The sequence below is a fragment of the Pseudomonas sp. rhizo66 genome, assembly GCF_031931925.1.
Taxonomy (GTDB): Bacteria; Pseudomonadota; Gammaproteobacteria; order Pseudomonadales; family Pseudomonadaceae; genus Aquipseudomonas.
Map to the genome: position 1 here is coordinate 115,344 of NZ_JAUJWZ010000006.1, position 115,343 is coordinate 230,686.

The 115,343-nt window shown below is 59.2% G+C and carries 98 protein-coding genes, 1 tRNA gene and 1 pseudogene (2 of these 100 cut by a window edge); 54 read left to right on the forward strand and 46 right to left on the reverse strand.

The features are described 5' to 3' along the window. The 3 genes from pnp to QZR14_RS09385 form a co-directional block, all read left to right on the forward strand. Positions 1-730: the end of a polyribonucleotide nucleotidyltransferase gene (gene pnp, locus QZR14_RS09375; RefSeq protein ID WP_007915263.1), read on the forward strand. Its footprint begins 1,376 nt before the window's first position; 730 of the gene's 2,106 nt are visible here — the last part of the coding sequence; the start codon falls outside the window, past its left edge; its stop codon occupies positions 728-730. Positions 731-859: 129 nt separating this feature from the next. After that, positions 860-935, forward strand: a tRNA-Thr gene (locus tag QZR14_RS09380). 240 nt (positions 936-1,175) lie between these two features. Then, on the forward strand, positions 1,176-1,475 hold the full coding sequence (locus QZR14_RS09385) for a DUF6388 family protein (RefSeq protein WP_250607077.1): 300 nt from the start codon (positions 1,176-1,178) through the stop codon (positions 1,473-1,475). Positions 1,476-1,556: 81 nt separating this feature from the next. Here QZR14_RS09385 and nadC read toward each other — a convergent pair whose 3' ends face one another. Beyond that, the gene (gene nadC, locus QZR14_RS09390) at positions 1,557-2,405 is read right to left on the reverse strand and encodes a carboxylating nicotinate-nucleotide diphosphorylase (RefSeq protein ID WP_311996405.1); all 849 of its coding nucleotides are present in this window, start codon (positions 2,403-2,405) and stop codon (positions 1,557-1,559) included. A 369-nt stretch (positions 2,406-2,774) separates the two neighbouring features. On the opposite strand from nadC, the gene QZR14_RS09395 reads away from it, so the two are divergent. The 5 genes from QZR14_RS09395 (at position 2,775) to QZR14_RS09415 (ending at position 9,278) form a co-directional block, all read left to right on the forward strand. Next, the gene (locus tag QZR14_RS09395) at positions 2,775-4,955 is read left to right on the forward strand and encodes a DUF1631 domain-containing protein (protein ID WP_311996406.1); all 2,181 of its coding nucleotides are present in this window, start codon (positions 2,775-2,777) and stop codon (positions 4,953-4,955) included. Between the two features lie 64 nt (positions 4,956-5,019). Then, positions 5,020-5,580 carry a 1,6-anhydro-N-acetylmuramyl-L-alanine amidase AmpD gene (gene ampD / locus QZR14_RS09400; protein WP_250607080.1) on the forward strand — a complete coding sequence of 187 codons (561 nt, stop codon included), beginning with the start codon at positions 5,020-5,022 and terminating at the stop codon, positions 5,578-5,580. Then, entirely contained in the window at positions 5,577-6,416 is an 840-nt protein-coding gene (gene ampE / locus QZR14_RS09405) for a regulatory signaling modulator protein AmpE (RefSeq protein ID WP_311996407.1), read from the forward strand. The genes ampD and ampE overlap by 4 nt, the downstream gene beginning before the upstream one ends. A 1,524-nt stretch (positions 6,417-7,940) precedes the next feature. Continuing rightward, a complete protein-coding gene (locus QZR14_RS28040; protein WP_371857645.1) occupies positions 7,941-8,645 on the forward strand; it encodes a methyl-accepting chemotaxis protein in 705 nt (234 codons plus the stop codon). A gap of 243 nt (positions 8,646-8,888) precedes the next feature. Next, the gene (locus tag QZR14_RS09415) at positions 8,889-9,278 is read left to right on the forward strand and encodes a hypothetical protein (RefSeq protein ID WP_311996409.1); all 390 of its coding nucleotides are present in this window, start codon (positions 8,889-8,891) and stop codon (positions 9,276-9,278) included. Here QZR14_RS09415 and QZR14_RS09420 read toward each other — a convergent pair whose 3' ends face one another. Continuing rightward, positions 9,279-10,055: a TatD family hydrolase gene (locus QZR14_RS09420; protein WP_311996410.1), complete on the reverse strand. Its 777-nt coding sequence runs from the start codon at positions 10,053-10,055 to the stop codon at positions 9,279-9,281. It lies immediately after the preceding gene. 3 nt (positions 10,056-10,058) lie between these two features. Continuing rightward, positions 10,059-11,054 carry a catabolite repressor/activator gene (gene cra, locus QZR14_RS09425; RefSeq protein ID WP_250607084.1) on the reverse strand — a complete coding sequence of 332 codons (996 nt, stop codon included), beginning with the start codon at positions 11,052-11,054 and terminating at the stop codon, positions 10,059-10,061. Positions 11,055-11,362: 308 nt separating this feature from the next. Here cra and ptsP point away from each other — a divergent pair, with 308 nt between their 5' ends. The 4 genes from ptsP (at position 11,363) to QZR14_RS09445 (ending at position 18,627) form a co-directional block, all read left to right on the forward strand. After that, the gene (gene ptsP, locus QZR14_RS09430; RefSeq protein ID WP_311996411.1) at positions 11,363-14,224 is read left to right on the forward strand and encodes a phosphoenolpyruvate--protein phosphotransferase; all 2,862 of its coding nucleotides are present in this window, start codon (positions 11,363-11,365) and stop codon (positions 14,222-14,224) included. Then, positions 14,224-15,165 (forward strand): 1-phosphofructokinase, encoded by a 942-nt coding sequence (pfkB, locus tag QZR14_RS09435; RefSeq protein ID WP_311996412.1) that lies wholly within the window; start codon positions 14,224-14,226, stop codon positions 15,163-15,165. The genes ptsP and pfkB overlap by 1 nt, the downstream gene beginning before the upstream one ends. Positions 15,166-15,176: 11 nt before the next feature. Next, positions 15,177-16,910, forward strand: coding sequence for a PTS fructose-like transporter subunit IIB (locus tag QZR14_RS09440; protein ID WP_311996413.1), 1,734 nt, complete (start codon positions 15,177-15,179; stop codon positions 16,908-16,910). 175 nt (positions 16,911-17,085) lie between these two features. Beyond that, positions 17,086-18,627, forward strand: coding sequence for an alkaline phosphatase D family protein (locus QZR14_RS09445; RefSeq protein WP_311996414.1), 1,542 nt, complete (start codon positions 17,086-17,088; stop codon positions 18,625-18,627). 226 nt (positions 18,628-18,853) lie between these two features. Here QZR14_RS09445 and QZR14_RS09450 read toward each other — a convergent pair whose 3' ends face one another. Both QZR14_RS09450 and QZR14_RS09455 read right to left on the reverse strand, forming a co-directional pair. Then, positions 18,854-21,382: a sulfite reductase flavoprotein subunit alpha gene (locus tag QZR14_RS09450; protein ID WP_311996476.1), complete on the reverse strand. Its 2,529-nt coding sequence runs from the start codon at positions 21,380-21,382 to the stop codon at positions 18,854-18,856. Between the two features lie 235 nt (positions 21,383-21,617). Further along, positions 21,618-23,936 (reverse strand): TonB-dependent receptor, encoded by a 2,319-nt coding sequence (locus tag QZR14_RS09455; protein WP_311996415.1) that lies wholly within the window; start codon positions 23,934-23,936, stop codon positions 21,618-21,620. A gap of 207 nt (positions 23,937-24,143) precedes the next feature. On the opposite strand from QZR14_RS09455, the gene QZR14_RS09460 reads away from it, so the two are divergent. Beyond that, on the forward strand, positions 24,144-24,824 hold the full coding sequence (locus tag QZR14_RS09460) for a Fe2+-dependent dioxygenase (RefSeq protein WP_257357006.1): 681 nt from the start codon (positions 24,144-24,146) through the stop codon (positions 24,822-24,824). Next, positions 24,821-25,561 (forward strand): tetratricopeptide repeat protein, encoded by a 741-nt coding sequence (locus QZR14_RS09465; protein WP_311996416.1) that lies wholly within the window; start codon positions 24,821-24,823, stop codon positions 25,559-25,561. Before QZR14_RS09460 ends, QZR14_RS09465 begins: the two co-directional genes overlap by 4 nt. 273 nt (positions 25,562-25,834) lie before the next feature. On the opposite strand, the gene QZR14_RS09470 is transcribed toward QZR14_RS09465, so the two are convergent. The 5 genes from QZR14_RS09470 to QZR14_RS09490 all read right to left on the reverse strand — a co-directional run bounded on the left by QZR14_RS09470 (position 25,835) and on the right by QZR14_RS09490 (position 31,061). Then, on the reverse strand, positions 25,835-26,998 hold the full coding sequence (locus tag QZR14_RS09470) for a type III PLP-dependent enzyme (protein WP_007915304.1): 1,164 nt from the start codon (positions 26,996-26,998) through the stop codon (positions 25,835-25,837). Between the two features lie 639 nt (positions 26,999-27,637). After that, complete coding sequence (locus QZR14_RS09475) at positions 27,638-28,795, reverse strand: osmoprotectant ABC transporter ATP-binding protein OsmV (protein ID WP_016986352.1); 1,158 nt, start codon at positions 28,793-28,795, stop codon at positions 27,638-27,640. Then, entirely contained in the window at positions 28,792-29,445 is a 654-nt protein-coding gene (locus QZR14_RS09480; RefSeq protein ID WP_007915307.1) for an ABC transporter permease, read from the reverse strand. The genes QZR14_RS09475 and QZR14_RS09480 overlap by 4 nt, the downstream gene beginning before the upstream one ends. A gap of 12 nt (positions 29,446-29,457) precedes the next feature. Further along, positions 29,458-30,351, reverse strand: coding sequence for a glycine betaine ABC transporter substrate-binding protein (locus QZR14_RS09485; RefSeq protein WP_311996417.1), 894 nt, complete (start codon positions 30,349-30,351; stop codon positions 29,458-29,460). Positions 30,352-30,371: 20 nt separating this feature from the next. Continuing rightward, positions 30,372-31,061 carry an ABC transporter permease gene (locus tag QZR14_RS09490; protein WP_169844036.1) on the reverse strand — a complete coding sequence of 230 codons (690 nt, stop codon included), beginning with the start codon at positions 31,059-31,061 and terminating at the stop codon, positions 30,372-30,374. A 449-nt stretch (positions 31,062-31,510) separates the two neighbouring features. Between QZR14_RS09490 and QZR14_RS09495 the strand changes: the two genes are divergently transcribed. Beyond that, positions 31,511-33,094 (forward strand): peptide chain release factor 3, encoded by a 1,584-nt coding sequence (locus QZR14_RS09495; RefSeq protein WP_311996418.1) that lies wholly within the window; start codon positions 31,511-31,513, stop codon positions 33,092-33,094. 35 nt (positions 33,095-33,129) lie between these two features. On the opposite strand, the gene QZR14_RS09500 is transcribed toward QZR14_RS09495, so the two are convergent. After that, on the reverse strand, positions 33,130-35,697 hold the full coding sequence (locus tag QZR14_RS09500; protein WP_311996419.1) for a nucleotide-binding protein: 2,568 nt from the start codon (positions 35,695-35,697) through the stop codon (positions 33,130-33,132). 831 nt (positions 35,698-36,528) lie between these two features. Next, positions 36,529-36,906 carry a DUF6124 family protein gene (locus QZR14_RS09505; RefSeq protein WP_311996420.1) on the reverse strand — a complete coding sequence of 126 codons (378 nt, stop codon included), beginning with the start codon at positions 36,904-36,906 and terminating at the stop codon, positions 36,529-36,531. A gap of 220 nt (positions 36,907-37,126) precedes the next feature. Here QZR14_RS09505 and QZR14_RS09510 point away from each other — a divergent pair, with 220 nt between their 5' ends. Continuing rightward, positions 37,127-38,320: an MFS transporter gene (locus QZR14_RS09510; RefSeq protein WP_311996421.1), complete on the forward strand. Its 1,194-nt coding sequence runs from the start codon at positions 37,127-37,129 to the stop codon at positions 38,318-38,320. A gap of 156 nt (positions 38,321-38,476) precedes the next feature. After that, complete coding sequence (locus tag QZR14_RS09515) at positions 38,477-38,734, forward strand: hypothetical protein (RefSeq protein ID WP_250607095.1); 258 nt, start codon at positions 38,477-38,479, stop codon at positions 38,732-38,734. 209 nt (positions 38,735-38,943) lie between these two features. Here the strand turns inward: QZR14_RS09515 and QZR14_RS09520 are convergent, their stop codons facing one another. The 9 genes from QZR14_RS09520 to QZR14_RS09560 form a co-directional block, all read right to left on the reverse strand. Beyond that, positions 38,944-39,924 (reverse strand): peptide ABC transporter ATP-binding protein, encoded by a 981-nt coding sequence (locus tag QZR14_RS09520; RefSeq protein WP_007917625.1) that lies wholly within the window; start codon positions 39,922-39,924, stop codon positions 38,944-38,946. After that, positions 39,924-40,892, reverse strand: coding sequence for an ABC transporter ATP-binding protein (locus tag QZR14_RS09525; protein ID WP_095125386.1), 969 nt, complete (start codon positions 40,890-40,892; stop codon positions 39,924-39,926). Before QZR14_RS09525 ends, QZR14_RS09520 begins: the two co-directional genes overlap by 1 nt. A gap of 10 nt (positions 40,893-40,902) precedes the next feature. Continuing rightward, positions 40,903-41,829 (reverse strand): ABC transporter permease subunit, encoded by a 927-nt coding sequence (locus QZR14_RS09530; protein ID WP_311996422.1) that lies wholly within the window; start codon positions 41,827-41,829, stop codon positions 40,903-40,905. Positions 41,830-41,840: 11 nt separating this feature from the next. Further along, positions 41,841-42,851 (reverse strand): ABC transporter permease subunit, encoded by a 1,011-nt coding sequence (locus tag QZR14_RS09535; protein ID WP_007917620.1) that lies wholly within the window; start codon positions 42,849-42,851, stop codon positions 41,841-41,843. 73 nt (positions 42,852-42,924) lie between these two features. Continuing rightward, positions 42,925-44,520, reverse strand: a complete 1,596-nt coding sequence (locus QZR14_RS09540) for an ABC transporter substrate-binding protein (protein ID WP_311996423.1) — start codon at positions 44,518-44,520, stop codon at positions 42,925-42,927. Positions 44,521-44,598: 78 nt separating this feature from the next. After that, positions 44,599-46,020: an OprD family porin gene (locus QZR14_RS09545; RefSeq protein WP_250607098.1), complete on the reverse strand. Its 1,422-nt coding sequence runs from the start codon at positions 46,018-46,020 to the stop codon at positions 44,599-44,601. Positions 46,021-46,195: 175 nt separating this feature from the next. Then, positions 46,196-47,794, reverse strand: a complete 1,599-nt coding sequence (locus QZR14_RS09550) for an ABC transporter substrate-binding protein (protein ID WP_311996424.1) — start codon at positions 47,792-47,794, stop codon at positions 46,196-46,198. Positions 47,795-48,094: 300 nt separating this feature from the next. After that, positions 48,095-49,720, reverse strand: coding sequence for an ABC transporter substrate-binding protein (locus QZR14_RS09555; RefSeq protein ID WP_311996425.1), 1,626 nt, complete (start codon positions 49,718-49,720; stop codon positions 48,095-48,097). A 260-nt stretch (positions 49,721-49,980) separates the two neighbouring features. Beyond that, the gene (locus tag QZR14_RS09560; protein WP_311996426.1) at positions 49,981-51,582 is read right to left on the reverse strand and encodes an ABC transporter substrate-binding protein; all 1,602 of its coding nucleotides are present in this window, start codon (positions 51,580-51,582) and stop codon (positions 49,981-49,983) included. Between the two features lie 1,080 nt (positions 51,583-52,662). Between QZR14_RS09560 and QZR14_RS09565 the strand changes: the two genes are divergently transcribed. Beyond that, on the forward strand, positions 52,663-53,019 hold the full coding sequence (locus QZR14_RS09565; protein WP_311996427.1) for a DUF6124 family protein: 357 nt from the start codon (positions 52,663-52,665) through the stop codon (positions 53,017-53,019). 188 nt (positions 53,020-53,207) lie between these two features. Here the strand turns inward: QZR14_RS09565 and QZR14_RS09570 are convergent, their stop codons facing one another. Then, positions 53,208-53,924: an SIMPL domain-containing protein gene (locus QZR14_RS09570; RefSeq protein WP_064119337.1), complete on the reverse strand. Its 717-nt coding sequence runs from the start codon at positions 53,922-53,924 to the stop codon at positions 53,208-53,210. A 315-nt stretch (positions 53,925-54,239) separates the two neighbouring features. Between QZR14_RS09570 and QZR14_RS09575 the strand changes: the two genes are divergently transcribed. The 4 genes from QZR14_RS09575 to QZR14_RS09590 all read left to right on the forward strand — a co-directional run bounded on the left by QZR14_RS09575 (position 54,240) and on the right by QZR14_RS09590 (position 58,820). After that, the gene (locus QZR14_RS09575) at positions 54,240-55,502 is read left to right on the forward strand and encodes an ATP-binding protein (RefSeq protein ID WP_134174566.1); all 1,263 of its coding nucleotides are present in this window, start codon (positions 54,240-54,242) and stop codon (positions 55,500-55,502) included. Then, positions 55,495-56,055: a response regulator transcription factor gene (locus QZR14_RS09580; protein WP_003221630.1), complete on the forward strand. Its 561-nt coding sequence runs from the start codon at positions 55,495-55,497 to the stop codon at positions 56,053-56,055. Before QZR14_RS09575 ends, QZR14_RS09580 begins: the two co-directional genes overlap by 8 nt. A gap of 96 nt (positions 56,056-56,151) precedes the next feature. Beyond that, entirely contained in the window at positions 56,152-57,879 is a 1,728-nt protein-coding gene (locus tag QZR14_RS09585; protein ID WP_311996428.1) for an ABC transporter ATP-binding protein/permease, read from the forward strand. A 191-nt stretch (positions 57,880-58,070) separates the two neighbouring features. Further along, positions 58,071-58,820: a FadR/GntR family transcriptional regulator gene (locus QZR14_RS09590; RefSeq protein WP_250608352.1), complete on the forward strand. Its 750-nt coding sequence runs from the start codon at positions 58,071-58,073 to the stop codon at positions 58,818-58,820. Positions 58,821-58,823: 3 nt separating this feature from the next. On the opposite strand, the gene QZR14_RS09595 is transcribed toward QZR14_RS09590, so the two are convergent. Continuing rightward, positions 58,824-59,180: a hypothetical protein gene (locus tag QZR14_RS09595; protein WP_150691850.1), complete on the reverse strand. Its 357-nt coding sequence runs from the start codon at positions 59,178-59,180 to the stop codon at positions 58,824-58,826. A 152-nt stretch (positions 59,181-59,332) separates the two neighbouring features. Continuing rightward, positions 59,333-59,713 carry a hypothetical protein gene (locus tag QZR14_RS09600; protein ID WP_134174574.1) on the reverse strand — a complete coding sequence of 127 codons (381 nt, stop codon included), beginning with the start codon at positions 59,711-59,713 and terminating at the stop codon, positions 59,333-59,335. A gap of 297 nt (positions 59,714-60,010) precedes the next feature. On the opposite strand from QZR14_RS09600, the gene kdgD reads away from it, so the two are divergent. The 5 genes and pseudogenes from kdgD (at position 60,011) to QZR14_RS09625 (ending at position 67,006) form a co-directional block, all read left to right on the forward strand. Beyond that, complete coding sequence (kdgD, locus tag QZR14_RS09605; RefSeq protein ID WP_007915340.1) at positions 60,011-60,922, forward strand: 5-dehydro-4-deoxyglucarate dehydratase; 912 nt, start codon at positions 60,011-60,013, stop codon at positions 60,920-60,922. Positions 60,923-60,997: 75 nt separating this feature from the next. Further along, entirely contained in the window at positions 60,998-62,443 is a 1,446-nt protein-coding gene (locus QZR14_RS09610) for an aldehyde dehydrogenase family protein (RefSeq protein WP_311996429.1), read from the forward strand. A 117-nt stretch (positions 62,444-62,560) separates the two neighbouring features. Further along, positions 62,561-63,952 (forward strand): annotated as a pseudogene (locus tag QZR14_RS09615) (MFS transporter); the annotation flags it as partial. An 11-nt stretch (positions 63,953-63,963) separates the two neighbouring features. Further along, a complete protein-coding gene (garD, locus tag QZR14_RS09620) occupies positions 63,964-65,517 on the forward strand; it encodes a galactarate dehydratase (RefSeq protein ID WP_311996431.1) in 1,554 nt (517 codons plus the stop codon). Positions 65,518-66,064: 547 nt separating this feature from the next. Further along, positions 66,065-67,006, forward strand: a complete 942-nt coding sequence (locus tag QZR14_RS09625; RefSeq protein WP_311996432.1) for an AEC family transporter — start codon at positions 66,065-66,067, stop codon at positions 67,004-67,006. 85 nt (positions 67,007-67,091) lie between these two features. Here QZR14_RS09625 and QZR14_RS09630 read toward each other — a convergent pair whose 3' ends face one another. From QZR14_RS09630 to gatC, 6 genes are all read right to left on the reverse strand, one after another. After that, complete coding sequence (locus QZR14_RS09630) at positions 67,092-67,469, reverse strand: carboxymuconolactone decarboxylase family protein (RefSeq protein ID WP_123451658.1); 378 nt, start codon at positions 67,467-67,469, stop codon at positions 67,092-67,094. After that, on the reverse strand, positions 67,466-68,527 hold the full coding sequence (locus QZR14_RS09635; protein ID WP_311996433.1) for a calcium/sodium antiporter: 1,062 nt from the start codon (positions 68,525-68,527) through the stop codon (positions 67,466-67,468). Before QZR14_RS09635 ends, QZR14_RS09630 begins: the two co-directional genes overlap by 4 nt. 46 nt (positions 68,528-68,573) lie before the next feature. Then, entirely contained in the window at positions 68,574-68,948 is a 375-nt protein-coding gene (locus QZR14_RS09640; RefSeq protein ID WP_311996434.1) for a septal ring lytic transglycosylase RlpA family protein, read from the reverse strand. A 149-nt stretch (positions 68,949-69,097) separates the two neighbouring features. After that, a complete protein-coding gene (gene gatB, locus QZR14_RS09645; protein WP_123451664.1) occupies positions 69,098-70,543 on the reverse strand; it encodes an Asp-tRNA(Asn)/Glu-tRNA(Gln) amidotransferase subunit GatB in 1,446 nt (481 codons plus the stop codon). A 10-nt stretch (positions 70,544-70,553) separates the two neighbouring features. Next, a complete protein-coding gene (gatA, locus tag QZR14_RS09650) occupies positions 70,554-72,005 on the reverse strand; it encodes an Asp-tRNA(Asn)/Glu-tRNA(Gln) amidotransferase subunit GatA (protein WP_311996435.1) in 1,452 nt (483 codons plus the stop codon). 16 nt (positions 72,006-72,021) lie between these two features. Further along, on the reverse strand, positions 72,022-72,309 hold the full coding sequence (gene gatC, locus QZR14_RS09655) for an Asp-tRNA(Asn)/Glu-tRNA(Gln) amidotransferase subunit GatC (protein WP_007901429.1): 288 nt from the start codon (positions 72,307-72,309) through the stop codon (positions 72,022-72,024). A 211-nt stretch (positions 72,310-72,520) separates the two neighbouring features. On the opposite strand from gatC, the gene mreB reads away from it, so the two are divergent. From mreB to tldD, 8 genes are all read left to right on the forward strand, one after another. After that, a complete protein-coding gene (gene mreB / locus QZR14_RS09660; protein ID WP_002555108.1) occupies positions 72,521-73,558 on the forward strand; it encodes a rod shape-determining protein MreB in 1,038 nt (345 codons plus the stop codon). 141 nt (positions 73,559-73,699) lie between these two features. Further along, complete coding sequence (mreC, locus tag QZR14_RS09665; RefSeq protein ID WP_311996477.1) at positions 73,700-74,842, forward strand: rod shape-determining protein MreC; 1,143 nt, start codon at positions 73,700-73,702, stop codon at positions 74,840-74,842. Beyond that, positions 74,842-75,333 carry a rod shape-determining protein MreD gene (mreD, locus tag QZR14_RS09670; protein WP_250607603.1) on the forward strand — a complete coding sequence of 164 codons (492 nt, stop codon included), beginning with the start codon at positions 74,842-74,844 and terminating at the stop codon, positions 75,331-75,333. The genes mreC and mreD overlap by 1 nt, the downstream gene beginning before the upstream one ends. A 37-nt stretch (positions 75,334-75,370) precedes the next feature. Continuing rightward, positions 75,371-75,967, forward strand: coding sequence for a Maf family protein (locus QZR14_RS09675; protein ID WP_250607605.1), 597 nt, complete (start codon positions 75,371-75,373; stop codon positions 75,965-75,967). A 58-nt stretch (positions 75,968-76,025) separates the two neighbouring features. Further along, positions 76,026-77,483, forward strand: a complete 1,458-nt coding sequence (rng, locus tag QZR14_RS09680) for a ribonuclease G (RefSeq protein ID WP_007915369.1) — start codon at positions 76,026-76,028, stop codon at positions 77,481-77,483. A 75-nt stretch (positions 77,484-77,558) separates the two neighbouring features. After that, positions 77,559-81,365 (forward strand): YhdP family protein, encoded by a 3,807-nt coding sequence (locus tag QZR14_RS09685; protein WP_311996436.1) that lies wholly within the window; start codon positions 77,559-77,561, stop codon positions 81,363-81,365. 58 nt (positions 81,366-81,423) lie between these two features. Continuing rightward, the gene (locus QZR14_RS09690; protein WP_311996437.1) at positions 81,424-82,284 is read left to right on the forward strand and encodes a carbon-nitrogen hydrolase family protein; all 861 of its coding nucleotides are present in this window, start codon (positions 81,424-81,426) and stop codon (positions 82,282-82,284) included. Between the two features lie 4 nt (positions 82,285-82,288). Further along, on the forward strand, positions 82,289-83,731 hold the full coding sequence (gene tldD, locus QZR14_RS09695) for a metalloprotease TldD (protein ID WP_007915374.1): 1,443 nt from the start codon (positions 82,289-82,291) through the stop codon (positions 83,729-83,731). Between the two features lie 104 nt (positions 83,732-83,835). Here the strand turns inward: tldD and yjgA are convergent, their stop codons facing one another. Next, complete coding sequence (yjgA, locus tag QZR14_RS09700; protein ID WP_007915377.1) at positions 83,836-84,360, reverse strand: ribosome biogenesis factor YjgA; 525 nt, start codon at positions 84,358-84,360, stop codon at positions 83,836-83,838. Between the two features lie 108 nt (positions 84,361-84,468). Between yjgA and pmbA the strand changes: the two genes are divergently transcribed. The 6 genes from pmbA (at position 84,469) to QZR14_RS09730 (ending at position 89,834) form a co-directional block, all read left to right on the forward strand. Further along, positions 84,469-85,815, forward strand: a complete 1,347-nt coding sequence (gene pmbA, locus QZR14_RS09705) for a metalloprotease PmbA (RefSeq protein WP_123451674.1) — start codon at positions 84,469-84,471, stop codon at positions 85,813-85,815. 249 nt (positions 85,816-86,064) lie between these two features. Then, a complete protein-coding gene (locus QZR14_RS09710) occupies positions 86,065-86,472 on the forward strand; it encodes a FagA protein (RefSeq protein ID WP_095049750.1) in 408 nt (135 codons plus the stop codon). Further along, on the forward strand, positions 86,453-87,829 hold the full coding sequence (locus QZR14_RS09715; RefSeq protein WP_311996438.1) for a class II fumarate hydratase: 1,377 nt from the start codon (positions 86,453-86,455) through the stop codon (positions 87,827-87,829). Before QZR14_RS09710 ends, QZR14_RS09715 begins: the two co-directional genes overlap by 20 nt. Before the next feature lie 27 nt (positions 87,830-87,856). Further along, positions 87,857-88,297 (forward strand): hypothetical protein, encoded by a 441-nt coding sequence (locus QZR14_RS09720; RefSeq protein ID WP_311996439.1) that lies wholly within the window; start codon positions 87,857-87,859, stop codon positions 88,295-88,297. A gap of 1 nt (position 88,298) precedes the next feature. After that, on the forward strand, positions 88,299-88,910 hold the full coding sequence (locus QZR14_RS09725) for a superoxide dismutase (RefSeq protein WP_250607619.1): 612 nt from the start codon (positions 88,299-88,301) through the stop codon (positions 88,908-88,910). 30 nt (positions 88,911-88,940) lie between these two features. Continuing rightward, positions 88,941-89,834 (forward strand): ZIP family metal transporter, encoded by an 894-nt coding sequence (locus tag QZR14_RS09730; protein WP_250607621.1) that lies wholly within the window; start codon positions 88,941-88,943, stop codon positions 89,832-89,834. Positions 89,835-89,872: 38 nt separating this feature from the next. On the opposite strand, the gene QZR14_RS09735 is transcribed toward QZR14_RS09730, so the two are convergent. The 10 genes from QZR14_RS09735 to QZR14_RS09780 form a co-directional block, all read right to left on the reverse strand. Next, positions 89,873-90,148 (reverse strand): HPr family phosphocarrier protein, encoded by a 276-nt coding sequence (locus QZR14_RS09735; protein WP_250607623.1) that lies wholly within the window; start codon positions 90,146-90,148, stop codon positions 89,873-89,875. 15 nt (positions 90,149-90,163) lie between these two features. After that, entirely contained in the window at positions 90,164-91,021 is an 858-nt protein-coding gene (gene rapZ / locus QZR14_RS09740; protein ID WP_250607625.1) for an RNase adapter RapZ, read from the reverse strand. Between the two features lie 2 nt (positions 91,022-91,023). Then, the gene (gene ptsN, locus QZR14_RS09745) at positions 91,024-91,488 is read right to left on the reverse strand and encodes a PTS IIA-like nitrogen regulatory protein PtsN (protein ID WP_123451686.1); all 465 of its coding nucleotides are present in this window, start codon (positions 91,486-91,488) and stop codon (positions 91,024-91,026) included. A gap of 11 nt (positions 91,489-91,499) precedes the next feature. Beyond that, a complete protein-coding gene (gene hpf / locus QZR14_RS09750; protein WP_250607627.1) occupies positions 91,500-91,808 on the reverse strand; it encodes a ribosome hibernation-promoting factor, HPF/YfiA family in 309 nt (102 codons plus the stop codon). Positions 91,809-91,881: 73 nt separating this feature from the next. Continuing rightward, positions 91,882-93,375, reverse strand: coding sequence for an RNA polymerase factor sigma-54 (locus QZR14_RS09755; protein ID WP_186624822.1), 1,494 nt, complete (start codon positions 93,373-93,375; stop codon positions 91,882-91,884). Positions 93,376-93,562: 187 nt separating this feature from the next. Next, positions 93,563-94,288 (reverse strand): LPS export ABC transporter ATP-binding protein, encoded by a 726-nt coding sequence (lptB, locus tag QZR14_RS09760; RefSeq protein ID WP_008085069.1) that lies wholly within the window; start codon positions 94,286-94,288, stop codon positions 93,563-93,565. Beyond that, positions 94,288-94,833 (reverse strand): lipopolysaccharide transport periplasmic protein LptA, encoded by a 546-nt coding sequence (gene lptA, locus QZR14_RS09765; RefSeq protein ID WP_007912414.1) that lies wholly within the window; start codon positions 94,831-94,833, stop codon positions 94,288-94,290. Before lptA ends, lptB begins: the two co-directional genes overlap by 1 nt. After that, a complete protein-coding gene (lptC, locus tag QZR14_RS09770) occupies positions 94,820-95,392 on the reverse strand; it encodes an LPS export ABC transporter periplasmic protein LptC (protein WP_250607631.1) in 573 nt (190 codons plus the stop codon). The genes lptA and lptC overlap by 14 nt, the downstream gene beginning before the upstream one ends. 8 nt (positions 95,393-95,400) lie before the next feature. Then, on the reverse strand, positions 95,401-95,925 hold the full coding sequence (locus QZR14_RS09775) for a KdsC family phosphatase (protein WP_141127747.1): 525 nt from the start codon (positions 95,923-95,925) through the stop codon (positions 95,401-95,403). Continuing rightward, positions 95,925-96,899 carry a KpsF/GutQ family sugar-phosphate isomerase gene (locus QZR14_RS09780; protein WP_007912405.1) on the reverse strand — a complete coding sequence of 325 codons (975 nt, stop codon included), beginning with the start codon at positions 96,897-96,899 and terminating at the stop codon, positions 95,925-95,927. Before QZR14_RS09780 ends, QZR14_RS09775 begins: the two co-directional genes overlap by 1 nt. Positions 96,900-97,174: 275 nt before the next feature. Between QZR14_RS09780 and QZR14_RS09785 the strand changes: the two genes are divergently transcribed. From QZR14_RS09785 to hisC, 10 genes are all read left to right on the forward strand, one after another. Further along, a complete protein-coding gene (locus QZR14_RS09785) occupies positions 97,175-97,984 on the forward strand; it encodes an ATP-binding cassette domain-containing protein (RefSeq protein WP_311996440.1) in 810 nt (269 codons plus the stop codon). After that, positions 97,984-98,781: a lipid asymmetry maintenance ABC transporter permease subunit MlaE gene (gene mlaE, locus QZR14_RS09790; RefSeq protein WP_003221704.1), complete on the forward strand. Its 798-nt coding sequence runs from the start codon at positions 97,984-97,986 to the stop codon at positions 98,779-98,781. Before QZR14_RS09785 ends, mlaE begins: the two co-directional genes overlap by 1 nt. Continuing rightward, positions 98,781-99,248 (forward strand): outer membrane lipid asymmetry maintenance protein MlaD, encoded by a 468-nt coding sequence (mlaD, locus tag QZR14_RS09795; protein ID WP_007912400.1) that lies wholly within the window; start codon positions 98,781-98,783, stop codon positions 99,246-99,248. Before mlaE ends, mlaD begins: the two co-directional genes overlap by 1 nt. Positions 99,249-99,259: 11 nt before the next feature. Then, positions 99,260-99,913 carry an MlaC/ttg2D family ABC transporter substrate-binding protein gene (locus QZR14_RS09800; RefSeq protein WP_311996441.1) on the forward strand — a complete coding sequence of 218 codons (654 nt, stop codon included), beginning with the start codon at positions 99,260-99,262 and terminating at the stop codon, positions 99,911-99,913. Further along, a complete protein-coding gene (locus QZR14_RS09805) occupies positions 99,910-100,215 on the forward strand; it encodes an STAS domain-containing protein (protein WP_250607637.1) in 306 nt (101 codons plus the stop codon). Before QZR14_RS09800 ends, QZR14_RS09805 begins: the two co-directional genes overlap by 4 nt. A 116-nt stretch (positions 100,216-100,331) precedes the next feature. Then, complete coding sequence (locus QZR14_RS09810) at positions 100,332-100,571, forward strand: BolA family protein (protein ID WP_007912386.1); 240 nt, start codon at positions 100,332-100,334, stop codon at positions 100,569-100,571. Positions 100,572-100,593: 22 nt separating this feature from the next. Then, on the forward strand, positions 100,594-101,859 hold the full coding sequence (murA, locus tag QZR14_RS09815) for a UDP-N-acetylglucosamine 1-carboxyvinyltransferase (RefSeq protein WP_007912385.1): 1,266 nt from the start codon (positions 100,594-100,596) through the stop codon (positions 101,857-101,859). A 127-nt stretch (positions 101,860-101,986) separates the two neighbouring features. Next, on the forward strand, positions 101,987-102,622 hold the full coding sequence (hisG, locus tag QZR14_RS09820; RefSeq protein WP_007912384.1) for an ATP phosphoribosyltransferase: 636 nt from the start codon (positions 101,987-101,989) through the stop codon (positions 102,620-102,622). 125 nt (positions 102,623-102,747) lie between these two features. After that, complete coding sequence (gene hisD, locus QZR14_RS09825) at positions 102,748-104,085, forward strand: histidinol dehydrogenase (protein ID WP_250607639.1); 1,338 nt, start codon at positions 102,748-102,750, stop codon at positions 104,083-104,085. Positions 104,086-104,088: 3 nt separating this feature from the next. Further along, complete coding sequence (gene hisC, locus QZR14_RS09830) at positions 104,089-105,141, forward strand: histidinol-phosphate transaminase (protein ID WP_250607641.1); 1,053 nt, start codon at positions 104,089-104,091, stop codon at positions 105,139-105,141. A gap of 453 nt (positions 105,142-105,594) precedes the next feature. On the opposite strand, the gene QZR14_RS09835 is transcribed toward hisC, so the two are convergent. From QZR14_RS09835 to algW, 3 genes are all read right to left on the reverse strand, one after another. Beyond that, positions 105,595-106,314 carry a DUF4198 domain-containing protein gene (locus QZR14_RS09835; RefSeq protein ID WP_311996442.1) on the reverse strand — a complete coding sequence of 240 codons (720 nt, stop codon included), beginning with the start codon at positions 106,312-106,314 and terminating at the stop codon, positions 105,595-105,597. Between the two features lie 12 nt (positions 106,315-106,326). Then, positions 106,327-108,432 (reverse strand): TonB-dependent siderophore receptor, encoded by a 2,106-nt coding sequence (locus QZR14_RS09840; RefSeq protein WP_311996443.1) that lies wholly within the window; start codon positions 108,430-108,432, stop codon positions 106,327-106,329. Positions 108,433-108,520: 88 nt separating this feature from the next. Next, entirely contained in the window at positions 108,521-109,678 is a 1,158-nt protein-coding gene (gene algW, locus QZR14_RS09845) for a Do family serine endopeptidase AlgW (protein ID WP_250607647.1), read from the reverse strand. Between the two features lie 103 nt (positions 109,679-109,781). Between algW and QZR14_RS09850 the strand changes: the two genes are divergently transcribed. The 3 genes from QZR14_RS09850 (at position 109,782) to cysN (ending at position 113,612) form a co-directional block, all read left to right on the forward strand. Continuing rightward, positions 109,782-110,540, forward strand: a complete 759-nt coding sequence (locus QZR14_RS09850) for a Nif3-like dinuclear metal center hexameric protein (protein ID WP_311996444.1) — start codon at positions 109,782-109,784, stop codon at positions 110,538-110,540. 246 nt (positions 110,541-110,786) lie between these two features. Further along, positions 110,787-111,704 carry a sulfate adenylyltransferase subunit CysD gene (gene cysD, locus QZR14_RS09855; protein ID WP_007912374.1) on the forward strand — a complete coding sequence of 306 codons (918 nt, stop codon included), beginning with the start codon at positions 110,787-110,789 and terminating at the stop codon, positions 111,702-111,704. A gap of 9 nt (positions 111,705-111,713) precedes the next feature. Next, a complete protein-coding gene (gene cysN / locus QZR14_RS09860) occupies positions 111,714-113,612 on the forward strand; it encodes a sulfate adenylyltransferase subunit CysN (protein ID WP_311996445.1) in 1,899 nt (632 codons plus the stop codon). 178 nt (positions 113,613-113,790) lie between these two features. Here cysN and QZR14_RS09865 read toward each other — a convergent pair whose 3' ends face one another. Together QZR14_RS09865 and pta are read right to left on the reverse strand one after the other, a co-directional pair. Then, complete coding sequence (locus tag QZR14_RS09865) at positions 113,791-114,693, reverse strand: acyltransferase (protein WP_250607653.1); 903 nt, start codon at positions 114,691-114,693, stop codon at positions 113,791-113,793. Further along, positions 114,694-115,343 carry the 3' portion of a phosphate acetyltransferase gene (pta, locus tag QZR14_RS09870; protein ID WP_250607656.1) on the reverse strand. It continues 1,450 nt past the right edge of the window, so 650 of the gene's 2,100 nt are visible here — the last part of the coding sequence; its start codon lies beyond the right edge, outside the window; it ends in the stop codon at positions 114,694-114,696. It lies immediately after the preceding gene.

Here is a 115,343-nt window from a genome sequence, read left to right on the forward strand (position 1 = left end):
GGCGCCGGTTGCCGGTATCGCCATGGGTCTGGTTAAAGAAGGCGAGAAATTCGCCGTCCTGACCGACATCCTCGGTGACGAAGACCACCTGGGCGACATGGACTTCAAAGTAGCCGGTACCGCCAAAGGCGTTACTGCGCTGCAGATGGACATCAAGATCAAGGGCATCACCGAAGAAATCATGGAAATCGCCCTGGGCCAAGCCCTGGAAGCGCGCCTGAACATCCTCGGTCAGATGAACCAGATCATCGGCCAGTCGCGTACCGAACTGTCGGCCAACGCTCCGACCATGATCGCGATGAAGATCGACACCGACAAGATTCGTGACGTTATCGGTAAAGGTGGCGCGACCATCCGTGCGATCTGCGAAGAAACCAAGGCTTCGATCGACATCGAAGACGACGGTTCGATCAAGATCTTCGGCGAAACCAAGGAAGCGGCTGAAGCAGCACGTCAGCGCGTTCTGGGCATCACTGCTGAGGCCGAGATCGGCAAGATCTACGTCGGCAAGGTTGAGCGCATCGTCGACTTCGGCGCATTCGTCAACATCCTGCCGGGCAAGGACGGTCTGGTGCACATCTCGATGCTGAGCGACGCTCGCGTAGAGAAAGTCACCGACATCCTGAAAGAAGGCCAGGAAGTGGAAGTGCTGGTACTGGACGTGGACAACCGCGGCCGTATCAAGCTGTCCATCAAAGACGTGGCAGCAGCCAAGGCTTCGGGCGTTTAATCACCCCATAGCTTTAGCGCAATAAAAATGCCCCGCCGTGAAAACGGCGGGGCATTTTTTTGTCTGCGAAATATCGCGACATTCTGCGAAGTTGCCGGACTTCAAGAGCGGTGCTAGGTTTAGCCCACCGCCCGTGTAGCTCAGCCGGTAGAGCAGCGCACTCGTAACGCGAAGGTCGCAGGTTCGATTCCTGTCTCGGGCACCAGCTTCTTCATCTCCCCACTTCTTGTCATGCGGATTTATGTTCCGCAGGTCAGCTTTTTGTGCGAGAGATGTAAAGAGCCGTGTAATTCGTCATGCAAACGTCCTATATTCGGTGCCTGCATGAGCATCGCTTAGCAGTTTTCAGATGATCCCGAATGGTTCCGAAGGCCGGTCAATCCGCGTCAGAGAGATCCTTGATGATCCAGATCCATCCTCCATTCCTAAGATCAGCGAGAACGCCATGACCGAATTAACTCAAGAGCAACGTCACGAACAAGCACTGGAAAAGTACATTCTGGACGTACCGGACCTCAAAGAAGAGATCAAGGACCTGAGTCCTGACGATCAGAAAGACCAGATCAAGTGGGCCTTCGAAGACGAGGCCGAGGCTCAGGGCCTGCAACCGTGGGAACTCGCGCTCAAGTACACGAGCACGCCGGAGGAGTACGAAACCCAACGCCTCGAAATGCACAAAGAGGCGGCCGAAGTGCTGGGTGTCGAATGGGACGAGTACTGCGAGATGAATAATCTCGTCGTATAAAAGCAGCTACGAGTTTCCAGCGGCAAGCTGCAAGTCACAGCAAAAGCGCTGTGGCTTGTAGCTCGAAACTTGCCGCTGCTGTTAAAGGCTGAGGCGCATCGACAGATCCACCGCTTTCACATCCTTGGTCATCGCGCCGATCGAGATGTAATCCACCCCGGTTTCGGCGATCGGCAGCAGCGTGCTTTCGTTGATGCCGCCGCTGGCTTCCAGCTTCGCCTTACCGCCGTTCAGGTGCACGGCTTCGCGCATGTCGTCCAGGCTCAGTTCGTCGAGCATGATGATGTCGGCGCCGGCGGCCAAGGCTTCCTTCAGCTCCTGCAGACTTTCCACTTCGACTTCCACCGGTTTGCCCGGCGCGATCTTGTGCGCGGCGGCAATGGCCTGGGGGATGCCACCGCTGGCGGCGATGTGGTTTTCCTTGATCAGGAACGCGTCGTACAGGCCGATACGGTGGTTGTGGCAGCCACCGCAGGTTACCGCGTATTTCTGCGCCAGACGCAGGCCAGGCAGGGTTTTGCGGGTGTCGAGCAGTTTGACCTGAGTCTCGGCAACGAAGTCGGCCAAATATTGCGCACGGGTTGCAACACCGGATAGCAACTGCAGGAAGTTCAGCGCGCTGCGTTCACCGGTCAACAGTGAACGGGCCGGCCCTTCCAGATGAAACAACGGCTGATTGGGGTTAACCCGCTGGCCATCAACCACTTGCCAATGCACCGCGACCCGCGGATCGAGCTGACGAAACACGGCATCAACCCACGCGGTGCCGCAGATGACGGCGGCATCGCGCGTGATGATGGTGGCTTTGGCCAGGCGTTCGGCCGGGATCAATTGCGCGGTGATGTCGCCGCTGCCGATGTCTTCGAGCAACGCACGGCGCACGTTGGCTTCGATTTCGGCGGTCAAATCGGCGAGACGTAGATTCGGCATAACGGGCTCCACAAACAAAGTGGTTCGATTATAGGGGCATGGCGCGAGCCAACCCAAGGCGAGAACGTGCGGGCTTGCCTGCATCCGGTCGATTTTCTTTGAGCAAACGGCGCCCGGACAGGGTCACTGAGAGGGCATAGGGGAAACCCTGACGACTATGGCGCCGTGGGCAAGTTATGAAAGATAATCCGCCTTGCATTTGACGTCATGGCTTTGACGTCCTGATTGAACTTGTGGGAGTGAGCCTGCTCGCGAATGCATTCTTTCAGTGACATTGCTGCGGCTGACACACCGCTATCGCGAGCAGGCTCGCTCCCACAGGGATCCGGGTTGGCTTGACCGAACGAATCACCGTTTCAGGAGGCCTGGATGCACAACGACGGGAAAGTGGTGCCTTTGCACAAGGGCGCTACCGATCAGGCGAATCACTCGCCGCTCGCCCGCCTGCCTGTGATTCTGCTTCAGGTTCGCGACAAGGCTGCTCAGCAACTGCGCCAAGGTTTGCAGGAGCTGTTCGATAACGCCGATGACACGCTGTTTGAAATGGCCGACCGGGCGCGCAACGACGTCGAGCAGAATATTTTTTTCGAAGCCATGCGTGACCTGCGCCTCAAGCGCAAAAACATCGAGCGCGGCTTTCTTGAGCAATTTTTCGAAGCGTTCGTCGGCCTGACGCAATACGACCCCACGCACAACACCCTGCCGCACGCCCTGGTGTACGACGAACAGGCACCGCGCAGCGACGACATGGAGCGCAGCGTGGCAGTCGAGACCATGGTCGGTCGCGTACTCAAGCGCGACGGCTTTGCCCTCGATCAACTGACCGCGCGCCTTAACGCGCTGCTCGGCAACACTCTCGACGATCAGCACAACCCGCTCGGTCCGGCGCTGCTCTGCGAGTTCTTCCTGCAGGCCGGGCGTAATCTGGGCGTGGAGATCAAGGTCAAGCTGATCCTGCTCAAACTGTTCGAGCGCTACGTCCTGGCCGACACCGAACAGCTTTACGCCGAAGCCAATCAATTGCTGCTCGCTACCGGCGTGTTGCCCGAACTGAAGGCCGCCCCGGCGCGGCGTGCGATTGATCGTGCGCTCGCCAATGTGCACAGCGAGGAAAACGACGACACTCCGGCCGTCGACGAAGGCGTGCAGGAGGTTTTCGCCGCGTTGCAGCAATTGCTCGCGCAGGTGCGCGGCAGGGTCGCGCCGACGCTGGAGCCCAGCATTGCGGCGCAACCGATCTCCACCCGCGACCTGCTGCGCCTGCTCTCGCACTTGCAACAATACGTGCCGGCGTTGGCGGCACAGGATGATTTCGATCTGCGCAATCAGCTCGAACAGCTGCTGACCCGGGTCAGCGTCAGAAGCGGCAAATCGCGGATCGTCGGCGATGCGGACGAGGACGTGATCAACCTGATCGCCATGGTCTTCGATTGCATTCTTGACGACCGTAATGTGCCGGATTCGCTCAAGGCCTTGATCGCGCGGTTGCAGATCCCGATGCTCAAGGTCGCGGTGCTCGACAAGAGCGTCTTCAGCCGCAGCACCCATCCGGCGCGGCGCCTGCTCAACGAAATCGCTGAGGCGGCGATGGGCTGGGGCGACTGCGACGGCGAGGCGCGCGACAGCCTGTACCTGCGTATCGAACAAGTGGTGCAGCGCCTGCTGACCGATTTTGTTGACGATCCGGCAATCTTCTCCGAATTGCTGGCTGATTTTCTCGCCTTCACCAGTGATGAACGCCGCCGCAGCGAGCTGCTTGAACAGCGCCTGCGTGACGCCGAAGAGGGGCGAGCGAAAACCGAACTGGCGCGGCGTCGGGTCGAACGTGCGCTGAATCAAGCGTTGCTGGGCAAGATCCTGCCGCCGTCCGTGGTCACCTTCGTCCAGGACGCGTGGAGCAAAGTATTGCTGCTGACCTGTCTCAAGCATGGCGATCAGTCCGCTGAGTGGCAGGCCGATGTGCAAACCATGGAGCAATTGATCTGGAGCGTGCAGCGTCATGACGACGCTGAATCCAGCCTGCGCTTGCTGGCGCTGGTGCCAGGGTTACTCAAGTCGCTGCGCGATGGCCTGAGCAGTTCGGCGTTCGATCCATTTGCCACCAGTGAGTTTTTCAGCGAGCTGGAAGGCCTGCATGTGCGGGTTCTGGAGCGCTCCGATCAAACTGATCAGGCTTTGCCAATGGTCGAGGTGTCGCAGCAGATCATCCTGCAAACCGCTGATGAAGGCAGCGCGGCGTTGACCTCGGTACGTTTGCCCCACGATGCCGCCGGTCTGCGCCAGGTCGAGCAACTGCGCCTGGGCAGTTGGGTGGCGTTTGAGGAAGACGATGAACACAGCCTGCGCTGCAAACTGGCGGCCATCATCGAAGCCACCGGCAAGTACGTGTTTGTCGATCGCACCGGGATGAAGGTGCTGGAGCGCAGCCGCATCGCGCTGGCCTTTGAGTTTCAGCGTGGGACGGTGCGTGCGCTGGACGATACTTTGCTGTTCGACCGCGCACTCGAATCGGTGCTGGGCAATCTGCGGCGACTCAATCGCGCCAAGTGATCGCGCGCCGGGGGCCGATCACGGCATACTGGGCGCCAACACAGTCGGCGTTGAAGGAATCGGTATGCAGTTGGATCCCGCTAGCGGGTGGTGTCACGGGGTGCAGGTGTGCCCATCGCCCAACTTCAATGAACGCCCGGCGGGCGAAGTTTCCCTGTTGGTCATCCACAACATCAGCCTGCCACCGGCGCAGTTCGCCACGGGCAAGGTGCAGGAATTTTTCCAGAATCGTCTGGATGTCACCGAGCATCCCTATTTTGCAGGGATTGCCGACCTGCGCGTCTCGGCGCATTTTCTGATTGAACGTGACGGCAAGGTCACCCAGTTTGTCTCCTGTCTTGAGCGGGCGTGGCATGCCGGTGTGTCGGTCTTCGAAGGACGGGAAACCTGTAACGATTTTTCCGTGGGCATCGAACTGGAAGGCACCGATGATCTGCCGTTCACCGATGCGCAGTATCAGGCGTTGACGGCGTTGACCCGCCAGTTGCAAAGCGCATTTCCGGCCATCACCGGCGCCCGCATCTGTGGGCACAGCGACATAGCACCCGGGCGTAAGACCGATCCTGGCCCGGCATTCGACTGGGCGCGTTACCGCGCGGCCCTGGCACAAGAGGAAGGACAATGAGTTTTCTGGTGTTACTGCTGGCGCTGTGGATCGAGAAGTTTTCGGCCCTGCGTCATCGGGTTCAACGCGATGGCGGATGGATCCGCGAACTGAACAAACTCGAAACCAGCACGCGCCTGGCCAGACAGCCCTGGCTGGTGCTGACGATTCTGGTGCTGTTTCCGGTGGCGCTGCTGGCGTTGCTGCTATTGGTGCTGGAGCCGGTGGCCTACGGCTTGCTGGCATTGCCGGTGCATCTGCTGGTGGTGATTTACAGCTTGGGTCGCGGCGATTTGCTTGGCGGTCTCGGGCCGTTCCGTGATGCCTGGCGGCGTGAGGACTTGCAAGCCGCAGCGCACGTGGCCAAGCGCGATCTGGATATCTGCGCCGACAGCGGCGAGCAGTTGCTTGAAAGCGTGCAGGGGCATCTGCTGTGGCAGGCCTATCAGAGCTTTTTTGCGGTGATCTTCTGGTATTTCGTGCTCGGCCCGGTGGCAGCATTGGCGTATCGCCTGTTGGCGCTGGCGCAAGAACACGGGCAGAACCCGGCACTGGTCGAGCGCGCCGCGCAACTGCGGCATGCCTTCGACTGGCTGCCGGTACGCTTGTTGGCGGCGAGTCTGGCGCTGGTCGGCAACTTTGTCGCGGTCAGTCGGGTGATGCTGCATGAGTTGCTGAATTGGAACATCAGCGCTGCGCAACTGATCAATCGGGTCGGTCTCGCGGCGGGAGAGATTCCGGCTCCGGTGGTCGGGCCGGAGGGCATCAACACCCTCGATTGCCTGTGGGAACTGCTGCTGCGTGCGGCGGTGTTGTGGTATGCCGGGTTTGCCTTGTGGACGGTTCTGGCGCACTGATTCAAAGAAAGATCAAAAGATCGCAGCCTGCGGCAGCTCCTACGAGGAGATCTGTGTGTCCCGGGCTGCGATGTCGTTAACCTTAAGTTACAAAACCTCCCTCCGATTTGAGCTATACAGAGATGGCGTTCGATAGTGGCTATCTGCTGTCGCCCCGCGCCTGCCAATAAAAACAAGAAAAACCAAGGGAGACTTCCAGTGAAGAGCTTGCTCTATCCCGCCGTCTCGCTGATGAACCGTCTGAGCTTCGGCATGAAGTTCAGCCTGATCAGCGTGCTGTTTCTGGTGCCGATGCTGGTGACCAATTTCTATCTGGTGCGCGATTCCTATCGTGAATTCCAGGGCACCCGCGTCGAACTGCAAAGCCTCGATCTGCTGGGCAGCAGCCTGGCACTGCGCCGGGATCTGGAAACCCTCAACAACCTGGTACAGATCAACGTCACCCTCGGCCAGTCCGGCAAGGCCGGCAACGTCGAGGCGCAGATCACCACCCTTGAGCAAGCAGTGTTGGCACGCCTGCAAGGGCTGACGGCGATGACCGACGATCCTGAACAGACTCAGCTGTTCGACGGCAAACGCGATGAAATGATCGCCGCATTCAAGGCCCAGCAAGCGGAAAATTCGTTGCAGAGCAAAAGCGCGTTGATCGGCAAATTGCTCGCCAGTTCGCAGATTTTCAGCCAGATCATCACCAGTCAGGCCGGCCTGAGTCGCGATAACCAGAGTGACATCCGCCAGCTCAGCGAACTGGTCACGCTGATCACACCGACCGTCACGCAAACCCTCGGCGAAGGCCGGGCGATGGGCTCGTATTCATTGGGCCAGGGTTTTCTCAACAGTTCGTCGAGCACCCGTTTTGATGAGTTGCTGGTGCAGATCGAAAAACTGCAGGCCGAGTACGCGCTGAAACTGCAGGACGCCCTTGGCTCCAGCAAAGCCGCGCGGGATACCCTCAGCGCGGCGGCTGACAGCAGCAAGGCCTCGCTGAAACAGGCCAGCGAATTGTTCGAAGAACAAGTGGTGATGGCCGACACCCTCGATGCGCCGTGGCAGGCGTTTTACAATGAGGTCACCGGGCTGATCGACCGGACTTACCAGCTCAACGAAGCCACGCTGAAATTCCTCGACACGCAATTGCAGCAGCGTCTTGCGCAGAACCGCACGCACATGGTGTTGCAAGCGGTGGCGCTGTCGGTAGTGTTCGTGCTGATTTTCTATCTCTACGGTGGTTTCTACGCCTCGACCCGCACCACGCTGAAACGCTTGGGCGCGATGATGGACAAGGTCGCGGCCGGCGATATGACTGTCAACTTCAAGGCCAGCAGTCGCGATGAACTGGGTGAGTTGGGCGAGGTGTTCAATGGCACGGTGAGGAAGATTCACGACTTGATCGAGCGCGTAGGTCAGACCGTCGCCGAGGTCGAACGTCAGGCCGGGCAGGTCGAGAACGTCTCCGCACAGAGCAATCAGGCGGTGGCGGGGCAACGCACGCAGATCGAGCAAGTGGCAACGGCGATGAACCAGATGTCGGCCACCTCGCTGGAAGTGGCGCGCAGTGCAGCGGCAGCGGTGAGCAGTGCCCACAGCGTCAATGACGAGACCATTAATGGTCGTGGCCTGGTCGAGTCACAGCAGGGCAGCATTGCCGCACTGGCCAGCGAGATCGACCAGTCGGTGTTGGTGATCAACCAGTTGGCCAGCGACAGTCAGTCGATCAGCCGCGTACTGGAAGTGATCAAAAGCATCGCCGAACAAACCAACCTGCTGGCGCTCAACGCTGCGATCGAAGCGGCGCGTGCTGGCGAGCAGGGACGCGGTTTTGCCGTGGTCGCCGACGAAGTGCGCACGCTGGCCAAACGCACTCAGCAATCAACTGAAGAAATCGAACAGATGATCGCCAAGCTGCACGGCGGCGTCGGCGCTGCGGTGAAAGCCATGGGCGTCAGCCATCAGATGGCCAATGGCACGGTCGGGCAGTCGGAAAAGGTCCAGCAGGCGCTGGAAAACATCCTCGGTGCGGTCGGCATGATCGTTGATCAGAACCAGCAGATCGCTGCGGCGGTTGAACAGCAAACGGCGGTGGCCCACGACATCGATCAGAACATCGTCGAGATCAACCGCGCTGGCGAGCGCACGGCGCAAGGTGCGCACCAGACCGAAGATGCCAGCCGGGCGCTGTCAGCCCAAGTGGTTGAGCTTAAACAGCTGATCAGCGCCTTCCGCGTCTGAGTCGTCACACACCTGTGGGAGCGAGCTTGCTCGCGAATGCAATCTGTCAGTGACGTCGCTGTCACCTGACACCCCGCTTTCGCAAGCAGGCTCGCTCCCACCGGGTTCAGGGTTTTGTCAGAATCTTTTGTAGTACTTTTTCACTTCAGACCGTAAGCCCAATCCTGTTTCTCGCCGTGTTCTGGCGTTTACCCAGCAATGAGCCAGTATCCATGCTCAACGTTAGCGTAGAGGAGGCCGCTCATGTCTGTCGCGACTCTTGGAGTCCAGGGGCGCTGTGCTCATTGCCAGACCACGCAGCTGCTCAAACCGTGGCAACTCAATGCCATCTCGATCAATGAACCGTTCACCTGCGAGCATTGCCAGAAAGCGCTGGAGCTGCGTTGCCCGCAACAGATCAAGCGCTTCAAGTCCCTCGACTCGCTGGCGCTGCTGCGCTTCAGTGCTTCGCTGACGGTGTGCACCGCGCTGCTGGTGGCGTTGGTGATGGAATGGCTGGGACTGCTTAGCGTCACCGAGCAACTGAACGCGTCACTGATCACGATTTTCTTGTACTTCGTGGTCGTCCGTTACGCGCGCCAGCGTCAGCATGTGACGCTGATTCTGGAGGCCGCCAAGGCTTACGCCGATTGATTACCAGCCGAACACTTCGCAGCTGTTGGCGGTACTGGCCGTGGCCAGTTGCTGCGGGGTGATCTTCATCAGCTCGGCCAGCGCCGCGCAGATCGCCGGCAAGTGCGCCGGGCTGTTGCGCTGGCCGGGAAACATGACAGGTGCCATGTCCGGTGAATCGGTTTCCAGCACGATCGAATCCAGCGGCAGTTCCGCCAGCACCCGATGCATGCGCAACGCTTGCGGCCAGGTCGGTGCGCCGCCGAGGCCCAGTTTGAAACCGAGTTTGATGTACTCCCGCGCTTCTTCATGGCTACCGGCGAAGGCATGGATGATCCCTGCGCGTTTGAGCTTGAAGCGCTTGAGCGTCGCGATCACTGCCGCGTGGCTGCGGCGCACATGGATCAGCGCTGGCAAATGGAAGTCTGCGGCCAGTTGCAGTTGCGCCTCGAACAGCGCCTGTTGCCGCTCGCGGTCGAGGGTTTCGATGAAGTAATCCAGACCAATCTCGCCCACCGCACACAATTGCCGATGACCGCGCAATCGCGTCAGCCAATCACCGAGTGCCAATAAATCTTCAGGACGATGCTGATCGAGATAGACCGGATGCAATCCAAGCGCCGCGTACAAATCGGCATCGCTCTGCACCAGATCCCAGACCCGTTGCCAGTTACCCTCATAGACGCCCAACACCACCATCCGCCGCACCCCGAGGGCGCGGCTTTCGGCGAGCAACGCCGAGCGATCGGCGTCGAAGTCGGGGAAGTCGAGGTGGGTGTGGCTGTCGATCAGCTCCACGGCTCAGTCCCGGTGAATACGCTGCTTGAAGGTCCGCGCGATGGCCTGCACGCCGGGCTTGTACTCCGACTGCTCGACCGCCGCCAAGGCCAGTTCCAGCGCCTTGTCGGCGATCAACTGGTGTTGCTGGGCCATGGCGTTGACCGGCAGCGGCAGGAAATCCAATAACTGCGTATCACCGAAGGTGCCGAGGCGCAGCGGGCGGGACTTCAGCGGGAAGTCATGCAGCGCATCGAACACGCCTTGCAGCAGCACGTAGGAAGTGGTCACCAGCGCATCGGGCAAATGCCCCAGACGCTGCAGGAGTTCTTCCATCAATTGCTTGCCGCATTCGCGGCTGAAGGATTCGGCGTGTTCGACCAGCACTTCGCCCTTGAAGTCGACCAGCGCCTGTTTGAAACCGGCGGCACGCTCCTGACTGATGCTCAGTTCCGGGCGCGCACCGAGCAGGACGATCTGCTTCGGTTGCGGGTCGAGCAGGCTTTGGGTCAGGTGCAGGCTGGCTTCGCGGTCGTCACTGATCACCGAGCAGAAGTGCTCGGGTTCCATGACCCGGTCGATAGCGATGATCGGCAGGCCCTTGGCCTGCAACTGGCGGTAACTGTCATCCCCAGTCGGCAGGCAACTGGCGACGATCAGCGCATCGCAGCGGCGCGCCTTGAACAGTTGCAGCAACTGCCGCTCGCTGTCCGGCGCATCGTCGGAGCTGGCGATCAGCAATTGATAGCCGCGCGCCCGCGCACCTTGCTCAAGCAGTTTGGCGATCCGCGCGTAACTGGGGTTTTCCAGATCCGGCAGAATAAAGCCCAGCGTGCGCGTGTGCCGACTGCGCAGTCCGGCCGCTTGAGGGTTTGGCGTGAAGCCGTGCAGATCGACCACCGCCCGCACCCGCTCGACGGTGGCGTTGCTGATGCGTTGCTGTTCGGCCTTGCCGTTGATGACGTAGCTGGCGGTGGTCACGGACACTCCGGCCAACCGCGCGATATCACTGAGTTTCAACCCGGGATTTCCTTGTTTTTTCGAGCTTGCCGCCACATTTTCGCCAATCCTAACCGATTAGGGCAGGCGACTATTGTCGCAGCGCATCCGACAAGTTGGACTTCAAGGATGGGACATTATCGAGTAACGTGCCGATCAATCTAGATTAAACGTTTCAGCAAGCGTATTTTCTACGTTTTAGACGTCTTTGGCCGGTTCTGCCGTGAAACCGCCAAAACTGCCGCTGAAAAGCAAAGCGGTAAAACGCCTAAGCTGCAAACTATCCAAAACAATACCTGGCACTCATAAAGCGCCAAAAAGGAGATCGCATGCTCGAGCTCACTATAGAGCAGATATCCATGGGCCAATCGGCTGTGGATAAACCCGCTGCCCTGCAACTGCTCGCCAATCACCTGGTGGCCGATGGTCTGGTTGCCGACGGTTACCTCGCTGGATTGCAGGCACGGGAAGCCCAGGGCTCGACCTTTCTCGGTCAAGGTATTGCCATTCCCCACGGCACCCCGGAAACCCGCGATCAGGTATTCGCCACCGGCGTGCGCCTGATGCAGTTCCCGGAAGGCGTGGATTGGGGCGATGGCCAGATCGTTTATCTGGCGATTGGCATCGCCGCCAAATCCGACGAACACCTGCGCCTGCTGCAACTGCTGACCCGCGCCCTCGGCGAGACCGATCTGGGCCAGGCTCTGCGTCGTGCCAGTTCTCCCGAAGCGCTGCTGAAGTTGCTGCAAGGCGCGCCACAGGAACTGGCGCTGGATGCGCAGATGATCGGCCTCGGCGTGTCGGCCGATGATTTCGAAGAGTTGGTCTGGCGTGGCGCACGTCTGCTGCGGCAGGCCGATTGTGTGAGCAACGGTTTTGCCGGTGTATTGCAACAGGTCGAAGCGCTGCCGCTGGGCGATGGTTTGTGGTGGCTGCACAGCGAGCAAACCGTGAAGCGCCCGGGCCTGGCGTTCGTGACGCCGGACAAACCGATGCGCTACCTCGGTCAGCCGCTCAGTGGTCTGTTCTGCCTGGCCAGCCTTGGCGAGGCGCATCAGGCGCTGCTTGAGCGCCTGTGTGCGTTGCTCATCGAAGGTCGCGGCCATGAATTGGGCCGCGCCACCAGCAGCCGTAAAGTCCTTGAAGTGCTCGGCGGTGAATTGCCCGCCGACTGGCCGAACGCACGCATTGCCCTGGCCAACGCCCATGGTTTGCACGCACGCCCGGCGAAGATCCTCGCGCAACTGGCGAAGAGTTTTGACGGTGAGATTCGTGTGCGCATCGTCGACGGTCAGGACAGCGCCGTGTCAGTGAAGAGCCTGAGCAAGCTGCTCAGCCTCGGTGCCCGACGCGGTCAGGTGCTGGAGTTGATCGCCGAACCGAGCATCGCCGCGGATGCCTTGCCGGCACTCTTGGCTGCGATCGAAGAAGGGCTTGGCGAAGAAGTCGAGCCGCTGCCAGCCGTAAGCCAGCAGCGCGAGGTCATTGCCGACATCGCCGAAGTGCTGATCGCCCCGGCGTCCGGTGCTCAATTGCAGGCGATCCCGGCAGCCCCCGGCATTGCCATCGGCCCGGCGCATATTCAGGTTCAGCAAACCATTGATTACCCGCTGCGCGGCGAGTCCGCCGCCGTTGAGCGCGAACGTCTCAAGCAAGCGCTCAGCGACGTGCGCAGTGACATTCAGGGCCTGATCGAGCGCAGCAAAGCCAAAGCCATTCGCGAGATTTTCATCACCCATCAGGAAATGCTCGACGACCCGGAACTCACCGACGAAGTCGACACCCGCCTCAAGCAGGGCGAAAGCGCCGAAGCGGCGTGGATGGCGGTGATCGAAGCGGCGGCCAAACAACAGGAATCGCTGCAAGATGCCTTGCTCGCCGAACGGGCGGCGGATCTGCGCGACATCGGTCGCCGCGTACTGGCGCAACTGTGTGGCGTGCAAACGGCGAGCGAGCCTGAGCAACCTTACATTCTGGTGATGGACGAGGTCGGCCCGTCCGATGTCGCGCGGCTGGACCCGGCGCGCGTGGCGGGGATTCTTACCGCACGTGGCGGGGCCACCGCGCACAGTGCAATCGTCGCCCGAGCCCTCGGGATTCCGGCGCTGGTCGGTGCTGGCGCGGCAGTGTTGCTGCTGCAACCGGGCACGCCGTTGCTGCTTGATGGTCAACGCGGTCGCCTGCATGTCGACGCCGATGCCGCGACCCTGCAACGTGCCGCCGAAGAGCGCGACACCCGTGAGCAACGCCTGAAGATTGCCGCCGAACAGCGTCATCAACCGGCACACACCACCGACGGCCACGCCGTTGAAGTGTTCGCCAACATCGGCGAAAGCGCCGGGGTCACCGCAGCGGTAGAGCAGGGCGCCGAAGGCATCGGTCTGTTGCGTACCGAACTGATTTTCATGGCTCATCCGCAAGCGCCGGATGAGGCGACGCAAGAAGCTGAATACCGCCGGGTCCTCGATGGCCTCGCCGGTCGACCGCTGGTGGTGCGCACGCTGGATGTCGGCGGCGACAAACCGCTGCCGTATTGGCCGATCGCCAAGGAAGAAAATCCGTTCCTCGGTGTGCGCGGTATTCGCCTGACCTTGCAGCGTCCGCAGATCATGGAAGCGCAATTGCGCGCCTTGCTGCGTTCGGCGGACAACCGTCCGTTGCGCATCATGTTCCCGATGGTCGGCAGCGTCGAAGAGTGGCGTCAGGCCCGCGACATGACCGAGCGGCTGCGCCTGGAAATCCCGGTCGCCGATCTGCAACTGGGGATCATGATCGAAGTGCCGTCCGCCGCTTTGCTCGCGCCGGTACTCGCGAAGGAAGTCGACTTCTTCAGCGTCGGCACCAACGACCTCACCCAATACACCCTGGCCATCGACCGTGGTCACCCGACCCTGTCGGCGCAGGCGGATGGCTTGCACCCGGCGGTGCTGCAACTGATCGACATCACCGTGCGCGCGGCCCACGCCCACGGCAAATGGGTTGGCGTCTGCGGCGAACTGGCGGCGGACCCGCTGGCGGTGCCGGTGCTGGTCGGCCTCGGGGTCGATGAACTCAGCGTCTCCGGGCGCAGCATTGCCGAGGTGAAGGCACGCATCCGCGAACTCAGCCTGACCCAGGCGCAAACCCTTGCTCAACAAGCCCTGGCCGTGGGCAGCGCGAACGAAGTGCGCGCATTAGTGGAGGCCCTGTAATGGCCAAGATTCTTACCCTGACCCTCAACCCGGCGCTCGACCTCACCGTCGAACTGCCACGGCTGGAGGCCGGTCAGGTCAATCGCAGCGACGAGATGCACACCCACGCCGCCGGCAAAGGCGTGAACGTCGCCCAGGTGCTGGCTGATCTGGGACACCAAGTGACGGTCAGTGGTTTTCTCGGTGAAGACAACCTGCAAGCGTTCGAGACCCTGTTCGCCAAGCGTGGTTTTGTCGACGCGTTTATCCGCGTGCCGGGCGAGACGCGCAGCAACATCAAGGTCGCCGAACAGGACGGCCGCATCACCGACATCAACGGTCCGGGGCCGATGGTCGACGCTGCGGCGCAGCAGGCGTTGCTCGAGCGTCTGCTGCAGATTGCACCAGGTCACGATGCCGTCGTGGTCGCCGGCAGTTTGCCGCGCGGCGTGACTGCGCAGTGGTTGCGTGAGTTGATCGAACGGCTCAACCAGCTCGGTCTGAAAGTCGCCCTCGACAGCAGCGGCGAAGCCTTGCGCGCAGCTTTGCAGGCCGGTCCGTGGCTGATCAAACCGAACACTGAAGAACTCGCCGATGCACTCGGTTGCGAGGTGGTTTCTCACGCGGCCGAAGCTCAGGCAGCGGCGGGTTTACATGCCCAAGGTATCGAGCACGTGGTCATCTCTCACGGTGCTGACGGCGTGAACTGGTTCAGCATCGGTTCGGCACTGCACGCCACACCGCCGAAAGTCAGTGTTGCCAGCACGGTCGGTGCCGGCGATTCGTTGCTGGCCGGCATGCTCCACGGTCTGCTCAGCGCCGATACGCCCGAGCAAACCCTGCGCACGGCCACCGCAATTGCGGCGATGGCGGTGACTCAGATCGGTTTCGGCATCAACGATGCTGCGCAACTGGCGCAGCTCGAACAGGGCGTGCGCGTGCGTCCCCTGACAGAACAATAAGAGGGTTTGTCATGAAATTAGCCATTGTTACGGCTTGCCCGAACGGCATGGTCACCAGTGTGCTGTGCGCGCGTTTGCTCGATGCCGCCGCGCAGCGTCAGGGCTGGAGCACCAGCGTGGAAGTGGTCGATGCAGCGCACCCGGAACGTGAATTGTCGGCGGCGACGATTGCAGCGGCGGAGTGGGTGTTGCTGGTCACCACCGGCGCGGTGGACATGAGCCGCTTTGTCGGCAAACGGGTGTTCCAGATCGCCCCGGCGCAGGCGTTGCAGGATGTCGAAGCGGTGCTGCGTCGTGGTGCTGAAGAGGCAGAAGTTTACGTCGCCAGCGAGGCTGCACCAGCGACTGATGCGCCGCGTGCCCCACGCATCGTCGCCATCACTGCCTGCCCGACCGGTGTCGCCCACACCTTCATGGCCGCCGAAGCCTTGCAGCAGACCGCCAAGCGTCTGGGTTACGAACTGCAGGTCGAAACCCAAGGCTCGGTGGGCGCGAAAACCCCGTTGAGCGCCGCGGCGATTGCCGACGCGGACGTGGTGTTGCTGGCGGCGGATATCGAAGTCGCCACCGAGCGTTTCGCCGGCAAGAGAATCTATCGCTGCGGCACCGGGATTGCCTTGAAGCAGTCCGAAGCTACACTGAAAAAAGCCTTGGCCGAAGGCGCGGTGGAAAGCGCGGCGGCTGACGGCAAGGCACCGGCCAGGCAAGAGAAAACCGGCATCTATAAACACCTGCTGACCGGCGTGTCGTACATGCTGCCGATGGTGGTGGCCGGCGGTTTGATGATCGCGCTGTCGTTCGTCTTCGGCATCACCGCGTTCAAGGAGGAAGGCACGCTGGCGGCGGCGTTGATGCAGATCGGTGGCGAGACCGCGTTCAAGTTGATGGTGCCGCTGCTGGCCGGTTACATCGCGTATTCGATCGCCGACCGTCCTGGTCTGGCGCCGGGGATGATTGGTGGTTTGCTCGCCAGTACGCTGGGCGCGGGGTTTATCGGCGGTATCGTCGCTGGTTTTATCGCTGGTTATGCGGCGAAAGCGATCAGCCGTTATGTCGCCTTGCCGCAGAGCCTCGAAGCGCTGAAACCGATCCTGATCATCCCGTTGTTCGCCAGTCTGTTTACCGGTCTGGTGATGATCTACGTGGTGGGCAAACCGGTCGCCGGGATGCTGTTGGCGCTGACGAGTTTTCTCGACAGCATGGGCACCACCAACGCGATTCTGCTCGGTGTAGTGCTCGGCGGCATGATGTGCGTTGACCTCGGCGGGCCGATCAACAAAGCCGCCTATGCATTTTCGGTGGGGCTGCTGGCGTCGCAGAGTTATGCGCCAATGGCCGCGACCATGGCGGCCGGTATGGTGCCGCCGATTGGCCTCGGTATCGCTACGTTTATTGCGCGGAGAAAGTTCGCCCAGACTGAACGCGAGGCCGGCAAGGCTGCCTTCGTGCTGGGGCTGTGCTTCATCTCCGAAGGGGCGATTCCGTTTGCCGCGAAAGATCCGTTGCGGGTGATCCCGGCGAGCATCGCCGGCGGTGCATTGACCGGTGCGTTGTCGATGTATTTCGGCTGCAAACTGATGGCTCCGCACGGTGGCTTGTTTGTGCTGGCGATTCCGAATGCGATCAACCATGCGTTGTTGTATTTGCTGGCGATTGTCGCGGGGAGTTTGTTGACCGCCGTGGTCTATGCGACGGTCAAACGCCCGGAAGCCGTCGAGCTGGCGCTGGAACCCGCCAAGGCCTGACTGACGACACAAATCCCCTGTGGGAGCGAGCCTGCTCGCGAATGCAATCTGCCAGCGACATGTATGTTGACTGGCACACCGCTTTCGCGAGCAGGCTCGCTCCCACAATGGTTAGTGGTGTCATGGCGAGTTCATATAGGCGTGCTTAAGTTTTCCTTTTTTCAGGGAGAACACCATGAGCGATTTCAACCCGGGTCGCCGGCGTGTCGTGCAAGGTATCGGTGCCGGTCTGCTGATGCCGGGTCTGGCGCCGGCGGTGATTGCGTCGGTCAAGGATCGGCCGCAACTGACCGATGGCGTGCAGTCCGGCGACCTGCAAGGCGACCGCGCGATGATCTGGAGCCGCAGCGATCGCCCGGCGTGGATGGTGGTCGAGTGGGACACCCGCAGCCAGTTTCGCCATCCGCGCCGGGTGGTCTCGGCGCTGGCCGATGCGCGCACGGATTTCACCGCCCGGGTTGAACTGACCGGGCTGCCCGCCGATCAGGCGATTTTCTATCGGGTGTATTTCAAGGACGCGCAAACCGGCGTCGCCAGCGAGCCGTGGCTCGGCCATCTGCGCAGCGCGCCGATGGCGCGGCGCAATATTCGTTTCGTCTGGAGCGGTGACACCGTCGGCCAGGGTTTCGGCATCAACCCGGACATCGGCGGCATGCGCATCTACGAATCCATGCGCCTGCGCCTGCCGGACTTCTTTATCCACAGCGGCGACACCATCTACGCCGACGGCCCGGTACCCGCGCAGCTCACCACCGAAAACGGCCGCATCTGGCGCAACATCACCACCGAAGCCAAGAGCAAAGTCGCGCAGACCCTCGCCGACTATCGCGGCAACTACCGCTACAACCTGATGGACGAAAACATCCGCCGCTTCAACGCCGAAGTGCCGCAGATCTGGCAGTGGGACGACCATGAAGTGGTCAACAACTGGTCGCCGGGCAAGCAGCTCGACGAGCGCTATCAGGAGAAAGATATCCACACCCTGGTCGGCCGTGCGCGTCAGGCCTGGCTGGAATATTCACCGATGCGTTTGCAGGCCGCCGACGGCGGCGGGCGGATTTATCGCAAGATCAATTACGGGCCGATGCTCGATGTGTTCGTGCTCGACATGCGCAGTTATCGCGGCGCCAATGACGACAACCTCGGCGCGGCGAAACCGTTTCTGGGACGTGAGCAGCTGGATTGGCTCAAGCGCGGTTTGAAGAAGTCGAAGGCCCAATGGAAGGTCATCGCCGCTGACATGCCGATTGGCCTCGGTGTACCGGATGGTGAGGTCAGCCCGGGTGTCGCGCGTTGGGAAGCGGTGGCTAACGGTGACCCGGGACCGGCCCAGGGGCGCGAGGTGGAAATCGCCGAATTGCTCGGTTATCTGCGTGCGCAGCAGGTGCGCAATTTTGTCTTCCTGACGGCGGATGTGCATTACTGCGCGGCGCATCACTATCACCCCGATCGCGCGGCGTTTCAGGATTTCGAACCGTTCTGGGAGTTTGTCGCCGGGCCGTTGAATGCCGGGAGTTTCGGGCCCAATCCTCTGGACAAGACCTTTGGCCCGGAAGTGGTGTTCGAGAAGGCGCCGCCGGCGCAGAACACTTCGCCGTTTGCCGGGTTTCAGTTTTTTGGCGAGGTGAATATTGAAGGGCAGAGCGGGGAGATGAGTGTGGTGTTGCGGGATTTGAATGGGGTGGCGGTGTTTGAGCAGAAGTTGCAGCCAGTTTGAAGATCAAAAGCTAACCCTCACCCCAGCCCTCTCCCGGAGGGAGAGGGGGCCGACCGAGTTGTCTGAAGAGGTACGTCGACCTGAAAGACCGTGTCGATTGTTAGATTGGACGCAAAGCCTTTCTCTCGATTATGGATTCGGTAAAGCAGTCGCAGGTCGGCGTACATCTCAAGCATCCCCCAATCAGTCCCCTCTCCCTTTGGGAGAGGGTTAGGGTGAGGGGCTTTTAATAGACGTCGCGACGATAGCGGCCCTGCTCAATCAGGCGTTCGACTTCAGCGCTGCCGAGAATGTCGTTAAGCACTTGATCAACGCCTGACGCCATCCCCTGCAAACTGCCGCAGATGTAAATCACCGCACCGTCCGCCAGCCATTTCTTCAGCTCGTCGGCCGACTCACGCAAGCGATCCTGCACATAAATCTTCTCGGCCTGATCCCGCGAGAACGCCAGATCCAGCCGCGCCAGATCTCCATTGATCAACCACTCTTCCAGTTCCGCGCGGCAGAGGAAATCGTGCTGACGATTGCGCTCACCAAACAGCAACCACTGGCGCTGTTGACCGTCGGCAATCCGCGCCTTGAGCAAGCTGCGCAACCCGGCCAGGCCGGTGCCGTTGCCCAGCAGAATCATCGGCACGGGTTCGTTGGGCAGATGGAAGCCACTGTTGCGACGCACGCGCAAACTGATGCTGCCGCCCACGGACGCGTGCTCGGTCAGCCAGCCGGAACCGATGCCAAGGGTGCCATCGGTATGTCGTTCCTGACGCACGATCAACTCCAGCACGCCGTCGGCGGCAATCGAGGCGATCGAGTATTCGCGCATGGCCAGCGGCACCATCGCGTCGACCAGTGACTGCGCGTGCAGACCGACCAGATGTGCGCGGTGTTCGGGCAATTGCCGCGACGCCAGCGCGACGTCCAGCGGCTCGTCGAGGCCGTTGATTTTTACGTTGGTCTCGCCACGAATGCCGAGGCCGTCGAGGAAATGTTCGATGGCCCACGGGCAATTGCGCGGCAGGACTTCGACCAGATCACCGGCCAGCCAACTGCTGGTGTTCGGTGCGCTCAGGCCCAACAAGTAAACCGGCGCACCGCTGCTGTCCGGGTTCATCAGTTCGCGGCGTGTCAGCGTCCAGTTGTCGTAGCTCGGCGCTTGCCAGGTGTCGACCGGGGCTTGGCCGGTGAGCAGGCCGAGTTGGGTTTGCCAGTGACGCAGGGCGTAGGGATCGCCGCTGTCGACTTCCACTGGCGCGAACAGGGTCTTGCCGCCGTGCTCGCTCAGCCACTGATGCAGGCGCTTGGCGAAGCCGCAGAAGTGCTGATACTGACGATCGCCAAGGCCGAGCACCGAGTAATTCAGGCTGTCGAGGGTTGCAGCCCTGGACAGCACTTTGCGTTCGAACCCACGCGCGCTGTCCGGCGCTTCGCCGTCGCCAAACGTGCTGACCACAAACAGTGCGTTGTTCGATTCACGCAGATCCTGTTCGCTGACATTCGCCAGCGGCTGCACTTTCACCGGCAGACCGGCGGCCTGCAATTGCCCGGCGGTCTGCCACGCCAATTGCTCGGCAAACCCGCTCTGGCTGGCGAAACCGATCAGCCATGCCGAGGCATCGCCGCCCGGTTGTGCGAGGCCTTGGCGCGCATCCTTGATCTGCTTTTTCTTGCGCCGACGATCGAGGTACAGCAGCCAGCCGGTGATGAAAAACAGCGGCATGCACACCGCCGCGACGGTGATGATGATCCGCCCGACCAGACCGAAATAGCTGCCGACATGCAGCGCATAAATGCTGGTCAGCAGTTGCGCCTTGAAGCTCTTGTCGGCGTAACGGTCGACACGTTTGACGATGCCGGTGGCCGGGTCGAGGGTGATCTGGTTCAGCGCGCGATCATGCGGCGAGCTGTCGAGCAGGTAGAACACGGTCGCCGGTTGGCCCGCGACGGCCGGCATACGGATGTTGTAGGCGGCCAGACCCGGGCCGGCGGCGCTGTAGATGCTGCTCCACATCGCTGCGTAATCGGCGGTCGGTGCCGGGCCTTCCGGCGCCGGCCCGCGACCACCGCGCACGCGCTCGTTTTGCGGTGCGTCGGAGAGCAATTTGGTCAGGCCTTTGTTGTACCACTCGTACGACCACGACAATCCGGTCAGTGCCAGCAACAGATAGACCAGCAGGCACCAGGTGCCCGCCACCGAGTGCAGATCCCAGTTGAAGGCGCGGCCCTTTTTCCTCCAGTCCAGGGTCAGCCACACGCGCCAGCTGTGCCACTGACGTGGCCAGCGCAGGTACAGACCGGAGAGGCAGAAGAACAGCAGGATCAGCGTACAGGCACCGGTGATGTTGCGGCCGGTGTCGCCCATGGCGAGGAAACGGTGCAGTTGCAGCATCAAGCCAAAGAAATCCTGACCGACCGCATCGCCCATGAACTCGGCGGTGTAAGGATCGAAGTAGCGCATCTCTCCGCGCCGCTCACCTTTTGGCGGGGTGAAGAACACCTTGGCCGCGTGGCCGCTGTCGGTTTCGACCCAGAGCATCGAGACTTTTTTCCCCGACGCGGCTTCGATGCGCTCAACCAGCTCGACGGGCGGCAGCGCGCCGGCCACCTGCTTCTCCACTTGCAGGACGGAGGGATTCAGCGCTCGCAGGATCTCGTCCTGAAACGAATAGGCCGCGCCGGTGATGCCCATCAACGCCAGCACCAGGCCTGCGGTGATGCCAAAAAACCAGTGCAACTGGAACAGGGTTTTCTTCAACACGTCACTCGCCGTCCGTTCGGAAATTGTCATCACGGCGCGCATTATGCCGTGGGTTATCGAGAAGCGTTCTTTCTTACGCACAAAAGCCCCGTTCAACTGAATGAACGGGGCCAGGCCTTGCGGCGTATTCCTTGTGGGAGCGAGCCTGCTCGCGAAGGCGTCGTGTCAGTCAGCCTCTACTTAACTGACCCAGCGCTTTCGCGAGCAGGCTCGCTCCCACAGGTTTCCACATCGCTTAGAAGTGGAAATTGGTGCTCAACAGTGCCGTACGGCCCGCCGCCTGGTTGGCGAAGTGGGTCGAAAAGGCTTTGTCGTAGTAGGTTTCGTTGGTCAGGTTCTGCACGTTGAGTTGCAGGTCGACGTTCTTGGTCAGCTTGTACGCGGCCATCGCGTCGTAGCGAACATAGGAATCGACCATGGTGGTGTTGGCCACGCTGCCGTACACGTCGTCGACGTAGAACGCGCCGCCACCTATGGTCAGCTTCGGCGTGACTTGGTAAGTGGTCCACAGGCTGGCGCTGTTTTTCGGCGTGTTAGGCAGTTCGTTGCCATCGTTGGCCCTGCCCATCGGACCGCCGTCGACTTGTTCGCTGTCCATGAAGGCGTAACCGGCGAACACTTGCCACTTGTCGGTGATCTTGCCGCTGGCCGACAACTCGACACCTTGCACGCGGGTCTTGCCGGCGTTTTCGTACGACGAGGTGTCGATTTGCACACGAGCGTTTTCTTTCTCGGTGCGGAAGATGTCAGCGGTCAGCGACAGGCGGTCGTTGAGCAGGTCCCACTTGGTGCCGATTTCATAGTTCTTGGTGGTTTCCGGCTCCATGTCGCTGCTCAGCAGGTTGCCGCTGCGATCCGGGGTGCCGCCCAACGGGTTGCCTTCCTGACCTTCGCCCAGGGTGTTGCCCGGTGGCGTGGCGGAGGTGGCATAGGAGGCGTAGATGCTGCCGTTTTCCGCAGGCTTGTAGACGACGCCGAACTGACCGGTGACGAATTCGCTGGTGTCATCGCCCTTGGACGTGGTGCGGCCAGCGGCGTTGTAGGTTTTGTAGTCAGTGTCGAAGTGGTCGTAGCGCAGGCCCATGTTCACCAGCCACTGCTCGGACAGCTCCAGGGTATCGAACACATACAGCGCGTAGGTGTTGGCCTGGGTGTCGGTGCCGGCGTAGTTGCGCGAGATTGCGCCGTTCCACGGATCGTTCGGGTTCGGGTTCGACAGCGAGGTGCAGTTATAGCCACTCGAAGCGCCGATCATCGACGGCGTGCAGTTGTTGCTCGCGTTGCCCGGTGTGCGCGGCGTGGTGTCGGTGTTGACGTTGTACGAAGACTTCTGGCTTTCCTCGCGGGTGTATTCCACGCCGGTGGAGAAGCTGTTCTTGAAGCCGGCGACGTAGAAATTGCCGAACAGGTCAGTCTGGTTGGTGGTGGTCTCGGTGTTGCTCACCCGAGTATTGGCCCGGCGCCAGAGGCTGCCATTGTTGACGTTGCCCTTGCTGTCGTCCGGCTGGGTCAGGATGTAGTCCTGCATGCTGGTGCCGTGACGCAGGGTGTTCTTGATCGTCAGCGAATCGCTCAGGTCATGCTCGATGGCGAAGGTCGCGGTGTCGGTGCGGCCCTTGCGGAAGTCGCGATCCAGTCCGTAGAAATTGCTGTGGTCACCGCCGGCGTACGGCTTGTCCGGATTGGACTTGGTGCGCGCAGCCGAACCGCCAGTCGGGATGGTGTAAGGGATGCCCGAATCCGGGGTGTCGTTGCTTTCGAGGTGGTAGTAGTCGAGGTTGACGCGGGTGTCGGTGCCCAGGCCAAACGCCAGGGACGGGGCGATACCCCAACGGTCGTAATCGACTTTGTCGCGACCGGCAACGTTGCTCTCGTGGCTCATCAGGTTCAGACGGCCAGCGGCGGTGTCGCTGAACTGGTAGTTGCCGTCGAGGGTGTAGCGCTGGGTCTGGTCGGAGCCCCAGGTGAAGCCGCCGTCGAACGAGTTACCCAGATGCGCTTTCTTGCTCACCAGGTTGATGCTGCCGCCTGCTGCGCCACGACCGCCTATGGCGGAGTTCGGGCCTTTGCTGACTTCAATGTTTTCCACGGCGAAGATTTCGCGGCTTTGCGAACCGGTGTCGCGCACGCCGTCGAGGTAGGTGTCGCCCTGGGCGTCGAAACCGCGAATGAACGGGCGATCGCCCTGTGGGTTGCCACCTTCACCGGCGCCGAAGGTGATGCCCGGCACGGTGCGCAGCGCGTCCTGCATGTTCAGGGCGCCGGTGTCCTTGAGCACTTGTTGCGGAATGACGGTGACCGAGCGCGGCGTGTCGACCAGCGGTGCGGTGTACTTGGGCGAGGAGGCTTTTTCGACCTGGTAGGACGTCGAATCCTGAGCTTCGCCCGTGATCGAGGTGGCGTCCAGGGCGATGGCATTGCCGGCGGCTTTGCTGTCGGTTTTTTCAGCAGCGAACACCATCTGGCCAGCGGAGCCGGCGGTGATTGCCACACCGATTGCAGAGGCGAGCAGACGTGGTGAACTGACCGGTAATTGTGCGTGTTGACGTGCCATTTTTATTCCCCTCCCCAAGGATTTGAGGCGGCGGAATATAGGGTAAACAGGTATTCGTATCAATTGCGAAACATTGTTATTCGCACTGAATTTACATTCTTTACAATTTAACCTTACGGTTTTTGCCAGTTCATTCGTCTCTCGGGTTTTACACGGTCAATAAGAATCAATACCATTGCCGCCTCTTTGCCATCAGGTGACATCGCCATGCTGCTGCACATTCCCGGACTGTTCGCGAAAGACGAAGTGCAGCGTATCCGCGAGGCGCTGGAGCAGGCCGATTGGGCTGATGGCAAGATCACCGCCGGCTTTCAATCAGCCAAGGCGAAGCACAATCTGCAATTGCCCGAAGGGCATCCGCTGGCCAAGGAAATCGGCGCGGCGATGCTGGAGCGGTTGTGGAAAAATCCGCTGTTCATGTCCGCCGCGCTGCCGCACAAAGTCTTCCCGCCGTTAGTGAACTGTTACACGGCCGGCGGCAGTTTCGATTTCCACATCGACAACGCCGTGCGCCAGCCCAAGGGCAGCATCGAACGGGTGCGCACCGATCTGTCGGCCACGCTGTTCTTCAGCGAGCCTGAGGATTACGACGGCGGCGAGCTGGAGATTCAGGACACTTTCGGCACGCAACGGGTGAAGTTGCCGGCCGGCGACATGGTGTTGTACCCCGGCACCAGCCTGCACAAGGTCAACGCGGTCACTCGTGGCGCGCGCTATGCGTCGTTTTTCTGGACGCAAAGCCTGGTGCGGGAAGATAGCCAGCGTGCGTTGCTGTTCGAGATGGACGGTGCGATTCAGCAGCTCACGCAGGACTTGCCTGATCACCCTTCGCTGATCCGCCTCACCGGCACGTATCACAACCTGCTGCGGCGCTGGGTCGAGGTATGAGTTTCCAACTGCGTCGCGAGGAAGTCCTCAGCGGCGAACAACTCAGCGCCATGCTCGGCGAAAGTCCGGCCCGTGCTGCCCAGGCGATTTTGCTGGCGGCGGGCGAGGGCGAAGTTGAAGCACAGGCGTTGCTTGGGCAAATCCTGCTGGATGGTCAGGGCATCGCCCAGGATCAAGCGCTGGCGCTGCGCTGGTTTGGCATCGCTGCCGGGCGCGGGCATCTGATGGCGCGCAACATGTTCGGGCGTTGTCATGAGCATGGTTGGGGTTGCGCGGCGGATGCGGCGATTGCCGCGCGGCATTACCGGATTGCAGCGGAGGCCGGGCTGGATTGGGCGATGTACAACCTCGCCAATCTGTTGGCGACCGGGCGCGGGGTGGCGGTGGATCATCTGCAGGCGCTGGCGCTGTATCGCCGCGCGGCCGAACTGGGCCATGCGAAATCGATGAATCTGCTGGGGCGGTATCTGGAAGAAGGGCAGGTGTGCCCGGCGGATCCTGCTGCGGCGCGCGATTGGTATCGGCGTTCGGCTGAGGGAGGGGATTTTCGCGGGCAGTTCAGTTTCGCGGCGGTATTGGCGGGTGAAGGGCTGATTGATGAGGCGGTCGATTGGCTTGAGAAAGCCTTGGCGGGCGGCAATCTGAATTTTCTGCGGGTGGCGAGTCAGACGTTGGCGAGTGCTGTAGATCCGAAGATTCAGGCGTTGGCTGGGCGGTATGCGCTTCGGTGCCAATAGCCCTCACCCTAACCCTCTCCCAGAGGGAGAGGGGACTGACCGGGGGATATTGAAGAGTTACGCCGACCTGAAAGTGCTTTGCCGAATCCATAATCGACACGGTCTCTCCGGTCGGTGAATGACGCTTTACATCTCGGTCGGCTCCCTCTCCTTTGGGAGAGGGCTGGGGTGAGGGACCTCGGTCTCAAGTACCCCGCAAAACTTCAAGCCGAACGCACAGATACAAAAAAGCCCATGACGTGTCATGGGCTTTTTGCATTACGGCTTCAGCGCTTATACGTAAAAAGACTTCAACGGCGGAAAACCATTGAACTCAACCGCGCTGTAACTGGTGGTGTACGCACCGGTCGACAGCCAGTACAGACGATCACCGATCGCCAGGTTCAGCGGCAGACCGTACTTGTAGTTCTCGTACATGATGTCGGCGCTGTCGCAGGTCGGGCCGGCGATGACCACTTCTTCCATCTCGCCTTTCTTCTCGGTCCAGATCGGGAACTTGATCGCTTCGTCCATGGTTTCGATCAGGCCGGAGAACTTGCCCACATCGGTATACACCCAACGCTCGACGGCGGTGCGCGACTTGCGTGCAACCAGTACCACTTCGCTGACCAGAATGCCGGCGTTGGCGATCAGCGAACGGCCCGGCTCGAGAATGATTTCCGGCAGGTCATCACCGAAGTCTTCTTTCAGGAAACGGATGATTTCTTCGGCGTAGGTTTCCAGGCTGTTGGTGCGGGTGATGTAGTTGGCCGGGAAGCCACCGCCCATGTTGATCAGCTTCAGATGGATGCCGTCTTCTTCTTTCAGGCGTTCGAAGATCACTTTGACCTTGGCGATCGCTGCGTCCCAGACGCTGATGTCGCGTTGTTGCGAACCGACGTGGAACGAGATGCCGTAAGGCACCAGACCGAGGTCGCGAGCGAGAATCAGCAGGTCCATGGCCATGTCGGTCTGGCAGCCGAATTTGCGCGACAGTGGCCAGTCAGCCGTGGTCGAGCCTTCGGTGAGAATGCGCACATAGACTTTCGAGCCCGGGGCAGCCTTGGCGATGTTGCGCAGGTCGGCTTCGGAGTCGGTGGAGAACAGACGCACGCCCTTCTCGTAGAAGTAGCGGATGTCCTTGGATTTCTTGATGGTGTTGCCGTAGCTGATACGGTCCGGGCTGACGCCACGATCCATCACCTTGTCCAGCTCATAGATAGAGGCGATGTCGAAGCTCGAACCTTTTTCTTTGAGCAGGTCGATGATCTCGACGGCCGGGTTGGCCTTGACCGCGTAGTAGACCTTGGCGAATTCGAAACCGGCGCGCAGGTCATCGTAGGCCTGGGCGATCATCGCGGTGTCGATCACCACGAACGGGGTTTCCTGTTTGTCGGCGAACGCTTTCATTTTGTCGAATGTAGCGCGCGCGAAATAGTCTTCGACCTGGATCGACATACTTGGGACTCCTAGTGGCAAACGTCGTTAATCAATGGGTGCAAATGAACGTCCTCCGTATCCCCACTTTGGTTCGCCTACTTCCCAAGGCATGTCGCCGAAAGCAAAAAGGCCATGGGATGTGCAGCTTTTCCCTTGGCCTTGCTGTCTCGTCGTCAGTACTTGAGCCGGATGGATCGTTTCCAGCATGGACGTTCGGCGCGAACTTTAGGGCGTGAGGGGCGTGAGATCAACTAAAAATGTCGCGTTTTTGCACGCTTCTGACGTGCGTCGCGTTCATCACTCTTTGTAGCCGACCGAGATGACGGGCAGATGTTCCCCGGGATTTTTTCAGTGTTAAAAATACCTGCACGTTCGCGGCTTTTGTCGGCCAAGTCGTGGGTAAGTGTGATGGGCGCAACATCGGCGACGTTGGCCGCGTGAGGAGGGTTTGAAAGGGATTTTGGCTGTTTCGCGGGTTGTCTCTTACATGCTGTCCGGTCCGCAGGTGTTGAGATTCTTTTCCGCTAGGCGAATGAAGAAAAAATCACCCAGATCCTGTGGGAGCGAGCCTGCTCGCGAAGGCATTTTCACAGCCAACATCATTGTTGACTGATATTGCGCTTTCGCGAGCAGGCTCGCTCCCACAGGTTTCGTGTTTTACGCGACGACGGCTTCAGCCGGCGAGACGATACTGGTCTTCATCCCGCGCGAACGACCCGAACTCAGATAAGCCGCAATCGACTCCTGCGTGACCTCACCGAGGAACACCCGCTCGGCGTCCATCACCGGCAACCACGCGCGGTTGAACTCGTACATGCGCGACAGCAGGATGCGCAAATGCTCGTCGTACGCCGCCGTGGCGTTGAACTCACGCAGGAACTGCGCGCAAGTGCCGGTCTGGCGGTGCAGGTCGCGACGACGCACATACCCCAGCGCCTTGTTCTCGGCACAGGTGACCACCACGTAGCGACGGTCATGCTCGTCCATCAATTCCAGCGCGTCGGCCACTGGCGTCTCCGGGCTGACCGACGGCGCGTTGTCCGCCGCATCTTCTGCCTTCACCAGCAACAGACGCTTGAGCGTGCTGTCCTGGCCGACGAAGCTGCTGACAAAGTCGTCCGCCGGATGCGCCAGCAGCGTGTCCGGATGATCGATCTGCAGCAGTTTGCCGGCGCGGAAGATCGCAATCTTGTCGCCCAATTTGATCGCTTCGTCGATGTCGTGGCTGACCATGATCACGGTCTTGTTCAGCGCGCGCTGCATCTCGAAGAATTCGTTCTGGATCATCTCGCGGTTGATCGGGTCGACCGCACCGAACGGTTCGTCCATCAGCAGCAACGGCGCATCGGCCGCCAGTGCGCGGATCACGCCGATGCGCTGTTGCTGGCCGCCGGACAATTCACGCGGATAGCGATGCAGGTACTGCTTGGGCTCCAGCTTGATCATGCTCATCAATTCGCGGGCGCGGTCGTGGCATTTCTGTTTGTCCCAGCCGAGCAGTTTCGGCACGACGACGATGTTCTCTTCGATGGTCATGTTCGGGAACAGACCAATCTGCTGGATCACGTAGCCGATGTTGCGGCGCAGGGTCACTTCGTCGAGGTCGGTGGTGTCTTCACCGTTGATGAGGATCTTGCCCGAGGTCGGTTTGATCAGGCGGTTGATCATCTTCAGCGTGGTGCTTTTGCCGCAACCCGATGGCCCGAGGAACACACAGATTTCGCCTTCATTGACGGTCAGGCTTACCGAATCCACGGCTTTGACATCTTTGCCGTTGCTTTGGAAAGTTTTGCTGAGGTTTTGAAGTTCGATCATTTAAGGAGTCCTTTTGGAGTCAACGAGCGTTGCAGCCATTGGAGAAACAGGTCAGCGAAAATGGCCAGAAGACTGACCAGCAGTGCGCCGACGATCAGCATCGACATGTCACTGCGGCTGATGGAAGCGAGGATCAACACACCGAGGCCGCCGGCGCCGATGGTCGCGGCGATGGTCATCACGCCGATGTTCATCACCACGGCGGTGCGCACACCAGCGAGGATCACCGGCACGGCGATCGGTAGTTCGACCATGCGCAGGCGCTGGCCGAAGGTCATGCCGATGCCGCGCGCGGCTTCACGGATGCCCGGTTCGACGCCCGTCAATGCGAGGTAGGTATTGCGCATGATCGGCAGCAGCGAATAAAGGAACACGGCGGTGATCGCTGGCATCGGGCCAAGGCCCTGACCGAACTTGGAGTAGAACGGCAGCAGCAGGCCGAACAGGGCAATCGACGGCACGGTCAGCAGCACTGTGGCGCTGGCTTGCAAGGGGCCTGCGAGGGTCGGAAAGCGGGTCATCAGAATGCCCAGCGGCACGCCAACGACAATCGCCAGGGTTACGGCGATGCCGACCAGGGTGATGTGCTGCCAGGTCAGGTGCATCACCTGCTGCCAGTCGAGGTGGGAAAAGGCGTTCAGAAATTCCATGACTTTTCCTCCTTAGTTGAGTGGGTGCTGGCGCAGGAAATCGGCGGCAACTTTCGACGGACTTTCGTGATCGACATCGACCCGCGCGTTGAGTTGGCGCATGGTCTCGTCATCGAACAGTTCGGCCAGTGGCTTGAGTTGCTCGGCCAGTTGCGGGTGCGCGTCCAGATACGCCTGACGCACCACCGGTGCGGCGGTGTAGTCGGGGAAGTAGTGTTTGTCGTCTTCCAGCAGCTTCAAGCCGAAGGCATTGAGGCGACCGTCGGTGGTGTAGACCAGACCGGCAAACACCTGGCCGTTGCGCAGCGCGGTGTAGACCAGCCCCGCGTCCATCTGACGGATGTTCTTGCGGGTCAGGTTCATGCCGTAGAGATCGACCATGCCGATCAGCCCGTCGGAGCGGTTGGCAAACTCGGTGTCCAGCGCCACCAGGTGATTGGTCTTGGCCTCGGCGCGCAGCACTTCGTTCAACTGGCTGATGTTGTTGATCTGCGGATTTTCCTCGGCGACTTTTTTCGGCAGCGCGAGGGCGTAGGTGTTGCTGAATTTCGACGGGGTCAGCCAGACCAGGCCTTTTTTCGCGTCGAGTTCTTTCACCCGGGCGTAGGACTGGGCGCTGTCGAGTTTTTCGGTGACATGGTTGTAGGCCACCAGCGACACGCCGGTGTATTCCCAGAGCATGTCCAGCTGCCCGCTTTCGTGGGCGCTGCGGGCGAGGTTGCTGCCCAGACCACCGGTGATTTGCGCGTCGTAGCCTTTGCTGCGCAGGTATTGCGCGGTGATTTCCGCGAGCAGGGTCTGCTCGGTAAATACTCGTGCGCCGAGGCGGATAACCGGTTTTTCAGCGGCTTGGGCGACGCCTGCGAACAGCAGGATACAGCCCAGAATCAAGCTCAATCGTTTCATAGGTATTCCTTCACAAAGCCTTAAGACGGGCGCAAACCGCGTTCCAGCCAGAGGCGGCTGGCGAGGGTGACGACGCCATCGAGCAGCAAGGCCAGCAGCGCGGTGCACGCGGCGCCGAGCAGCAGTTGCGGCTGATTGTTCAGGGCGATGCCAGGGAAGATCAGGCTGCCGAGGCTGTTGGCACCGATCAGGAAGGCCAGCGGCGCGGTGCCGACGTTGATTGCCAGCGCGACACGCACACCACCGACGATGATCGGCACGGCGTTGGGCAATTCGACTTTCCACAGCACCTGGCGTGGGGTCATGCCGATGCCGACGGCCGCTTCTTTCAGCGAGCCCTGCACGTTTTTCAGGCCTTCATAGGTGTTGCGCACAATCGGCAACAGGGAGGCGAGGAATAAAGCGAAGATCGCCGGGCCACTGCCGATGCCGAGGACACCCAGGGCAATCGCGAGCACGGCCAGCGGAGGCACGGTGTTACCGATATTGAAGATCTGCATGAAGCGTTCAGCGCGGCCGACCATGGTCGGGCGACTGAGGAAGATACCGGCGGGGATGCCCACGACCAGGGCGGCCAGCATTGAAGCGAGGACGAGAATCAGATGAGCTTGCAGGTAAAACAACAAATCGTCGCGGTAGTGTTCGATCGTGTTGATGCCGATCCAGTGGACCAGCAGGGCCAGGAGCGCGATCACCACCGCACCTCCCATCAGCCCTTTGCCATAGCGGATAGCCACAGGCGGACTCCTTTTCTTGTAGTCGGCGAACGCTCTCCCGTGTGGCATGCCATACATGGCTGCCGGGAATAAACGTTCGCGAGAAGCAGCTCCCTCAGCACCGGCAAAAAGCGGTCTGAAAGCGAGCCATGAGCGCAGCCTCGTCAGGCTAACTTGCTGATTTTTCAGCCCCTGACGAAAATTCGTAACAGGGGATGGACGTCTCCGTGCTTTAAAAGGTTCCCACATAAGATGCCATCTGGCCACCTGTAGGAGCTGCCGAAGGCTGCGATCTTTTGACTTTGTTCTAGCGCAACAGAGCAAAAGATCGCAGCCTGCGGCAGCTCCTACAGGGTTTTGCGGGCCCGAGGGACGGTGGTTCGGCGGTTACTTTTTAAGCTATACTCGCCGCCCTTTTTTGAATCACCGCCAGGCGATTTCCCATGACCAACCAGGCCGCCGAAGTCGCGAAACGCCGCACTTTCGCCATTATTTCCCACCCCGATGCCGGTAAAACCACGATCACCGAAAAGCTCCTGTTGATGGGCAAGGCGATTGCAGTGGCCGGTACGGTGAAATCCCGTAAATCCGATCGCCATGCGACATCCGACTGGATGGAGATGGAGAAGCAACGGGGTATTTCCATTACCACGTCGGTCATGCAGTTCCCGTATCGCGAACACATGATCAACCTGCTCGACACCCCGGGCCACGAAGACTTCTCCGAAGACACCTACCGCACCCTGACGGCGGTCGACTCGGCATTGATGGTCCTCGACGGCGGTAAAGGTGTAGAGCCGCGGACCATTGCGCTGATGGACGTCTGCCGTCTGCGTGACACGCCGATCGTCAGCTTCATCAACAAACTCGACCGTGATATTCGCGACCCGATCGAACTGCTCGACGAGATCGAAGCCGTTCTGAAGATCAAGGCTGCGCCGATCACCTGGCCGATCGGTTGCTACCGCGACTTCAAGGGCGTGTACCACCTGGCGGATGACTACATCATTGTCTACACCGCCGGTCACGGTCACGAACGCACCGAAACCAAGATCATCGAAAAACTCGACTCCGACGAGGCGCGCGCACACCTGGGCGACGAGTACGAGCGTTTCATCGAACAGCTGGAACTGGTGCAGGGCGCCTGCCACGAATTCAACCAGCAGGAATTCCTTGACGGTCAACTGACCCCGGTGTTCTTCGGTACCGCACTGGGCAACTTCGGTGTTGACCATGTACTTGACGCCGTTGTTGATTGGGCACCGCGTCCGCTGGCCCGTGTGGCCAATGAGCGTACCGTCGAGCCGGTGGAAGAGAAGTTTTCGGGCTTCATCTTCAAGATCCAGGCGAACATGGACCCGAAACACCGCGACCGCATCGCGTTCATGCGTATCTGCTCGGGCAAGTACGAGAAAGGCATGAAGATGCGCCACGTGCGCACCGGCAAGGACGTGCGCATCGGCGACGCCCTGACGTTCTTCTCCTCCGAACGTGAGCAATTGGAAGAGGCGTACGCCGGCGACATCATTGGTCTGCACAACCACGGTACGATCCAGATTGGCGACACCTTCAGTGAAGGTGAAACCCTTGGTTTCACCGGTATTCCGCACTTTGCGCCGGAGCTGTTCCGTCGTGTGCGTCTGCGTGATCCGCTGAAGTCCAAGCAGTTGCGTCAGGGTCTGCAGCAGTTGGCCGAAGAGGGCGCAACGCAGGTGTTTTTCCCGGAGCGCAGCAACGACATCATTCTTGGCGCCGTCGGTGTGCTGCAGTTTGATGTGGTCGCCAGCCGTTTGAAGGAGGAATACAAGGTTGAGTGCTCGTATGAGCCGATTACTGTGTACTCCGCACGCTGGATTGAGTGCAGCGACAAGAAGAAGCTTGAGGAGTTTTCCAACAAGGCTGTGGAGAACCTGGCGGTCGATGGCGGTGGTCACCTGACTTACCTGGCGCCGACGCGGGTTAACCTGGCGTTGATGGAAGAGCGTTGGCCGGATGTGAAATTCCGCGCGACGCGTGAGCATCATTAAAATAAAAAAGGGCAGCCCAAGGGCTGCCCTTTTTTTTAACTTTCTTTGGCTTTTATCCCTCTAACAAATTTCATTTTTAGCGCAGATTTATAGACGCGGCCTGCACGCCACTTGGATACATCCTTAGGCGTTTGTTCAAAGAAGCCCATGTCTTTCATTGTGCGTAGTGCGCCTTTAATTGCCTCTTCGCTTATCGAGGAAGCAATGTCTGAGTGAATTTTTTGAGCTAGTGAGTCTAATGTAAATGGTGTAGCCTTGCCTTTAAGTGCATCGAGTAGGAGATTAACCTTTCTAAGGTTCTCTGTAAGTTCGGGGTCTAAGGTTATCGCGTGCGCTAACTCTTGTTTAGCATCGTTGATAAAGTTGTTCGCCGCTGTATCGTATGATTCAAATATAGATGATTGTTCTATCTTTCCATTTTCATCAACAGGGTTAGGCAGCTTTTGAAGGTGTGCGAATAGCGACTCTATGAAGTTATAGAATAATCTCGGGTAGAACGTTGCGAGATGCTCGTTGTCTTGAGATGAAGCGTCGCGGAAGTAGGTTTTGATGAATGTAATGGTTTTTATATTGCTGCGGCGTAGATTTTCGGGAAATATTTGCAATAAAAAAGACTCGCAGTCTTCTGTGGAAAGTTTGCCAAGACAAATATCCTGTTTGTGTTTTTCGATTTCCTTTATAGTTTCTGGAAAGCTGCGTTGAACCCATGAATTAGACGCTAAACAGGCTAGAGCGTAATTCATTTGAGCCTGCTCATCCCAATAAAGATCAATCTTTCGACCAGAAGTTTGTTGCTCGATATTTTGACTTCCGATTGCTAGGTCAACACGGATGAAAAGTCTAATGCTTAGTCGCTGTCGGAAGTCGCTACTGTTCTGCACAGTGTTCATGCACAATATTATGCCTTCTACAAATCGCTTAAGTTTTGTAGAGGGAACAGCGGTCTCAAGGCCATCCACAAGTAGATTTATTTTTCTGCTTTTGAGTTTTTCTGCAACTTGTAATGGTGTGACATCTTGAGCAAGCTGTTCGTAAGATAAGCGAGCGTACCCTTGTAGGATTGATTTGTATTGAATGTTGGATTTTTCTGCTTCAAGGCGCGCAGATATTAGCGCCCACCAAAAAGTTTCGTAATCGTCATTAATTTTATTTAGTATTGTTTTTATATAGGTGTCGGAACTATTTGGTATGTTTGGGTCTATTTGGCCATATTCGCTGGGTGAAAGCAGAGGCAACCCAATTCCGCGCTCAACTGACTCTTTGAAAAGACGACTTTTCCCAGTTCCTTTTCTACCGAATATATAATTTAGGTTGGAGTCTTGTTGCAGAATTGACCGGGTCATGTCTGATTCAACAAACCAAGTCTGGTCGATAATGCCAGATGAGGATGTTTTCGCTTGTGGCTTGGCCTCGAGTTGGACTGGCTTTATAGAGGGTTTGTTAATCCCTAATATTTCTTTTAGTTGATTTAATGCGTAAATATTTTCAGTCTGAAGTTGTGATATTTTAGGGAGTGAACTGTTAAAGAATGCTCTGTCATATATCCATGGGATATAGAAGCGTTCAAGCACGTCAGTAGGTAAAGGCTCCGGATCTTCAGCCTCCACTGCTAAAGCTTCAGATAGAATTTCTAAAAGTTTTTCTTTGAATTCTGCTTCTGATTCAGTGGTGCTGCCCTTCTTTTTCAAACTATCAAGAGAAAAAGATACATATGCCCCCGGATTTTTAGGGTTGAAAGACAGTAAGGTTTTTATTCCCTGCAACCAAGTTGTTTGATTGTCTGGGCGACTAAATATTACACAGGGGCCTGGAATTGTGCTGATTATGGGAATGACAGAAGTTGTGGTTCCGGTTCGGTGGTCCACTAAGATCGTGTCAAATTCTCCAGATTTAATACTGTCAATGTCTAAGATTTTTAGAAATATGTCTGATAATGACTTAGGGTCGAGTGCGCATCGAAGCGAAAAAGCTTCATAGTCCATTTCCCATGCTTGATCTGTTGGGCGGCAACCTATGAAATAAACTCCAGGGATTGCAGGGTTTGATGTATAGCTAGGCTCTCCCGCCCAGCCTGAATAACCCATTAGAGAGTTTTCGATTTGAATGTTCTCAATGCCGAAAATTGTATGGAGAGTGGGCGCTTCAATGTCTGCGTCAATGACTAAAACTTTATGCCCGTTGTCCGCTAGATCCCTAGCTAAAGCGCCTACGACGGAGGAGCGGGCTTGGCCACCTTTTTGGCCATAAAAATGTATAGTGTTAATGTTCTCAGTATTTTTGTGCTGTATGTTTTCCTTAAAGCATAAGTTGTGCTGAGAAAGCCAGTGATTGTTCGAGTCGGTAGTTAATAGAAAGCTGTAGTCTTCTTGAAGTTCCAGCTCTGTTAGCAGAAGGAGCTGAGATGAACTGCTTTCAATTATTCTTGATAATTCTTCTTCGTTTATTTCGCAGTTATTTACAATCAGCGACACTCGCTGAGCTTCATCAAGGTTTTCGAATTCTGGACTTGATACGATTATATATATCGTGGGAAAGCTAAAGCTTACCAGCGCATTTTGGTATGTTTCTCTAATTCTCTCTAGCAGCTCTGATAAGGTTCTCATACGCCTCTCCCTAACGCTTTAAGCGTAGCAATTGTATTTTTTGCTATGTTATTAAGTGCGGTGATATTAGTTGTGGGTGTGGTTTTTGATGTCCAGTCATTCAGATAGCGCGTATATCGAATTGTGGGGTAGGAATACGAAGGTAGAGTTCCTGTGCCTTTTTTTGATTCTACGTGTATCTTACTGAATGCTGCTTTTAGCTCCGATATTCTAGTATTAAGTGCGCCTGCGTGCGGCCGTCCGGCAGACGTTTTAGAGAGGTTCTGCAGTTTGTTGATTATGTCATGGCTTTTCGTCGGAGCGATGTCGGAAAGTTTTAGTTCTATAGCTATTAGTCGGCAATATGTTTCGACTAGGTCACTTCCGCATGCAAAAGCCTTTTTGAACTCAATAATGTTTTGTGCGTGAGGCAAAATTTAACTCCTTTTAAAAGTTCAGGCTTTATTTTTCATTGTGCTTGTTTGACTTTTCTTTCGCCGATAATTTTTTGTTTCTAGCTTGCTCGCCAACAAGCTAGGACCCTTCGCGATCGGTATTTGTCACGCAGCATACTGTACGAGGCGCCGCCGGAAAGGTCGAGTACCGATCACTGTACGTTCGCGCGCTAAATCGAATGGAACGAAAAAAAATGGGAGATTCTCCAATACGGTGTTGAGTTAACTCGTGCTGGCCTGACTTGAAGCTATGGGTACACTGAGCATTGAAATGTTGAATCGGTATATCGAAACCCCGTAGCGAGAGCTGCGGGGTTTGTAACGCTTGTCAAATCTCGATATCTGATGTGGGCCTGCTGCTCTGAGATCAGAGCAGACATTGCGCGGCCGGAGACAATCAACTCTGGTCTGGCAATTCCAGCGTATCAAGCACCCGATTCACTGCCAGCTCACTGAGCATCACCAACTGTGCAATACCCAGCAGTATTCTGCGGTACGACAGGGGCAGAATGCCTGCGAAATCCAGGGGGATGGTTTTGGCCGACCCCAGCGTTTCGCTGACGTTGGCAAGCAGCTCTGCACTGTTGTATTCCGTGTCGACGGCGTACATCGGAGCACGTCTGCGTTGCGAGCCGGGATTGTTGGATGGATTTAGATAATGGTCGAGCGCGCGTTTTGCGGCTTCGTGGAGTTTCTTCGAGTCAGGTGATTCGTAGGGAGAGGTGGCATCGGTCTTGGGGAAATCTTCTGGCGGGTTTGGTGGTAGTTTGATCATGGTGAAGCTCCTGAGGTTAGGAAGCCACTCCTGTCAACGCGGATCGTGTTGTCGTTGCAGGCCGATGTAAAGAAAAGATTTGTTTGTGTTATGCAAAGAAGGATGGCGAAACACCAATATTTAGTTGTGTTGGTTTGATTACAGATTTTGTCTTTTCCGCGACAACTCAACTTCAAATCTCTACTGTTCGAAGCTCACGCAGCCTTCAAGGATCAATTGAATGACGAGTCGACTGACTCACCTGCTACGCCTCGACGGTTATTTCGGCGTGATGGCCTGGGTGCTCGCGGCGCTGTTGTTCATCAATCGCCTGAGCAGCATGGTCAAGCTGTTCATGGCGTTGTACTTGCGTCAGGAGCTGGGGCTGGCGATCGAGACGGTGGGCTGGTTGCTGTCGGCTTACGGCGCGGGTTTGCTGGTGGGGTCGATGCTCGGTGGCTGGCTCAGCGATCATGTGCGCACGGCGCGGCTGACGGCGGCACTGTTTTTCATTTCGGTGTGGGTGTTGATTCTGCTGGGGCTGGTCACGCAAGTGCCGTTGCTCGCTGCATTGTTGTTGCTTAGCGGGACGCTCGATGGGGCTATCCGCACCCTGCATCAGCGGCTGATCATGGAATATTGCGAGGTGGCGCAGCGTTCGCGTGCGCAGGCCTTGAGCCGGGTGGCGCGCAATCTGGGCATGGCCGCCGCCGGGGTGGCGGGCGGGGTGTTGGCGCAGACGGATTTTCGCTGGGTGTTTTTCGGCAGTGCGGCGATGACGTTGCTGGCGCTGCTGTGGTTTGTTCGCACCACGTGGCGGCGGCCGGTACTGATCAATGACGAACCCTCGATGGCCAGTGCAGGGGGATCGGGGACGCCGTATCGCGATAAGCCCTTCCTGTGGCTGCTGGCGGCGACGGCTGTTCTTGGGATCGCGTTCGACACGGTCTACAGCACGCTGGGTAACTATCTGCGTGATTACTATCAGTTGAGCACCGAGGCGATCGGCTGGCAGTTCGGGCTTAATGCGCTGCTGGTGATCGCGCTGCAGATTCCGCTGTCGCACTGGGGCGAGCGCTGGGGTACGCGTCGGCAGATGCTCGCGGGTAGTTTGCTGCTGGCGTGCGGGCTGGGCATGTTGCCGTTCGGTTCCGGGCTGGCGTTCGTCTGTCTGTCGACGGTGATCTGGACGTTGGGCGAGGCGTTGTTCATGCCGCCGCTGAATGTGCTGGCGATGCAGTTTGCGCAGAGTGGCAAAAGCGGTCAGTACTTTGGCCTGTTCTTTATGAGCTGGAGTGCCAGCGCGTTGCTGTCGCCGGTGCTCAGCGGTCAGTTATACGGCAACTTCGGTGGCCACAGTGTCTGGCTGGCCAGCACTGTGTTGGTGCTGATGTCGCTCCCCTTGACGTGGCAAGCCACGCGCCCGCTTAGTTGATCCGGCGATAGGCATTATTCGAAACCTGTCTGTCGGTGAAGGGCATTTCTGCCGGCTCGTAAGCGTCCTATCTGGTGAACCCGATGGATCGGAACTAGATTTCACACAGCGCCAGTCAGGCACGAATGTCTCACCTGAAAATGGATGGAGTCGGCTATGAAAAGCAGGTTGCTACGGGTTTTATTGCTGTTGAAAGTGATGGTCATGCTGTCCCTCGGCAGCGCGACGGCCTGGGCCGAGTGCGAGGATCACGACTCCCAGGCCTTTAACGGCCAGGTCGGGCATAGCGGCTTGATGCTCGCCAAGTCCGAGTCCGAACCGGGCGATCAGGGGCAGGGTGGCAGTGCCGATGATGACGACTCGACTACCGATGATCCGGATTCCGACGATGAAGACGGTGACAGCCAGACGTAAATCGCAGGCAAAAGAAAACCCCTTCTGCCTCGACTGATGCGCAATCGGGGCGGAAGGGGTTTGCTCAACACTTTATCCCTGAATAAACACGATCCCTGTAGGAGCTGCGGCACGCTGCGATCTTTTGATTCCGATTCTGACAATCAAAAGATCGCAGCCTTGTTTCACTCGACAGCTCCTACAGGTTTTGTGTCGGTCTCCGGGTTTGCTTACGCCGCGCCGTCGAGGAATTGCTCGGCGTAGTGGCAAGCCACCTGCCGGCTGTCGAGCTGGCGCAATGCCGGCTCTTCCGTGCTGCACCGCTCGGTCGCATACGGGCAGCGCTTGTGGAAAGCGCAACCTGGCGGCGGGTTCAGCGGGTTAGGCAGTTCGCCGACGATCTTGATTTTCGGCTTGTTCGGGTCCGGGTGAATGGTCGGGGTCGCCGACAGCAGCGCCTGGGTATACGGGTGCAACGGACGCTCGTAAATGTCGTTCTTCGGCCCCAGCTCCACCGGGCGACCGAGGTACATCACCATCACGTCATCGGCCACGTGTTGCACCACCGCGAGGTTGTGCGAGATGAACACGTAAGCGGTGTTGAACTCCTGCTGCAGATCCATGAACAGGTTCAGCACCTGCGCCTGAATCGACACGTCCAATGCCGAAGTCGGTTCGTCCGCCACCAGCACTTTCGGTTGCAACATCATCGCCCGGGCCAAGGCGATACGCTGACGCTGACCGCCGGAGAACATGTGCGGATAGCGCTGATAGTGTTCAGGGCGCAAGCCGACCTGTTTCATCATCGCCTGGACTTTCTCGCGACGCTCGGCGGCGGAGAGGTTGGTGTTGATCAGCAGCGGCTCGCCGAGCTGATCACCGACTTTCTGCCGAGGGTTCAACGACGCGTATGGGCTTTGGAAGACCATCTGCACGTCTTTGCGCAGTTGCTTGCGCTGCGCCTTGTCGGCACCGGCGACTTCCTGGCCGGCGATTTTCAGCGAGCCGGACGATGGATCTTCAATCAGTGTCAGAGCACGGGCGAGGGTGGATTTGCCGCAGCCCGACTCACCCACAACAGCGAGAGTCTTGCCGGCTTCCAGTTCGAACGACACGCCGTTCAGTGCGCGTACGGTCGCATGGCCCTTGAACAGGCCACGGGAAACTTCGTAGTGACGGGTCAGGTCGCGGGCGGTAAGTACGACGGCCATTACGCCACCTCCTGGTTGAGCGGGAAGAAGCAGCGGGCGAGGCTGTGGCTTTTCGGATCAAGACCTGGACGCTGCGCGCGGCAGCTGTCCTGCACATACGGGCAGCGCGGCGACAGCAGGCAACCCTGTGGACGGTCGTAGCGGCCCGGAACGATGCCCGGCAGGGTCGACAGGCGTGAGGCGCCGAGGCTGTGCTCGGGAATCGCCTTGAGCAGGGCTTCGCTGTACGGGTGCGCCGGGATGTCGAACAGTTGCGGCACCTGACCGACTTCAACGGCTTGACCTGCGTACATCACACAGACGCGCTGGGCAGTTTCAGCCACGACCGCGAGGTCGTGAGTGATCAGCACCAGGCCCATGTTCTGTTCTTTCTGCAATGCCAGCAGCAGGTCCATGATCTGCGCCTGAATCGTCACGTCGAGTGCCGTGGTCGGTTCGTCGGCGATCAGCAGTTTCGGCTCGCCGGCAATCGCCATGGCGATCGCAACACGCTGGCTCATACCGCCGGACAGTTGATGCGGGTAGGCGTCCATACGGCTCGCAGCGCCCGGGATTTCAACTTTTTCCAGCAGCTCGATCGCACGTTTGCGTGCTTGCTTGCCGGACATTTTCAGGTGCAGGCGCAGCACTTCTTCGATCTGGAAACCGACGGTGTAGCTCGGGTTCAGTGCGGTCATCGGATCCTGAAAAACCATCGACAGGTCTTTGCCGACGATTTGCCGACGCTGACGATTGCTCAGTTTGAGCATGTCTTTGCCGTCGAAGCTGAGCGAGTCGGCGGTGACGATGCCGGGATGCTCGATCAGGCCCATCAGCGCCATCATGGTCACGGATTTACCCGAACCCGACTCGCCCACGATGGCCAGTACTTCGCCTTTGTCGACTTTCAGGTCGAGGCCGTCGACCACCGGGGTCGCGGTCTTGTCGCCGAAGCGAACGTTGAGATTCTTGATTTCTAGCAGTGACATGGGAATCTCCTCAGGCGGCGTTCTTGAGTTTCGGGTCCAGCGCATCGCGCAGGCCGTCGCCCATCAAGTTGATTGCCAGCACGCTGAGCAAAATGGTCAAACCAGGCAGGCTCACCACCCACCAGGCGCGTTCGATGTAGTCGCGGGCCGAGGCCAGCATGGTGCCCCACTCAGGGGTTGGCGGTTGTACGCCAAGGCCGAGGAAGCCCAACGCAGCGGCATCGAGAATCGCCGACGAGAAGCTCAGGGTCGCCTGCACGATCAGCGGCGCCATGCAGTTGGGCAGCACGGTGATGAACATCAGGCGTGGCAGACCAGCACCGGCCAGGCGCGCGGCGGTCACGTAGTCGCGGTTCAGTTCGCCCATCACGGCGGCACGGGTCAGACGCACGTAGGACGGCAAGGACACCACAGCAATGGCGATCACGGTGTTGATCAGGCCAGGGCCGAGGATGGCGACGATCGCCACCGCCAGCAGCAGCGACGGCAGGGCCAGCATGATGTCCATCAGACGCATGATGGTCGGGCCGATCATCTTCGGGAAGAAACCGGCGAACAGACCGAGGAGGATCCCCGGAATCAGCGACATCACCACCGACGACAAGCCGATCAGCAGCGACAGGCGCGAACCCTGGATCAGACGCGACAGCAGGTCACGCCCCAGTTCATCGGTGCCGAGCAGGAACTGCAACTGCCCGCCTTCCAGCCACGCCGGCGGCGTCAGCAGGAAGTCACGGTATTGCTCGCTCGGGTTATGCGGCGCCACCCATGGCGCGAAGATCGCGCAGAAGATGATCAGCAGCATGAACATGAGGCCGGCAACTGCGCCCTTGTTCTTGGAGAAGGCTTGCCAGAATTCTTTGTACGGCGACGGGTACAGCAGGCTTTGATCCGCGGTGGAAGCAGCGGTGGCTACTGAGGATGTTGGAGTGCTCATGGTTATTGACCTCAGCGCTGATGACGGATGCGTGGGTTGGCAAAGCCGTAGAGGATGTCCACTACGAAGTTGACCAGAATCACCAGGCAGGCGATTAACAGGATGCCGTTTTGCACAACCGGGTAGTCCCGGGCGCCGATGGCTTCGATCAGCCATTTACCGATGCCGGGCCAGGAGAAGATGGTTTCGGTCAGGACCGCACCGGCCAGCAGGGTGCCGACTTGCAGACCGACCACGGTGAGTACCGGAATCAGCGCGTTACGCAGACCGTGGACGAACACCACGCGCGATGGCGACAGGCCCTTGGCCTTGGCGGTGCGGATGTAGTCTTCGCGCAGCACTTCGAGCATCGACGAGCGGGTCATCCGGGCGATCACCGCCAGCGGAATGGTGCCCAGCACGATGGCGGGCAGGATCAGGTGATGCAGCGCGTCGAAGAACGCACCGACGTCATCGGCCAGCAGCGTATCGATCAGCATGAAGCCGGTGCGTGGCTCGATGTCATAGAGCAGGTCGATCCGCCCGGAAACCGGGGTCCAGCCCAGGCTTACCGAGAAGAACATGATCAGGATCAGGCCCCACCAGAAGATCGGCATCGAATACCCCGCGAGGGAGATGCCCATCACCCCGTGGTCGAACAGCGATCCTCGCTTGAGTGCCGCGATCACCCCGGCCAGAAGACCGAGAATGCCGGCGAACAACAGGGCGGCCATGGACAGTTCCAGGGTCGCCGGGAAGAGGGAGGTGAACTCGGTCCATACGCTTTCACGCGTGCGCAGGGATTCGCCGAGATCGCCTTGAGCCAGTTTGCCGATGTAGTCCAGATACTGGGCATACAGCGGCTTGTTCAGACCTAGGCGTTCCATTGCCTGAGCGTGCATTTCGGGGTCGACCCGACGTTCGCCCATCATCACTTCCACGGGGTCGCCCGGAATCATGCGAATCAACGCGAAAGTCAGCAAGGTGATGCCGAAAAACGTGGGGATCAACAACCCCAGTCGGCGGGCAATAAAACTAAACATCGTGTGTGGTACCTCATCAGCCGGTTAGGCGTGCCCGGCCTCCCTGGGGTCAGGGAGGCCGGGAGTTTCTTATCTACTTCACCTGGGTGGTGGCGAAGTTATTAGTGGTGAGAGGGCTGATGTGATAGCCCTCTACATTGTTACGCATTGCGGTAAACATCCTGGTGTGGGCCATGCTGATCCATGGCTGATCCTGATTAAACAGCACTTGCGCCTGTTCGTAGAGCTTTGTGCGTTCGGCCGGATCAACTTTAGCCCGTGCTTCATCCAGCAGTGCCTGGAATTTCTCGTTGCACCAGCGAGCATAGTTCTCGCCATTTTTTGCCGCCTCGCAACTGAGCATAGGCGTCAGGAAGTTATCCGGGTCACCGTTGTCGCCCGCCCATCCGGCCGAGACCATATCGTGTTCGCCGGCCTTGGCGCGTTTAAGCATTTCGCCCCATTCCATCACACGGATGTCGATCTTGATCCCGACTTTCGCCAGGTCAGCCTGCATCATCTGTGCGCCGAGCATCGGGTTGGGGTTGGTCGGACCGCCGCCGTTACGGGTGAACAGGGTGAAGGTGGTGCCTTCCGGAACCCCGGCTTCCTTGAGCAGGGCGCGGGCCTTGTCGAGGTCGCGTGGCGGGTTCTTCAGGTCGTGGTTGTAGCCGAGCAGGGTCGGCGGGTACGGGTTGACCGCGACCGACGCATTGCCTTTGCCGAACAGCGCGTTGACATAGGCTTCCTTGTCGAAGGCAATGTCGATGGCCTTACGCACACGCACGTCGCTCATGTACTTGTGCTGGGTATTCATGGCGACGTACGAGACGGTCATCGCATCCAGTTCATCGACTTTCAGATTGCTGTCTTTCTTGATGCTCGGGATGTCATCCGGTTTCGGATACAGGGCGATCTGGCACTCGTTGGCCTTGAGCTTTTGCAGGCGTACGTTGTTGTCGGTGGCGATCGCCAGGATCAGCGCGTCAGCCGGCGCCTTGCCACGGAAGTAATCCGGGTTGGCCTTGAAACGCACCTGCGCGTCTTTTGCATAACGCTGGAAGATGAACGGGCCGGTGCCGATCGGCTTGTTGTTCAGGTCGCCGGTCTTGTTGGCCTTGAGCAACTGGTCGGCGTATTCGGCCGGGTAAATCGAGGAGAACGCCATCGCGATGTCGGCCAGGAACGGCGCTTCGCGGCGGGTCAGGGTGAACTTGACGGTGTTGTCGTCGACTTTTTCGACGTTTTTCAGCAGTTCCTTGAAGCCCATGCTTTCAAAGTACGGGAAGCCCACGCTCGACAGTTTGTGCCACGGGTGATTCGGGTCCAGCTGACGCTGGAAGCTCCAGACCACGTCGTCGGCGTTCATGTCGCGGGTCGGCTTGAAGTATTCGGTGGTGTGAAACTTGACGCCTTTGCGCAGGTGGAACGTGTAGGTCAGGCCGTCTTCGCTGATGTCCCAGGACTCGGCGAGTGCCGGGATCACTTCAGTGGTGCCGGGCTTGAAGTCAGCCAGGCGATTGAAGATGGTTTCGGCCACAGCGTCCGCCGTGACTGCAGTTGTGTACTGGACCATATCGAAGCCTTCCGGGCTGGCTTCGGTGCAGACCACCAAGGGTTTGGCCGAGACGCCGACAGCGACACTCAGCAACGCAGCCGCGATGGCCGCACGTAGGGGAAGCATTTTCATCGATAACCCTCTGCAATCGGTTGAAGACAAAAAGCCGAACGGCCGACTCATCATGAGTCAGCCGTCGGCTGGCGTTTTTTACAGGATGTTGAATGGAATCGTGGTCACGAGACGGAACTCGTTGATGTTGCCGTCAGCCTGATTCTCGCTGGCGCGGTGCGTGGTGTACGTCGCGCGAATTGCGGTGGCTTTGAGCGGGCCGCTTTGCACGGCGTAGGAAGCGCCGATGCCGTATTCGTAGTGAGTTTCGCCGTCCATCAGGCTCAGATCGCCGCGCTTGGCGCCCGGGTCGGTGTAGGCAGTACCACGGTAGTGAGTACCGTCGATGCCCCAGCCGCGAGCCTGGTAGATGTTGAACTTCAGGCCTGGCACACCGTATTCGGCCATGTTGATGCCGTAAGCGATCTGGAAGGACTTCTCGTTCGGGCCGTTGAAGTCCGACAGCAGGGAGTTGGCCAGGTAGATGCCGTTGGTTTCATGCAGGTAGTCGAAGTAGGTGTCGCCATTCACTTCCTGGTACGAGAAAGTCAGGCTGTGAGCCTGGTGCGCCAGACCCAGCGACAGCGAGTAGGTATCGTTGTCGATCTCGCCCATCAGCTTTTTGCCTTCGTCGACGGTCTTGTAGTAGTTCAGACCGGTGGTCAGGCTCAGGACCTGGCTGTCACCCAGTTCGTGGGTGGCGCCGAAGTAGTACTGGTTCCAGAAGTCTTCGACGTTGGAGCCGTACAGGCTGGTTTTCAGGCTCTTGAACGGCTGGTAGTTGACGCCAGCAATGTAGACCTTGTCGGTCTCAACGCCAGTGGCCGAGTACTCGGTGCGGAATTTCGACAGGCTCTGCTCGGTACGTGGCGAAACACGGTCGAAGCCACCGAGGTCGAACGACAGGTTGTTGAACTCTTCGCTGTGCAGGGTAATACCCTCAAAGCTCGAAGGCAGCGGACGGTTGCCGATGACGTCAACGATCGGGGTGCTGAAGTTCTGACGACCGGCGGTCAGCGTGGTGTTGGAGACACGCAGCTTGACGTTGGCCAGACCCAGTTTGCTCCACTGGTCGACAGCGTCGCCGTCGGAGTGCGCCAGGGTACGGTTGGAACCGCCGGCGATGTCCTTGCGGTCACGGTCCAGGACAATTGCGTTGTAAGCGGCGACTTCAGTGCTGACGCCAACGGTGCCTTGGGTAAAGCCCGAGGTGTAGTTGACGATGGTGCCTTGCACCCAGTTGATACGACGCGGGGTCGGTGTCTTGACCACTGGCGAAGTGTTCTTGTCGCTGTTTTTCACGTAGCTGAAACGGTCGTCACGACGCTTCAGTTCGTTGGCGTACCAGTTACGGGTTGTGCCGCCCAGGCTTTGTCCATCGATAAAGCCTTTGGCCTCGCTTTGGGCGCTACTGCCGGCCAACGTGGTAGGGACGAACTCCTGACTTGCAGGTTCTGCGTACGCCGTGGCGGTGACGCTGCTGATGGCCAGGGCCAGTATCGCGGTGCTGCTCAGTTTCATGGGTGAAGCTCCTTTACTTTCTTTTTATGCCGGCTTTTTTTGGTATGCCGGTTATTGGTTTAGAACTCGTTCACACATCGCAAACGTTTGCAAAAAGCCGTATTGACGAATTTCGGCAAAGCGCTTGCGTGAGGGGCTAGACAGCGCCCCCCAGCATTGCGGCTAATCATCTGGTTTAATCGATACCGACACCCGAGAACACGTTGCGACCGAACGGGCTGACTTTGAACCCTTCGATCCTGGCGCTTAACGGTTGGTTGACCGTCGAGTGGGCGACAGGCGTGATCGGCACTTGCTGTTTAAGCAATTGCTGAGCCTGCTTGTAGAGCACGGTGCGCTGCTCGCGGTCAGTGACGACCTTGGCCTCTTTGATCAGCTTGTCGTAAGCCGGATCGCACCACATGGAGTAGTTGTTGCCACCAATAGCGTCGCAGCTGTACAGCGTGCCGAGCCAGTTGTCCGGATCGCCGTTGTCACCGGTCCAGCCGATCAGGCTGATGTCGTGCTCGCCATTTTTGGTGCGTTTGATGTACTCGCCCCATTCGTAGCTGACGATCTTCACTTTCAGACCGATCCTGGCCCAGTCCGCCTGGAGCATTTCGGCCATCAGCTTGGCGTTCGGGTTATACGGACGTTGCACCGGCATCGCCCACAGGGTGATCTCGGTGCCTTCCTTGACGCCGGCAGCCTTGAGCAGCTCTTTGGCTTTTTCCGGGTTGTAAGCGGCGTCTTTGATGCTGTCGTCGTAGGACCACTGGGTCGGCGGCATGGCGTTGACGGCCAGTTGACCGGCGCCTTGATAAACAGCGTTGAGAATCCCCTGTTTATTCACCGCCATGTCCAGCGCCTGGCGCACTTCGAGCTGGTCGAACGGCTTGTGCCGCACGTTGTAGGCGATGTAACCGAGGTTGAAACCCGGTTTGGAGATCAATTGCAGTTTCGGGTCCGCCTTCAGCGCTTCAACATCGGCAGGGCGCGGGTGCAGGGTGATCTGGCATTCGCCAGCCTTGAGCTTCTGCACGCGCACCGAGGCGTCGGTGTTGATCGCGAAGATCAGGTTGTCGAGTTTGACCCGGCTCGGGTCCCAGTAATGTTTATTACCGGTGTAACGGATGTTCGAGTCTTTCTGATAACTCTTGAACACGAACGGCCCGGTGCCGATCGGCTTCTGGTTGATGTCGCTCGGCTTGCCTTCGGCCAGCAACTTGTCGGCGTATTCGGCGGACAGGATGGCGGCAAAGCTCATGGCGATGTTCTGGATGAACGCGGCGTCGACGCTGTTGAGGGTGAACACCACGGTCAGCGGCCCGGTCTTCTCGACCTTGGCGATGTTCTTGTTCAGGCTCATCCCGTTGAAATACGGGAATTCCGTGGGATAAGCCTTACGGAAAGGTTGCTGGGCATCCAGCATGCGATTAAAGGTGAACAGCACGTCATCGGCGTTCATGTCGCGGGTCGGTTTGAAGTACGGCGTTGTATGAAACTTCACCCCTTCGCGTAGGTGAAAGGTGTACTTGAGACCATCCTCGGAAATATCCCACGTGGTTGCCAGGCCCGGGACGACGTTGGTCGCGCCTTTTTCGAACTCAACCAGACGGTTGTAGATCGGTTCGGCGGCGTCGTTATCCGTCGCTGTCGTGTACTGCGCGGTATCAAAACCTGCCGGGCTGCCTTCAGAGCAGAACACCAGACTTTTGCTGGCGGCGAAACTGACGGACGATGCGGCCAACAGGCCGGCACCCAGCAGTGCGGAATAAATCAAGGTATGGCGCATGACGCTCCCTCTTTTTTAGTGTTGTTCAATGCGCCGTCGTCTCATCCGGAGACGTTTTGGCAGCATTGAGCTCAATCCAGTGCGTACGGCAAACCGGTAGCCCACGCAGACACTGGTCAGTACCCGACGGTAGGGGCCGCGGTTCTGGCAGTAAATGCGTAAATGCCTTAAAGCTCGTAGGAAAAGGCGACGCGTCCTATACCGCGGCGGTAATCCACGGCGGAATTGGCTGTAGGCAATTTCCTAACTTCCCGGCAGGTAAAACAACGGCGACGTTAAAAACGTCGCCGTTGCAATGCCTTATTTGCTGACGCTGACGCCGTAGAAGGAGTTCAAGCCGAATGGGCTGATCTTGAAGTCCTGCACGTTGGCGCGCATGGGTTGGTACACCGTCGAGTGAGCGATAGGTGTCATAGGGACTGCATCTTTGAGAACGTGTTGCGCCTGTTTGTACAGTTCGGTGCGCTTGGCCTGGTCGGTCGTGCGTTTGGCTTCTTTGACGAGGCCGTCAAACTTCTTGTCGCACCACTTGGAGAAGTTGTTGCCGCTGAGCGAGTCGCAACCGAACAGCACGTTCAGCCAGTTGTCCGGATCACCATTGTCACCGCTCCAGCCAATGATCATGGCCTGGTTCTCGCCACCTTTGGAACGCTTGATGTACTCGCCCCACTCGTAGCTGGTGATCTTCACTTTCAAGCCGATCTTGGCCCAGTCGGACTGGAGCATCTCAGCCATCAGTTTGGCGTTCGGGTTGTACGGACGCTGAACCGGCATCGCCCACAGGACGATCTCGGTACCTTCCTTGACGCCGGCTTCCTTGAGCAGCTGTTTGGCTTTCTCAGGGTCGTACTTGGCGTCCTTGATGGTGGTGTCGTAAGACCACTGGGTCGGCGGCATGGCGTTGACGGCCAGTTGGCCCGCGCCCTGGTAAACCGAGTCGATGATCTGCGGCTTGTTCACGGCCATGTCCAGCGCCTGACGTACGCGCAGGTCAGCCAGTGGGTTGGCCTCGTTGCTGCCCTTGACCTTGTCCATCACGTTGTAGGCGATGTAGCCCAGGTTGAAGCCAGCCTGGTCAGGCATCTTCAGGGATTTGTCTTCTTTCAGCGCTTTCAGGTCAGCCGGACGTGGGAACAGGGTGACCTGGCACTCGTTCTTTTTCAGCTTCTGAATACGTACCGACGGGTCGGTGGTGATAGCGAAGATCAGGTTGTCGATCTTCACATCCTCAGGCTTCCAGTAATCCTTGTTGCCGGTGTAACGGATGTTGGAGTCTTTCTGGTAGCTCTTGAACACGAACGGGCCGGTGCCGATCGGCTTCTGGTTGATGTCGGCAGCCTTGCCTTCTTTCAGCAGCTGCGCTGCGTACTCGGCGGATTGTACCGACGCGAAGCTCATGGCCATGTTCTGGATGAACGCGGCATCCACTTCTTTCAAAGTGAACTTGACGGTGTGGTCGTCGACTTTATCGATCTTGGTGATGTTGGTGTCCATCCCCATGTCGGTGAAGTACGGGAATTCGGTCGGGTACGCCTTACGGAACGGGTCATCCTTGTTAATCATGCGATTGAAGGTGAACAGCACGTCGTCGGCGTTGAACTCACGAGTCGGCTTGAAATACGGGGTAGTGTGGAACTTGACGCCTTCACGCAGGTGGAAGGTGTACGTCAGGCCGTCATCGGAAATGTCCCACTTGGTCGCCAGACCAGGAATCACGGCGGTGTCGCCGCGCTCGAACTGGGTCAGGCGGTTGAACATGGTTTCGGCTGAGGCGTCGAAGTCGGTTCCGGTGGTGTACTGGCCTGGGTCGAAACCGGCCGGGCTGCCTTCGGAGCAGAACACCAGGTTAGTCGCAGCGGATGCGAAAGGTGCGGAGGCTAACAAGCCTGCGCCGACTAAAAACGGAATGACCGCGTGTTTAAGCATGTTGGCCTCATGATTTGTTGTCATTTTTTAGTTGTGAGGTACGACCTCGTGAGTCGTGCCTGCGGATACTTATGCAGGGGCCATACCCATTGCAAGATCCAGAACGGCTGCCGGCCTCAAAGCGTGGCACGAACGTACCTTAATGTCGCATCTGTATAACTTCTGACGCATTTGACCGTTTGCGGGTGGTTTTTACGGTGCAAATGAAGCCCCAAAAAGGTGCGCTGGTCACGTTATGCGCGCCGCCTTGGGGCTTGGTGTTACTTATTTATACCCACGCCATAGAAGGGGGTAAGACCGAACGGGCTGATCCGGAAGTCAGTGACTTCCTTGCGCAGCGGCTGGAACACCGTGGAGTTGGCAATCGGAGTGATCGGCACCTGCTGTTTAAGGATCAGTTGCGCCTGTTGATACAGTTTTACCCGTTGCGCCTTGTCGGTCGAAACCTTGGCCTGTTGCACCAGTTTGTCGTAGGCCGGGTCGCACCATTTGGCATAGTTGCTGCCTTTCACCGCCGCGCAGCTGTAGAGCACGCCAAGCCAGTTGTCCGGGTCACCGTTGTCACCTGTCCAACCATAGATCATGGCGTCGTGTTCGCCATTTTTGGCGCGTTTGATGTACTCGCCCCATTCGTAGCTGACGATGTTGGCCTTGATGCCGATTTTCTCCCAATCTTGCTGGATCATCTGCGCCGACATGCGCGCATTCGGGTTCGAAGCGCGCTGCACTGTCATCGCCCAAAGGTTGATGGTTGTACCCGGCGCAACCCCTGCTTCTTTCAGTAGCACCTTTGCTTTTTCCGGGTCGTAGGGCGCGTCCTTGATATTCGGGTCATACGACCATTGCGCCGGCGGCAAGGCGTTTTGGGCCAACTGGCCGGCGCTTTGGTAGACGGCTTTGATGATCGCTGGTTTGTCGATAGCCATGTCCAGCGCCCGCCGCACTTTGAGCTGGTCGAGAGGCGCATGGGTGGTGTTGTAGGCGAGGAAGCCGAGGTTGAAACCGGCTTGTTTGAGCACGCGCAGGTTCGGGTCTTTTTCCATCACTTCGATGTCGGCCGGGCGTGGGTAGCCGCTGACCTGGCATTCGCCGGCCTTGAGTTTTTGCAGGCGCACGGCGGCGTCGGGAGTGATCGAGAAAATCAGGTTATCGATTTTGACGTCTTCGGGTTTCCAGTAGGCCGTGTTGGCGGCGTAGCGGATTTGTGAATCCTTCTGATAGCGCTTGAACACGAACGGGCCGGTGCCGATCGGCTTCTGGTTGAGGTCGGCGGCTTTGCCTTCCTTCAACAGTTGGGCGGCGTATTCGGCTGATTGCACCGAGGCGAAGCTCATGGCGAGGTTTTGCACGAACGCGGCGTCAACGTTGTTGAGGTTGAAGCGCACGGTCTGGTCGTCGAGTTTTTCTACCGATTTGATTGTGGTGTTGAGGCCCATGTCGGTGAAGTACGGGGACTCGGCGGGGTAGGCCTTGCGGAAGGCGTTGTCCGGGTCGAGCAGGCGCTGGAAGGTGAAGAGCACGTCGTCGGCGTTGAAGTCTCGGGTGGGTTTGAAGTAGTCGGTGGTGTGGAATTTTACGTTTTGGCGCAGGTGGAAGGTGTATTGCAGGCCTTCCGGGGAGATGTCCCATTTTGTCGCCAGGCCGGGTTCGATGTCGGTGCCGCCGCGTTTGAATTGGGTGAGGCGGTTGAAGACGGTTTCGGCGGAGGCGTCGAAGTCGGTGCCGCTGGTGTATTGGCTGGGGTCGAAGCCGGCGGGGCTGGCTTCGGAGCAGTAGACCAGGGTGGTGGCGGCGTTTGCTAGAGGGGCGGTTGTGGCCAGGGCCAGGGAGATCAGGAGCGGTTTCAATGTGGATCTTGGCATGGAGTCCCCGGGGAAATTGGAGGTGGTTGTTGGTTGAGATTAGCGGGGAATAGCGGGGTATCGGAAATATCGTTTTTCTCGGGGGAGTGTCTATCTCGGTATATCTGGGCGTTTTTTATTGGGTACATATCCGTTGCTTCGGTTATGGCTGCTTAGGGTTCCGCCCTTACGGCGGGTCACTTTTTCCAGGCGCCGAAAAAGTAACCAAAAAGGCTTGCTCCTACGTGCGGCCCGCTCGCTGGGGCTCGAGGTTCCTTCGCTCCGGGATCGATCCGGGCGCAGCGTCTACGGTTTGCTTCGCTGCACCTCCTCTCGCTGTGTTTGGCTGCGCCAAACGGTCGCTGCGCTCCCACGCCCGGATCAATCCCTCCACTCAGCCTTCCGACGTCGCCCGTGGATCAAGATCAAGAGCAGGCGAGCTGACACTCGGCCTATTGAGTGGTGAAGAGCGGGTGTTCGGCTTTGGTTTTGTGGTGGATTCGCCCCTCACCCCAGCCCTCTCCCGAGGGAGAGGGAGCCGATTTGTGTGTTTTTCAAAGTCTGAGTTCAACTCGGTATCGCACGTCGGCGTAGCTCTCCCAAACACCACGGTCAGTCCCCTCTCCCTCCGGGAGAGGGCTAGGGTGAGGGGCTTTTGATCTGTTCCAGAATCTGAGTTCGGCTCGGTATTTCACGTCGGCGTAACTCTCCCAAACACCTCGGTCAGTCCCCTCTCCCTCTGGGAGAGGGCTAGGGTGAGGGTTTGCTTTTGGCTGTTTAAATCTGTGTCAGATAACCAGAACCTTCCCACAAGGTTTTCAGGTTGTCCGTCGGACGTGGGCTCTCTAGTCTTTGGCTGTCGCTGAAGACTCAGCGATCGGGAGGTGAGATTCCCGGTTATTGAATTTGGAAACCTGCACAAGCCCCTCCATAATCGCCGCCAGCTCATGCTGTCAGCAGTTTTTATGGCGGCTATGTACGGGCGGACTTTTGTCCGGCCGGGTTGGTTTCCTTACCGGTAATCTCACTCCGTACATAGTTGCCACCTCATTTCTCGAGTGAGATCGGAAATGAATGGCGTCATTCGTAAGGAAATGCTCCATGGATAAAGTAATCCCCGACCCACCCCTCGAAACCCCACTCGAAGAAGCCCTCCGCGCCGAAGACCTCGCTCGAAACCGCGAAGCTATCAAACGCGCCCTCGATTTCTACCTCATCCCCGAAACCAGAAAACCGCGCCAACCCAGCACGATGTTCATGGTCTGCCCCAATGTCGACACCGAGAGCCTGCTCGCCCACGCCTGTGAGTCACTGGCCTCCGCTAGCGCCGCAGCCAGCAACTTCGCCAATGAATTGAGCGGTTTGCAGCGAAATACGGTGCTCGGTATTCAGCAGATCATCATGCTGGCTGAACTGGCGGTGAGCCGGGCGCTGGATCGGGTTGATCTACAAACCTGAGACCGCGTTATCGTTCATCGCTGGCAAGCCAGCTCCCACAGGTTTTTGTGCTGATTTTGAAATCGACGCATGACCTTGTGGGAGCTGGCTTGCCAGCGATGGCGGCGGATCGTTCGCTACAAATCCCGGGCACAAAAAAACCGCCGACCCTTCACAGATCGGCGGTTTTTTATTCAGCTCGAATCACATCACTGCATCAACACTTCAATCGAACCATCAGCGGTCATGCTGACCTGGCTCGTACCCGCTTCAACTTCCGGCGTCACCGGCGCCGAATCCATCGCCGCCGCTTTCATCATCATCGGTGCGCGCAGGTACGGTTGTGGATAACCGTTGCTGTTGAGGTTCAGGTTGACGATTTTGTAGCCCTTGCCGCCCAGTGCGTCGGTGGCCAGTTGGGCGCGGGCCTTGAAGGCGGTGACGGCTTCTTTGAGCAATTGGTCTTCGCTGGCCTTGCGGGTCGGGTCGGCGATGGCGAAGTCCATGCCGCCCATTTTCAGATCGCCGAGCAGTTCGCCGGTGAGTTTGGACAGGGCGGCAAAGTCGGCGCTTTCCAGGCGCAGTTCGGCACGTTCGCGCCAGCCGGTGATCTTCTGGCCTTTTGTGTCGTAGATCGGATAACTGTTGCGGCTGCCCTGGCGCAGGGTGATGTCTTTGACTTGCTTGGCCTGGGCCAGCGCCTTGTTCATGGTGGTACTGACGTCGGCGGCGAGTTTGGCCGGGTCGGTGTTTTGTTCTTCGGTGTAAAGGGTGACGATCATCAGGTCGCGGGCGACTTCCGTGCTGACTTCGGCGCGCAGGGAAATCTGGTTGTAGTGCAGCTCATCGGCGGCCAGCGCCGGAAGGCTGGCGATGCTGCCGACGGTCAGGGCGAGAAGGGCGGCGCTGCGGCGAAATGTGTGCATGAAAGCTCCTTGATGAGGGCGCAGGTGATGGTTCGGGGGCCTGCGTGAAACCATCAGACTCTAGCTTTTATGATCCGGTTCGCCCAGTTACAACTTCTATACAGATGGCCGGGGCTGCTGCGCAGCCAATCGCGAGCAGGCTCGCTCCCACAGGGGAATGCATTTCAAAGGTGGGAGCGAGCCTGCTCGCGAAGAGGCCCTTATAGCCGCCGAAGATGTTTTCGCCATGTGGTCGTTTGCCGCACTTTCGCCTCTCAAGGGCGCGGCTTGGTTATACTCCGTGCGATCCGCCTGGAGCGCTCATCAGGAGAGCTCATGCTCGCCCCCGTACAATTGACTTCCGCCACTCGCCAGAACCTCTGGCGACTGACTTTCATCCGCACCCTGGTGCTCGCCGCGCAGGCCGGCTCCGTTGGCCTGGCCTACTGGCTGCAATTGTTGCCATTGCCGTGGGTGCAACTGGCGATGACCCTTGGCTGCTCGACGCTGCTCTGCGTGTTTACCGCGGTGCGTTTGCGTACCTCGTGGCCAGTGACCGAACTCGAATACGCCCTGCAATTGGCCTGCGATCTGGTTATCCACAGCGCGCTGCTGTACTTCTCCGGTGGTTCGACCAATCCCTTTGTTTCCTATTATCTGGTGCCGCTGACCATCGCCGCGGTGACGCTGCCGTGGCGTTATTCGGTGATCTTGTCCGGCATCGCGCTGGCGTTGTACACCGTGATGTTGACGCGGTTCTATCCGCTGGAAACCTTGCCGGTCGCTCGCGAGAACCTGCAGATCTACGGCATGTGGCTGAGCTTCGCGCTGGCCGCTGCGGTGATCACCTTCTTCGCGGCGCGCATGGCTGAAGAGTTGCGCCGTCAGGAAGAATTGCGCGCGATCCGTCGTGAAGAAGGCCTGCGTGACCAGCAATTGCTCGCCGTCGCCACGCAAGCCGCTGGTGCCGCCCATGAACTGGGCACGCCGCTGGCGACCATGAGTGTGCTGCTCAAAGAGATGCAGCAGGATCACCACGACCCGATGTTGCAGGACGATCTGAAGGTGCTGCAGGATCAGGTCAAGTTGTGCAAAGAGACCTTGCAACAACTGGTGCGCGCCGCCGAGGCCAACCGGCGTCTGGCTGTCGAGATGCAGGACGTCACCGACTGGCTCGACGAAGCGCTGAACCGCTGGCACCTGATGCGTCCGGAGGCCAGTTATCGCTTCCACCGTCTCGGCCAGGGCACGGTGCCGCGCATGGCACCGCCGCCGGATCTGACCCAGGCTTTACTGAATCTGCTCAACAATGCCGCCGACGCCTGCCCGGAAAACCTCAAGGTGACCTTGGATTGGGATGCGGAAACCGTGACCATCAGCATTCGTGACCACGGCGCCGGTGTGCCGCTGGCCATCGCCGAACAGATCGGCAAACCGTTTTTTACCACCAAGGGCAAAGGTTTCGGCCTGGGCCTGTTTTTGAGCAAGGCCAGCGTGACACGCGCCGGCGGCTCAGTGAAACTCTATAGTCATGAGGAAGGCGGCACGCTCACCGAGCTGCGCCTGCCCCACGGCGCCCGAGGAGACCAACATGAGTGACGAAATCCAAGTCGAAGGCGAAGAACTGCCGCATTTGCTGCTGGTCGACGACGACGCAACGTTTACCCGAGTGATGGCCCGCGCGATGGCTCGCCGTGGCTTTCGCGTCAGCACCGCCGGTTCCGCCGAGGAAGGCCTGACCATCGCCCAGGCCGATCTGCCTGATTACGCTGCGCTCGACCTGAAAATGGACGGCGACTCCGGCCTGGTGCTGCTGCCCAAACTGCTGGAGCTGGACCCGGAAATGCGCGTGGTGATCCTCACCGGTTATTCGAGCATTGCCACCGCGGTCGAAGCGATCAAACGCGGCGCCTGCAACTACCTGTGCAAACCCGCCGATGCCGACGACGTGCTGGCCGCGTTGCTCTCCGAACATGCCGACCTCGACAGTCTGGTGCCGGAAAACCCGATGTCGGTCGACCGCCTGCAGTGGGAGCACATCCAGCGCGTGCTCACCGAGCACGAAGGCAACATCTCCGCCACTGCCCGCGCCTTGGGCATGCACCGCCGCACCCTGCAGCGCAAACTGCAAAAGCGCCCGGTTCGTCGCTGAACCTGCGCTGAACGACCATCGCCAGCCCTCGCGATAAAACGCACCGATCATCTATGATCGGTGCGTGTCTGTTCTTTTCTATATCGAGCCTTATCCATGAATCAGAACGCTGAATATTCCGCGGTCAACGATGCTGTGCGCGGGCAGTTTTTTCGCAAGGTTTGGGCGATGACCACGCCTTACTGGCGCAGCGAAGAGAAGGGCAAGGCCTGGACATTGCTGATTGCCGTGATCGCGCTGTCGCTCTTCAGCGTGGCGATCTCGGTGTGGATCAACAGTTGGTACAAGGATTTCTATAACGCCCTGCAAAAGAAGGACGAAGCGGCGTTCTGGCAGTTGATCCTGTATTTCTGCGGCATCGCCACGGTCGCGATTCTTGGGGCGGTGTATCGCCTGTACCTGACGCAGATGCTGACCATCCGCTGGCGGGCGTGGCTGACCGAAAACCACTTCAAGCGCTGGCTCGGCAACAAAAACTACTATCAGCTGGAGCAGGGCGGTTACACCGATAACCCCGACCAGCGGATTTCCGAAGACCTCAACACCTTTACCGCCAACACCCTGAGCCTGGGCCTCGGGCTGATTCGTACCGTGGTCAGTCTGGTGTCGTTCTCGATCATTTTGTGGGGCGTTTCCGGCAGCATCGAAGTCTTCGGCATCGAGATTCCCGGCTACATGTTCTGGTGTGCGCTGATTTATGCAGCGGTCGGCAGTTGGCTGACGCACCTGATCGGTCGACGCTTGATCGGCCTGAACAACCAACAACAACGTTTCGAAGCAGACCTGCGTTTCTCCATGGTGCGCGTGCGCGAGAACGCCGAAAGCATCGCCTTGTATAACGGTGAGCCGAACGAAAATCGTCGTTTGAGCAGCCGTTTCGGGCTGGTCTGGCACAACTTCTGGGACATCATGCGCGTGTCCAAGCGCCTGACGTTCTTCACTTCCGGCTACGGCCAGATCGCAATCATCTTTCCGTTCATCGTCGCGGCCCCGCGTTATCTGGCAGGCAAGATAGAGCTGGGCGAGCTGATGCAAATCAATTCGGCATTCGGCAACGTGCAGGAGAACTTCAGCTGGTTCATCAGCGCGTATTCGGAGCTCGCCGCGTGGCGCGCTACCTGTGATCGTCTGTTGAGTTTCCGTCAGGCCATGAGTGACAACGAAGAGCGCATCCCGGCCATCGATGTGCAGAATCAGGGCAGCGAATTGCAGGTGCACAACCTTGGTCTGGATCTGGCCGACGGTCGTCATCTGCTGACCAATGCCGACATGACCGTCGAACCGGGTGAGCGGGTGATGCTCAGCGGTCGCTCCGGCAGCGGCAAGTCCACATTGCTGCGGGCGATGGGGCATTTGTGGCCGGCGGGGCACGGCAACATCCGCTTGCCGGCGGCGCGCTATCTGTTCCTGCCGCAAAAGCCGTATCTGCCGATCGGCACCCTGCGCGAGGCACTGAGTTATCCACAACCGGGTGACACCTACGCGTCTGAACGTTATGCACAAGTGCTGGAAACCTGCCGCTTGCCGCATCTGGTCGCGCGGCTGGACGAGGCCAATCACTGGCAACGCATGCTCTCGCCGGGTGAACAGCAACGCTTGGCCTTCGCCCGTGCGCTGCTTTACGCACCGCAATGGCTGTACATGGACGAAGCGACTTCGGCGATGGATGAGGAAGATGAAGCGACGCTGTATCAGGCGTTGATTGATCAGATACCGGGGCTGAGCATTGTCAGCGTCGGCCATCGCAGCAGTTTGAAACGCTTCCATCCGCGCCATGTGCGGATCGACAGCGGGCATTTGGTTGAACAGACCGTAACTGCCTGATCAATACACATCCCATGTGGGAGCTGGCTTGCCAGCGATGGCGTTGGTTCAGTCGACATCTTCATCGACTGGTATGGCCTCATCGCTGGCAAGCCAGCTCCCACAGGTTTTGTATGGAAATGGAAAGTGATCGTACAACCCGCTTGAGCTATCATGCCTCCAAGCCGAATTTTCGAGACAAGATGCACACCATGGAAAACCTGATCGACACCCCGCGTCTCCCGCGCAAGCGCCGCAGCCTGGCCCAGGAACTGGTGACGGTGCTGAGCGAGCAGATCCGCGATGGCCTGCTTAAACGCGGTGACAAATTGCCTACCGAGTCGGCGATCATGGAAGCCCATGGCGTCAGCCGTACCGTGGTGCGCGAGGCGATTTCCCGTTTGCAGGCTGCCGGCCAGGTGGAGACTCGCCACGGCATCGGCACCTTTGTACTCGACACGCCAAGCCCGAGCGGTTTTCGCATCGACCCGGCCACCGTCGTCACCCTGCGTGACGTACTCGCCATCCTTGAATTGCGCATCAGCCTCGAAGTCGAATCTGCCGGCCTTGCCGCGCAACGTCGCAGCCCTGAGCAATTGGCAACCATGCGCGCCGCCCTCGATGCGCTCAACGAAAGCGCTGCCCACGCCAGTGATGCTGTCGCGTCCGACTTTGCCTTCCACCTGGAAATCGCACTGTCTACCGGCAACCGCTACTTCACCGACATCATGACCCACTTGGGCACCAGCATCATTCCGCGTACGCGGCTGAATTCGGCGCGCTTGGCTCACGATGATCAACAGCACTACATGAGTCGCCTGAGCCGTGAGCACGAAGAAATCTACGACGCGATTGCCCGTCAGGATTCCGATGCAGCGCGTGCGGCGATGCGTCTGCATTTGACCAACAGCCGTGAAAGACTGCGCCAGGCCCATGAAGAGGCGCAGGCGCAGAGGGGCTGAGGGTTAAGGCTCCAGTTTGAATTTGGCTTGTGAAGAGATCACTTCAATACCAGACGGTTTGGTGATTTTGTACGTTAAGGTGGCTTGTTCACCCGCTACCACACCTACTGCAAACGCACTCTTCGGGATCGCAAACGCAATGGGCTTCCCGACATGGTGATGAGTAATAACGAATAGTTTGCTATTCCAGGGAGCGCCTTGAGTTCTCTCGAGGGATAGCTGCAATTGGTCACCTACAGAGGCGTCATGTCCTGCAGGGACTAAGGCATCTGTCGGGTCGGAAAGTCGGCTAATGTAGACTGTGCCTTTTTCGGCTTGCTCGAGAGTCGGGGCTGGCAAGGTTTGAGTTTGTGCGTTCATGGTCAAGATCCTTCTATTGAACTTTTGGTTATCGAAAGCGCCGGCGCATTGATGTCACCCGCGCGCTTCTATTTAAGAAGCGCGAAGCCCTCTTACACACCTGTAAGAAATACCAGTTCCGACGAACGGTCACCGCTCCCGCACGACAAGATTCAGCCCTCGATCCGCAACCTCAACACCTGCGAAAACGGCTCCATACTCGACTCATCACAAAACTTGTATCGCAATTCAACCTCCCTGTTCAGGTACGGACGCAGCACCTCTTTAGGCAACTGCAACTCGATCCCCGTCAGTTTCTCCATCTCGTCTTCGGCATCGTCCCAGGTGCCGGTGTCCACTTCTTCGCCTGCCCATTCCGGCTCTTCCGGGTCGTCACCGAGAATTGGGTAAACACTCCAGTTCGCCGGAAAATCGCTGGAGTCCGGGACCTGGACGATCAGTACATCGGGTAGCGCGGATAGCTGAAGGGTGAGGGTGTCAGAGTCAGAAGAGGCGACTTGCGCGAGGGTCGGTGCAGCATAATTCACAAACATTTCGGTTTCCTTCGAAGGTCCGCCACGATCCTTCGTGGCAGTCGTCGCACCTTACCCGGCGTTTCTCCAGCGCTCAGTAAACGAATCTTGACCAGACATTTCCGCGCTGGAACCCTTTAAGCACGGGCTTTTGCGACGAGTCCTGCCAAGCCTTAAACAGTTTTGTCCGACAAAAAACCACCCACAACGATGAAATGCAGTTGACGGTTATCTTTTAAGTTGTACGATGACCTACAACTTCAGCGAGTGCTGAACGATCCACTCACAAAAAAACGTTGCTACCAGGGTGTTCGAATAATGAATCCACAAGAACTGAAGTCCATCCTCTCTGCCGGCCTGCTGTCCTTCCCGGTGACCGATTTCAACGCGCAGGGCGATTTCAACCGCGCGGGCTACATCAAACGCCTGGAATGGCTGGCCCCGTATGGCGCTTCAGCCTTGTTCGCCGCCGGCGGCACCGGTGAGTTCTTCTCCCTGGCCGCCAGCGAATATTCGGAAATCATCAAGACTGCCGTCGACACCTGCGCCACCAGCGTGCCGATTCTGGCCGGTGTCGGTGGTTCGACCCGTCAGGCCATCGAATACGCGCAGGAAGCCGAGCGTCTAGGCGCCAAAGGCCTGTTGCTGCTGCCGCACTACCTGACCGAAGCCAGCCAGGACGGTGTTGCCGCTCACGTTGAAGCCGTGTGTAAATCGGTCAACATCGGCGTGGTCGTCTACAACCGCAACGTTTGCCGCCTCAACGCGCCGCTGCTGGAACGTCTGGCCGAGCGCTGCCCGAACCTGATCGGCTACAAGGATGGTCTGGGTGATATCGAGTTGATGGTGTCGATCCGTCGCCGCCTCGGTGATCGCTTCAGCTATCTGGGTGGTCTGCCGACCGCCGAAGTCTACGCCGCTGCCTACAAGGCTTTGGGCGTGCCGGTCTACTCCTCGGCGGTGTTCAATTTCATCCCGAAAACCGCGATGGACTTCTACCACGCGATCGCCCGTGAAGATCACGCCACCGTCGGCAAGATCATCGACGACTTCTTCCTGCCGTACCTCGACATCCGCAACCGCAAGGCCGGTTACGCCGTGAGCATCGTCAAGGCCGGCGCGAAAATCGCCGGCTATGACGCAGGCCCGGTGCGGGCGCCGCTGACTGACCTGACCGGCGAAGAGTACGAAATGCTCGCCGCGCTGATCGACAAGCAAGGTGCGCAGTAACACCCGAGAAAAGCGAGGCCGCTGAGCAATCAGCGGCTTTTTGCGTGAAGGCTTTGAGATGTGAGGGCTGCCCCTGTGACAACTGCAAAACGCTACGACAACTACATTAATGGTGAATGGGTTGCCGGTGCCGACTACTCGGCCAACATCAACCCGTCGGAACTGAGCGACACCATCGGCGATTACGCCAAGGCTGATCTGACTCAGGTTCACGCCGCCATCGACGCCGCCCGCGCGGCCTTCCCAGCGTGGTCGACTTCGGGCATTCAGGCCCGCCACGATTCGCTGGATAAAGTCGGCACCGAAATCCTCGCCCGTCGCGAAGAACTCGGCACGTTGCTGGCCCGGGAAGAGGGCAAAACCCTGCCCGAAGCCATCGGCGAAGTGACCCGCGCCGGCAACATCTTCAAATTCTTCGCCGGTGAGTGCCTGCGTCTGTCCGGCGATTACGTGCCGTCGGTGCGTCCGGGCGTCAATGTTGAAGTCACCCGCGAAGCACTCGGCGTGGTCGGTCTGATCACCCCGTGGAACTTCCCGATTGCAATTCCGGCGTGGAAAATCGCGCCAGCCTTGGCCTACGGCAACTGCGTGGTATTGAAACCGGCCGATCTGGTGCCGGGTTGCGCCTGGGCACTGGCGGAAATCATCTCCCGCGCAGGCTTCCCGGCCGGCGTGTTCAACCTGGTGATGGGCAGCGGTCGCGTGGTTGGCGATGCGTTGGTGCAGAGCCCGAAAGTCGACGGTATCAGCTTCACCGGTTCGGTGGGTGTGGGTCGTCAGATCGCGGTCAACTGCGTGTCGCGCCAGGCCAAGGTTCAACTGGAAATGGGCGGCAAGAACCCGCAGATCATTCTCGACGACGCCGACCTCAAGCAAGCAGTCGAGCTGTCCGTGCAGAGCGCGTTCTACTCCACCGGCCAGCGTTGCACCGCGTCGAGCCGCTTGATTGTCACTGCCGGGATTCACGACCAGTTCGTTGAGGCCATGGCCGAGCGCATGAAGTCGATCAAGGTCGGCCACGCGCTGAAATCCGGCACCGACATCGGTCCGGTTGTTTCTCAGGCTCAGCTTGAGCAGGACATGAAGTACATCGACATCGGCCAGTCCGAAGGTGCGCGTCTGGTCAGCGGCGGTGGTTTGGTGACCTGCGACACCGAGGGTTACTTCCTCGCGCCCACCCTGTTTGCCGACAGCGAAGCGTCCATGCGCATCAGCCGTGAAGAAATTTTCGGCCCAGTGGCCAACATCGTTCGCGTGGCCGATTACGACGCGGCGCTGGCGATGGCCAATGACACCGAATTCGGTCTGTCGGCGGGTATTGCAACCACCTCGTTGAAGTACGCCAACCACTTCAAGCGTCACTCCCAGGCCGGGATGGTCATGGTCAACCTGCCGACCGCTGGTGTGGATTACCACGTTCCGTTCGGTGGGCGTAAAGGTTCATCCTATGGCTCCCGCGAGCAAGGCCGCTATGCGCAAGAGTTCTATACCGTGGTGAAAACCGCCTACGTAGGCTCCTGATAAACGCAATACCCCTGTAGGAGCTGCCGAAGGCTGCGATCTTTTGATCTTAAAAGATCGCAGCCTTCGGCAGCTCCTACAGGGAATAGATGCAAGACCAAAGAAGATTCACCCGCGCATAAAAATAATCAGTGGGAGTACCTCTACATGCAATCGTCCAAGCCGACTCACGTCCGCTATTTGATCCTGCTCATGCTGTTTCTGGTGACCACGATCAACTACGCCGACCGCGCCACGATCGCCATCGCCGGCTCCAGCCTGCAAAAAGATCTGGGCATCGACGCGGTTACCCTCGGCTATATCTTCTCTGCATTCGGTTGGGCCTACGTGGCCGGGCAAATCCCCGGTGGCTGGCTGCTCGATCGCTTCGGCTCGAAAAAAGTCTATGCCCTGAGCATCTTCACCTGGTCGCTGTTCACCGTGCTGCAAGGCTTTGTCGGTGAGTTCGGCATGTCCACCGCCATCGTGGCGCTGTTCATGCTGCGCTTCCTCGTCGGGCTGGCTGAAGCGCCTTCGTTCCCCGGTAACGCGCGCATTGTTGCGGCGTGGTTTCCAACCGCTGAACGCGGCACTGCCTCGGCGATCTTCAACTCGGCGCAATACTTTGCCACTGTGTTGTTCGCACCGCTGATGGGCTGGATCGTGTATTCCTTCGGTTGGGAGCACGTGTTTATCGTCATGGGCATCCTTGGCATCATCTTCTCGCTGGTCTGGCTGAAAGTGATCTACAGCCCGCGTGAACACCCGCGCATCAACGAGGCTGAGTTCAACCACATCGCTGAAAACGGCGGCATGGTCGACATGGATCAGAAGGGTAAAAAGTCCGACGGTCCGAAATGGGACTACATCCGTCAGTTGCTGACCAACCGCATGATGCTTGGCGTGTATCTGGGCCAGTACTGCATCAACGGCATCACCTATTTCTTCCTGACCTGGTTCCCGGTGTACCTGGTGCAAGAGCGTGGCATGACCATTCTCAAGGCCGGTTTCATCGCCTCGTTGCCGGCCATCTGCGGCTTTATCGGTGGGGTGCTCGGCGGGGTGATTTCCGATTATCTGCTGCGCAAGGGCCACTCGCTGACCTTCGCCCGCAAAGCGCCGATCATTGCCGGTCTGCTGGTGTCGAGCAGCATCGTTGCCTGCAACTATGTTGATGTGGAATGGATGGTCGTCGGCTTCATGGCCCTGGCCTTCTTCGGCAAAGGCGTTGGTGCACTCGGTTGGGCGGTGGTCTCCGACACTTCGCCAAAACAGATCGCCGGTCTGAGCGGTGGCCTGTTCAACACTTTCGGCAACATCGCTTCGATCACCACGCCGATCGTGATTGGCTACATCATCAGCTCCACCGGCTCGTTCAAATGGGCACTAGTGTTCGTCGGTGCCAATGCACTGGTCGCGGTGTTCAGCTATCTGGTCATCGTTGGCCCGATCAAACGCGTGGTTCTTAAAGAGCCGCCAACCAATGGCGGTGCTGAAGCCACCGGTAAATTGTCTCAAGCGCATTCCTGAGGAGCGGCGTCATGCAGTTGATTGAACATTCCGACTCGCCGCGCTACATCCGCCTGCACGAGCGGGACAATGTGGTGGTAGTGGTCAACGACCAGGGCGCCCCGGCCGGTACTGAGTTTGCCGATGGCCTGGTGACGCTGGAATTTGTGCCGCAGAGCCACAAGGTCACCCTCGAAGACATACCCGAGGGCGGCCCGGTGATTCGCTACGGTCAGGTGATCGGCTACGCATTACAGCCGATTCGCCGCGGCAGTTGGGTCAAGGAAGATCAACTGCGCATGCCGACCGCACCGCCGCTGGACAGCTTGCCGCTGTCCACCGACGTACCGGACGCGCAGACACCGCTGGAAGGTTTCACCTTCGAGGGTTATCGCAACGCCGACGGTACCGTCGGCACGCGCAACATTCTCGGGATCACCACCACGGTGCAGTGCGTTACCGGCGTACTCGATCACGCGGTGAAACGCATCAAGGAAGAACTGCTGCCGAAGTACCCGCACGTCGATGACGTGGTGGCGCTGACCCACAGTTATGGCTGCGGCGTGGCGATTACCGCCACCGATGCCTACATCCCGATTCGTACCGTGCGCAATCTGGCACGCAACCCGAACCTGGGCGGCGAGGCGCTGGTGATCAGTCTGGGCTGCGAGAAATTGCAGGCCGGGCAGGTGATGCACGAGGACGATGCCTCGGTGGATCTCAGCGATCCGTGGTTGTACCGCTTGCAGGATTCCAGTCACGGTTTTACCGAAATGATCGAGCAGATCATGGAACTGGCCGAAGTCCGCCTGAAGAAGCTCGACCAGCGCCGCCGCGAAACCGTGCCAGCGTCCGAGCTGATCCTCGGCATGCAGTGCGGCGGCAGCGATGCGTTTTCCGGGATCACTGCCAACCCGGCACTGGGCTACGCCTCGGACCTGCTGCTGCGGGCGGGGGCGACGGTGATGTTTTCCGAAGTCACCGAAGTGCGCGATGCGATTTACCTGCTGACTTCACGCGCCGAAAGCAAAACCGTCGCCGAGGAGTTGGTGCGCGAGATGGATTGGTACGACCGTTATCTGGCCAAGGGTGAGGCGGATCGCAGCGCCAACACCACGCCGGGTAACAAGAAGGGCGGGCTGTCGAACATTGTCGAGAAGTCGCTGGGGTCGATCGTCAAATCCGGCTGCAGCGCGATCAATGGCGTGCTTGGCCCGGGCGAGCGTTTCAAGCACAAGGGTTTGATTTTCTGCGCGACGCCGGCGAGCGATTTTGTCTGCGGTACGTTGCAGTTGGCGGCGGGGATGAACCTGCATGTGTTCACCACCGGGCGTGGCACGCCGTATGGTCTGGCGATGGCCCCGGTGGTGAAGGTCTCGACGCGCACGGAATTGGCGCAGCGCTGGCCGGATCTGATCGATATCGACGCCGGGCGGATTGCCACTGGACGCGCGACCATCGAGGAATTGGGCTGGGAGTTGTTCCACTACTATCTGGATGTGGCGAGCGGCAAGCAGCAGACATGGGCGGAGAAGCACAAGCTGCATAACGACATTACGTTGTTCAACCCGGCGCCGATTACTTGATGGTTTTTTGGGGGGGTCAAGAGCTACCCTCACCCCAGCCCTCTCCCTGAGGGAGAGGGGGCCGACCGAGTTGTCTTGCGCAATACATCGACCTGAAATACCGAGTTGATTATGGATTCAACGAAGTCATTTCAGGTCGATGGATTTCTGCAATATCCCGCGATCGGTCCCCTCTCCTTTGGGGAGAGGGTTAGGGTGAGGGGCTGATCGAGTTGTCTGGCGCTATACATCGACTTGAAATACCGAGTTGATTATGGATTCAGCGATGTCATTTCAGGTCGGTGGATTTTTAGAATATCCCCCGATCGGTCCCCTCTCCCTCGGGGAGAGGGTTAGGGTGAGGGGCTGATCGAGTTGTCTGGCGCTATACATCGACTTGAAATACCGAGTTGATTATGGATTCAGCGATGTCATTTCAGGTCGGTGGATTTTCAGAATATCCCCCGATCGGTCCCCTCTCCCTCGGGGAGAGGGTTAGGGTGAGGGGCTTTTGATGCTTTTGGCTTATCATTAGCCCCCTAACGACGCTCACCCAAGGCTCCCCGGCATGCTGGCAATCTTCCTCGAAACCCTGAACATCACCGCGCCGGTGTTTGCCATGCTGTTTCTCGGTGTGCTGCTCAAGCGCATCGACTGGATCAACGACAATTTCATCCACACCGCCTCGTCACTGGTGTTCAACGTCACCATGCCGGCGCTGCTGTTTCTCGGCATTCTGCACGCTGATCTGCACGCCGCTTTGCAACCGTCCCTGCTGATCTACTTCTCCCTTGCCACGCTGGTGAGCTTTGCCCTGGCCTGGGGCTGGGCGATTTTCCGTTGTCCGCGTGAAGATCGCGGCATCTATACCCAAGGCGCGTTTCGCGGCAATAACGGCGTGATCGGTCTGGCACTGGCGGCGAGCATGTACGGCGATTACGGGATTTCCCTCGGGGCGATTCTCGCGGCGCTGGTGATCCTGTTCTACAACACGTTGTCGACCATCGTGCTGGCGGTATACAGCCCGGTGATCAAGTCCGATCCGTGGAGCATCTGCAAAAGCGTGTTCAGTAATCCGCTGATCATCAGCGTGATTGCGGCGGCGCCGTTTGCCTATTTCAAGATCGGTTTGCCGGGTTGGCTGGAGACCTCCGGTCAGTATCTGGCGCAGACCACCTTGCCGCTGGCGTTGATCTGCATTGGCGGCACGCTGTCACTGGCAGCGTTGCGCAAGAGCGGCAATATGGCGCTCAGTTCCAGTCTAGTGAAGATGATCGGTTTGCCAGTGCTGGCAACATTGGGAGCTTGGTTGTGGGGATTTCGCGGCGCGGAGCTGGGGATTCTGTTTCTGTACTTTGGCAGCCCGACGGCGGCGGCGAGTTTTGTCATGGCCCGAGCGGCGCAGGGCAATCATGAGTTGGCGGCGGCGATTATCGTGATGACCACGTTGATGGCAGCGATTACCACCAATATCGGGATTTTTGTTTTGCAGTGGGGTGGGTGGATCTGAGGGGCAGGATCAAAATATCGCAGCCTGCGGCAGCTCCTACATGGGAATGCGGTCTCCTGTAGGCGCTGCCGAAGGCTGCGATCTTTTAGCTTTTCTCGTAACTGTCGATCACTTCCTGCGCCGCACGAAACGCATCGATCGCCGCCGGCACACCGGCGTACACCGCACAATGCAGCAACGCCTCACGAATTTCGTCCACCGTGCAGCCATTGTTCAGGGCACCGCGCACATGGCCTTTCAACTCCTGCGGACACTTCAACGCGGTCAGCGCGGCGAGGGTGATCAGGCTGCGGGTTTTCAGCGGTAGACCTTCGCGATTCCACACGCCACCCCAGGCGTGTTCATTGACGAAATCCTGCAGCGGCTGGGTGAACTCGGTGGCGTTGCCCAAGGCGCGATCAACGAACGCGTCGCCCATTACCTGACGGCGGACTTCAACCCCGGACTGCTTCGATTCGGTCATGGCATATCCCTCTTGTGGTGTTGGCGGCGCCAGGCGCGGATCGACGTGAACAGCAGGAACGTCAACAGCGTCGGCAAGACATAAAACAGCATCAGCCGCTCCAGCTTGCCGGCCAGCGGCATGCCGGTGGTGAACGACACCACATGCAGCCCGTAGACCAGATACAAACCGAGCAGCAGCAAACCTTCGGCACGCGTCACGCGGTAGCCGGAATAGAACACCGGCAGGCACAGCGCGGCGACGCCGAGCATCACCGGCAGGTCGAAATCCAGTGCATTAGGCGACACCGACAGCGGCGTCGGCGCGATCAGTGCGGTGAGGCCGAGCACCCCGAGCAGGTTGAACAGGTTGGCGCCAATCACGTTGCCGACGGCGATGTCGCGTTGTCCGCGCAAGGCTGCGATCAATGACGTAGCCAGTTCCGGCAGCGACGTGCCGACGGCCACCACGGTCAGGCCGATGACGCGCTCGGAGAATCCAAGATCAGTAGCCACCACAACCGCGGCGCCCAGCAGCAGATGCCCGGCAAACACCAGCATCGTCAGACCGATAGCAATCATCAGCAAACTGCTGATCCACGAGGCCTGTGCAGTTTGAGGCTGTTCCGAATGGGGGCGGGCCGAGTGCTGTGACTGGCGGAACAGCAAACCCAGATACAACGCCAAAGCCGCCAACAACAGGATGCCGTCGAAGCGTCCGATCTCTTCATTCCATGCCAGCACGAACACCAGCAGGCTGGCACCGATCATCAGCGGAATGTCGAGCCGCACCAGTTGCCGCGAGACACGCAGAGGAATGATCAGCGCCGACAGGCCCAGGGTGACAAGCATATTGAAGATGCTGCTGCCGACCACGCTGCCGACGGCGATGTCCGGGTTATGCGCCAACGCCGCTTGCAGGCTGACGGCCATTTGCGGCGCGCTGCTGCCGAGGGCGACGATGGTCAGGCCGATGATCAACGGCCGCACATGCAGGCGCGCCGCCAGACGCACCGCCGCGCGCACCATCAGTTCGGCACCGAAGATCAGCAGGCACAGGCCGGCGAGCAGTTCGATCACGCTGATCAGGGGTAAGTCGGCTAATCCGAAAATGGTCAGCGCTCCATCAGTCGTCGAGAGCCTGCACGCGAACCCGCGCGGTGCCGCTGCGCAGCATGCCGAGCTGTTCGGCGGCTTCGCGGGACACGTCGATCAGGCGTCCACGGGTGTGCGGGCCGCGATCGTTGATGCGGACCACGACGGATTCATCGTTTTTCAGGTTGGTGACCTTCACCCGCGTGCCAAAGGGGAGCTGGCGGTGGGCGGCGGTCAGAGAGTTCTGGTTGAACGGCTCGCCACTGGCGGTGCGTTTACCGTGGTGTTTGGCACCGTAATAAGAGGCGACGCCGGTCTGGTCGTAACCGTGCGGGTCGATGGTGTCGGTGCTGGCGCAACCGGCCAGCAAGGAGAGCAGGGCGCAGGCGCCGAGCAGACGGTTCATTCGAAAGCTCCCAAATAACAATGTGGGAGCGAGCCTGCTCGCGAAGAGGCCGTCACATTCAATATCTCTATTGGATGTCATGACGCTTTCGCGAGCAGGCTCGCTCCCACAGGGAATAGAGCCAGGCTTTGGATCTGGCTCCATTGTGGTCAGCCTTCGAGCTTGCTTTTCAGCAGTTCGTTCACTTGCTGCGGGTTGGCTTTGCCTTTGGACGCTTTCATCGCCTGGCCAACAAAGAAGCCGAACATCTTGCCGCGTTTGGCTTCATCCGCCGCACGGTATTGTTCAACTTGCTCGGCGTTGGCCGCGAGCATTTCGTCCAGCACCGCCGAGATCGCGCCGCTGTCGGTAACCTGCTTCAGGCCGCGTTTTTCGATGATCTCGTCCGCACTGCCTTCGCCGTTGGCCATCGCTTCGAACACCACTTTGGCGATCTTGCCGGAGATGGTGTTGTCCTTGATGCGCTGCAGCATGCCGCCCAACAGTTCAGCGGAAACTGGCGACTCGTCGATGTCCAGGCCTTGCTTGTTGAGCAGGCTGCCCAACTCGACCATCACCCAGTTCGCCGCGAGTTTCGCATCGCCGCCGATGGCTGCGACTTTCTCGAAGTAGTCCGCTTGCTCACGGCTGGTGGCCAGCACGTTGGCGTCGTAGGCCGACAGACCGAACTGGCTCTGGAAGCGCTCGCGTTTCTGCGGTGGCAGTTCCGGCAGGGTGGCGCGCACCTCGCCAAGGAACGACTCCTCGATGACCACAGGCAGCAGGTCCGGATCGGGGAAGTAACGGTAGTCGTTGGCTTCCTCTTTCGAACGCATCGGACGGGTTTCGTCCTTGTTCGGATCGTACAGGCGGGTCTGCTGGATCACTTTGCCGCCGTCTTCGATCAGCTCGATCTGACGCTGGATCTCGGTGTTGATCGCTTTCTCGATGAAGCGGAACGAGTTGACGTTCTTGATCTCGCAGCGGGTGCCGAACTCGACCTGGCCTTTCGGACGGACCGACACGTTGCAGTCGCAACGCAGCGAACCTTCGGCCATGTTGCCGTCGCAGATGCCCAGGTAACGCACCAGTGCGTGGATCGCCTTGACGTAAGCCACGGCTTCCTTGGCGCTGCGCATGTCCGGCTCGGACACGATTTCCAGCAGCGGCGTGCCGGCACGGTTCAGGTCGATGCCGGTGGCGCCGTTGAATTCTTCGTGCAGGCTCTTGCCGGCGTCTTCTTCCAGGTGCGCGCGGGTGATGCCGACACGTTTGACGGTGCCGTCTTCCAGGGCGATGTCCAGGTGGCCCTTGCCGACGATCGGCAATTCCATCTGGCTGATCTGGTAGCCCTTCGGCAGGTCCGGATAGAAGTAGTTTTTACGGGCGAACACGTTGTGCTGACCGATCTCGGCGTCAATCGCCAGTCCGAACATCACTGCCATGCGCACCGCTTCCTGGTTCAGCACCGGCAGCACACCGGGCATGCCCAGATCGATCAGGCTGGCCTGGGTGTTCGGCTCGGAACCGAATGTGGTGGAACTACCGGAAAAGATTTTCGACCGGGTAGTGAGCTGAGTGTGAATCTCCAGCCCGATCACGACTTCCCATTGCATGTGTGTCTCCTCAGAAGCCGGTTGGGGTGCGGGTGTGCCAGTCAGTGTTGAGCTGATACTGGTGCGCAACATTGAGCAAACGGCCTTCCTGGAAATACGGCGCGAGCAACTGCACGCCAACCGGCAGACCGTCGACAAAACCGGCCGGCATCGACAGGCCCGGCAGGCCCGCGAGGTTGGCGGTGATGGTGTAGACGTCTTCCAGATAGGCAGCGACCGGGTCGCTGTTCTTGGCGCCGAGCTTCCAGGCCGGGTTCGGCGTGGTCGGGCCGAGAATGATGTCGACTTCATTAAAGGCTGCCATGAAGTCGTTCTTCACCAGACGGCGAATTTTCTGCGCTTTCAGGTAGTAGGCGTCGTAGTAACCGGCGGACAGCGCGTAGGCACCGACCATGATCCGGCGCTGCACTTCCGGGCCGAAGCCTTCGCCACGCGAGCGCTTGTACAGGTCGATCAGGTTTTCCGGGTTCTCGCAACGATGGCCGAAACGTACGCCGTCGAAACGCGACAGGTTCGAGGAGGCCTCTGCCGGCGCGATCACGTAGTACGCAGGAATCGCTTGCTGCATGTTCGGCAGGCTGATTTCCTTGATCACGGCACCGAGCTTCTGCAGCTCTTTGATGCTGTTCTGGATCAGCTCGGCAATGCGCGGGTCGAGACCGGCGCTGAAGTATTCCTTCGGCACACCGATGCGCAGGCCCTGCAGCGAATCGCCGAGGCTGGCGGAGTAATCCGGCACTGGCTCATCGATACTCGTGGAGTCGTTCTGATCGAAGCCGGCCATACCTTGCAACAAAATCGCGCAGTCTTCGGCAGTGCGCGCCAACGGGCCGCCCTGATCGAGGCTGGAGGCGTAAGCGATCATGCCCCAGCGCGAAACGCGACCGTAGGTCGGTTTCAGGCCGGTAAGGTTGGTGAACGCCGCCGGCTGACGGATCGAGCCGCCGGTGTCGGTGGCCGTCGCCGCAGGCAACAGACGAGCGGCAACCGCCGCCGCCGAACCGCCGGACGAACCGCCTGGCACGTGTTCCAGGTTCCACGGGTTTTTCACCGCACCGTACCAGCTCGACTCGTTGGCCGAACCCATGGCGAATTCGTCCATGTTGGTCTTGCCCAGGGTCACGGCGCCGGCAGCCGCCAGTTTCGCGACCACGGTGGCGTCGTACGGGGCTTTGAAGTTGTCGAGCATCTTCGAGCCGCAGCTGGTGCGAATGCCCTGAGTGCAGAACAAATCCTTGTGCGCGATCGGCGCGCCGAGCAGGGCGCCGCTCTCACCGTTGGCTCGGCGGGCATCGGCGGCTTTCGCCTGCTCGAGCGCCAGCTCTTCGGTGAGGCTGATGAAACTGTTGAGCTGCGGATCGAGCTGGGTGATGCGCGCCAGCAGGACTTTGGTCAGCTCTTCGGAGGAAAACTTTTTATCGGCGAGACCGCGGGCGATCTCGGCCAGAGTCATTTGATGCATTGCAGGCTCTTTCCCTTTAGTCGATGACTTTCGGAACCAGATACAGGCCGTTTTCGACCGCTGGTGCGATGGACTGGTAGGCCTCGCGGTGATTGGTTTCGGTCACAACGTCGGCGCGCAGGCGCTGACTGGCTTCCAGCGGGTGGGCCAGAGGCTCGATTCCGTCGGTATTAACAGCCTGCATTTCGTCGACCAGACCGAGAATGCTGTTGAGGGCGGAAGTAATGTGTGGAAGATCGGCATCATTGAGGCCAAGGCAGGCCAGATGAGCGATTTTTTCCACGTCGGAGCGTTCTAGCGCCATCGGGATTCTCCTGTGGAAAACAGAACGGACGGCGTCCGTGTGTTAGATTGTCGGAACACTACCGCACTTCTACGGTCATAAGGCCGCGATTGTGGGGCTTGGTGCACAGAAAAGCGGCCAATTTAACATATTGGCGCCTTGCCCAAAATCCCTGTCGTTGTTAGAGTTTGCCGCACTTTTTTACCCACGCGTTGCCTAGGGTCCCTTTCCCATGTTCAAGAAACTGCGTGGCATGTTTTCCAGCGATCTTTCCATTGACCTGGGCACTGCCAACACCCTTATTTACGTGCGCGAGCGCGGTATCGTCCTGAATGAGCCATCGGTTGTGGCCATTCGGACACACGGTAACCAGAAAAGTGTCGTTGCTGTCGGCACCGAGGCCAAGCGCATGCTCGGCCGTACGCCGGGCAACATTGCTGCCATTCGTCCGATGAAGGATGGCGTGATCGCCGACTTCAGCGTTTGCGAAAAGATGCTGCAGTACTTCATTAACAAGGTTCACGAAAACAGCTTTCTGCAGCCCAGCCCTCGTGTGCTGATCTGCGTTCCATGCAAATCCACCCAGGTTGAGCGTCGCGCCATCCGTGAATCGGCGCTCGGTGCCGGTGCCCGTGAAGTGTTCCTGATCGAAGAGCCAATGGCAGCAGCGATCGGTGCCGGCCTGCCGGTTGAAGAAGCTCGCGGTTCGATGGTCGTGGATATCGGTGGTGGTACCACTGAAATCGCACTGATCTCCCTGAACGGTGTGGTCTATGCCGAATCCGTCCGCGTGGGCGGCGACCGCTTCGACGAAGCGATCATCACTTACGTGCGTCGTAACTACGGCAGCCTGATCGGTGAATCCACCGCTGAGCGCATCAAGCAGGAAATCGGCACGGCCTACCCGGGCGGTGAAGTTCGCGAAGTCGACGTTCGCGGTCGCAACCTGGCCGAAGGCGTTCCACGCGCATTCACCCTGAACTCCAACGAAGTGCTGGAAGCTCTGCAAGAGTCCCTGGCGACCATAGTTCAGGCTGTGAAAAGTGCTTTGGAGCAATCGCCGCCGGAACTGGCTTCCGACATCGCCGAGCGTGGCCTGGTGCTGACCGGTGGTGGCGCGCTGCTGCGTGACCTCGACAAGTTGCTGGCCCAGGAAACCGGTCTGCCAGTGATCGTTGCCGAAGATCCGCTGACCTGTGTGGCTCGCGGCGGTGGCCGTGCATTGGAAATGATGGATAAGCACACCATGGACCTGCTCTCGAGCGAATAAGTCGCCGAGTGCAATACGTGGGTGAGCGCGCAGGCAGCACTTTGCAGTGCTGCCTGTTGGCGTTTATCTTCTGTCAGTCTTCATCCAGGCCGGTTTGATGCCGTATGAATAAACAGAACATTTGCCTGGGAGGAGCGGCTTATTAAACCGCTTTTCGCCAAGGGCCCTTCGTTGGGCGTGCGCCTGTTGGTGCTGGCCGTGCTGTCGATCGCGTTGATGGTGGTCGATGCCCGCTTCGACCTGCTCAAGCCTGCGCGCAAACAAGCGTCGCTGGTGCTGATGGATGCCTACTGGATCACAGACCTGCCCGGTCGCCTGTGGGAAGGTGTCGCCAGCCAGTTCGGCAGCCGCACCGAGCTTGTCGCCGAAAACGAAAAACTCAAGACCGAAAACCTGCTGCTGCAAGGTCGCATGCAAAAGCTTGCCGCCCTAACCGAGCAGAACGTTCGGCTGCGCGAGTTGCTCAATTCTTCTGCACTGGTCAACGAAAAGGTCGAGGTGGCCGAGCTGATCGGCATGGACCCCAACCCGTTCACTCATCGCATCATCATCAATAAAGGTGAGCGTGACGGTGTCGTACTCGGTCAGCCGGTGCTCGATGCGCGCGGCTTGATGGGCCAGGTGGTCGAGTTGATGCCTTACACCTCGCGCGTGTTGCTGCTCACTGACAGCACACACAGCATTCCCGTGCAGGTCAATCGCAACGGGCTGCGGGCCATTGCCAGCGGTACCGGCAACCCTGAGCGACTGGAGTTGCGCCACGTCGCCGACACGGCGGATATCAAGGAAGGCGACCTGTTGGTCAGTTCCGGCCTTGGCCAGCGTTTCCCGGCAGGCTACCCGGTCGCGACCGTGAAAGAAGTGATCCACGATTCTGGTCAACCGTTTGCCATCGTCCGCGCCGTGCCGACCGCCGCGCTGAATCGCAGTCGCTACATGTTGCTGGTGTTCAGCGACAGCCGTACCGCCGAAGAGCGAGCCAACGATGCGGCGCAAGCCCAGGAAAGTCTTGATGCCTTTGGCGGCGGCCCGACGATTCCCGCCACGGTGCCGAAAACCGTGACCCCGCCTGCTGCAGCACCTACGACGCCCGCGACGCCTGCCGCACCGGCCGCTGCCGCTGGCGCCACACCGGCCAAACCCGCTGCAAGCAAACCGCCTGCGGCAGCCAAACCACCGGCAACGACGCCAGCGGCCAGCAAACCTCCAGCTGCCCAGCCTGCTGCGCGACCGGCGGCCAAACCGCCCGTCAATGCACCAGCGACAACCGGGAGACAAGAATAATGGTCGGGGCTACCGCATCGCGTAACGGCTGGATTGTCTGGTTGACGTTTGTTGTCGGCATACTCCTGAGCGTGTCGCCATTACCGATTTTCATGGAAATCCTGCGCCCACTGTGGCTGGCCTTGCTTCTGACATTCTGGGCTTTGTATATGCCGCACACGGTGGGCATGGTCACGGCGTTTTGCCTGGGCCTGGCCGAAGATGTGCTGCAGGGCGATCTGCTCGGTCAGAACGCGCTGATCCTGACCCTGATCACCTTCCTCGTATTGTCATTGCAGCAACGCCTGCGGATGTTCCCGATGTGGCAGCAGTGCCTGGTGATTCTGGTGATTTTCGGCCTCGCGCAACTGGTGCAGCTGTGGCTCAGTGCCTTGACCGGTAACCGTCAACCAACCCTGGCGCTGGTGCTTCCGGCGCTGGTCAGTGCCTTGCTCTGGCCTTGGGTCAGCTTTGCCCTACGCGGATTGCGCCGACGCTACAGAATCAATTGAGCCGGTGAAGCTGGGCACTGAACAGGGAGATGTTTTGATGAAGCCGCTTTACCTCGCCTCCGGATCGCCGCGTCGCCGTGAATTGCTCACGCAGATCGGCGTTCCTTTCTCCGCCATCAGTGCGGATATCGACGAAACCCCATTACCCGAAGAATCGCCCTCGGCCTACGTCGAACGTCTGGCGCGCGGCAAGGCCGAGGCCGGGCGTCGCACGGTTGTGTCCGCCCAGCCATTTTGCGTGCTGGGTGCCGACACCGCTGTGGTGCTGGACGGCAAAATTCTGGGCAAACCGGTGGACGAAGCCGATGCATGCGCCATGCTGATGATGTTGGCCGGCAAGGAGCATGAAGTGCTGACCGCCATCGCAGTGCTTGAAGGCGAGCGTTGTGAGTCGCGGGTAGTGCGCAGTCTGGTGCGGTTCCGCCCGATCAGCATTGAGGAAGCAGCCGCTTACTGGGCCAGTGGCGAGCCACGGGACAAGGCTGGCGGTTATGGCATTCAGGGGCTTGGCGCGGTGTTTGTCGCGGGCCTCAATGGCAGTTATTCGGCGGTGGTCGGGCTGCCTGTTTGCGAAACCGCAGAACTGTTAGGCCATTTCGGCATACCCTGTTGGCAAAACCTGAACGCGCCATAAGCGTCGTACCCATCCAGATGCGGCCATTATCGTGAACATGCCTGAACGAGATCCTGCCATGAGTGAAGAGATTCTGATCAACATCACGCCGATGGAGTCGCGCGTGGCGGTGGTCGAAAACGGTGTGCTGCAAGAAGTCCACGTTGAGCGCACGCAAAAACGCGGGATCGTCGGCAACATCTATAAAGGCAAGATCGTCCGCGTGCTGCCGGGTATGCAGGCGGCATTCGTCGACATCGGCCTCGATCGCGCGGCATTCATTCATGCCGCGGAAATCTCCCTGCGCGAAGGCCCGGCGGTGGAAAGCATCAGCGCGCTGGTGCATGAAGGCCAAAGCCTGGTGGTGCAGGTCACCAAGGACCCGATCGGCTCCAAAGGCGCGCGGTTGACCACGCAGCTGTCGATCCCCTCGCGCTATCTGGTGTACATGCCGCGCACCGCCCATGTCGGCATTTCCCTGAAAATCGAAGATGAAGCCGAGCGCGAGCGCCTCAAGCAGGTGGTCAGCGATTGCGTGGCCAAGGAAGGAATCAAAGAGGCGGGCGGTTTCATTCTGCGCACTGCCGCCGAAGGCGCAGGTGCCGATGAAATCCTCATGGACATCCGTTACCTGCGACGCCTATGGGATCAGATCAACGAACAGATCAAAACCATCGCCGCGCCGAGCGTGATTTACGAAGACCTCGGTCTGGCGTTGCGTACCTTGCGCGATCTGGTTAACCCGAAAATCGAGAAAATTCGGATCGACTCCCGGGAAACGTTCCAGAAAACCACACAGTTCGTCGCCGAACTGATGCCGGAAATCGCCGACCGTCTTGAGCATTACCCGGGCGAGCGGCCAATTTTCGACCTGTATGGCGTCGAAGACGAAATCCAGAAAGCCCTCGAACGCAAGGTCCCGCTGAAGTCCGGTGGTTATCTGGTGGTGGATCCCGCGGAAGCCATGACCACCATCGATGTGAACACCGGTGCTTTCGTCGGACACCGCAACCTCGAAGAAACCATCTTCAAGACCAATCTCGAAGCGGCCACCGCGATCGCCCGGCAAATGCGTCTGCGCAATCTGGGTGGGATCATCATCATCGACTTCATCGACATGGAAGATGAAGAGCACCAGCGCCAGGTGTTGCGCACCCTGGAAAAACAGCTGGAGCGAGACCACGCCAAGACCAACATTATCGGCATCACCGAGTTGGGCCTGGTGCAGATGACCCGCAAGCGTACCCGGGAAAGTCTGGAGCAAGTGCTGTGTGAACCGTGCAGCAGTTGTCAGGGGCGCGGCAAGCTCAAGACTGCGGAAACCATCTGTTACGAGATCTTCCGCGAGATCCTTCGCGAGGCCCGGGCCTATCAGGCCGAGGGTTATCGGGTGCTGGCGAACCAGAAAGTGGTCGACCGTTTGCTCGACGAAGAATCCGGTAACGTCGCCGAGCTTGAAGGGTTTATCGGTCGCACCATACGCTTCCAGGTGGAAACCATGTATTCCCAGGAACAATATGACGTGGTGCTGCTCTGATCCCCTGCGTCACTTTTATTCCACCGCGGCTGGCCTCAGCTTTTCGCAGTATTTTTGCCATGGGAGCCAACTGACATGGAGCGTCTGACACGCATTCTGGCCACACTCACCCGCTGGGGGCTGGGCCTGTGCGCGTTGGTTCTGGTGTTGTTGGCGCTGTATGTCAGTCTCGGCCGTGAGCTGACCCCGCTGGTGGCTGAATATCGCGCCGACATCGAAGACAAGGCCAGTGCCGCGCTTGGCATGCCATTGCAGATCGGCGAACTGGAAGGCAACTGGAGCGGTTTTGCGCCGATCCTGCTGGCTCATGATGTGATGGTCGGCGACGGTGCCAATGCGCTGCGTCTGGACCGGGTGCGGGCGGTACCGGATCTGTGGGCAAGCCTGTTGGCGCGCGAAGTGCGCATTGCCCACCTTGAACTCAACGGTCTGAAAATCAGCCTCAAGGAAGCCGAGGACGGCACTTGGGCGCTGGAAGGCTTGCCGGTGCAGAACGATCAGCCGCTCGACCCGCAGCAGTTGTTCAATCGCTCGCAAATGATTCAGCAACTGTCGGTGCTCGACAGTCAGGTGACCTTGCAACCGCTGGATCACGCGCCACTGACCCTCACGTATGTCGGCCTCAATCTGAAAACCGGCGCCAGCCATCAGCGGCTTGATGCTCGTTTGACCTTGCCGGATGGCCAGCCCGTTGCACTGAGCCTGCGCACACGAATTCGCCCCGAGCAATGGCAGGACAGCGTGGTGGACGGTTATGCCAGCTTGCCGCAAAGCGATTGGTCGAAGTGGCTGCCGGAACGCTTGACCCAGCAGTGGAATTTTTCCGAGATCAAGGCTGGCGGCGAACTCTGGGTCAATTGGGCCAAAGGTACCTTGCAAAGCGCAGCGCTGCGTTTGAACGCGCCGCAACTGACCGGCGCCTATGCTGATCGCAAGCCGATTCAGATCAATAATCTGGCGCTTAACGCCTACTACGAGAACAGTGATGAGGGCGCGACCGTTACCCTCGATTCACTGGCGATGAATTTCGGCGAAAACCGCTGGGAGTCGCATGTACAGGTGAAGCAGACGCGCGCGACCGACAAGGTCGAAGAACTCTGGCACTTGCAGGCGGATCGCCTCGATCTGACCCCGATCACTCCACTGCTCAATGCCTTGGGGCCGTTACCGCAAGGTTTCGCCACGGCCGTTGATCATCTGAAAGTCACCGGTGGCCTGCGTAACGTGCTGCTGGATTTCCGCCCCAATGCAACCGATGGCAACAAATTCAGTTTCGCCACCAATCTGGATAACGTCGGTTTCGACGCCTATCACGGCGCTCCGGCGGCTCGAAACGTCAGCGGTAGCCTCAGCGGCAACCTCGACGGTGGCGAGTTGCGCATGGACAGCAAGGATTTTGTCCTGCACCTCGACCCGATTTTCGCCAAGCCATGGCAGTACATCCAGGCCAATGCGCGGCTGACCTGGAAGCTCGACAAAGACGGTTTCACCCTGATCGCTCCTTACCTGAAAGTGCTTGGCGAAGAAGGCAAGATTGCCGGCGATTTCCTGATTCGCCTGCATTTCGACCATAGCCAGGAAGACTACATGGACCTGCGCGTCGGCCTGGTCGATGGCGACGGTCGCTACACGGCCAAGTATTTGCCCGAGGTCCTTAGCCCGGCCCTCGACGAGTGGCTGCGTACGGCGATCCTCAACGGTGCAGTGGATCAGGGCTTCTTCCAGTATCAGGGTTCGCTGAGCAAAAACGCCGGGGAGGCCGATCGCAGCATCAGCCTGTTCTTCAAAGTGCACGACGCCGAACTGGCGTTCCAGCCGGGCTGGCCGCACGTGAGCAAGGTCAGCGGCGACGTATTCATCGAGGACAGTGGCGTACGGATCTGGGCCGACAAAGGCCAGTTGCTCGACACTCAGGTCAGCGATGTCTTCGTCAATATTCCCCACGTGCCGGCCGGGCAACATACGCACATGTATCTTGATGGCGGCTTTGCCGGCGGCCTCGGTGATGGTCTGAAAATTCTCCAGGATGCACCGATCGGTACCGGTGAAACCTTCGCTGGTTGGGAAGGCGCTGGGGATCTGCAAGGCAAGCTCAAGCTCGACATCCCGCTGGACAAGGGCGGCGACCTGCCGAAGATTCTGGTCGACTTCAAAACCGCCAATGCGCGGCTGAAACTGGCTGAGCCGAAGCTGGAGCTGACGCAACTCAAAGGCGATTTCCGCTTCGACAGCGCCAAAGGACTCAGCGGGCAGAACATCGCCGCGCGGGCGTTCGATAAGCCGGTTACCGCGCAGATCTTCGCCGATGGCAGCCCCGGCAAGCTCAAGACCCGGGTCGCCGCGTCCGGTCAGGTCGAAGTGAAGAAACTCACCGACTGGCTGGGCGTGACGCAACCATTGCCGGTTTCCGGAACCATTCCCTATCAGTTGCAATTGAACCTGGACGGCGCTGACAGCCAGTTGCTGGTCAGCTCCAGCATGAAAGGTGTGGCGGTGGATCTGCCGGCGCCGTTCGGCATGGCGGCAGATGTCGGGCGCGATACCGTGTTCCGCATGACCTTGCAGGGGCAGGAGCGGCGTTACTGGGTCAATTACGACCAGTTGGCCAACTTCACCTTCGCCGCACCGCCGAGCAATTTTGCCGAGGGCCGTGGCGAATTGTTCCTCGGTGCCGGCGAAGCGGTGCTGCCGGGCGCCAAAGGCTTGCGGATTCGCGGGGTGCTTTCGGAACTGGACGTCGCGCCGTGGCAGGACCTGGTCAACAAATACGCCGGGCAGGATCCGGGCGGCAGCGCCAAGCAACTGCTCAACAGTGCTGATTTCAAGGTCGGCAAGCTCACGGCATTCGGAACCACGCTGGATCAGGCGTCGGTGCAGGTCAATCGCAAACCGGGCGCGTGGAATCTGGCTCTCGACAGCCAGCAGGCCAAAGGCTCGGCAAGCCTGCCGGACGCCAAGGGCGTGCCGATTGCGGTCAATCTGCAATACGTGAAACTGCCGGCAGCGGATCCAACGGTGCAGGCTGACGAGAATTCGCCAGACCCGTTGGTGTCGGTTGATCCGACGAAGATTCCTGCACTGGATATCACCATCAATCAACTGTTTCTCGGGCCGGATCTGGTCGGCGGCTGGTCGCTCAAAGTGCGCCCGACCGCGAAAGGCATCGCCCTGAATAATCTCGACATGGGGCTGAAAGGCATCCTGTTGCAGGGCAATGGCGGCTGGGAAGGTACACCGGGGGCGACCAACAGCTGGTTCAAAGGCCGGATTGGCGGCAAGAACCTCGCCGATGTCCTCAAGGGCTGGGGCTTTGCTCCGAGCGTGACCAGCGAAGAATTCCACATGGACGTCGATGGCCGCTGGCCGGGCTCGCCGGCATGGCTGGCGACCAAGCGCTTCTCCGGCACCCTCGACGCGTCGCTGAACAAAGGTCAGTTTGTTGAGGTGGAGGGGGGCGCGCAGGCGTTGCGAGTGTTCGGCCTGCTCAACTTCAACTCCATCGGCCGGCGTTTGCGTCTGGACTTCTCGGATCTGTTCGGCAAAGGCTTGAGCTACGACCGGGTCAAAGGTCTGCTGGTGGCGAACAATGGTGTGTATGTCACCCGTGAGCCGATTCGCCTGACCGGTCCTTCGAGCAACCTTGAGCTGGACGGTACGCTGGATCTGGTCGGCGATCAGGTGGACGCCAAGTTGCTGGTGACCTTGCCGGTGACCAACAACCTGCCGATTGCCGCGTTGATCGTTGGCGCACCGGCGGTCGGCGGCGCGTTGTTCCTCATCGACAAACTGATCGGTGACCGTGTGGCGCGTTTTGCCAGTGTGAAATACACCGTCAAAGGCCCATGGAAAGAGCCGAAAATCACCTTCGACAAGCCTTTTTGAACAGCCAGTCCCTGAACCGATGGAGTAGCATGGCCGCATACCTCTTGCGGAGTTCGCCATGTCTTTAGCGGTGATTCAAATGGTCAGCCAGAGCGACGTGCTGGCCAATCTGGCTCAGGCCGGGCGCCTGCTTGAACAGGCAGCAGCCGGCGGTGCGAAGCTGGCGGTGCTACCGGAAAACTTCGCCGCCATGGGCCGTCGCGACATCGCTGACATCGGCCGTGCCGAAGCCATGGGCGAAGGGCCGATCCTGCCATGGTTGAAACAGACCGCCCGAGACCTCAAGTTATGGATAGTGGCCGGCACTTTGCCGTTACCGCCGGTGGATCAGCCGACGGCCAAGGCCAATGCGTGCTCGCTGCTGGTCGATGATCAGGGCGAAATCGTTGCCCGCTATGACAAGTTGCATCTGTTCGACGTCGATGTGGCGGACAATCGCGGGCGTTACCGCGAATCCGATGACTATGCTTATGGCAGTGGCGTCGTCGTTGCCGACACGCCGGTAGGGCGAGTCGGTCTGACCGTGTGTTACGACTTGCGCTTTCCCGAGCTGTACAGCGAATTGCGTGCTGCCGGTGCCGAGTTGATTACCGCACCGTCAGCCTTTACTGCGGTGACCGGCGCAGCACATTGGGATGTGTTGATTCGCGCGCGGGCCATCGAGACACAGTGCTACGTGCTGGCTGCAGCGCAGGGCGGGACCCACCCGGGACCGCGAGAAACCTTCGGTCATGCAGCGATTATCGACCCGTGGGGTCGTGTGCTGGCGAGTCAGGATCAAGGCGAAGCGGTGTTGTTGGCCGAGCGCGATAGCAATGAACAAGCGTCCATCAGGGCGCGAATGCCGGTGACGCGTCATCGGCGGTTTTTCTCGCAGGGCGCACAGCGGCCTGCTTCAGAACACGAATTTAAGGCGTAAACCTATGAGCGAGTTGTTGTCCTCAGTCAGTGATCACCTGTTGGCGCCCGGCGGCGTGACGATCGAGAGCCTGCAAGGTGTGCTCGGCGACCTGGCCGGCCCCGGCATCGACGCCGCCGACTTGTATTTCCAGGGCCAGATATCCGAGTCCTGGGCGCTGGAAGACGGCATCGTCAAGGAAGGCAGCTTCAACCTCGACCAAGGTGTCGGCGTCCGCGCGCAGTCCGGTGAGAAAACCGGTTTTGCCTACAGTAACGCGATCACCCTCGAAGCCCTCGGCGCAGCGGCCCGTGCCGCGCGTTCGATCTCCCGAGCCGGGCAGAACGGCACGGTGCAGGCGTTCACCACGCAGGATGTCGCACAGTTATACGCGCCGGATAACCCGTTGGAGGTGCTGACTCGTGCAGAGAAAGTCGAGCTGCTCAAGCGCATCGATGTGGCTACCCGTGCACTCGACCCGCGGATCCAGCAAGTCAGCGTTAGCATGGCCGGTGTCTGGGAACGCATTCTGGTGGCATCCACCGACGGCGGCCTGGCGGCGGATGTGCGCCCGCTGGTGCGTTTCAATGTCAGCGTGATTGTTGAGCAGAATGGCCGTCGCGAGCGTGGCGGACATGGTGGCGGCGGGCGTACCGACTACCGTTATTTCCTCGCCGAAGACCGCGCCATGGGTTATGCCCGTGAAGCGTTGCGCCAGGCGCTGGTGAATCTGGAAGCGATTCCGGCGCCGGCCGGCACTTTGCCGGTGGTATTGGGTTCGGGCTGGTCCGGCGTGCTGTTGCACGAAGCGGTCGGTCATGGTCTGGAAGGCGATTTCAACCGCAAGGGTAGTTCGGCCTACAGCGGCCGCATGGGCGAAATGGTTGCTTCCAAGCTCTGCACCATCGTCGATGACGGCACCTTGAGCGGCCGTCGCGGCTCGCTCAGCGTCGATGACGAAGGCACGCCGACCGAGTGCACCACGCTGATCGAAAACGGCGTACTCAAAGGCTATATGCAGGACAAGCTCAACGCGCGCTTGATGGGCGTTGCCCGCACCGGTAACGGTCGTCGTGAGTCCTACGCGCACCTGCCGATGCCACGCATGACCAACACTTACATGCTCGGCGGTGAAAGCGATCCGGCGGAAATCATCGCGTCGGTGAAGAAAGGCATCTACTGCGCCAACCTCGGCGGTGGCCAGGTCGATATCACCAGCGGCAAGTTCGTGTTCTCCACCAGCGAGGCGTACCTGATCGAAGACGGCAAGATCACCGCGCCGGTCAAAGGCGCGACATTGATCGGCAACGGCCCTGAGGCGATGAGCCGGGTGTCGATGGTCGGTAACGATCTGGCGCTGGACAGCGGTGTGGGCACGTGCGGCAAGGATGGGCAGTCGGTGCCGGTGGGCGTGGGTCAGCCGACGCTGAAAATCGATGCGATCACCGTGGGTGGCACGGGCGCATAAATAAACGTGTGTAGGAGCTGCCGAAGGCTGCGATCTTTTGATCTTGCTTAACAATCAAAGTCAAAAAATCGCAGCCTGCGGCAGCTCCTACAAGTGGCGAGATATCAACGCAGACCGCGTTGAGTCTCGTCCAGCTCACGGATGTACTTGAAGATCTTGCGGCTGGAAGCAGGAGGTTTGTTTTGCGCAACCTCGTGCTGAGCCTGACGGATCAGGGAACGCAATTGCTGGCGATCGGCGTCCGGGTACTCGACGACGAATTTCTCCAGCACGGCATCGTCGCCTGCGATCAGGCGATCACGCCAGCGCTCCAGGTTATGGAAACGCTCGTTGTACTGACGAGTCGAGGCATCGAGTTGATCGAGCAGCGTGAGAATCGCGTCAGTGTCCTGATCGCGCATCAGTTTGCCGATGAACTGCAAGTGCCGTTTACGCGCGATGTTCGCGGTGTGCTTGGGCGCATCGGCCAAAGCCCGGCGCATGGCGTCGGTCAGCGGCAGTTTTGCGATCAAGTCTGGCTTGAGAGTGGTCAGGCGCTCGCCGAGGTCAACCAGAGCATGCAGCTCGCGTTTGACCTGAGATTTGCTTTTTTCTCCCGTATCGAGGGAGTCGTCGTAAGAATCAACCATGGTGGCAGTCCGCAAAGAAACGCCGCCATGATAACCAGTCGGGGGCCGCTTGTCCGGCCCGGTCGCTCGATGACCCCAGCCGAAAGCAGAATTTGAGTGGAGATGAGCATGAGTGCAGTTCAAAGCGTCGGCCCGCAGGCATTGCCGGCACTGCAGGAACAAGTCGAGCAGATCATCGCCGAAGCCAAGCGTCAGGGTGCCAGTGCCTGCGAAGTAGCGGTGTCGCTGGAGCAGGGCCTGTCGACGTCGGTGCGCCAGCGTGAAGTCGAAACGGTCGAGTTCAACCGCGATCAGGGCTTCGGCATCACGCTGTATGTGGGCCAGCGCAAAGGCTCGGCCAGCACCTCGGCGACCGGTCCGGAGGCGATTCGCGAGACCGTCGCGGCGGCACTGGCCATCGCCAAGCACACCTCCGAAGACGAGGCCTCGGGCCTCGCTGATGCGGCGTTGATGGCTAAGGAACAGCATGATTTCGATCTGTTCCACGAATGGGACATTACCCCGGAGCAGGCCATCGAGAAGGCCTTGCTCTGTGAAGCCGCGGCATTCGACGCCGATGCGCGTATCAAGAACGCCGACGGCACCACCCTCAGCACTCATCAGGGCTGCCGCGTGTACGGCAACAGCCACGGTTTCATTGGTGGCTACGCATCGACCCGGCACAGCCTGAGCTGCGTAATGATTGCCGAGGCCGATGGCCAGATGCAGCGTGATTACTGGTATGACGTGAACCGTCAGGGCACTTTGCTCGCGGATCCGGTAAGCATCGGCCAGCGTGCTGCGCAACGGGCGGCGAGCCGTCTGGGCGCACGTCCGGTGCCGACTTGCGAAGTGCCGGTGCTGTTTTCCGCAGAACTGGCGGGTGGTCTGTTTGGCAGTTTCCTCTCGGCGGTGTCGGGCGGCAGCCTGTATCGCAAGTCGTCATTTCTTGAAGGCACCCTGGGGCAGAAGCTGTTCCCGGAATGGCTGACCATCGATGAGCGTCCGCACCTGATGCGCGCGATGGGCAGTGCTTCGTACGACGGTGATGGTCTGGCGACGTATGCCAAACCGTTCGTCGAAAAGGGTGAGTTGGTGTCTTACATCCTCGGCACGTACTCCGGGCGCAAACTCGGTATGCCAAGCACGGCCAACGCTGGCGGCGTACACAACCTGTTCGTCACCCATGGCGATGAAGATCAGGCTGCATTGTTGAAGCGCATGGGCCGAGGCTTGTTGGTCACCGAGTTGATGGGCCATGGCTTGAACATGGTCACCGGCGACTATTCACGTGGTGCGGCGGGTTTCTGGGTCGAGAATGGCGAAATCCAGTTCGCCGTGCAGGAAGTGACCATCGCCGGCAACATGCGCGACATGTTCAAGCAGATCGTCGCGGTCGGTAATGATCTGGAGCTGCGCAGCAACATTCGCACCGGCTCGGTGTTGATCGAGCGGATGACCGTCGCGGGTAGCTAAACCTCAGCCGTCACAAGATAAGGCGCGCCACCTCAACGGGTGGCGCGCCTTTTTTATTGGCTCGACACAAAACCAATGTGGGAGCGAGCCTGCTCGCGAAAGCGATTTAACAGCCGACCTCAGCGTTGACTGACACGACGCCTTCGCGAGCAGGCTCGCTCCTACAATAAGTTGGAGTAACTCGGCGCTCTTGTTTTGGTTCTCATTATCATCTAATAATAAATCTCATTATCGGATGAGCCCCGGATCATGAGTTCTGCCTTGCACGAGCAGCCGTACCTCGAAAGCTGGCGCTGGATGAGTCGCCAGATCCGTTGCGCGATGGATCCCGACGAACCGCGCCTGATCGAACACTATCTGGCCGAGGGCCGGTATCTGGCCTGTTGTACGGCGACTTCTCCCTGGACCATCGCTGAAACCTCCTTCCGCCTGCTGCTCGACACGGCCACCGACATCGCCTTGCCGTGGCATTGGCGCAGCTTCTGTCTCGATCAAGCCTGGCGTCCACTGCGTGAAATGGAGCGCCTGTCCCTGTGCAAATGCCGGCTCCAGCGTTGGCAACGCTATACCTGGCAGCTCGCCACCTGCGAACTGCTGCCCTCGATTCCTCTTATTGAACTGGTGCAAGGATTTTCAGATGACCAAGACACGTATTGAGCGCGACAGCATGGGCGAACTGCAGGTGCCGGTGGACGCTCTCTACGGCGCGCAAACCCAGCGCGCGGTGGATAACTTCCCGATCAGCGGCAAACCGATGCCGACGCAATTCATTCGCGCGCTGATCCTCGCCAAAGCCGCCGCCGCCCGCGCCAACGTTGAACTCAACCAGATCAGCGCCGCCCAGGGCAAAGCCATCAGCGACGCCGCGCAAGGCCTGCTCGAAGGCGACTTCATGCCGCATTTCCCGGTGGATATCTTCCAGACCGGTTCCGGCACCAGCTCGAACATGAACGCCAACGAAGTGATCGCCACCCTGGCCAGCCGTCTGCTGGGTGAGCCGGTGAACGCCAACGATCACGTCAACTGCGGCCAGAGCAGCAACGACATCATCCCGACCACCATTCACGTCAGCGCTGCGCTGGCCCTGCATGAGCAACTGTTGCCGGCGCTGCTGCATCTGGTGCAAGTGATCGAGCAAAAAGCCACGCACGTACATCACCACGTCAAAACCGGCCGCACGCATTTGATGGATGCGATGCCGGTGCGCATGAGCCAGGTGCTGAACGGTTGGGCGCAGCAGCTCAAAGCCAATATCTGTCATCTGCAGGATTTGCTGCCGAGTCTGCAATCCCTGGCGCAGGGCGGCACGGCGGTCGGCACCGGGATCAACGCGCATCCTGAATTCGCCGCTCGATTCAGCCGTCATCTGAGCCAGTTGGCCGACGTGCAATTCACTCCGGGCACGGACCTGTTTGCGCTGATCGGCTCGCAGGACACCGCCGTCGCCGTCTCCGGCCAGCTCAAGGCCACCGCGGTGTCGCTGATGAAAATCGCCAACGACCTGCGCTGGATGAACTCAGGCCCGCTCGCCGGCCTCGGCGAAATCGAACTCGAAGCCCTGCAACCGGGCTCGTCGATCATGCCGGGCAAAGTCAATCCGGTGATCCCGGAAGCCACTGCCATGGTTGCCGCACAAGTGATCGGCAACGATTCGGTGATCACCGTCGCCGGCCAGTCGGGCAACTTCGAACTGAACGTGATGCTGCCGATCATCGCGCAGAACCTGTTGAGCAGCATCGAACTGCTGGCCAATTCCAGCCGCGTGCTCGGCGACAAAGCCATCGCCAACTTCAAGGTCAACGAATCGCGCTTGAAAGAAGCGTTGTCGCGTAACCCGATTCTGGTGACCGCACTGAACCCGATCATCGGTTACCAGAAAGCCGCTGAAATTGCCAAGCAGGCCTACCAGGAAGGCCGCGCGGTAATCGACGTCGCTCTGGAACACACCGACCTGTCACGTAGCCAACTGGAAGAGTTGCTCAACCCCGAGAAACTCACCGCCGGCGGCGTGTAAACCCCGCAACCGCTTTGGAGGCTCACCATGGAGCACTGGAAACGCACGATCGAACGGGCCAATCGCTGCTTCATGCTCGGCGAACTGATCGACGCCCGTGAGGCTTACCTGCAAGCCCTGGCCCTGGCGCAAGTGTTGTTCGAACGTTGGGCGGATGCCGACGAAGCGGTGGCGGCTTGCGTCATCTCCCACCACAACCTGGCGGACCTGCACCTGCGCCTGAATCAGCCGGAGGAAAGCGCCGAATACCTTTGCGCCATCCATCAACGCTTGTTGCAGACCATGCAGGACGAACGTCAGCGCCTGGCCCTGCGTGAAGCGGCGTTGCGCCAGAGCAGCAAAACCTACGTCGAGCTGTTGAATTTCATCAGCGAGCACGGCGAGTACCCGCGTACCCAGCGCCTGCTGCACCCCGATACCGGCAATGCGCGCCGCGCGCCTGCCTCTCATCACCATGGAGTCCATTGAAATGGCTTTTACCTTGCCGGCCCTGCCTTACGCCTACGACGCCCTCGAACCGCATATCGATGCACAAACCATGGAGATTCATTACACCAAGCATCATCAGACTTACATCAACAACCTCAACGCGGCAGTAGAAGGCACTGAATACGCCGAATGGCCGGTGGAAAAACTCGTTTCCAGTGTTCAACAACTGCCGGAAAAGCTTCGAGCGGCGGTGATCAATCAGGGCGGCGGTCACGCTAATCACTCATTGTTCTGGGAAGTGATGGTGCCGAGCGGTGGCGGCAAGCCTGATGGTGCGCTGGCCAAGGCCATCGATGAGCAACTGGGCGGCCTCGACAGCTTCAAGGAAGCTTTCACCAAAGCCGCGCTGACCCGTTTCGGCAGCGGCTGGGCGTGGCTGAGCGTGACCCCGGAGAAAAAGCTCATCGTGGAAAGCAGCGGCAACCAGGACAGCCCGCTGATGAACGGCAACACGCCGATTCTTGGTCTCGACGTCTGGGAGCACGCCTATTACCTGCGCTATCAGAACCGTCGCCCGGAATACATCAACGCCTTTTACAACGTGATCAACTGGCCTGAAGTGGCTGCGCGCTATCAGGCCGCACTGGTTTAAGCCTCCTATAAAAACAATCCAGGGCTGACTATGGGCACTGAAACACTGGCGATCGGAAGTGGGCGTATGTTTCGTTACGCGGTGGGATCGCTGTTGCTGTTGGCGGGCATGACCTTGCTGGTCGGTCACGCACTGCAATGGCTGGATCTGGAGCCAAGGCTGTTGCGGGCGTTGCAGGGCGGCGCGATCTGCGCCCTCGGCACGGCGCTTGGCGCTGTCCCGGTGCTGGTGATTCGGCGGATGCCGCAGACACTCAGTGATACCTTGCTGGGTTTTGGTGCCGGGGTGATGCTGGCGGCGACCGCTTTTTCGTTGATCGTGCCGGGCATTGCCGCCGCCGAAAGCCTCGGACTGACCCCGTGGGGCGCCAGCGGCCTGATCTGCTTCGGCATCATGCTCGGTGCGTTCGGGCTGTATCTGGTTGATCGCAAGGTGTCCGGCGCTTCTGCGGAAATGCTCGTCGGCACTGTCGAGCATCCGGTGATTCCGCCACGGATCTGGCTGTTCGTGTTCGCCATCATTGCCCATAACATCCCGGAAGGCATGGCCGTTGGCGTTTCCGCTGGCGGCGGCATGCCGGATGCGGACAGTCTGGCCATGGGCATCGCTCTGCAGGATGTGCCGGAAGGACTGGTGATTGCCTTGGTACTGGCTGGGGCGGGAATGTCGCGGGTCAGGGCGTTCCTGATTGGTGCGGCGTCAGGTCTGGTCGAGCCGGTGTTTGCGCTGTTGTGTGCGTGGCTTGTGAGTCTGGCGCAGGTGTTGTTGCCGTTAGGTCTGGCATTGGCGGCGGGGGCGATGTTGCTGGTGGTGACCCACGAAGTGATACCCGAGTCGCGACGCCATGGTCATGACAAGCTGGCCAGTCTTGGCTTGTTGATCGGGTTTTGTTTGATGATGGTGATGGATACGGCGCTGGGCTGAATGAAGGTAAGGAGGGAGCAAGCTCCCTCAGTGGCGGATCAACCGCCTTCGTCGAAGTAGTTGTTGATCAGCGCCACCAAGGCATCCATTGCCTCTTCGGCCTGTTCACCTTCGGTGCTCAAATGGATTTTGGTGCCCTTGCCGGCCGCAAGCATCATCATCGCCATGATGCTTTTACCGTCCACTGCTGTTTCGGGCGTTCGACCGACTCTTATCATCGTCTCCGGAAACTTGCCGGCCACGCCGACAAATTTAGCCGATGCCCGGGCATGTAGACCTAATTTGTTGATGATTTCGATTTCACGAGCAGGCATCGCGGAGTGAATCCTTTAAGTGAGGTCGCGGTGGCGAACCTGGACGTTCTTCAGGGTTTTCTGCAGGGCCTGACCCAGACGTTCGGTCAGGTAGACGGAACGGTGATGCCCGCCGGTGCAGCCAATGGCAATGGTGACGTAGGCGCGGTTGCTCGCGGCGAAGCGCGGCAGCCACTTTTGCAGGTAGGTGAAGATGTCCTGAAACATTTCTTCGACTTCCGGCTGTGCTGCAAGGTATTCGGCCACCGGCGCATCGAGACCTGATTGCGCGCGCAGTTCCGGCTTCCAGTACGGATTGGGCAGGCAGCGCACATCGAATACCAGATCCGCATCCACAGGCATGCCGCGCTTGAAGCCGAATGACTCGACCAGGAAAGCCGTACCAGGCTCCGGCTGGTTCAGCAGACGCAGCTTGATCGAGTCGCGCAACTGGTACAGGTTCAGGTTGGTGGTGTTGATCTTCAGGTCAGCGAGGTCGGCAATCGGGCCGAGCAGGGCGGTTTCATCCTGGATCGCCTCGGCCAGCGAGCGATTGGCGTTGCTCAGGGGATGGCGACGGCGCGTTTCAGAAAAACGCTTGAGCAGGGTTTCCTCGTCGGCATCCAGATACAGGACGTCGCACTGGATGTGCTTGCTTCGGACATCTTCAAGCAGTTCGGGGAAACGAGAAAGGTGGCTCGGCAGGTTGCGTGCATCAATCGATACGGCTACCAGCGGTTGCGCCAGTTCGGTGTGAATCAGCGCGCGTTCGGCCAGTTCCGGCAGCAGGCCTGCGGGCAGGTTGTCGATGCAGTAATAGCCGTTGTCCTCAAGAACATCCAGAGCTGTGCTTTTACCCGAGCCGGAGCGGCCACTGACGATGATCAAACGCATGATTAATGCCCGTTCTGCTCGCTCAGGACGACCTGATACAAGGCTTCGCTACTCGGTGCGCTGCGCAGTTTTTCGCGCACTTCCTTGCGATCAAGCATGCTGGCGATCTGACGCAGCAACTCCAGATGCGCATCGGTGGCAGCCTCCGGGACCAGCAGGACGAACAGGAGGTCAACCGGTGCGCCGTCAATGGCGTCGAAATCAATTGGAGCGTCAAGGTGCATCAGCGCACTGATCGGTGCTGTGCAACCCTTGAGGCGGCAATGGGGGATGGCGATGCCGTTACCAAAACCGGTAGAACCGAGTTTTTCACGGGCAATCAACGCCTCGAAGACATCTTGCATCTCCAGATCCGGCACTTCTCGGGCGATCAGGTTGGCAATTTGTTCGAGGGCTTTCTTTTTGCTGCCGCCCGGCACGTTCACGAGGGAACGGCCGGGGGTCAGGATACTTTCAAGTCGGATCATGGGGTGGGGGGTTATCGACCGGTCGCGCCCTGGAGCAGGCTCTGGGTCTTTTCCTTATGCTTTTTGAGTTGTTTATCCAGCTTGTCGGTCAAGGCGTCGATCGCCGCGTACATATCGGTATGTTCCGCGTTGGCGACCACTTCGCTGCCGGGTATATGCAAGGTGGCTTCGATTTTCTGCTTCAGCTTTTCGACGCACATCGTGACCTGCACGTTGGTGATCTTGTCGAAATGGCGCTCCAGTCGTTGGAGTTTTTCCTCGATATAGGCGCGCAGAGGTTGGGTCACTTCCAGTTGGTGTCCACTGATGTTGACTTGCATACAGCTTCTCCTTCGTTGCCAGTGCATAAAGCGGCAGGCTGGATAGCCTGCCACTGGAACGCTGTAACGTGGCTTACATCAACCGCTTGCGTTCGCTCGAAGGCGCGATCCCGAGGGATTCGCGGTACTTGGCGACGGTGCGGCGAGCCACCTGAATGCCTTGTGCCTCCAGTAAACCAGCGATCTTGCTGTCACTCAACGGCTTTTTCTGATTTTCCGCGGCAACCAGTTTTTTGATGATCGCGCGGATCGCCGTGGACGAGCATTCGCCGCCTTCGGAGGTACTGACGTGGCTGGAGAAAAAGTATTTCAGTTCATAAATACCGCGCGGGGTATGCATGAATTTCTGCGTAGTCACCCGGGAAATCGTCGATTCGTGCATGCCGACCGCTTCAGCGATGTCGTGCAGGACCAACGGTTTCATGGCTTCGTCGCCGTATTCCAGAAAACCGCGCTGATGCTCGACGATCTGGGTGGCTACTTTCATCAGGGTTTCGTTGCGGCTTTGCAGGCTCTTGATGAACCAGCGGGCTTCCTGCAACTGATTGCGCATGAAGGTGTTGTCGGCGCTGGTGTCGGCACGGCGGACGAAACCGGCGTACTGGGCGTTGACGCGCAGACGCGGCACCGATTCCTGATTGAGTTCGACCAGCCAGCGCTCGTTGTCCTTGCGCACGATAACGTCGGGGACAACGTATTCGGCTTCGGTGGACTCGATTTGCGAGCCCGGGCGCGGATTGAGGCTTTGTACCAGTTCGATGACCTGGCGCAGCTCGTCTTCCTTGAGCTTCATCCGGCGCATCAACTGGCTGTAGTCGCGGCTGCCGAGCAGGTCGATGTAATCGCTGACCAAACGTTTCGCTTCAGCCAGCCAAGGCGTCTTGGCGGGTAACTGACGCAATTGCAGCAACAGGCATTCACTAAGGTTGCGCGCACCAATGCCGGCCGGTTCGAACTGCTGGATACGGTGCAGAACGGCTTCGATTTCGTCGAGTTCGATGTCCAGTTCCGGATCGAACGCCTCGAGAATCTCTTCGAGGGTTTCATCCAGATAGCCCTGATTGTTGATGCAATCGATCAGGGTGACGGCGATCAGGCGATCGGTGTCGGACATCGGTGCGAGGTTCAGTTGCCACAGCAGGTGGCTTTGCAGGCTCTCGCCGGCCGAGGTGCGGGTGGTGAAGTCCCACTCGTCGTCATCGCTGCTCGGCAGGCTGCTGGCGCTGGTCTGGTAGACGTCTTCCCACGCGGTATCGACTGGCAGTTCGTTGGGGATACGTTCGCTCCAGTCACCTTCCTCGAGGTTGTCCACCGTCGGCGCGGTTTCCTGATACGAGGGTTCCTGGATCTCGGTGTTGGGCTTCTGTTCGGCGTTGTCGGCCATTGGGTCGGAATTGTCGAAGTCGTCGCCTTCTTCCTGGCGTTCGAGCATCGGATTGGATTCCAGCGCCTCCTGGATTTCCTGTTGCAGATCCAGGGTCGACAATTGGAGCAGGCGGATGGCCTGTTGCAGCTGCGGTGTCATCGTCAGCTGCTGGCCCATTCTCAAGACTAGCGATGGTTTCATGGCAGGGGCTTAACACCTTATTCGCCGGCGCTATGCGCCATCCACTACAGGGCGCCGAAGCGCCAAACTTAAGCAAATTATATGCCTGAAACTGAAGTGTTTGCCTAGAGCGCTGTAACAATTAAAGCGTATTAAATCCTGCTTGAATCGATACAGCGCCCCGGCGGCGCACCGGGCACTGTTGCGCTTACAGGCGGAACTCGTGGCCCAGATACACTTCCTTGACCAGATCGTTGGCCAGGATGGTTTCTGCGTCGCCTTCAGCGATCAGTTGACCATCGTTGACGATGTAAGCGGTTTCGCAGATATCCAGCGTCTCACGGACGTTGTGGTCGGTGATCAACACACCGATACCCTTGGCCTTGAGGTGGTGGATGATCTGCTTGATGTCGCCGACCGAGATCGGGTCGACACCGGCGAACGGTTCGTCGAGCAGGATGAATTTCGGTGCAGTTGCCAGCGCGCGAGCGATTTCCACGCGGCGGCGTTCACCACCGGACAGGCTCATGCCAAGGTTGTCGCGAATGTGGCTGATGTGGAATTCCTGCAGCAGGCTTTCCAGCTCCTTGCGACGGCCGGCCTTGTCGAGCTCCTGACGGGTCTCGAGGATGGCCATGATGTTGTCGGCCACCGACAGTTTGCGGAAGATCGACGCTTCTTGCGGCAAATAGCCGATGCCAGCCTTTGCACGACCGTGCATCGGCTGATGGCTGACGTCCAGATCATCGATCAGTACGCGGCCCTGATCGGCCTGTACCAGGCCGACGATCATGTAGAAGCACGTAGTCTTGCCGGCACCGTTGGGACCGAGCAGGCCAACGATCTGGCCGCTGTCGATCGACAGGCTGACGTCACGCACGACCTGGCGGCTTTTATAGGCCTTGGCCAGGTGCTGAGCTTTCAGAGTTGCCATTACTGGGTTTTCTCGTCGGTTTTCTTCTTCGGCTGGATCACCATGTCGATGCGCGGACGCGCCTCGGTGACCTTGCTGCCGGTAGCGCGACCGGCGCTGGCCAGTTTCTTCACGGTGTCATAGACGATTTTCTCGCCCTGAGTCGTGTTGTTGTCCTTGTCGACAACCTTGGCCTTGTCGATCAGCACAACGCGGTTTTGCGCGGCGTGGTACTGAATCGTCACGCCCCAGCCCTGCACGGGCTTGGCGTCACCTTGAGTTTGCAGTTGCTCGAAATAGGCGAGATTGCCCACCGACGTCACGACGTCGATATCACCGGCCGGGGTGCGAGTGATGGTCACCGTGTTGCCTTTAACGATCATCGAGCCCTGGGTAATGATCACATCACCTTTATAGGTTGCGATGCCGTTCTTGTCGTCCAGTTGGGCGTCGTCGGCCTGAATGCGGATAGGTTGCTGCTGATCGTTCGGCAGAGCCCAGGCGCTCACGCTTCCCAGTGCTGCGCCCAGACTGAGCAAAATAGGGAGGGTTTTAACGAGCCTCATACTGTCCTCTTACGTTCGATTGCAGGTGTATCCTGCTTTCCTTCAGGTACGCTTTCATTCCGACGCCAGTCGATACACCGCCAGCGCCCTCGATTCTAACGGGTTGCTCGGTCTGCGCATATTCTTGCTGCGGGAACACGGTCATGCGGGTGCTGGTGATCAGGGTGCCGCGGTTTTTCTCATCGGTGCGCTGTACGCGTACCGAGTCGATCAGTTCGACTTCGGTGCCGCCCGAGTTCACTTCGCCACGCTCGCTGGTCACGTGCCATGGGAAGTCAGTGCCGCGATACATGTTCAGATCCGGCTTGGTGACCAGAGTGATATCGGTGGCCTTGACGTGCTCGGCCTTGTCGGAAGTCATCTCGTACTGCACCTTGCCATCGGGCAAGTACTGAATGGTGTGTGTGTTGGTCGCGTACCAGTCGATCGGATTCTCGGCGGTCGAGACGGGCGGCTTGTCGAGGAAACGTTCCGGGCTGATGTTCCAGTAGCCCACCGCGGCAAATATAGCGGCGATGCAGCCGAACAGCAGGAAGTTGCGAAATTTTTTGCTGAACATGGTTTGGCTCACAGGTACGCGGCGTTGGCCGCATCGAGGCGGCCCTGGGCGCGCAGTATCAATTCGCAGAATTCGCGGGCGGCACCTTCGCCACCACGGGCGCGGGTGACGCCATGGGCGTGCTCGCGGACGAAATCGGCAGCGTTGGCCACGGCCATGCCCAGGCCCACCCGGCGGATTACCGGAAGGTCGGGCAGGTCGTCACCGAGATAGGCGACCTCTTCATAACTTAGACCCAGTTGCTCAAGCAGGCCGTCGAGAACGACCAGTTTGTCTTCACGGCCCTGAAACAGGTGGGGAATCCCCAGGTTTTTCGCGCGACGCTCGACCACCGGGGTCTTGCGACCGCTGATGATAGCGGTCTGCACGCCGGCATTCATCAGCATTTTGATACCTTGGCCGTCGAGCGTGTTGAAGGTCTTGAATTCGCTGCCGTCTTCAAGGAAGTACAGACGCCCGTCAGTGAGGACACCGTCGACGTCGAAAACCGCCAGTTTGATCGCTTTGCCGCGTTGCAGCAGATCGTTGTTCATTACATGACTCCTGCGCGCAGCAGATCGGAGAGGTTGAAGGCGCCGACCGGGCGATCTTCTTCGTCTACGACGACCAGTGCGTTGATTCGGTGATCTTCCATGATTTTCAGGGCTTCGGCGGCCAGCATCTCGGGCCGTGCGGTCTTGCCGTGGGCCGTCATTACCTGGTCGATGGTGGCGCTGCGAATGTCGATGCTGCGATCCAGTGTGCGACGCAAGTCGCCGTCAGTGAAGATCCCGGCCAGTTTACCGTCAGTTTCGAGGATGACGGTCATGCCCAGACCTTTACGGGTCATTTCCATCAATGCGTCCTTGAGCAGCGTGCCGCGCTGGACTTGCGGCAACTCCTGCCCAGCGTGCATGACGTTTTCCACTTTCAGCAGCAGGCGACGGCCGAGGGCGCCACCCGGGTGCGAGAAAGCGAAATCTTCGGCGGTGAAGCCGCGTGCTTCCAGCAAGGCGACGGCCAGCGCGTCACCCATGACCAGCGCAGCGGTGGTCGAGGACGTCGGCGCCAGGTTCAGCGGGCAGGCTTCATGCTCGACGTGAACATTGAGATTGACCTCGGCAGCCTTGGCCAGCGGCGATTGCGGGTTGCCGGTGACGCTGATCAACTGGATGCCCAGGCGTTTGATCAGCGGCAGCAGGGTTACGATTTCATTGGTCGAGCCGGAGTTCGACAGAGCGAGGATCACATCGTCACGAGTGATCATGCCCATGTCGCCATGGCTGGCTTCGGCCGGGTGGACAAAGAAAGCAGGAGTACCGGTGCTGGCCAGGGTGGCGGCAATCTTGTTGCCGATGTGCCCGGACTTGCCCATGCCGACCACGACTACACGGCCTTTACTGGCCAGAATCATCTCGCAAGCGCGTACGAAATCGGCATCGATATGGGGCAACAAGCCTTGTACGGCCTCCACTTCGAGTTGGATGGTGCGTTGTGCCGATTGAATCAGGTCGCTGGATTGGCTCATGTCAGAAATCGTATAGCCCGATGAAAAGGCGGCGATTATAGCGGTTATGTTGCAAAGCCTCACGCAAGTTCGTCGTGCTTTGTCATTACTCGTTACCAAAACCCGGGAAACGAGCCTGCGCACCTGTCATATCGCCGAACACAGACTGGTACAAGCCTTGGGCGCTTCACCTTTGCAGTGATATAGTTCGCCGCCAGTTCGGCCTGCCCGGGATGTACGTACTTTTCAAGTAAAGACAGGCGTCCGAGTGAGAGGCTGCATCGCAAGGAGTTTAGATGAGTGCCGATAACGCCTACGCGGTCGAGCTGAAGGGAGTCTCCTTCAAGCGCGGTGCGCGCAGCATTTTCAATAACGTCGATATTCGCATACCGCGCGGCAAGGTCACCGGCATCATGGGGCCTTCCGGGTGTGGCAAGACCACGCTGCTGCGATTGATGGGCGCACAACTGCGCCCTGCCAGCGGCGAAGTCTGGGTCAACGGCCAGAACCTGCCTGCGCTTTCGCGCAGCGATCTGTTCGATGCGCGAAAGCACATGGGTGTGCTGTTTCAAAGCGGCGCGCTGTTCACCGATCTCGATGTATTCGAGAACGTGGCTTTCCCCCTGCGTGTTCATACCGATTTGCCGGAAGAAATGATCCGCGACATCGTCCTGCTCAAATTGCAGGCGGTCGGTCTGCGCGGCGCCATCGACTTGATGCCGGATGAACTGTCCGGCGGCATGAAGCGCCGCGTCGCACTGGCGCGGGCGATTGCGCTCGATCCGCAGATCCTTATGTACGACGAACCGTTCGTCGGGCAGGACCCGATCGCCATGGGCGTGCTGGTCCGCCTGATTCGCCTGCTCAACGATGCGCTGGGGATCACCAGTATCGTGGTCTCTCACGATCTGGCCGAAACCGCGAGCATCGCCGACTACATCTATGTGGTCGGTGACGGTCAGGTGCTGGGGCAGGGTACGCCGGACGAGTTGATGAACTCGGACGAGCCGCGTATCCGTCAGTTCATGACCGGCGATCCCGATGGCCCGGTGCCGTACCATTTTCCAGCGACGGATTACCGCGCAGATCTTCTGGGGAAGCGCTGATGCGCAGAATTTCATTAATAGAACGCGTGCGCCGGTTCGGCGAGGCGGCGATCGATGCCGTTGCGGTGTTCGGTCGTGCGACGCTGTTCCTGTTTCATGCCTTGCTGGGGCGTGGCGGGATCAGTGGCGGTTTCGGTCTGCTGGTCAAACAGTTGCATTCGGTCGGCGTGATGTCGCTGGTGATCATCGTCGTTTCCGGGATCTTCATCGGCATGGTGCTGGCGCTGCAAGGCTTCAGCATTCTGTCGAGCTACGGTTCGGAACAGGCGGTGGGGCAGATGGTGGCGCTGACCTTGCTGCGTGAGCTGGGTCCGGTGGTGACGGCGCTGTTGTTCGCCGGTCGTGCCGGTTCGGCACTGACCGCCGAGATCGGCAACATGAAGTCCACTGAGCAGCTTTCCAGCCTGGAAATGATCGGTGTCGATCCGCTCAAGTACATCATTGCCCCGCGCCTGTGGGCCGGCTTCATTTCCCTGCCGGTGCTGGCGATGATTTTCAGTGTGGTGGGCATCTGGGGTGGTTCGTGGGTGGCTGTCGACTGGCTGGGTGTGTATGAAGGCTCTTATTGGGCGAACATGCAGAACAGCGTGAATTTCACCAGTGACGTGCTCAATGGCGTGATCAAAAGTATTGTTTTTGCCTTTGTAGTGACCTGGATTGCCGTATTCCAAGGCTATGACTGTGAGCCCACTTCCGAGGGCATCAGTCGCGCCACCACCAAGACCGTGGTATTCGCCTCGCTGGCGGTACTGGGTCTGGACTTTATTCTGACTGCTTTGATGTTTGGAGATTTCTGATGCAAAACCGCACCCTGGAAATCGGTGTCGGCCTGTTCCTGCTGGCAGGGATCCTGGCCTTGTTGCTGCTTGCTTTGCGGGTCAGTGGTCTGTCTCCGACATCGACCACCGACACCTATAAACTGTATGCCTACTTTGACAATATCGCCGGTTTGACGGTCAGAGCCAAAGTGACCATGGCCGGTGTGACCATCGGTAAGGTCACGGCGATCGATCTGGATCGCGACAGCTTCACCGGTCGGGTCACGCTGCAAGTGGATAAAAAGGTCGACAATCTGCCGACCGACTCCACTGCGTCTATCCTGACCGCTGGTCTGCTGGGCGAGAAGTACATCGGTATCAGCGTCGGCGGGGAAGACAAACCGCTGAAGGATGGCGGAACCATCCACGACACGCAGTCGTCACTGGTACTGGAAGACCTGATCGGTAAATTCCTGCTCAATACCGTTAGCAAAGATGCCAAATGAGGAGCTTTTGAATGATCTCTACCTTGCGACGTGGCCTGTTGGTGTTGCTCGCGGCCTTGCCTCTGATGGCTAACGCTGCGCCTGGGCAATCCGCGCATGATCTGGTTCAGGACACTACTAACCGGATGCTTGCCGACCTGGCTGCCAACAAAGAGAAGTACAAGCAGGATCCGCAGGGTTTCTACACGGCGTTGGATACCATCGTCGGTCCGGTGGTGGACGCTGAAGGCATTTCCAAAAGCATCATGACGGTCAAGTATTCGCGCAAGGCCACGCCGGCGCAGATGAAGACCTTCGAAGAAAACTTCAAGAAGGGCCTGTTCCAGTTCTACGGCAACGCCTTGCTCGAGTACAACAACCAGGGCATCAGTGTTGATCCTGCCAGGGACGAATCGGGCGATCGCACCAGCGTCAACATGACCGTCAAGGGTAGCAACGGCGCGATCTATCCGGTGCAGTACACGCTGGAGAAGATCAGTGGCGAGTGGAAACTGCGCAATGTGATCATCAACGGCATCAACATCGGCAAGTTGTTCCGCGATCAGTTCGCTGACGCGATGCAGCGCAATGGCAACGACCTGGACAAGACCATCAACAATTGGGCCGGTGAAGTCGCCAAGGCCAAAGAGTCCACGGACAAAGCTGCCGAGAAGCCAGCGCAATGAATGAGGCCGCAGTTCGTATGAGTGATGTCGACGAGCTTTTGCTCAGCGGAGTGCTGGATTACCGCACCGGCGCCGACCTGCGCAAGGAAGGCCAGGCGCTGATCAAATCGAGCAAGGCATCTTCGCTGGTGATTGACTGCTCGGCGGTGAAGAAGTCCAGCAGCGTCGGTTTGTCGTTGCTGCTGTGCTTCATGCGCGATGCCAACGCGGCCGGCAAGGCTGTCAGCATCCGCGCGATGCCCGAAGACATGCGCGAAATTGCTCAGGTCAGTGAACTGACCGAACTGTTGGCGCAACCCTGAACCCGCATCAATAAAGAAGCCCCCCGTCAGAGTCCTGCCAATGCGGGGTTCGCAGGCGCGGGGCTTTTTTGTATGATGTCCGACCCGTGCGCACAGGGCGCCGATTGAGGTTGAGCATGCAGGCCGTAGAAGTGAAGAGCTTCCTTGAAGGAAAGCTGCCCGGAACGTTGGTAGAAGTTGAAGGCGAAGGCTGCAATTTCCAGCTGAACGTGATTAGCGATGAACTGGCGGCGTTGAGCCCGGTGAAGCGTCAGCAGCAGATCTATGCCCATTTGAACCCATGGATCACCGATGGCAGCATCCATGCGGTCACTATGAAATTTTTCAGCAGCGCGGCCTGGGCCGAGCGCACCTGAGCCTAAGGGCGTCGAGATTCTTATGGATAAATTGATTATTACCGGTGGCGCTCGTCTTGATGGCGAGATCCGTATTTCCGGGGCAAAGAACTCTGCCCTGCCGATCCTGGCTGCCACGCTGCTGTGCGATGGCCCGGTGACCGTTGGCAACCTGCCGCACCTGCACGACATCACCACCATGATCGAGCTGTTCGGGCGCATGGGCATCGAGCCGGTGATCGACGAGAAACTCAGCGTCGAAATCGACCCGCGCACCATCAAGACCCTGATCGCGCCGTACGAATTGGTGAAAACCATGCGTGCGTCGATTCTGGTACTGGGCCCGATGGTTGCTCGTTTCGGTGAAGCCGAAGTTGCACTGCCTGGCGGTTGCGCGATCGGTTCGCGTCCGGTCGACCTGCACATCCGTGGCCTCGAAGCCATGGGCGCAGTCATCGACGTCGAAGGCGGCTACATCAAGGCCAAGGCGCCTGAAGGTGGCTTGCGCGGTGCGCACTTCTTCTTCGATACCGTCAGCGTAACCGGTACCGAGAACATCATGATGGCCGCTGCTCTGGCCAAGGGTCGCAGCGTGTTGCAGAACGCCGCCCGTGAACCTGAAGTGGTTGACCTGGCGAACTTCCTCAACGCCATGGGCGCCAAGGTTTCCGGCGCTGGTACCGACACCATCACCATTGATGGCGTCGAGCGTCTGGGTTCGGCTTTCTATAAGGTCATGCCTGACCGCATCGAAACCGGCACCTACCTGGTTGCCGCTGCCGTGACCGGCGGCCGCGTCAAGGTCAAGGACACTGATCCGACCATCCTTGAAGCCGTTCTGGAAAAACTCCGTGAAGCCGGCGCAGAAATCACCTGTGGTGAAGACTGGATCGAGCTGAACATGCACGGCAAGCGTCCGAAAGCGGTCAACGTGCGCACCGCGCCGTACCCGGCTTTCCCGACTGACATGCAGGCCCAGTTCATCTCGCTCAACGCCATTGCCGAAGGCACTGGTGCCGTGATCGAGACGATCTTCGAAAACCGTTTCATGCACGTGTACGAACTGCACCGCATGGGCGCCAAGATCCAGGTCGAAGGCAACACTGCCATCGTCACCGGTACTGAAGTCCTCAAGGGCGCGCCAGTGATGGCGACCGACCTGCGTGCTTCGGCAAGCCTGGTGATCTCGGCACTGGTTGCCGAAGGCGATACGCTGATCGACCGCATCTACCACATCGACCGTGGTTACGAGTGCATCGAAGAAAAACTGCAGATGCTGGGCGCCAAGATCCGTCGCGTTCCGGGCTGATTGCTGCATCGGGACACAGGGACGTGTCCGTTGAATTCGTTTTGAGTCGAGCCGGTTTCCGCCTCGATGTGTGTCCGGCGCCGATTGCGACCGGACATGAGTACCTTGATAAGGACTGACGTTTCCCATGTTGACCATCGCACTGTCCAAGGGCCGCATCCTTGACGACACCCTGCCGCTTCTCGCCGAAGCGGGCATTGTGCCGACCGAGAATCCGGACAAGAGCCGCAAGCTGATCATTCCCACGACCCAGGACGACGTTCGTCTGCTGATCGTGCGCGCCACCGATGTGCCGACTTACGTCGAGCATGGCGCGGCTGACCTCGGCGTTGCCGGTAAAGACGTGTTGATGGAATACACCGGCCAGGGTCTCTACGAGCCTCTGGATCTGCAGATTGCCCAGTGCAAGCTGATGACTGCCGGCAAAATCGGCGCGCCGGAGCCAAAAGGCCGTCTGCGCGTGGCGACCAAGTTCGTCAACGTCGCCAAGCGTTACTACGCCGAGCAGGGCCGTCAGGTCGATATCATCAAGCTGTACGGCTCGATGGAACTGGCGCCGCTGATCGGTCTGGCCGACAAGATCATCGACGTGGTCGACACCGGCAACACCCTGCGCGCCAATGGCCTGGAACCCCAGGAACTGATCGCCACGATCAGCTCGCGTCTGGTGGTCAATAAAGCTTCGATGAAAATGCAACACGCCCGAATCCAGGCGTTGATCGATACCCTGCGCAACGCAGTGGAATCGCGACACCGCGGCTGATTCACCTGCGCGACGCTGAGTCGCGCCCGTCTATCCGCCTCATAGCCAGAATCTCAGGTGCCCAAGCGGAAACGACTGCTAAGTTAGGGCGCCTGAGTTTTTGCCATTCCTATGAGGCTCTCGCTATGACCGCACCGACTGCAATTCGCCGACTCAACGCTGCTGACCCGGATTTCGCGCATCATCTGGATCATCTGCTGAGCTGGGAAAGTGTGTCTGACGACTCGGTCAATCAGCGCGTGCTGGACATCATCAAGGCTGTACGCGAGCGCGGTGACGCGGCGCTGGTCGAGTTCACCCAGAAGTTCGACGGCCTCGAAGTCGCCTCGATGGCCGACCTGATCCTGCCGCGCGAGCGTCTGGAACTGGCCCTGACCCGCATTACCGTGGAGCAGCGCGAAGCGTTGGAAAAAGCCGCAGCTCGTGTACGCAGCTACCACGAAAAACAGAAACAGGACTCCTGGAGCTACACCGAAGCCGACGGCACCGTGCTCGGCCAGAAGGTCACGCCGCTGGATCGCGCGGGGCTCTACGTACCGGGTGGCAAGGCGTCGTATCCGTCGTCGGTGCTGATGAACGCGATTCCGGCCAAGGTCGCTGGTGTGACCGAAGTGGTCATGGTCGTGCCGACCCCGCGCGGTGAAATCAACGAACTGGTGCTGGCGGCCGCGTGCATCGCTGGCGTCGACCGGGTGTTCACCATCGGTGGCGCGCAAGCGGTCGCCGCGTTGGCTTATGGCACCGAAAGCGTGCCGCAGGTCGACAAAGTGGTTGGCCCGGGCAATATCTATGTCGCCACCGCCAAACGCCACGTGTTCGGTCAGGTCGGTATCGACATGATCGCCGGCCCTTCGGAAATCCTTGTGGTGTGCGACGGCCAGACCGATCCGGACTGGATTGCCATGGACCTGTTCTCGCAAGCCGAGCACGACGAAGACGCGCAGGCGATTCTGGTCAGCCCGGACGCCGAGTTCCTCGACAAGGTCGCCGCGAGCATCGACAAGCTGCTGCCGACCATGGACCGCGCGACCATCATTGAAACCTCGATCAATGGCCGTGGTGCACTGATCCACGTGCGCGACATGGCGCAAGCGATCGAAGTCGCCAACCGTATTGCCCCGGAACACTTGGAGCTGTCGGTCGCTGACCCGCAAGCCTGGCTGCCGCAGATCCGCCACGCTGGCGCGATCTTCATGGGCCGCCACACTTCCGAGGCGCTGGGCGATTACTGCGCAGGCCCGAACCACGTGCTGCCGACCTCCGGCACCGCACGGTTCTCCTCGCCGCTGGGCGTGTACGACTTCCAGAAACGCTCGTCGATCATCTTCTGCTCCGAGGCCGGGGCTTCCGAGCTGGGTAAAACGGCATCCGTGCTGGCCCGTGGCGAATCGCTGAGCGCCCACGCGCGCAGCGCCGAATACCGCATCAAAGACGAAGACTTTCTAAAAGGGCAGGGGAACTGAGCGATGAGTAAATTCTGGAGCCCGTTCGTCAAGGATCTGGTGCCGTATGTGCCGGGCGAACAGCCGAAGCTGACCAAACTGGTCAAGCTCAATACCAACGAAAATCCGTACGGCCCATCGCCAAAAGCCTTGGCGGCGATGCAGGTGGAACTGAATGACAACCTGCGTCTGTACCCGGACCCGAACAGCGACCTGCTGAAAACCGCAGTCGCCCAGTATTACGGCGTGCAGAGCAGTCAGGTGTTCCTGGGCAACGGTTCGGACGAAGTGCTCGCACACATCTTCCACGGTTTGCTGCAACATGATCAGCCGTTGTTGTTCCCGGACATCAGCTACAGCTTCTATCCGGTTTACTGCGGTTTGTACGGCATCAAGTTCGATGCGGTGCCGCTGGACGCGCAGTTCCAGATCGACCCGGCGGACTATGCCAAGCCGAACGGCGGGATCATTTTCCCGAATCCGAACGCACCCACCGGTTGCCTGTTGGCGCTGGACGCGGTCGAGCAGATCCTCAAGGCCAGCCCGGATTCGGTGGTCGTGGTCGACGAGGCGTATATCGACTTCGGCGGCGAAACCGCGATCAGTCTGGTGGACCGTTATCCGAACCTGCTGGTGACACAGACCCTGTCCAAGTCGCGCTCCCTGGCCGGGCTGCGCGTGGGGCTGGCGGTCGGCCATCCGGATCTGATCGAAGCGCTGGAGCGGATCAAGAACAGCTTCAACTCCTATCCGCTGGATCGCCTGGCCATTGTCGGTGCGGCGGCGGCGTTCGAGGATCGTGAATATTTCGACAAGACCTGCCGCTTGGTGATCGAGAGCCGTGAGTGGGTGATTGCGCAGTTGCAAGCCAAGGGTTTTGAAGTGTTGCCGTCGGCGGCGAACTTCATCTTCGCCCGGCATCCGCAGCACGATGCGGCAGGACTGGCGGCCAAGCTGCGTGAGCAGGGTGTGATTGTGCGGCACTTCAAGCAGGAGCGGATTGCGCAGTTCCTGCGGATTTCGATTGGTACGCCGGAGCAGAATCAGGCGCTGATCGATGGGCTTGGCGACCTCTAAAAGCAAAGCCCTCACCCTAACCCTCTCCCAAAGGGAGAGGGGACTGACTGGGGGATATTGCAGAGTTTCGCCGACGTGAAAGTGCTGTGCCGAATCCATAATCGACTCGGTCTTTCAGGTCGATGCACCCCGCAAGACAACGCGGTCGGCTCCCTGTCCCAAAGGGAGAGGGGACTGACTGGGGGATATTGCAGAGTTTCGCCGACGTGAAAGTGCTGTACCGAATCCATAATCGACTCGGTCTTTCAGGTCGATGCACCCCGTAAGACAACTCGGTCGGCGCCCTCTCCCAAAGGGAGAGGGGACCGATTGGGGGATGTTAATGAATTGCAGCGACCTGATCCTCCTTGACCAAATCCATAATCGACTCGGTCTTTCAGGTCGATGCAGCCCGTAAGACAACTCGGTCGGCTCCCTCTCCCTCCGGGAGAGGGCTGGGGTGAGGGTGAGTTTTTATTCGTGATGCGGCTCGCCGAGGAATGTCAGCGAACTGAACAACCCGCGACTATCCACATCAGCGCGGCCCTTCACCGGCACCTCAACCTGCGCCGCAATCACATTCAACCCTTCATTACGCACCAATACCTGTGCGCGACCATCCTTGTCCGTCTCGGTGCTCAACGTGTTCGGCGCGCTGCGATAGTCGCCAATCAACTTCACCCCTGCCGCCGGTTTGCCATCGAGCAACACCCGCACCGGCAATGACTTGCCCGGCCCAACGGTCAACGGATCCACCTCAGGCAAAATCAGCAGCTTGATCTGACCCAGCGTGGGCAACTTCGCGCCCGGCTGATAAATCGCCAGGCTGTATTTGAACGTCTCCGTTGCTTCAACCGCGCCCGGGACTTTGCTGCGGCCTTCGTTGATCCACTTTTTGTCAGCCGTCTGCGACCACATGCCATTGTTCAGCGCTACTGCCATCACTGCGGGGGCCTTCAGTGGTTTCAGTCGTGCGTGATCGGCCAGGCGCTCGACGCTGACCGGGATCATTTTCCCGCTCGCGTCGTAAGCCCAGGCGCCGCTGATCTTCTGCGCCTTGAACGCATTGTCCTCAGCGCCATGACCGTAGACCACTTCGATATTGCCGCGCCGTTGCTCAGTCCACAGGCCATGGGCCGAGACCTGGCCTGCGAACAGCGCGGCGATGAGCACAAGGGATTTGCCGTATTGCATGGTGACGTCCTTTTACAGGTTGAGTGTCAGGCTGACGGTGAAATTGCGCGGCTCACCGGGGTTGACCCAGTAGTTGCTGTAGGCGCGCTCGTAGTATTTTTCGTCGAACAGGTTGTTCAGATTGAGGCCGACAGTCACGTTGTCGCTGGCCTTGTAATGCGCCAGCAAGTCGACGGTGTGATAGGCCGGCAATTCGAAGTCGCTGCCGGATTCTCCCGAGCGATCGCCGACATAGGTGAACGCCGCGCCGACGTCCGAGCCGCGCAAATGGCCATCCTGAAACTCATAAACCCCGAGCAGACTGCCGCTGCGTTTGGCCACGCCAAGGATGCGGCTGCCGGTGGGAATCACCGCGTCGCCCTTGGTAACTTCGGCGTCGATGTAAGCGAACGCACCGATCACCCGCACGGCGTCGGTCACTTGCCCACTGACTTGCAGATCGAAACCGCGACTGCGTGCCTTGCCCATCGCGCGGCTGGTGTCGGTGGCCGGGTCGAGGGCGAGGACGTTTTCCTTATCGATGTGGAAGAAGGCGAGGGTGCTGCTCAGGCGCTCGTCGAACAGCTCGTTCTTGATCCCGACTTCGTAACCGACGCCTTCCTCCGGATCGAAGGATTTGCCGGCGGCGTCGAGGCCGTTGTTCGGTTTGAACGAGGTTGAGGCGTTGGCGAACAGGCCCGTTTGTGGCGTCAATTGATAGAGCAGGCCGAGCCGCTGGGTGAGGGCGTCGTGACGTTGGTCGCTGGTGGCGTTGCGGCTGTGGTCGTCAATGTGCTGATCAAAATGCTCGAAACGCGCGCCGATCATCCCGCGTAGTTTGTCGGTGAAGATGATCTGGTCCTGCAGGTTCAATGCATGACTTTCGACGTGCTCGAAGAAGTCAGTACCCGAGCGCGCGCCGTTGGGTTTCGGCTGGCCATAGATCGGCTTGTAGATGTCGATGGCGTAAGGGCCACCGGCAATGGTGGTGACACGCTCGTTCTTGCGGAAGTTTTCGTACTCGGTGCCGATCAGCAGTTCATGCTGCCACGGGCCGAGGTCGAACAGGCCGCGCAGTTCCAGTTGGGTGATGCTGTCGTGCCAGCTCGTATCGCGTTCGCGCAAGCGACGGTTAACCGTATGGCCGTCGGCGTTCAGCGCTCGTTGTTCCGAGGCGTCGCCCCAGAGTTTGCCTTCCTTGTAATGGCTGGCCAAGCGCAGCTTCCAGCTGTCGTTGAGGTGATGTTCCAGTGTGGCCTGAAGCAGATTGTTGTGGTTATCGACGTTGCCGTCGTTGGGTTCGCCGAGGAAGGTCGAGCGCGAAACACCGCTCCATTTATTACTGGGCGCGACGATGCCGCGATCGAAGGTGGAGCTGTGACGGACGATTTCACTTTCTACCAACAGCGAAGTATCCGGGTTCAATTGCCAACTGATTGAGGGCGCAACGAACACGCGTTGGCTGTCGACGTGATCGCGGAAACTGTGGTTGTCCTCGACCGCGAGGTTGATCCGCGACAGCACGTCGCCCTGCTCATCCAGCGGCGTGTTGACGTCCAGCGCGGTGCGATAGCGATCCCAACTGCCGGCGCTGGTTTGCAGGGTGGTGAAGGCTTCGGGCTGGGGTTTTTTGGTGACGATGTTCACCGTACCGCCGGGATCGCCGCGACCGTAGAGGCTGGCGGCCGGGCCTTTGAGCACTTCGATGCGCTCGATATTGGCCGCGTCCGGGGTGCTCGGATAGCCGCGATTGGCACTGAAACCGTCCTTGTAGAACTCCGACGTGGTGAATCCACGCACGCTGTATTCGTAGAGCGTCAGGCCGCCGAAGTTGTTTTGCTTGGATACGCCGCCAGCGAAATCCAGCGCGCGTTCGACGCTGGTGCTGCCCAGATCCTTGAGCACACTGGCGGGTACCACGCTGATCGCTTGCGGAATATCGCGAATCGCCGTGTCGGTTTTGGTCGCGCTGGCCGAGCGTGTGGCGCGGTAGCCTCTGACCGGGCCGGTGGGAGACTCGTAGTCGGAGATGACGCTGATGGCGTCGAGTTCGAGCGGCTTGGGTTCTTCGGCGAACGCTGGTTCGACCAGCAAACCCAGGCTCAGGCCGAGCAGGGAGGCCTTTGTTCGAGACGACATGTTATGTTGTTCCAATTGTCAGGATTGAAACAATATAACATGCCTGTTGAGAATATCTTTTATCCGCGCACCTGGCGCGGAAAAAGTTTTACTCTTGTTTTTCCTGCACTGGAGCCGGTGGCGGACGCAGGCCGATTTCAGCGGTGAGCTTCAGCTCTTTACCGTTGCGCATCACCTGAATCGTCACTTTGTCGGTCGGTTTGATCCGCGCGACCTGGTTCATCGACTTGCGACCATCACCGGCCGGTTCGCCATCGATGCTCAGAATCACGTCGCCCAGTTGCAGGCCGGCCTTCTGCGCCGGGCCATCGCGGAAGATCCCCGCAACGACAATCCCCGGACGCCCGGACAAGCCGAACGACTCAGCCAGTTCCTGAGTCAGCGGCTGCACTTCAATGCCCAGCCAGCCGCGAATCACCTGACCGTGCTCGATGATCGACTTCATCACTTCCATTGCCAGCTTCACCGGTATCGCAAAGCCAATGCCCTGCGAGCCGCCGGATTTGGAAAAGATCGCCGTGTTGATACCGGTGAGGTTGCCGTTGGCATCGACCAGCGCACCGCCGGAGTTGCCAGGGTTGATCGCCGCGTCGGTCTGGATGAAGTCTTCATAATTGTTCAGACCCAACTGGTTACGCCCGGTGGCGCTGATGATGCCCATGGTCACGGTCTGGCCGACGCCGAACGGGTTGCCGATGGCTAGCGCGACGTCGCCGATGCGAATGCTGTCGGAGCGGCCCACGGTGATGGCCGGCAAGGTTTTCAGATCGATTTTCAACACCGCGAGGTCGGTTTCCGGGTCACTGCCGATGACGCGGGCGAGGGTTTCACGGCCATCCTTCAGGGCCACGACGATTTGGTCGGCGCCGCTGGTTACGTGGTTGTTGGTCAGAATGTAGCCTTCCGGGCTCATGATCACGCCGGAGCCGAGGCTCGATTCCATGCGCTTCTGCTTCGGCGAGTTGTCACCGAAGAAGCGCCGGAACTGCGGATCCTCAAACAGCGGATGCGCCGGTTTGTTGATGACTTTGGTGGTGTAGAGGTTGACCACCGAAGGCGCGGCAATGGTCACCGCATCGGCATAGGACACCGGGCCCTGCTGCACACTGGTGGTTTGCGGGGCCTGTTGCAGGTTGACGTCGAGGCTCGGAAGCCCGACCCACTGCGGGTAACGCTGAATAATCAACAGAGCGATAAGCACACCGGCCAACAACGGCCAGCCGAAAAAACGCAGCGCCTTGAGCATTAAGCACGTCCTGGAAAAGTTGCAGGCGGGGTCAGACCGCCCATAATGTCGCGCATTATACGAGGCCGCGCGTGCCTCTGAACGGGATATTTAGGAGTCTTTCATGGCCGTTGCCCTCAGCACCCTCGTCGAAGAAGCCGACCGTTACCTCAGCAGTGCAAAAATTTCCGATTATTGCCCCAACGGCCTGCAGGTCGAAGGCCGGCCGCAAGTGATGCGCATCGTCAGCGGCGTCACCGCCAGTCAGGCCTTGCTCGATGCCGCCGTCGAAGCCGAGGCTGATCTGGTGCTGGTGCATCACGGTTACTTCTGGAAGGGCGAAAACCCGTGCATCACCGGCATGAAGCAGCGTCGACTGAAGACATTGCTCAAGCACGACATCAGTCTGCTCGCCTACCATTTGCCACTGGATCTGCATCCTGATGTTGGCAATAACGTGCAGCTTGCTCGCCAACTCGACATCACGGTCGAAGGGCCGCTGGATCCGGACAATCTGAAAATTGTCGGCCTGGTCGGTTCGTTGAATGAGCCAATGACCGCGCGCGATTTCGCCCGCAAGGTGCAGGAGGTCATGGGCCGCGAGCCGCTATTGATTGAGGGCAGCCCGATGATTCGTCGGGTTGGCTGGTGCACCGGCGGCGGTCAGGGCTACATCGATCAGGCCGTCGCGGCAGGTGTCGATCTGTACCTGAGCGGTGAAGCCTCCGAGCAGACTTTCCACAGCTCCCGCGAAAACGACATCAGCTTCATCGCCGCCGGTCATCACGCCACAGAACGCTACGGCGTACAGGCATTGGGCGATTATCTGGCGAAGCGCTTCGCCCTCGAACACATCTTTATCGATTGCCCGAATCCGATCTGACGAGCACCACTCCCCTGTGTAGGAGCTGCCGAAGGCTGCGATCTTTTGATCTTGTTTTTTAAAAGACCAGATCAAAAGATCGCAGCCTTCGGCAACTCCTACAGGGGGCATCGCCCAAACGAGTGGGCATATTCATATGCCCTTTCGTTCTAGCTGGCGTCCTGATTAGAAGAAGGTCGCTGTGCTAGGATTCCCCGCTCGAACACGGCCCGCTGGCCGTTCATAAGAAAGCTTTCGTGAGTAGCCATGGTCGACAAACTGACGCATCTGAAACAGCTGGAGGCGGAAAGCATCCACATCATCCGCGAGGTGGCCGCCGAGTTCGATAACCCGGTGATGCTGTACTCCATCGGTAAAGACTCCGCCGTGATGCTGCACCTGGCACGCAAGGCGTTCTTCCCGGGCAAACTGCCGTTTCCGGTGATGCACGTCGACACCCGCTGGAAATTCCAGGAAATGTACAAGTTCCGCGACAAGATGGTCGAGGAATTGGGCCTGGACCTGATCACCCACATCAACCCCGATGGCGTGGCGCAGAACATCAACCCGTTCACCCACGGCAGCGCCAAGCACACCGACATCATGAAAACCGAAGGCCTGAAGCAGGCACTCGACAAGCATGGTTTCGACGCAGCCTTTGGCGGCGCCCGTCGCGATGAAGAAAAGTCCCGCGCCAAAGAGCGCGTGTACTCGTTCCGCGACAGCAAGCACCGCTGGGACCCGAAAAACCAGCGTCCAGAGCTGTGGAACGTCTACAACGGCAAGGTCAACAAGGGCGAATCCATCCGTGTGTTCCCTCTGTCGAACTGGACCGAGCTGGACATCTGGCAGTACATCTACCTCGAAGGCATCCCGATTGTGCCGCTGTACTTCGCTGCCGAACGCGAAGTGATCGAGAAGAACGGCACGCTGATCATGATCGACGACGAGCGCATCCTCGAGCACCTGTCCGATGAGGACAAGGCACGCATCGTCAAAAAGAAAGTGCGTTTCCGCACCCTTGGCTGCTACCCGTTGACGGGCGCGGTGGAGTCCGAGGCCGAAAGCCTGACGGACATCATTCAGGAAATGCTCCTGACGCGAACTTCCGAGCGCCAGGGCCGTGTCATCGACCACGATGGTGCCGGCTCAATGGAAGACAAAAAACGTCAAGGCTATTTCTAAGGGGCTGTCATGTCGCACGTATCTGATTTGATCAGCGAGGACATCCTCGCCTACCTGGGCCAGCACGAACGTAAAGAGCTGCTGCGCTTTTTGACCTGCGGTAACGTCGATGACGGCAAGAGCACCCTGATCGGGCGCCTGCTGCACGACTCGAAGATGATCTACGAAGATCACCTCGAAGCGATCACCCGCGACTCGAAGAAAGTCGGCACCACCGGTGACGACATCGACCTGGCATTGCTGGTCGACGGTCTGCAGGCCGAGCGCGAGCAGGGCATCACCATCGATGTCGCCTACCGCTATTTCTCCACCGCCAAACGCAAATTCATCATCGCCGACACCCCCGGCCATGAGCAGTACACGCGCAACATGGCCACCGGTGCGTCCACCTGTGACCTGGCGATCATCCTCGTCGACGCCCGTTACGGCGTTCAGACCCAGACTCGTCGCCACAGCTTCATCGCCTCCCTTTTGGGGATCAAACACATCGTCGTCGCCATCAACAAGATGGACCTGAAGGACTTCGATGAGGGCGTGTTCGAGTCGATCAAGGCTGACTACCTGAAGTTCGCCGAAGGCTTGAAGATGAAGCCGACCAGCATGCACTTCGTGCCGATGTCTGCCCTAAAGGGCGACAACGTGGTGAACAAGTCCGAGCGCTCGCCTTGGTACACCGGCCAGTCGCTGATGGAAATTCTCGAGACCGTGGAAGTGGCGGGCGATCGCAACTTCACCGATCTGCGTTTCCCGGTGCAGTACGTCAACCGTCCGAACCTGAACTTCCGTGGTTTCGCCGGTACCCTGGCCAGCGGCATCGTGCACAAGGGCGACGAAGTCGTGGTGCTGCCGTCGGGCAAGAGCAGCCGCGTGAAGTCCATCGTCACCTTCGAAGGTGAGCTGGAGCACGCCGGTCCAGGTCAGGCCGTGACGCTGACCATGGAAGACGAAATCGACATCTCCCGTGGCGACCTGCTGGTGCATGCCGACAACGTGCCGCCGGTTACCGACAGCTTTGAAGCGATGCTGGTGTGGATGGCTGAAGAGCCGATGCTGCCGGGCAAGAAATACGACATCAAACGCGCCACCAGTTACGTGCCGGGCTCGATCGCCAGCATCGTCAACAAGGTCGATGTGAACACCCTCGAAGAAGGCCCGGCGAGCGCGTTGCAGCTCAACGAAATCGGCAAGGTGAAGATCGCACTCGACGCGCCGATTGCCCTCGACGGTTACGAAAGCAACCGCACCACCGGCGCGTTCATCGTCATCGACCGCTTGACCAACGGCACTGTCGGCGCTGGCATGATTGTCGCTCAGCCCGTGGCTCACGGGACCGCCTCACACCACGGCAAACTGGCTCACGTTGCCACGGAAGAGCGTGCTCAGCGCTTCGGCCAGCAACCGGCTACCGTGCTGTTCAGCGGCCTGTCTGGCGCGGGCAAGACGACGCTGGCCTATGCGGTGGAGCGCAAGCTGTTCGACATGGGGCGTGCGGTGTTTGTGCTGGATGGTCAGAACCTGCGTCAGGATCTCAATAAAGGTCTGCCACAGGATCGCGCCGGCCGCACCGAGAACTGGCGTCGTGCTGCGCACGTAGCGCGTCAGTTCAACGAAGCCGGTCTGCTGACCCTGGCTGCGTTCGTTGCACCAAGCGCAGAAGGTCGCGAGCAGGCCAAGGATCTGATCGGCAAGGATCGCTTGCTGACCGTTTACGTGCAGGCCTCGCCGGCCGTGTGCGCCGAGCGTGATCCGCAAGGTCTGTATGCCGCCGCTGGCGACAACATCCCGGGCGAATCTTTCCCTTACGACGTGCCGCTGAATGCCGATCTGGTGATCGACACGCAGACACTGAGTCTGGAAGACAGCGTCAAGCAAGTGCTGGAACTGCTGCGCAAGCGTGGCGCGATCTAAGGCAGAAGCAGCTGCAAGCTTCTAGCTTCTAGCTGCAAGAAAAAGCCCGCCGATGAGTGATCATCGGCGGGCTTTTTTGTCGCTTTGAGAATGTCAAAAGATCGCAGCCTTCGGCAGTTCCTACAGGGTCTACGCCGATCTAATGTAGGAGCTGCCGAAGGCTGCGATCTTTTGATCTTTAATTCTTTGGGTATTGGCGGTGCATCTGTTCGAGCAACGCATCCTTGTCCAGCCACAGCTGGTTGATCCAGCCCTGAAACTGCAGGCGATACTCGCCGTCCTGATCGTAGTTTTTGCCAATGAATTGCTGAGGAATCTTCAGCTCTTCAAAGTGCACCACCACATCGCGCACATTGCCGCAGAGCAAGTCCCAGAACCCTGGGCGCCCGGCCGGGTAGTGGATGGTCACGTTAACGATCGACTCCAGTTGCTCGCCCATCGCATCCAGCACAAAGGCGATCCCGCCAGCCTTGGGCTTGAGCAAATATTTGAAGGGCGATTGCTGTTGCGCATGCTTGCCTTCGGTAAATCGCGTGCCTTCGACGAAGTTGAAAATCCCCACCGGGTTGTTGCGAAATTTCGCACAGGTCTTGCGGGTAGTTTCCAGGTCTTTGCCTTTCTTCTCCGGATGCTTGGCCAGATACGCCTTGGAGTAGCGCTTCATGAACGGAAAGCCCAGCGCCCACCACGCCAGACCGATTACCGGAACCCAGATCAGTTCCTGTTTGAGAAAGAACTTCAGCGGTTGGATCTTGCGGTTGAGCACGTATTGCAGCACCAGAATATCCACCCAACTCTGGTGGTTGCTGGTGATCAGGTACGAGTGCTGGTAGTCGAGGCCTTGCAGGCCGCTGATGTGCCAGCGCGTGCGCCGTACCAGGTTCATCCAGCCCTTGTTGTTGCTGATCCACGCTTCGTGGGTATGGCTCATCAGCCAAAGCGAGGCGCGTCGGGCAAGGTCGAACGGCAGCACTTTGATCAGCGCTACGCAGAACAGAAACGAGCACAGCAGAATCGTATTGAGTGCCAACAGCAGCGAGGCGATCACACCGCGCACGGGTGCAGGTAGAAAATCCAGCATTTACACATCCATAGGTCGGTTGGCGGCTTGAATCGCGGTGAGGGCGATGGTGTAGACGATGTCATCGACTTGCGCGCCGCGCGGCAAGTCATTCACCGGTTTGCGCAAGCCTTGCAGCATCGGCCCGAGGCTGACGCAATCGGCGCTGCGTTGTACGGCTTTGTGCGTGGTGTTGCCGGTGTTCAGATCGGGGAAGACAAACACCGTGGCACGACCGGCCACCTGACTGTTCGGTGCCAGTTGCCGAGCGACGTCGGCGTTGGCGGCGGCGTCGTATTGCAGCGGGCCGTCGATCAGCAGCGAGTGCTGTTGTTCGTGGGCGAGCAGGGTGGCCTCGCGGACTTTCTCGACTTCTTCGCCAGTGGCCGATTCGCCACTGGAGTAGCTGATCATCGCCACGCGCGGGGTGATGCCGAATGCGGCCGCCGAGTCAGCGCTTTGCAGAGCAATCTCGGCCAGCTCGGTGGCGCTCGGGTGCGGGTTCATCACGCAGTCGCCGTAAACCAGTACTTCCTCCGGGAAGAGCATGAAGAACACCGACGACACCAGCGTGCAGCCCGGTGCGGTTTTAATCAGTTGCAGCGCCGGGCGGATGGTGTTGGCGGTGGTGTTGATCACGCCTGAGACCAGGCCGTCGACTTCATCCAGCG

Coding starts and splice junctions, on each gene's coding strand:
- QZR14_RS09385 (WP_250607077.1), top strand. CDS start 1,176: ATGACCGAATTAACTCAAGAGCAACGTCACGAACAAGCACTGGAAAAG.
- nadC (WP_311996405.1), bottom strand. CDS start 2,405: ATGCCGAATCTACGTCTCGCCGATTTGACCGCCGAAATCGAAGCCAAC.
- QZR14_RS09395 (WP_311996406.1), top strand. CDS start 2,775: ATGCACAACGACGGGAAAGTGGTGCCTTTGCACAAGGGCGCTACCGAT.
- ampD (WP_250607080.1), top strand. CDS start 5,020: ATGCAGTTGGATCCCGCTAGCGGGTGGTGTCACGGGGTGCAGGTGTGC.
- ampE (WP_311996407.1), top strand. CDS start 5,577: ATGAGTTTTCTGGTGTTACTGCTGGCGCTGTGGATCGAGAAGTTTTCG.
- QZR14_RS28040 (WP_371857645.1), top strand. CDS start 7,941: ATGTCGGCCACCTCGCTGGAAGTGGCGCGCAGTGCAGCGGCAGCGGTG.
- QZR14_RS09415 (WP_311996409.1), top strand. CDS start 8,889: ATGTCTGTCGCGACTCTTGGAGTCCAGGGGCGCTGTGCTCATTGCCAG.
- ptsP (WP_311996411.1), top strand. CDS start 11,363: ATGCTCGAGCTCACTATAGAGCAGATATCCATGGGCCAATCGGCTGTG.
- pfkB (WP_311996412.1), top strand. CDS start 14,224: ATGGCCAAGATTCTTACCCTGACCCTCAACCCGGCGCTCGACCTCACC.
- QZR14_RS09440 (WP_311996413.1), top strand. CDS start 15,177: ATGAAATTAGCCATTGTTACGGCTTGCCCGAACGGCATGGTCACCAGT.
- QZR14_RS09445 (WP_311996414.1), top strand. CDS start 17,086: ATGAGCGATTTCAACCCGGGTCGCCGGCGTGTCGTGCAAGGTATCGGT.
- QZR14_RS09455 (WP_311996415.1), bottom strand. CDS start 23,936: ATGGCACGTCAACACGCACAATTACCGGTCAGTTCACCACGTCTGCTC.
- QZR14_RS09460 (WP_257357006.1), top strand. CDS start 24,144: ATGCTGCTGCACATTCCCGGACTGTTCGCGAAAGACGAAGTGCAGCGT.
- QZR14_RS09465 (WP_311996416.1), top strand. CDS start 24,821: ATGAGTTTCCAACTGCGTCGCGAGGAAGTCCTCAGCGGCGAACAACTC.
- QZR14_RS09470 (WP_007915304.1), bottom strand. CDS start 26,998: ATGTCGATCCAGGTCGAAGACTATTTCGCGCGCGCTACATTCGACAAA.
- QZR14_RS09475 (WP_016986352.1), bottom strand. CDS start 28,795: ATGATCGAACTTCAAAACCTCAGCAAAACTTTCCAAAGCAACGGCAAA.
- QZR14_RS09480 (WP_007915307.1), bottom strand. CDS start 29,445: ATGGAATTTCTGAACGCCTTTTCCCACCTCGACTGGCAGCAGGTGATG.
- QZR14_RS09485 (WP_311996417.1), bottom strand. CDS start 30,351: ATGAAACGATTGAGCTTGATTCTGGGCTGTATCCTGCTGTTCGCAGGC.
- QZR14_RS09490 (WP_169844036.1), bottom strand. CDS start 31,061: ATGGGAGGTGCGGTGGTGATCGCGCTCCTGGCCCTGCTGGTCCACTGG.
- QZR14_RS09495 (WP_311996418.1), top strand. CDS start 31,511: ATGACCAACCAGGCCGCCGAAGTCGCGAAACGCCGCACTTTCGCCATT.
- QZR14_RS09500 (WP_311996419.1), bottom strand. CDS start 35,697: ATGAGAACCTTATCAGAGCTGCTAGAGAGAATTAGAGAAACATACCAA.
- QZR14_RS09505 (WP_311996420.1), bottom strand. CDS start 36,906: ATGATCAAACTACCACCAAACCCGCCAGAAGATTTCCCCAAGACCGAT.
- QZR14_RS09510 (WP_311996421.1), top strand. CDS start 37,127: ATGACGAGTCGACTGACTCACCTGCTACGCCTCGACGGTTATTTCGGC.
- QZR14_RS09515 (WP_250607095.1), top strand. CDS start 38,477: ATGAAAAGCAGGTTGCTACGGGTTTTATTGCTGTTGAAAGTGATGGTC.
- QZR14_RS09520 (WP_007917625.1), bottom strand. CDS start 39,924: ATGGCCGTCGTACTTACCGCCCGCGACCTGACCCGTCACTACGAAGTT.
- QZR14_RS09525 (WP_095125386.1), bottom strand. CDS start 40,892: ATGTCACTGCTAGAAATCAAGAATCTCAACGTTCGCTTCGGCGACAAG.
- QZR14_RS09530 (WP_311996422.1), bottom strand. CDS start 41,829: ATGAGCACTCCAACATCCTCAGTAGCCACCGCTGCTTCCACCGCGGAT.
- QZR14_RS09535 (WP_007917620.1), bottom strand. CDS start 42,851: ATGTTTAGTTTTATTGCCCGCCGACTGGGGTTGTTGATCCCCACGTTT.
- QZR14_RS09540 (WP_311996423.1), bottom strand. CDS start 44,520: ATGAAAATGCTTCCCCTACGTGCGGCCATCGCGGCTGCGTTGCTGAGT.
- QZR14_RS09545 (WP_250607098.1), bottom strand. CDS start 46,020: ATGAAACTGAGCAGCACCGCGATACTGGCCCTGGCCATCAGCAGCGTC.
- QZR14_RS09550 (WP_311996424.1), bottom strand. CDS start 47,794: ATGCGCCATACCTTGATTTATTCCGCACTGCTGGGTGCCGGCCTGTTG.
- QZR14_RS09555 (WP_311996425.1), bottom strand. CDS start 49,720: ATGCTTAAACACGCGGTCATTCCGTTTTTAGTCGGCGCAGGCTTGTTA.
- QZR14_RS09560 (WP_311996426.1), bottom strand. CDS start 51,582: ATGCCAAGATCCACATTGAAACCGCTCCTGATCTCCCTGGCCCTGGCC.
- QZR14_RS09565 (WP_311996427.1), top strand. CDS start 52,663: ATGGATAAAGTAATCCCCGACCCACCCCTCGAAACCCCACTCGAAGAA.
- QZR14_RS09570 (WP_064119337.1), bottom strand. CDS start 53,924: ATGCACACATTTCGCCGCAGCGCCGCCCTTCTCGCCCTGACCGTCGGC.
- QZR14_RS09575 (WP_134174566.1), top strand. CDS start 54,240: ATGCTCGCCCCCGTACAATTGACTTCCGCCACTCGCCAGAACCTCTGG.
- QZR14_RS09580 (WP_003221630.1), top strand. CDS start 55,495: ATGAGTGACGAAATCCAAGTCGAAGGCGAAGAACTGCCGCATTTGCTG.
- QZR14_RS09585 (WP_311996428.1), top strand. CDS start 56,152: ATGAATCAGAACGCTGAATATTCCGCGGTCAACGATGCTGTGCGCGGG.
- QZR14_RS09590 (WP_250608352.1), top strand. CDS start 58,071: ATGGAAAACCTGATCGACACCCCGCGTCTCCCGCGCAAGCGCCGCAGC.
- QZR14_RS09595 (WP_150691850.1), bottom strand. CDS start 59,180: ATGAACGCACAAACTCAAACCTTGCCAGCCCCGACTCTCGAGCAAGCC.
- QZR14_RS09600 (WP_134174574.1), bottom strand. CDS start 59,713: ATGTTTGTGAATTATGCTGCACCGACCCTCGCGCAAGTCGCCTCTTCT.
- kdgD (WP_007915340.1), top strand. CDS start 60,011: ATGAATCCACAAGAACTGAAGTCCATCCTCTCTGCCGGCCTGCTGTCC.
- garD (WP_311996431.1), top strand. CDS start 63,964: ATGCAGTTGATTGAACATTCCGACTCGCCGCGCTACATCCGCCTGCAC.
- QZR14_RS09625 (WP_311996432.1), top strand. CDS start 66,065: ATGCTGGCAATCTTCCTCGAAACCCTGAACATCACCGCGCCGGTGTTT.
- QZR14_RS09630 (WP_123451658.1), bottom strand. CDS start 67,469: ATGACCGAATCGAAGCAGTCCGGGGTTGAAGTCCGCCGTCAGGTAATG.
- QZR14_RS09640 (WP_311996434.1), bottom strand. CDS start 68,948: ATGAACCGTCTGCTCGGCGCCTGCGCCCTGCTCTCCTTGCTGGCCGGT.
- gatB (WP_123451664.1), bottom strand. CDS start 70,543: ATGCAATGGGAAGTCGTGATCGGGCTGGAGATTCACACTCAGCTCACT.
- gatA (WP_311996435.1), bottom strand. CDS start 72,005: ATGCATCAAATGACTCTGGCCGAGATCGCCCGCGGTCTCGCCGATAAA.
- gatC (WP_007901429.1), bottom strand. CDS start 72,309: ATGGCGCTAGAACGCTCCGACGTGGAAAAAATCGCTCATCTGGCCTGC.
- mreB (WP_002555108.1), top strand. CDS start 72,521: ATGTTCAAGAAACTGCGTGGCATGTTTTCCAGCGATCTTTCCATTGAC.
- mreD (WP_250607603.1), top strand. CDS start 74,842: ATGGTCGGGGCTACCGCATCGCGTAACGGCTGGATTGTCTGGTTGACG.
- QZR14_RS09675 (WP_250607605.1), top strand. CDS start 75,371: ATGAAGCCGCTTTACCTCGCCTCCGGATCGCCGCGTCGCCGTGAATTG.
- rng (WP_007915369.1), top strand. CDS start 76,026: ATGAGTGAAGAGATTCTGATCAACATCACGCCGATGGAGTCGCGCGTG.
- QZR14_RS09685 (WP_311996436.1), top strand. CDS start 77,559: ATGGAGCGTCTGACACGCATTCTGGCCACACTCACCCGCTGGGGGCTG.
- QZR14_RS09690 (WP_311996437.1), top strand. CDS start 81,424: ATGTCTTTAGCGGTGATTCAAATGGTCAGCCAGAGCGACGTGCTGGCC.
- tldD (WP_007915374.1), top strand. CDS start 82,289: ATGAGCGAGTTGTTGTCCTCAGTCAGTGATCACCTGTTGGCGCCCGGC.
- yjgA (WP_007915377.1), bottom strand. CDS start 84,360: ATGGTTGATTCTTACGACGACTCCCTCGATACGGGAGAAAAAAGCAAA.
- pmbA (WP_123451674.1), top strand. CDS start 84,469: ATGAGTGCAGTTCAAAGCGTCGGCCCGCAGGCATTGCCGGCACTGCAG.
- QZR14_RS09710 (WP_095049750.1), top strand. CDS start 86,065: ATGAGTTCTGCCTTGCACGAGCAGCCGTACCTCGAAAGCTGGCGCTGG.
- QZR14_RS09715 (WP_311996438.1), top strand. CDS start 86,453: ATGACCAAGACACGTATTGAGCGCGACAGCATGGGCGAACTGCAGGTG.
- QZR14_RS09720 (WP_311996439.1), top strand. CDS start 87,857: ATGGAGCACTGGAAACGCACGATCGAACGGGCCAATCGCTGCTTCATG.
- QZR14_RS09725 (WP_250607619.1), top strand. CDS start 88,299: ATGGCTTTTACCTTGCCGGCCCTGCCTTACGCCTACGACGCCCTCGAA.
- QZR14_RS09730 (WP_250607621.1), top strand. CDS start 88,941: ATGGGCACTGAAACACTGGCGATCGGAAGTGGGCGTATGTTTCGTTAC.
- QZR14_RS09735 (WP_250607623.1), bottom strand. CDS start 90,148: ATGCCTGCTCGTGAAATCGAAATCATCAACAAATTAGGTCTACATGCC.
- rapZ (WP_250607625.1), bottom strand. CDS start 91,021: ATGCGTTTGATCATCGTCAGTGGCCGCTCCGGCTCGGGTAAAAGCACA.
- ptsN (WP_123451686.1), bottom strand. CDS start 91,488: ATGATCCGACTTGAAAGTATCCTGACCCCCGGCCGTTCCCTCGTGAAC.
- hpf (WP_250607627.1), bottom strand. CDS start 91,808: ATGCAAGTCAACATCAGTGGACACCAACTGGAAGTGACCCAACCTCTG.
- QZR14_RS09755 (WP_186624822.1), bottom strand. CDS start 93,375: ATGAAACCATCGCTAGTCTTGAGAATGGGCCAGCAGCTGACGATGACA.
- lptB (WP_008085069.1), bottom strand. CDS start 94,288: ATGGCAACTCTGAAAGCTCAGCACCTGGCCAAGGCCTATAAAAGCCGC.
- lptA (WP_007912414.1), bottom strand. CDS start 94,833: ATGAGGCTCGTTAAAACCCTCCCTATTTTGCTCAGTCTGGGCGCAGCA.
- lptC (WP_250607631.1), bottom strand. CDS start 95,392: ATGTTCAGCAAAAAATTTCGCAACTTCCTGCTGTTCGGCTGCATCGCC.
- QZR14_RS09775 (WP_141127747.1), bottom strand. CDS start 95,925: ATGAACAACGATCTGCTGCAACGCGGCAAAGCGATCAAACTGGCGGTT.
- QZR14_RS09780 (WP_007912405.1), bottom strand. CDS start 96,899: ATGAGCCAATCCAGCGACCTGATTCAATCGGCACAACGCACCATCCAA.
- QZR14_RS09785 (WP_311996440.1), top strand. CDS start 97,175: ATGAGTGCCGATAACGCCTACGCGGTCGAGCTGAAGGGAGTCTCCTTC.
- mlaE (WP_003221704.1), top strand. CDS start 97,984: ATGCGCAGAATTTCATTAATAGAACGCGTGCGCCGGTTCGGCGAGGCG.
- mlaD (WP_007912400.1), top strand. CDS start 98,781: ATGCAAAACCGCACCCTGGAAATCGGTGTCGGCCTGTTCCTGCTGGCA.
- QZR14_RS09800 (WP_311996441.1), top strand. CDS start 99,260: ATGATCTCTACCTTGCGACGTGGCCTGTTGGTGTTGCTCGCGGCCTTG.
- QZR14_RS09805 (WP_250607637.1), top strand. CDS start 99,910: ATGAATGAGGCCGCAGTTCGTATGAGTGATGTCGACGAGCTTTTGCTC.
- QZR14_RS09810 (WP_007912386.1), top strand. CDS start 100,332: ATGCAGGCCGTAGAAGTGAAGAGCTTCCTTGAAGGAAAGCTGCCCGGA.
- murA (WP_007912385.1), top strand. CDS start 100,594: ATGGATAAATTGATTATTACCGGTGGCGCTCGTCTTGATGGCGAGATC.
- hisG (WP_007912384.1), top strand. CDS start 101,987: ATGTTGACCATCGCACTGTCCAAGGGCCGCATCCTTGACGACACCCTG.
- hisD (WP_250607639.1), top strand. CDS start 102,748: ATGACCGCACCGACTGCAATTCGCCGACTCAACGCTGCTGACCCGGAT.
- hisC (WP_250607641.1), top strand. CDS start 104,089: ATGAGTAAATTCTGGAGCCCGTTCGTCAAGGATCTGGTGCCGTATGTG.
- QZR14_RS09835 (WP_311996442.1), bottom strand. CDS start 106,314: ATGCAATACGGCAAATCCCTTGTGCTCATCGCCGCGCTGTTCGCAGGC.
- QZR14_RS09840 (WP_311996443.1), bottom strand. CDS start 108,432: ATGTCGTCTCGAACAAAGGCCTCCCTGCTCGGCCTGAGCCTGGGTTTG.
- algW (WP_250607647.1), bottom strand. CDS start 109,678: ATGCTCAAGGCGCTGCGTTTTTTCGGCTGGCCGTTGTTGGCCGGTGTG.
- QZR14_RS09850 (WP_311996444.1), top strand. CDS start 109,782: ATGGCCGTTGCCCTCAGCACCCTCGTCGAAGAAGCCGACCGTTACCTC.
- cysD (WP_007912374.1), top strand. CDS start 110,787: ATGGTCGACAAACTGACGCATCTGAAACAGCTGGAGGCGGAAAGCATC.
- cysN (WP_311996445.1), top strand. CDS start 111,714: ATGTCGCACGTATCTGATTTGATCAGCGAGGACATCCTCGCCTACCTG.
- QZR14_RS09865 (WP_250607653.1), bottom strand. CDS start 114,693: ATGCTGGATTTTCTACCTGCACCCGTGCGCGGTGTGATCGCCTCGCTG.